General features: G+C 65.9%; 108 protein-coding genes (2 of these 108 cut by a window edge). 52 read left to right on the top strand and 56 right to left on the bottom strand.

Features of this window, described 5'->3' with window-relative positions:
• The 4 genes from ACQP1T_RS16070 to ACQP1T_RS16055 form a co-directional block, all read left to right on the top strand.
• On the top strand, positions 1–165 hold the end of the coding sequence (locus ACQP1T_RS16070) for a heavy-metal-associated domain-containing protein (protein ID WP_433761114.1). The gene continues 1128 nt to the left of window position 1, outside the view; 165 of the gene's 1293 nt are visible here — the last part of the coding sequence; the start codon falls outside the window, past its left edge; the stop codon is at positions 163–165.
• Complete coding sequence (locus ACQP1T_RS16065; protein ID WP_433761113.1) at positions 162–1760, top strand: decarboxylase; 1599 nt, start codon at positions 162–164, stop codon at positions 1758–1760. Before ACQP1T_RS16070 ends, ACQP1T_RS16065 begins: the two co-directional genes overlap by 4 nt.
• Positions 1760–3079 carry a pyridoxal-phosphate dependent enzyme gene (locus ACQP1T_RS16060; protein WP_433761112.1) on the top strand — a complete coding sequence of 440 codons (1320 nt, stop codon included), beginning with the start codon at positions 1760–1762 and terminating at the stop codon, positions 3077–3079. Before ACQP1T_RS16065 ends, ACQP1T_RS16060 begins: the two co-directional genes overlap by 1 nt.
• Before the next feature lie 65 nt (positions 3080–3144).
• Positions 3145–3771 (top strand): TetR/AcrR family transcriptional regulator, encoded by a 627-nt coding sequence (locus tag ACQP1T_RS16055; RefSeq protein WP_433761110.1) that lies wholly within the window; start codon positions 3145–3147, stop codon positions 3769–3771.
• A gap of 83 nt (positions 3772–3854) precedes the next feature.
• On the opposite strand, the gene ACQP1T_RS16050 is transcribed toward ACQP1T_RS16055, so the two are convergent.
• Together ACQP1T_RS16050 and ACQP1T_RS16045 are read right to left on the bottom strand one after the other, a co-directional pair.
• Positions 3855–4970: a BTAD domain-containing putative transcriptional regulator gene (locus tag ACQP1T_RS16050; protein ID WP_433761107.1), complete on the bottom strand. Its 1116-nt coding sequence runs from the start codon at positions 4968–4970 to the stop codon at positions 3855–3857.
• Positions 4971–5034: 64 nt separating this feature from the next.
• Entirely contained in the window at positions 5035–7971 is a 2937-nt protein-coding gene (locus tag ACQP1T_RS16045) for a tetratricopeptide repeat protein (protein ID WP_433761105.1), read from the bottom strand.
• 143 nt (positions 7972–8114) lie between these two features.
• On the opposite strand from ACQP1T_RS16045, the gene ACQP1T_RS16040 reads away from it, so the two are divergent.
• From ACQP1T_RS16040 to ligD, 6 genes are all read left to right on the top strand, one after another.
• Positions 8115–9035 (top strand): hypothetical protein, encoded by a 921-nt coding sequence (locus ACQP1T_RS16040; protein ID WP_433761103.1) that lies wholly within the window; start codon positions 8115–8117, stop codon positions 9033–9035.
• Between the two features lie 67 nt (positions 9036–9102).
• Positions 9103–9336 carry a hypothetical protein gene (locus tag ACQP1T_RS16035; RefSeq protein WP_040690061.1) on the top strand — a complete coding sequence of 78 codons (234 nt, stop codon included), beginning with the start codon at positions 9103–9105 and terminating at the stop codon, positions 9334–9336.
• A 37-nt stretch (positions 9337–9373) separates the two neighbouring features.
• Positions 9374–10474 (top strand): SPFH domain-containing protein, encoded by a 1101-nt coding sequence (locus ACQP1T_RS16030; protein WP_433761102.1) that lies wholly within the window; start codon positions 9374–9376, stop codon positions 10472–10474.
• Positions 10475–10505: 31 nt separating this feature from the next.
• The gene (locus tag ACQP1T_RS16025) at positions 10506–10904 is read left to right on the top strand and encodes a cold-shock protein (protein WP_062989623.1); all 399 of its coding nucleotides are present in this window, start codon (positions 10506–10508) and stop codon (positions 10902–10904) included.
• Positions 10905–11099: 195 nt separating this feature from the next.
• On the top strand, positions 11100–12185 hold the full coding sequence (locus tag ACQP1T_RS16020; protein WP_433761099.1) for an ATP-dependent DNA ligase: 1086 nt from the start codon (positions 11100–11102) through the stop codon (positions 12183–12185).
• Positions 12185–13195, top strand: a complete 1011-nt coding sequence (gene ligD / locus ACQP1T_RS16015) for a non-homologous end-joining DNA ligase (RefSeq protein WP_433762224.1) — start codon at positions 12185–12187, stop codon at positions 13193–13195. The genes ACQP1T_RS16020 and ligD overlap by 1 nt, the downstream gene beginning before the upstream one ends.
• 29 nt (positions 13196–13224) lie before the next feature.
• Here ligD and ACQP1T_RS16010 read toward each other — a convergent pair whose 3' ends face one another.
• Entirely contained in the window at positions 13225–13983 is a 759-nt protein-coding gene (locus tag ACQP1T_RS16010) for a DUF4190 domain-containing protein (RefSeq protein WP_433761098.1), read from the bottom strand.
• A gap of 313 nt (positions 13984–14296) precedes the next feature.
• On the opposite strand from ACQP1T_RS16010, the gene ACQP1T_RS16005 reads away from it, so the two are divergent.
• Positions 14297–14665 carry a hypothetical protein gene (locus tag ACQP1T_RS16005; protein ID WP_433761096.1) on the top strand — a complete coding sequence of 123 codons (369 nt, stop codon included), beginning with the start codon at positions 14297–14299 and terminating at the stop codon, positions 14663–14665.
• A 13-nt stretch (positions 14666–14678) separates the two neighbouring features.
• Here ACQP1T_RS16005 and ACQP1T_RS16000 read toward each other — a convergent pair whose 3' ends face one another.
• Positions 14679–15314 (bottom strand): TetR/AcrR family transcriptional regulator, encoded by a 636-nt coding sequence (locus ACQP1T_RS16000; RefSeq protein ID WP_433762223.1) that lies wholly within the window; start codon positions 15312–15314, stop codon positions 14679–14681.
• Positions 15315–15333: 19 nt separating this feature from the next.
• Positions 15334–16479, bottom strand: coding sequence for an acyl-CoA dehydrogenase family protein (locus ACQP1T_RS15995; RefSeq protein WP_433761095.1), 1146 nt, complete (start codon positions 16477–16479; stop codon positions 15334–15336).
• A 208-nt stretch (positions 16480–16687) separates the two neighbouring features.
• Here ACQP1T_RS15995 and ligA point away from each other — a divergent pair, with 208 nt between their 5' ends.
• From ligA to ACQP1T_RS15980, 3 genes are read left to right on the top strand one after another with little or no spacing between them, the layout of a single operon-like run.
• The gene (ligA, locus tag ACQP1T_RS15990; protein ID WP_433761093.1) at positions 16688–18703 is read left to right on the top strand and encodes an NAD-dependent DNA ligase LigA; all 2016 of its coding nucleotides are present in this window, start codon (positions 16688–16690) and stop codon (positions 18701–18703) included.
• Positions 18704–18752: 49 nt separating this feature from the next.
• Positions 18753–20003: a sensor histidine kinase gene (locus tag ACQP1T_RS15985; protein WP_433761091.1), complete on the top strand. Its 1251-nt coding sequence runs from the start codon at positions 18753–18755 to the stop codon at positions 20001–20003.
• A complete protein-coding gene (locus ACQP1T_RS15980; RefSeq protein ID WP_433761089.1) occupies positions 19991–20635 on the top strand; it encodes a response regulator in 645 nt (214 codons plus the stop codon). The genes ACQP1T_RS15985 and ACQP1T_RS15980 overlap by 13 nt, the downstream gene beginning before the upstream one ends.
• Before the next feature lie 57 nt (positions 20636–20692).
• Here the strand turns inward: ACQP1T_RS15980 and ACQP1T_RS15975 are convergent, their stop codons facing one another.
• Together ACQP1T_RS15975 and ACQP1T_RS15970 are read right to left on the bottom strand one after the other, a co-directional pair.
• On the bottom strand, positions 20693–22201 hold the full coding sequence (locus ACQP1T_RS15975) for an alpha/beta fold hydrolase (protein WP_433761087.1): 1509 nt from the start codon (positions 22199–22201) through the stop codon (positions 20693–20695).
• A gap of 38 nt (positions 22202–22239) precedes the next feature.
• A complete protein-coding gene (locus ACQP1T_RS15970; RefSeq protein WP_433761085.1) occupies positions 22240–23379 on the bottom strand; it encodes a serine hydrolase domain-containing protein in 1140 nt (379 codons plus the stop codon).
• 351 nt (positions 23380–23730) lie between these two features.
• Here ACQP1T_RS15970 and ACQP1T_RS15965 point away from each other — a divergent pair, with 351 nt between their 5' ends.
• The 3 genes from ACQP1T_RS15965 to ACQP1T_RS15955 are packed head-to-tail and all read left to right on the top strand — an operon-like array spanning position 23731 to position 25655.
• Positions 23731–24606: a TIGR03621 family F420-dependent LLM class oxidoreductase gene (locus tag ACQP1T_RS15965; RefSeq protein ID WP_433761083.1), complete on the top strand. Its 876-nt coding sequence runs from the start codon at positions 23731–23733 to the stop codon at positions 24604–24606.
• 6 nt (positions 24607–24612) lie between these two features.
• On the top strand, positions 24613–25257 hold the full coding sequence (locus ACQP1T_RS15960; RefSeq protein WP_433761081.1) for a hypothetical protein: 645 nt from the start codon (positions 24613–24615) through the stop codon (positions 25255–25257).
• Positions 25258–25313: 56 nt separating this feature from the next.
• Positions 25314–25655 (top strand): hypothetical protein, encoded by a 342-nt coding sequence (locus ACQP1T_RS15955; RefSeq protein WP_433761079.1) that lies wholly within the window; start codon positions 25314–25316, stop codon positions 25653–25655.
• Positions 25656–25662: 7 nt separating this feature from the next.
• On the opposite strand, the gene ACQP1T_RS15950 is transcribed toward ACQP1T_RS15955, so the two are convergent.
• Positions 25663–26367 (bottom strand): TetR/AcrR family transcriptional regulator, encoded by a 705-nt coding sequence (locus ACQP1T_RS15950; RefSeq protein ID WP_433761076.1) that lies wholly within the window; start codon positions 26365–26367, stop codon positions 25663–25665.
• Between the two features lie 182 nt (positions 26368–26549).
• Between ACQP1T_RS15950 and ACQP1T_RS15945 the strand changes: the two genes are divergently transcribed.
• From ACQP1T_RS15945 to ACQP1T_RS15930, 4 genes are all read left to right on the top strand, one after another.
• Positions 26550–27485: an alpha/beta fold hydrolase gene (locus tag ACQP1T_RS15945; RefSeq protein WP_433761074.1), complete on the top strand. Its 936-nt coding sequence runs from the start codon at positions 26550–26552 to the stop codon at positions 27483–27485.
• Between the two features lie 61 nt (positions 27486–27546).
• On the top strand, positions 27547–28887 hold the full coding sequence (locus tag ACQP1T_RS15940) for a hypothetical protein (RefSeq protein ID WP_433761073.1): 1341 nt from the start codon (positions 27547–27549) through the stop codon (positions 28885–28887).
• A 105-nt stretch (positions 28888–28992) separates the two neighbouring features.
• Complete coding sequence (locus tag ACQP1T_RS15935; protein WP_433761071.1) at positions 28993–30462, top strand: SDR family NAD(P)-dependent oxidoreductase; 1470 nt, start codon at positions 28993–28995, stop codon at positions 30460–30462.
• A gap of 44 nt (positions 30463–30506) precedes the next feature.
• Positions 30507–30896, top strand: a complete 390-nt coding sequence (locus tag ACQP1T_RS15930; RefSeq protein ID WP_433761070.1) for a DUF2784 domain-containing protein — start codon at positions 30507–30509, stop codon at positions 30894–30896.
• Here ACQP1T_RS15930 and ACQP1T_RS15925 read toward each other — a convergent pair.
• Both ACQP1T_RS15925 and ACQP1T_RS15920 read right to left on the bottom strand, forming a co-directional pair.
• The gene (locus ACQP1T_RS15925; RefSeq protein WP_433761068.1) at positions 30836–31612 is read right to left on the bottom strand and encodes a thioesterase II family protein; all 777 of its coding nucleotides are present in this window, start codon (positions 31610–31612) and stop codon (positions 30836–30838) included. The two genes, ACQP1T_RS15930 and ACQP1T_RS15925, sit on opposite strands and share 61 nt — an antisense overlap.
• A 7-nt stretch (positions 31613–31619) precedes the next feature.
• Positions 31620–32525: a dienelactone hydrolase family protein gene (locus tag ACQP1T_RS15920; protein WP_433761066.1), complete on the bottom strand. Its 906-nt coding sequence runs from the start codon at positions 32523–32525 to the stop codon at positions 31620–31622.
• Positions 32526–32569: 44 nt separating this feature from the next.
• On the opposite strand from ACQP1T_RS15920, the gene ACQP1T_RS15915 reads away from it, so the two are divergent.
• Positions 32570–33916, top strand: a complete 1347-nt coding sequence (locus tag ACQP1T_RS15915) for a CoA transferase (protein WP_433761064.1) — start codon at positions 32570–32572, stop codon at positions 33914–33916.
• Between the two features lie 27 nt (positions 33917–33943).
• Here ACQP1T_RS15915 and ACQP1T_RS15910 read toward each other — a convergent pair whose 3' ends face one another.
• Complete coding sequence (locus ACQP1T_RS15910; protein WP_433761063.1) at positions 33944–34516, bottom strand: TetR family transcriptional regulator; 573 nt, start codon at positions 34514–34516, stop codon at positions 33944–33946.
• Between the two features lie 102 nt (positions 34517–34618).
• On the opposite strand from ACQP1T_RS15910, the gene ACQP1T_RS15905 reads away from it, so the two are divergent.
• From ACQP1T_RS15905 to ACQP1T_RS15895, 3 genes are read left to right on the top strand one after another with little or no spacing between them, the layout of a single operon-like run.
• Positions 34619–35824 carry an FAD-dependent monooxygenase gene (locus tag ACQP1T_RS15905; RefSeq protein ID WP_433761062.1) on the top strand — a complete coding sequence of 402 codons (1206 nt, stop codon included), beginning with the start codon at positions 34619–34621 and terminating at the stop codon, positions 35822–35824.
• 48 nt (positions 35825–35872) lie between these two features.
• Positions 35873–36901 (top strand): nucleoside hydrolase, encoded by a 1029-nt coding sequence (locus ACQP1T_RS15900; protein ID WP_433762222.1) that lies wholly within the window; start codon positions 35873–35875, stop codon positions 36899–36901.
• Positions 36898–37779, top strand: a complete 882-nt coding sequence (locus ACQP1T_RS15895; protein ID WP_433761060.1) for an amidohydrolase family protein — start codon at positions 36898–36900, stop codon at positions 37777–37779. Before ACQP1T_RS15900 ends, ACQP1T_RS15895 begins: the two co-directional genes overlap by 4 nt.
• 26 nt (positions 37780–37805) lie before the next feature.
• Here the strand turns inward: ACQP1T_RS15895 and meaB are convergent, their stop codons facing one another.
• The 3 genes from meaB to ACQP1T_RS15880 are packed head-to-tail and all read right to left on the bottom strand — an operon-like array spanning position 37806 to position 42993.
• Complete coding sequence (gene meaB, locus ACQP1T_RS15890) at positions 37806–38849, bottom strand: methylmalonyl Co-A mutase-associated GTPase MeaB (protein ID WP_433761058.1); 1044 nt, start codon at positions 38847–38849, stop codon at positions 37806–37808.
• Positions 38846–41146 (bottom strand): methylmalonyl-CoA mutase, encoded by a 2301-nt coding sequence (scpA, locus tag ACQP1T_RS15885; protein WP_433761057.1) that lies wholly within the window; start codon positions 41144–41146, stop codon positions 38846–38848. The genes meaB and scpA overlap by 4 nt, the downstream gene beginning before the upstream one ends.
• Positions 41146–42993: a methylmalonyl-CoA mutase family protein gene (locus tag ACQP1T_RS15880; protein WP_433761056.1), complete on the bottom strand. Its 1848-nt coding sequence runs from the start codon at positions 42991–42993 to the stop codon at positions 41146–41148. Before ACQP1T_RS15880 ends, scpA begins: the two co-directional genes overlap by 1 nt.
• 175 nt (positions 42994–43168) lie before the next feature.
• On the opposite strand from ACQP1T_RS15880, the gene ACQP1T_RS15875 reads away from it, so the two are divergent.
• A complete protein-coding gene (locus ACQP1T_RS15875; RefSeq protein ID WP_433761054.1) occupies positions 43169–43852 on the top strand; it encodes a TVP38/TMEM64 family protein in 684 nt (227 codons plus the stop codon).
• Between the two features lie 224 nt (positions 43853–44076).
• Here the strand turns inward: ACQP1T_RS15875 and ACQP1T_RS15870 are convergent, their stop codons facing one another.
• The 3 genes from ACQP1T_RS15870 to ACQP1T_RS15860 form a co-directional block, all read right to left on the bottom strand.
• Positions 44077–44979 carry a S1C family serine protease gene (locus ACQP1T_RS15870; RefSeq protein WP_433762220.1) on the bottom strand — a complete coding sequence of 301 codons (903 nt, stop codon included), beginning with the start codon at positions 44977–44979 and terminating at the stop codon, positions 44077–44079.
• A gap of 252 nt (positions 44980–45231) precedes the next feature.
• Entirely contained in the window at positions 45232–45597 is a 366-nt protein-coding gene (locus ACQP1T_RS15865) for a nuclear transport factor 2 family protein (protein WP_433761053.1), read from the bottom strand.
• A 110-nt stretch (positions 45598–45707) separates the two neighbouring features.
• Positions 45708–46100, bottom strand: a complete 393-nt coding sequence (locus ACQP1T_RS15860) for a hypothetical protein (protein WP_433761052.1) — start codon at positions 46098–46100, stop codon at positions 45708–45710.
• A 164-nt stretch (positions 46101–46264) separates the two neighbouring features.
• On the opposite strand from ACQP1T_RS15860, the gene ACQP1T_RS15855 reads away from it, so the two are divergent.
• Genes ACQP1T_RS15855 through ACQP1T_RS15845 form a run of 3 tightly spaced genes read left to right on the top strand, consistent with a single transcriptional unit; the run spans position 46265 to position 47968 of the window.
• Positions 46265–46582, top strand: a complete 318-nt coding sequence (locus ACQP1T_RS15855; RefSeq protein WP_062989663.1) for a hypothetical protein — start codon at positions 46265–46267, stop codon at positions 46580–46582.
• A gap of 4 nt (positions 46583–46586) precedes the next feature.
• Positions 46587–47132 (top strand): DUF6879 family protein, encoded by a 546-nt coding sequence (locus ACQP1T_RS15850; protein ID WP_433761051.1) that lies wholly within the window; start codon positions 46587–46589, stop codon positions 47130–47132.
• A complete protein-coding gene (locus ACQP1T_RS15845) occupies positions 47129–47968 on the top strand; it encodes a helix-turn-helix domain-containing protein (RefSeq protein ID WP_433761050.1) in 840 nt (279 codons plus the stop codon). Before ACQP1T_RS15850 ends, ACQP1T_RS15845 begins: the two co-directional genes overlap by 4 nt.
• On the opposite strand, the gene ACQP1T_RS15840 is transcribed toward ACQP1T_RS15845, so the two are convergent.
• From ACQP1T_RS15840 to argS, 3 genes are all read right to left on the bottom strand, one after another.
• Complete coding sequence (locus ACQP1T_RS15840; RefSeq protein ID WP_433761048.1) at positions 47969–48772, bottom strand: LLM class flavin-dependent oxidoreductase; 804 nt, start codon at positions 48770–48772, stop codon at positions 47969–47971. It lies immediately after the preceding gene.
• 69 nt (positions 48773–48841) lie between these two features.
• Complete coding sequence (locus tag ACQP1T_RS15835) at positions 48842–50149, bottom strand: YhgE/Pip domain-containing protein (protein ID WP_433761046.1); 1308 nt, start codon at positions 50147–50149, stop codon at positions 48842–48844.
• Between the two features lie 159 nt (positions 50150–50308).
• Positions 50309–52072 carry an arginine--tRNA ligase gene (gene argS, locus ACQP1T_RS15830; RefSeq protein ID WP_433761044.1) on the bottom strand — a complete coding sequence of 588 codons (1764 nt, stop codon included), beginning with the start codon at positions 52070–52072 and terminating at the stop codon, positions 50309–50311.
• A 160-nt stretch (positions 52073–52232) separates the two neighbouring features.
• Here argS and ACQP1T_RS15825 point away from each other — a divergent pair, with 160 nt between their 5' ends.
• The gene (locus ACQP1T_RS15825; RefSeq protein ID WP_433761043.1) at positions 52233–52757 is read left to right on the top strand and encodes a DUF3558 family protein; all 525 of its coding nucleotides are present in this window, start codon (positions 52233–52235) and stop codon (positions 52755–52757) included.
• A gap of 50 nt (positions 52758–52807) precedes the next feature.
• Here the strand turns inward: ACQP1T_RS15825 and ACQP1T_RS15820 are convergent, their stop codons facing one another.
• On the bottom strand, positions 52808–54055 hold the full coding sequence (locus tag ACQP1T_RS15820; RefSeq protein WP_433761041.1) for an SPFH domain-containing protein: 1248 nt from the start codon (positions 54053–54055) through the stop codon (positions 52808–52810).
• Positions 54056–54487 (bottom strand): NfeD family protein, encoded by a 432-nt coding sequence (locus tag ACQP1T_RS15815; RefSeq protein WP_433761040.1) that lies wholly within the window; start codon positions 54485–54487, stop codon positions 54056–54058.
• A gap of 176 nt (positions 54488–54663) precedes the next feature.
• Between ACQP1T_RS15815 and ACQP1T_RS15810 the strand changes: the two genes are divergently transcribed.
• The 4 genes from ACQP1T_RS15810 (at position 54664) to ACQP1T_RS15795 (ending at position 59851) form a co-directional block, all read left to right on the top strand.
• Positions 54664–55476: a DUF3097 domain-containing protein gene (locus tag ACQP1T_RS15810; RefSeq protein WP_433762219.1), complete on the top strand. Its 813-nt coding sequence runs from the start codon at positions 54664–54666 to the stop codon at positions 55474–55476.
• 188 nt (positions 55477–55664) lie between these two features.
• On the top strand, positions 55665–56483 hold the full coding sequence (locus ACQP1T_RS15805; protein ID WP_433761038.1) for a hypothetical protein: 819 nt from the start codon (positions 55665–55667) through the stop codon (positions 56481–56483).
• A gap of 100 nt (positions 56484–56583) precedes the next feature.
• Entirely contained in the window at positions 56584–57354 is a 771-nt protein-coding gene (locus ACQP1T_RS15800) for a S1 family peptidase (RefSeq protein WP_433761037.1), read from the top strand.
• A 34-nt stretch (positions 57355–57388) separates the two neighbouring features.
• On the top strand, positions 57389–59851 hold the full coding sequence (locus ACQP1T_RS15795; RefSeq protein ID WP_433761035.1) for an FHA domain-containing protein: 2463 nt from the start codon (positions 57389–57391) through the stop codon (positions 59849–59851).
• Positions 59852–59873: 22 nt separating this feature from the next.
• Here ACQP1T_RS15795 and ACQP1T_RS15790 read toward each other — a convergent pair whose 3' ends face one another.
• From ACQP1T_RS15790 to ACQP1T_RS15755, 8 genes are all read right to left on the bottom strand, one after another.
• Complete coding sequence (locus tag ACQP1T_RS15790) at positions 59874–60950, bottom strand: ferrochelatase (protein ID WP_433761033.1); 1077 nt, start codon at positions 60948–60950, stop codon at positions 59874–59876.
• Between the two features lie 16 nt (positions 60951–60966).
• Positions 60967–61806 carry an NADH-dependent enoyl-ACP reductase InhA gene (gene inhA / locus ACQP1T_RS15785; RefSeq protein WP_433761032.1) on the bottom strand — a complete coding sequence of 280 codons (840 nt, stop codon included), beginning with the start codon at positions 61804–61806 and terminating at the stop codon, positions 60967–60969.
• A gap of 72 nt (positions 61807–61878) precedes the next feature.
• Positions 61879–62595 (bottom strand): 3-oxoacyl-ACP reductase FabG1, encoded by a 717-nt coding sequence (gene fabG1, locus ACQP1T_RS15780; protein ID WP_433761031.1) that lies wholly within the window; start codon positions 62593–62595, stop codon positions 61879–61881.
• Positions 62596–62692: 97 nt separating this feature from the next.
• A complete protein-coding gene (locus ACQP1T_RS15775) occupies positions 62693–63697 on the bottom strand; it encodes a VWA domain-containing protein (RefSeq protein WP_433761030.1) in 1005 nt (334 codons plus the stop codon).
• The gene (locus ACQP1T_RS15770) at positions 63694–64644 is read right to left on the bottom strand and encodes a DUF58 domain-containing protein (protein ID WP_062989694.1); all 951 of its coding nucleotides are present in this window, start codon (positions 64642–64644) and stop codon (positions 63694–63696) included. Before ACQP1T_RS15770 ends, ACQP1T_RS15775 begins: the two co-directional genes overlap by 4 nt.
• A 53-nt stretch (positions 64645–64697) precedes the next feature.
• Entirely contained in the window at positions 64698–65906 is a 1209-nt protein-coding gene (locus ACQP1T_RS15765) for an AAA family ATPase (protein WP_433761028.1), read from the bottom strand.
• Between the two features lie 157 nt (positions 65907–66063).
• The gene (locus ACQP1T_RS15760; RefSeq protein ID WP_433761026.1) at positions 66064–67491 is read right to left on the bottom strand and encodes an NlpC/P60 family protein; all 1428 of its coding nucleotides are present in this window, start codon (positions 67489–67491) and stop codon (positions 66064–66066) included.
• Between the two features lie 264 nt (positions 67492–67755).
• Positions 67756–68331, bottom strand: coding sequence for an Rv1476 family membrane protein (locus ACQP1T_RS15755; RefSeq protein ID WP_433761024.1), 576 nt, complete (start codon positions 68329–68331; stop codon positions 67756–67758).
• A gap of 333 nt (positions 68332–68664) precedes the next feature.
• On the opposite strand from ACQP1T_RS15755, the gene ACQP1T_RS15750 reads away from it, so the two are divergent.
• The 3 genes from ACQP1T_RS15750 (at position 68665) to ACQP1T_RS15740 (ending at position 73021) form a co-directional block, all read left to right on the top strand.
• On the top strand, positions 68665–71481 hold the full coding sequence (locus tag ACQP1T_RS15750) for an aconitate hydratase (RefSeq protein ID WP_433761022.1): 2817 nt from the start codon (positions 68665–68667) through the stop codon (positions 71479–71481).
• A 96-nt stretch (positions 71482–71577) separates the two neighbouring features.
• On the top strand, positions 71578–72144 hold the full coding sequence (locus tag ACQP1T_RS15745; protein ID WP_040691943.1) for a TetR/AcrR family transcriptional regulator: 567 nt from the start codon (positions 71578–71580) through the stop codon (positions 72142–72144).
• 85 nt (positions 72145–72229) lie between these two features.
• Entirely contained in the window at positions 72230–73021 is a 792-nt protein-coding gene (locus ACQP1T_RS15740) for an SDR family NAD(P)-dependent oxidoreductase (RefSeq protein ID WP_433761021.1), read from the top strand.
• Between the two features lie 33 nt (positions 73022–73054).
• Here ACQP1T_RS15740 and ACQP1T_RS15735 read toward each other — a convergent pair whose 3' ends face one another.
• Both ACQP1T_RS15735 and ACQP1T_RS15730 read right to left on the bottom strand, forming a co-directional pair.
• Complete coding sequence (locus ACQP1T_RS15735; RefSeq protein ID WP_433762217.1) at positions 73055–73783, bottom strand: ABC transporter permease; 729 nt, start codon at positions 73781–73783, stop codon at positions 73055–73057.
• A 26-nt stretch (positions 73784–73809) separates the two neighbouring features.
• Positions 73810–75087, bottom strand: coding sequence for a glycosyltransferase (locus tag ACQP1T_RS15730; RefSeq protein WP_433761019.1), 1278 nt, complete (start codon positions 75085–75087; stop codon positions 73810–73812).
• 92 nt (positions 75088–75179) lie between these two features.
• Here ACQP1T_RS15730 and ACQP1T_RS15725 point away from each other — a divergent pair, with 92 nt between their 5' ends.
• Entirely contained in the window at positions 75180–77744 is a 2565-nt protein-coding gene (locus ACQP1T_RS15725) for a cytochrome P450 (RefSeq protein WP_433761018.1), read from the top strand.
• Positions 77745–77786: 42 nt separating this feature from the next.
• Positions 77787–78605, top strand: a complete 819-nt coding sequence (locus ACQP1T_RS15720; RefSeq protein WP_433761016.1) for an SDR family oxidoreductase — start codon at positions 77787–77789, stop codon at positions 78603–78605.
• A gap of 81 nt (positions 78606–78686) precedes the next feature.
• On the opposite strand, the gene ACQP1T_RS15715 is transcribed toward ACQP1T_RS15720, so the two are convergent.
• Both ACQP1T_RS15715 and ACQP1T_RS15710 read right to left on the bottom strand, forming a co-directional pair.
• Entirely contained in the window at positions 78687–79478 is a 792-nt protein-coding gene (locus ACQP1T_RS15715; protein WP_433761015.1) for a hypothetical protein, read from the bottom strand.
• A gap of 50 nt (positions 79479–79528) precedes the next feature.
• Positions 79529–80038 (bottom strand): MarR family winged helix-turn-helix transcriptional regulator, encoded by a 510-nt coding sequence (locus ACQP1T_RS15710; protein WP_433761013.1) that lies wholly within the window; start codon positions 80036–80038, stop codon positions 79529–79531.
• A 149-nt stretch (positions 80039–80187) separates the two neighbouring features.
• Between ACQP1T_RS15710 and ACQP1T_RS15705 the strand changes: the two genes are divergently transcribed.
• The 3 genes from ACQP1T_RS15705 to ACQP1T_RS15695 all read left to right on the top strand — a co-directional run bounded on the left by ACQP1T_RS15705 (position 80188) and on the right by ACQP1T_RS15695 (position 82385).
• On the top strand, positions 80188–80616 hold the full coding sequence (locus ACQP1T_RS15705) for a cupin domain-containing protein (protein ID WP_433762216.1): 429 nt from the start codon (positions 80188–80190) through the stop codon (positions 80614–80616).
• Between the two features lie 335 nt (positions 80617–80951).
• On the top strand, positions 80952–81410 hold the full coding sequence (locus ACQP1T_RS15700) for a hypothetical protein (protein ID WP_433761011.1): 459 nt from the start codon (positions 80952–80954) through the stop codon (positions 81408–81410).
• 12 nt (positions 81411–81422) lie between these two features.
• On the top strand, positions 81423–82385 hold the full coding sequence (locus tag ACQP1T_RS15695; protein ID WP_433761009.1) for a hypothetical protein: 963 nt from the start codon (positions 81423–81425) through the stop codon (positions 82383–82385).
• 66 nt (positions 82386–82451) lie between these two features.
• Here the strand turns inward: ACQP1T_RS15695 and ACQP1T_RS15690 are convergent, their stop codons facing one another.
• From ACQP1T_RS15690 to ACQP1T_RS15680, 3 genes are all read right to left on the bottom strand, one after another.
• Positions 82452–82685: a helix-turn-helix domain-containing protein gene (locus ACQP1T_RS15690; protein WP_063043281.1), complete on the bottom strand. Its 234-nt coding sequence runs from the start codon at positions 82683–82685 to the stop codon at positions 82452–82454.
• A 152-nt stretch (positions 82686–82837) separates the two neighbouring features.
• Positions 82838–84469, bottom strand: coding sequence for an ABC-F family ATP-binding cassette domain-containing protein (locus ACQP1T_RS15685; protein WP_364340412.1), 1632 nt, complete (start codon positions 84467–84469; stop codon positions 82838–82840).
• A gap of 148 nt (positions 84470–84617) precedes the next feature.
• Positions 84618–85679, bottom strand: coding sequence for a phage tail tip lysozyme (locus ACQP1T_RS15680; protein WP_433761007.1), 1062 nt, complete (start codon positions 85677–85679; stop codon positions 84618–84620).
• Between the two features lie 161 nt (positions 85680–85840).
• Between ACQP1T_RS15680 and ACQP1T_RS15675 the strand changes: the two genes are divergently transcribed.
• Positions 85841–86605 (top strand): SDR family oxidoreductase, encoded by a 765-nt coding sequence (locus ACQP1T_RS15675; protein ID WP_433761005.1) that lies wholly within the window; start codon positions 85841–85843, stop codon positions 86603–86605.
• 95 nt (positions 86606–86700) lie between these two features.
• On the opposite strand, the gene ACQP1T_RS15670 is transcribed toward ACQP1T_RS15675, so the two are convergent.
• From ACQP1T_RS15670 to ACQP1T_RS15645, 6 genes are read right to left on the bottom strand one after another with little or no spacing between them, the layout of a single operon-like run.
• Positions 86701–88938, bottom strand: coding sequence for an MMPL family transporter (locus ACQP1T_RS15670; protein ID WP_433761004.1), 2238 nt, complete (start codon positions 88936–88938; stop codon positions 86701–86703).
• 20 nt (positions 88939–88958) lie between these two features.
• Positions 88959–90377 (bottom strand): cytochrome P450, encoded by a 1419-nt coding sequence (locus ACQP1T_RS15665; protein WP_433761002.1) that lies wholly within the window; start codon positions 90375–90377, stop codon positions 88959–88961.
• Between the two features lie 56 nt (positions 90378–90433).
• Entirely contained in the window at positions 90434–91462 is a 1029-nt protein-coding gene (locus tag ACQP1T_RS15660) for an NAD-dependent epimerase/dehydratase family protein (protein WP_433761000.1), read from the bottom strand.
• Entirely contained in the window at positions 91459–93150 is a 1692-nt protein-coding gene (locus ACQP1T_RS15655; RefSeq protein WP_433760999.1) for a fatty acid CoA ligase family protein, read from the bottom strand. Before ACQP1T_RS15655 ends, ACQP1T_RS15660 begins: the two co-directional genes overlap by 4 nt.
• Entirely contained in the window at positions 93147–94055 is a 909-nt protein-coding gene (locus ACQP1T_RS15650) for a hypothetical protein (RefSeq protein WP_433760997.1), read from the bottom strand. Before ACQP1T_RS15650 ends, ACQP1T_RS15655 begins: the two co-directional genes overlap by 4 nt.
• 1 nt (position 94056) lies before the next feature.
• Positions 94057–95094, bottom strand: coding sequence for a 3-oxoacyl-ACP synthase III family protein (locus tag ACQP1T_RS15645; RefSeq protein ID WP_433760995.1), 1038 nt, complete (start codon positions 95092–95094; stop codon positions 94057–94059).
• Positions 95095–95553: 459 nt separating this feature from the next.
• On the opposite strand from ACQP1T_RS15645, the gene ACQP1T_RS15640 reads away from it, so the two are divergent.
• Both ACQP1T_RS15640 and ACQP1T_RS15635 read left to right on the top strand, forming a co-directional pair.
• Complete coding sequence (locus ACQP1T_RS15640; protein WP_433760994.1) at positions 95554–96657, top strand: lycopene cyclase family protein; 1104 nt, start codon at positions 95554–95556, stop codon at positions 96655–96657.
• Complete coding sequence (locus tag ACQP1T_RS15635; RefSeq protein WP_433760993.1) at positions 96657–97592, top strand: Ku protein; 936 nt, start codon at positions 96657–96659, stop codon at positions 97590–97592. The genes ACQP1T_RS15640 and ACQP1T_RS15635 overlap by 1 nt, the downstream gene beginning before the upstream one ends.
• 112 nt (positions 97593–97704) lie before the next feature.
• Here ACQP1T_RS15635 and ACQP1T_RS15630 read toward each other — a convergent pair whose 3' ends face one another.
• Entirely contained in the window at positions 97705–98082 is a 378-nt protein-coding gene (locus ACQP1T_RS15630) for a nuclear transport factor 2 family protein (protein ID WP_433760991.1), read from the bottom strand.
• An 88-nt stretch (positions 98083–98170) separates the two neighbouring features.
• Here ACQP1T_RS15630 and ACQP1T_RS15625 point away from each other — a divergent pair, with 88 nt between their 5' ends.
• The gene (locus tag ACQP1T_RS15625) at positions 98171–98953 is read left to right on the top strand and encodes a helix-turn-helix domain-containing protein (protein WP_433760990.1); all 783 of its coding nucleotides are present in this window, start codon (positions 98171–98173) and stop codon (positions 98951–98953) included.
• Positions 98954–98957: 4 nt separating this feature from the next.
• Here the strand turns inward: ACQP1T_RS15625 and ACQP1T_RS15620 are convergent, their stop codons facing one another.
• Positions 98958–99578: a hypothetical protein gene (locus ACQP1T_RS15620; protein ID WP_433760987.1), complete on the bottom strand. Its 621-nt coding sequence runs from the start codon at positions 99576–99578 to the stop codon at positions 98958–98960.
• A 205-nt stretch (positions 99579–99783) separates the two neighbouring features.
• On the opposite strand from ACQP1T_RS15620, the gene ACQP1T_RS15615 reads away from it, so the two are divergent.
• A complete protein-coding gene (locus tag ACQP1T_RS15615) occupies positions 99784–100836 on the top strand; it encodes an isopenicillin N synthase family dioxygenase (RefSeq protein WP_433760986.1) in 1053 nt (350 codons plus the stop codon).
• 9 nt (positions 100837–100845) lie between these two features.
• Here the strand turns inward: ACQP1T_RS15615 and ACQP1T_RS15610 are convergent, their stop codons facing one another.
• A complete protein-coding gene (locus tag ACQP1T_RS15610) occupies positions 100846–101712 on the bottom strand; it encodes a MetQ/NlpA family ABC transporter substrate-binding protein (protein WP_433760984.1) in 867 nt (288 codons plus the stop codon).
• A gap of 131 nt (positions 101713–101843) precedes the next feature.
• On the opposite strand from ACQP1T_RS15610, the gene ACQP1T_RS15605 reads away from it, so the two are divergent.
• The 3 genes from ACQP1T_RS15605 to ACQP1T_RS15595 are packed head-to-tail and all read left to right on the top strand — an operon-like array spanning position 101844 to position 104441.
• Entirely contained in the window at positions 101844–102719 is an 876-nt protein-coding gene (locus ACQP1T_RS15605) for a MetQ/NlpA family ABC transporter substrate-binding protein (protein ID WP_433760983.1), read from the top strand.
• Entirely contained in the window at positions 102716–103726 is a 1011-nt protein-coding gene (locus tag ACQP1T_RS15600; protein WP_433760982.1) for a methionine ABC transporter ATP-binding protein, read from the top strand. Before ACQP1T_RS15605 ends, ACQP1T_RS15600 begins: the two co-directional genes overlap by 4 nt.
• Positions 103727–103778: 52 nt before the next feature.
• Positions 103779–104441 (top strand): methionine ABC transporter permease, encoded by a 663-nt coding sequence (locus ACQP1T_RS15595; RefSeq protein WP_433760981.1) that lies wholly within the window; start codon positions 103779–103781, stop codon positions 104439–104441.
• A gap of 69 nt (positions 104442–104510) precedes the next feature.
• On the opposite strand, the gene ACQP1T_RS15590 is transcribed toward ACQP1T_RS15595, so the two are convergent.
• Entirely contained in the window at positions 104511–104948 is a 438-nt protein-coding gene (locus ACQP1T_RS15590; protein ID WP_433760979.1) for a DUF4189 domain-containing protein, read from the bottom strand.
• A 279-nt stretch (positions 104949–105227) separates the two neighbouring features.
• Between ACQP1T_RS15590 and ACQP1T_RS15585 the strand changes: the two genes are divergently transcribed.
• Complete coding sequence (locus tag ACQP1T_RS15585; protein ID WP_433760977.1) at positions 105228–106775, top strand: hypothetical protein; 1548 nt, start codon at positions 105228–105230, stop codon at positions 106773–106775.
• 78 nt (positions 106776–106853) lie between these two features.
• On the opposite strand, the gene ACQP1T_RS15580 is transcribed toward ACQP1T_RS15585, so the two are convergent.
• The 9 genes from ACQP1T_RS15580 to ACQP1T_RS15540 form a co-directional block, all read right to left on the bottom strand.
• Entirely contained in the window at positions 106854–107225 is a 372-nt protein-coding gene (locus ACQP1T_RS15580; protein ID WP_062991855.1) for a metal-sulfur cluster assembly factor, read from the bottom strand.
• Complete coding sequence (sufU, locus tag ACQP1T_RS15575) at positions 107222–107716, bottom strand: Fe-S cluster assembly sulfur transfer protein SufU (RefSeq protein ID WP_433760975.1); 495 nt, start codon at positions 107714–107716, stop codon at positions 107222–107224. The genes ACQP1T_RS15580 and sufU overlap by 4 nt, the downstream gene beginning before the upstream one ends.
• 3 nt (positions 107717–107719) lie before the next feature.
• Positions 107720–108973, bottom strand: coding sequence for a cysteine desulfurase (locus ACQP1T_RS15570; protein WP_433760974.1), 1254 nt, complete (start codon positions 108971–108973; stop codon positions 107720–107722).
• Between the two features lies 1 nt (position 108974).
• Entirely contained in the window at positions 108975–109751 is a 777-nt protein-coding gene (gene sufC / locus ACQP1T_RS15565; protein WP_433760973.1) for a Fe-S cluster assembly ATPase SufC, read from the bottom strand.
• Positions 109752–109790: 39 nt separating this feature from the next.
• Positions 109791–111002 (bottom strand): Fe-S cluster assembly protein SufD, encoded by a 1212-nt coding sequence (sufD, locus tag ACQP1T_RS15560; protein WP_433760971.1) that lies wholly within the window; start codon positions 111000–111002, stop codon positions 109791–109793.
• Complete coding sequence (gene sufB, locus ACQP1T_RS15555) at positions 111002–112438, bottom strand: Fe-S cluster assembly protein SufB (RefSeq protein ID WP_433760969.1); 1437 nt, start codon at positions 112436–112438, stop codon at positions 111002–111004. Before sufB ends, sufD begins: the two co-directional genes overlap by 1 nt.
• Positions 112435–113166, bottom strand: coding sequence for a helix-turn-helix transcriptional regulator (locus ACQP1T_RS15550; protein ID WP_433762215.1), 732 nt, complete (start codon positions 113164–113166; stop codon positions 112435–112437). Before ACQP1T_RS15550 ends, sufB begins: the two co-directional genes overlap by 4 nt.
• A gap of 285 nt (positions 113167–113451) precedes the next feature.
• A complete protein-coding gene (locus ACQP1T_RS15545; protein WP_433760967.1) occupies positions 113452–114471 on the bottom strand; it encodes a zinc-dependent alcohol dehydrogenase in 1020 nt (339 codons plus the stop codon).
• Positions 114472–114502: 31 nt separating this feature from the next.
• Positions 114503–115147, bottom strand: coding sequence for a TetR/AcrR family transcriptional regulator (locus ACQP1T_RS15540; protein WP_433760966.1), 645 nt, complete (start codon positions 115145–115147; stop codon positions 114503–114505).
• A 68-nt stretch (positions 115148–115215) separates the two neighbouring features.
• Here ACQP1T_RS15540 and mptB point away from each other — a divergent pair, with 68 nt between their 5' ends.
• Positions 115216–115343, top strand: partial view of a polyprenol phosphomannose-dependent alpha 1,6 mannosyltransferase MptB gene (gene mptB, locus ACQP1T_RS15535; protein WP_433762213.1) — the beginning only. 1621 nt of this gene lie beyond the right edge of the window; the window shows 128 of its 1749 coding nt (coding positions 1–128); its start codon is at positions 115216–115218; the stop codon falls past the right edge of the window.

The following is a 115343-nucleotide window of genomic DNA, read 5'->3' as shown; positions in this document are numbered from 1 at the left end:
ATCGATCTGCCCAGTAAACGAGTGGTCGCCGAATTCCGCAGTCCGCGCAATCGGGCCCGCGCCTTCGAGTCGATCCGCGACGGCGGCTACAACCCGGTGACCGAGAAACCGGCACGAACCGCATTGGCGCCCAGCCGGTCCCAGCCCACGGAAACCACCGTATGACGGCACCGCTACCGGCGCTACCCGCGAAGATCCATCCGCTGGTACGCGCCTTTCTCGATACCCGCGATGCCGTCGAGGAGACGCTGAGTCGCTTCGGATCACCGATCCACCTGGTGTTTCCGCAGGTCTACGCGGAGAACTTGAAAAGGTTGCGCGTCGTACTGGACGGCAAAGGCGCGCGCTACCGAATCTGCTATGCGCACAAGGTGAATCAGTCGCGCGCCTTCGTACGCACCGCCGAACATGCCGGTATCGCCATCGATGTGGCCTCCGCGCACGAGTTGGCCAGTGCCATCGGGGCCGGATTCGATCCGATGCGGATCGAGGTGACCGGGCCGAAAGGTGAAGCGTTCCTGCGTGATCTGATCGATTGCGGCGTCACCATCAATGTCGACAATCTGTGGGAGCTGCGGCGGATCACCGAATTGGCCGGTGACCGCGCGAGAGTGCCGGTGCTGCTGCGGGTTTCCGGTTTCGACGAGACCGCGGTGAGCCGGTTCGGTGTACCGCTGGCTCATATGGACCAAGCCCTGGATCTGCTGTCGGCCAACCGTCGGCGAATCGCGTTCCTCGGCTTCGCCTTTCATATCGACTCCGGTGATGCCGCGGAACGCGTCCGGGCCATCGATGCCTGCCTCGAGCTGGTCGAACGCGCCTACGACTGCGGCCTCGGCCCTTCGGTACTGAATATCGGCGGCGGCTTCCGACAGGTGTTCACCGACGACGCGGACCGCTTCGACGGGTACGTGCGGGCACTGCGCGAATCACTGCTCGGCCGTGGCGAATCGATGAGCTGGTCGAACAATACCTTCGGCTATCACGTGGATGACGGTGCGGTGCACGGGATTCCGGTCTTCCACAAGTACGCGAACACCGTGCCCGCGACACAGATGCTGGACGATCTGCTCAGCGCGCCGCTGGAGCGGCACGGTGGCCGCACCGTGGCCCAAGTGGCCGGGGACAATATGCTCGATATCTGGTTGGAGCCGGGTAAGGCGCTGGTCGATCATGCGGGGGTGACCGTGTCGCGGGTGGAGTTCGTCAAGGAACTCGCCGATGGCACGGTGCTGGTGAATCTGGATCTGAGCCGGGACCAGGTGACTCCGGCAGATCAGGAGGTCATGGTCGATCCGGTGATCTTGCCGAGTGTCGCGCACATGCCGAGCAGCGCTCCTGTCCGCGATTCCGCCCCGGGCGATGGTGTGACACCGATGAGCAAAGCCGCCGACACCAGGCCGACTTTGCGTCCGGTGCTCGAATCGGGGCCGGTCGGCGTGTATTTCGCCGGACGTTTGTGCCTGGAGCGCGATCTGATCACCAATCACAAGGTGTGGCTGCCCGAATGCCCGCGCCAGGGCGACCTGGTGGTTTTCCCGAATACCGGCGCCTATCACATGGATCTGTCCGCGGCCTCGGCGTCGATGCACGCACCACCCGCGAAATTCGCTGTCGTGCACCGCGCGGGCAGTTTCCAGATATACCGCGATACCGATTACGAGCCGCTCATACCCATCGGTCTACCGCCACCGCGCCGCACTCCCCCGCGCGCCCCGCGTCGCCCGCCGCTGCCGCACCGACCCTCCGGGGCGCCGTAATGCGCTACGACCACATCACCGAGCTGATCGGCAATACGCCGCTGCTGCGGCTGGATCCGGCGGTGCACGGACTGGCCGATGTCGAGCTGTACGCGAAACTGGAGTCGCACAATCCCTTCGGCTCGGTCAAGGACCGGGTTGCCTGGGCCATGATCCGCGACGATCTGGACGAGATCCGAGCGGGCGGGCAGACGCTCATCGAGGCGTCCAGCGGCAATACCGCCAAAGCGCTGCGCATTCTCGGCGCGATACACGGTATCGACCTGCGCGCGGTGACCAATCGGATCAAGGTCGCCGAGGTGCGGGAGCTGCTGCAGCTCTTCGGCACCGAGATCGTGGAGCTGCCCGGCCTGTCCGAATGTCCGGATCCGACCACACCGAACGATGTGTATTCGGTGATCGAGGCGACCATGGTCAAGCATCCGGGCGCCTACTATCACGCCTCGCAGTACACCAACGAGAAGAACATCGAGGCACATCACCACGGCACCGGCCGCGAGATCCACGAGGATCTGGCGGCCGACGGCATCACCCGCATCGACTATCTGATCGGTGGGCTCGGCACTACCGGCTCCACCCGCGGCACGGCCACTTACCTGCGCAAACACAATCCCGAATTGCGCTGCATCGCCGTGGTTTCCGATCGCTCGGATTTCATACCCGGTATTCGGTCGGAGAGCGAGATGTGGGATGTCGGGCTGTTCCAACCCGATTGCTACGACCGCATCGTCACCATCGATTCCACCCGCGCGGTGGACGCGACCCTCGCACTGGCCACCGGGTACGGCATCATGGCCGGACCGACCAGCGGTGCGAGCTATGCCGCCGCGCTGGAAACCCTTGGCGAGCTGGCGGTTTCGTCGAATGAACCGGTAGTCGCGGTCGTCATCGTCTGCGATCGACTCGAGCCGTACCTGTCCTACATCAAAAAGCGCAGGCCGGAACTCTTCGACCGCGCCGATCGCCGCCGCGCACCCACCCCGGCCGAACTCGCCGCGACACCGGCCGTGTCACCACAGGAATTGGCCGAACTGGACCGCACCGCCCGGCCAACCATCGTGGACACCCGCGGTGCGATGGCCTACCGCATCGGTCACGTGCCGGGCGCGATCAATATCCGCGACGACCAACTCGACGATATGTTCACCCACGGCATCCCGTTCTCCCGATCGCGCCCCCTGGTCTTCGTCTGCCCGGTCGGCGAGCTATCGCTGCGCTTCGCCGCGATCGCCCGCCAGGACGGTTTCGACGCCAGCAGCCTCGACGGCGGAATCGTCGCATGGCGGGACGCCGGATTCGCGCTCGAACGCGGCGGCTGAAACCTCGAATCGGATGCGGTACCGGCGCTGAGCCGATCATTGCGGCCAGGCATTAGTGTGGGCGGGTGCAGAAAGGCCAGGAATCAGCTGACGATGCCGGTCCGCGGATCTGGGGCGGTACAACGCTCACCGAACGTCGGGAGGCGCGCCGCGCCGCGCTGCTCGAGGCCGCGCTCGACCTGATCGGGGAATCGGGTGCCGGTGGTGTGACCATGCGCGCGGTATGTCGGCGCGCCAATCTCACCGACCGGTATTTCTATGAGAGCTTCGCCAGCCGCGACGAACTGCTGGATGTACTCTACCGGCAGATCGCCGACGAATTCCTGGAACCGATGACGGCCTTCGCCGCCGCCGATCCCTCCCGCGACCGCGTGCTGTCGGAGATCCTGGTCGACAAGGTGCTCGCCGATCCGCGCAAGTCCCGGCTGTTCCTGGTCGAACCCTACTCGAGTACCGGACTCGGCCAGACCACCATCGCGGTAATGCCGGTCTTCACCAAGGTCCTGCAGGACCACCTGTTCGCCCATATCGATGATCCGGTGCGCCGCAGACTGGCCGCACTCACCATGGCCAGCGGTAATGCGGGCATGTTCTCGGCCTGGTTGAACGGATCGCTGCGCGCTACCCGCGAGCAGGTGATCGACCACTGTGTGGCGACGCTGGCCGCCTATCGCTCGCTGTACCAGTCCTGATTCGACCCGCATTCCACTCGCGCGCAGCGGGATTCACCGTTGCGCGGCTCAGATCCGGTTGCGAGGTCGGCGATGCGGCGAGCTCAGATCAGCGTGAAGACGAATTCGAATTCACCGATGCGGATCACCGCGCCGTCGGTGAGGGTCACGCTGTCGATGATGCGCACGCCATCGAGGTACACGCCGTTGGACGACCACAGATCCTTGATCACGAAGCTCAGCCCGTTGTCTACGATCACCGCATGCTGACGGCTGACTTTGCCGTGTTCGAGCACGATATCGTTATCGGGCAGCCGCCCGATCCGCGTCACCGAGCCGGTGATCGGGTAGACCTCACCCCGCCGATCGCGCAATTCGCCCCGCGCCCCGGCCGAGGCCTGCTCGACGATGGTGGTCGCTCGGGTAATCGTCACATCGGCGACCGCCCGGACGCTGAGCGGATCCTGGCGCAGGATCCGAGCCTCCAACTCCTGGATCGCCGGACCCGCGTCGATACCGAGTTCGTCGGCCAGTGTGGTCCGTAGCTGCCGGACCGCGCCGAGCGCGTCGGACTGCCGCCCACTTAGATACAGCGCGGTGATCAGCTTCTCCCACAACGGTTCTCGCAGCGGATGCGAACCGACGAGCAGGGCGAGTTCGGTCGCGACAGTGTCCGCGCGCCCGCGCGCGATATCAGCGGATGCCCGCGCCTCGATGACGCCGAGCCGTTCATCGTCCAGCGCGGCGGCGTAGGCGTCGGCGAATCCGAGCCCGCGCAGATCCGACAGCACCGGGCCGCGCCACTGCTCCAGCGCGCTCGACAGCGCTTCGGCGGCCGCCGTGAATCGACCCGCCGCCAGCTCCCGCAGGCCCGCCTCCTTGCGTATCCGGAAGCGCTGCACATCACTGGCCCCGTCGGCCACCGTAATGCGGTAACCGGTACCTACCTGGGCGAGGACGCCGCGAGCGTCGAGTCCGGCGGCGCGCAGCGGTTTACGCAGATTCGAGGTGATGGCGTGCAGGCTCACCCGCACGTCCGAAGGCGGACTCTGTTCCCATACCGCCTGCGCCAGTGCGTCCACCGAGACCGGATGATTGGCATTGATCACCAGATACGCCAGCACCGCGCGCTGCTTCGGCCCGCCGACCGGCTGTGCGACGCCATCGATCGACAGCTGCACCGGCCCGAGCACACCGAATTGCGCCCGCATTTCGGCCATCGCCGCACTCCTCACGACTGGGCCAGCCGCTGGCCCGCAAGAACATTAGCCCAACCCGCCTCGGCTACTCACCGGACCACGCGCGCCAATACTCGAGGTTGCTGCGGGTGAGCAGAGTGTGCGGATGGTCGGGCCCGAGCACTCGGATCTGATCGGCGAGCAGTGGCTCGAATTCGGCGATAGCGGCGCCGACGTCACCCGCCTCGCCGTAGCAGCCCGCCAGGCAATTGCGGGTGTGCAGGGTGTCGGGATGGTCCGGCCCGAGAATGCGCAACTGATCGGTCAGCAGGGACGCGTATTCGCTGATAGCGCTGGCTGTTTCGCCGCTCTCCCTGCGCCAGCGCGCCATGCTGATGCGGGTGCGCAGGGTCTGGGCATCATCCGGTCCGAGGATGCGGACCTGGTCGACGAGCAGCAGTTCGAATTCGGCGAAGGCGCGGGTCAACTCGCCCGCCATGGCGCGGGAGCGCGCTAGATGCAGTCGGGTCCGCAGGGTTTGCGGGTCGACCGGGCCGAGGATGCGCTCCTGGTCGGCGATCAGCTGTTCGAATTCGATGACCGCGCGCCGCAGACTGCCGCGTTCACTGCGCCAGTAGGCCAGGCTGTTTCGCGCGCGCAACGTCCACGGATGATCAGGGCCGAGGATGCGGGCGTGATCGATGACGAGTCGTTCGAAGTCCGCGACCGTCCGCTCGAGCTGGCCCATATGGCCGCGCCAATCCGCGATGTCATAGCGCGTGGTGACGGTATCGAGATCATCCGCGCCGAGTACGCGCGTCTGGTCGCGGGCCAGCTCTTCCAATTCGGTGATAGCGGTGGCGACTTCGCCGCTGCGGCCGCGGCAATTCGCGAGATGATTGCGCACCAGCAGTGTGACGCGATGGTCCGGCCCCATGGCGGCGGTGAAACTCGGCAGCCAGGCCGCCCACAGGTCCCGATTGTCCACCACGCGTGTGGTTTCCAGCGATTCGAGGTAACCGAAGGCGGCCGCCGCGTCACCGTAGGCCAAGTAGTGGCGCACCGCCGCACCACGGGCGTAGTCGGCCACACGCTCGGTGGCGCCCGCCTCGATGGCCGCGATCACCGCGCGGTGCGCATCCTCGCTGTGCACGCCGAGCCGGTCGCATTCATCGATCAGTCCGGGGATCAGGGCGGCGTGGGCGATACCGAGCGATTCATCGGCCGTACCGGGGCGGCTGCGCGTGACCAGCACACCCAAAGCCACTGTGAGATCACGGATTCCGGCAATGCTCACCTCTGCCCCGAGTTCCCGCATGGCCGCATCGAGCAGCTCGAGCGGCAGCACCGGACCGACACCCGCCGCGACGAGCACACCGAGCACCGCGCCGATCCCCCAGGCATCGCCGACATTCGGTGCGATATCCGGTCCATCGCCCGCCGCGGCCCGGATGGCCGCGCCTACCCGCAAGGCCACCAGACCGTCGACGCCGATATCCTCGGCCACCACCCGATCAGTGACCTCGGTGGCGACCTCGGCCAGCAGTCCGGCCAGCAGCCAGCCCGCCGCTGCCGCGGGGGAATCGGCATGCGCCGTTGGTGTTTCGGCCAACCGCGCATCGATCCAGCCGACCCATTCCTGCTCGTCGACGGCGGCACGCTCATATCCGGCCGATTCGACGATGGCGGCGATATCCTCGGCCACCGGCTCGGCGACAACAATCCGATGCATATGCCCCAGCTCCGGATCGTTCTCGAAGCCGAGACCCTCCCGGATGCCCACGATCACCCGGACATGCGCGAGTTCCGGTCGCCTGGTCAACTCGGCGACGGCGGCCACCAGCAGTCGCTGGGTGCCCAGTTCCGGTTCGTTCAGTCCGTCCACGACGATGGTGACCCGGCGTCCCCATCCGCCCAGGTCCGCCAGCGGTTGCCGCACCTCGACATCGAAGACATCGGGTGCGGTGACGCTGTGCCGGGCCAGGCTCCGCGCCGCAGCGACCGCGGCACGGAAGCCGGGCAGCCGGGTGCTCAATTGCGCGGACAGTTCCGCGGCGACCGCCTCGATGGAACTGCTGACGGTCAAAAATACTGCGGCCGTGATGTACTCGGGCGCCACCGGCAGGGTATCGACCAGGCTCGGCCGAATGAGCATTGCCAGCAGTGTCGATTTGCCGACGCCGGGCGGTCCGATTACCCCGCGCAACCGGTAGCTGCCGGATCCGACGATATCGTCGAGGGTTTCGCGCACGGCTGGAGTCAGTAACAGTCGACGGGTGAGTTGATCGACGAAACCCGCTGCCGGACGGCCGGTTACGGCATCGCGGCGACGGGCGATATTCGGCACCAGCCAGAGGCCGGGGTCACCTCCCTCGGCCGCGGATACCGTGCCCGAGGTGAACGACAGATGTTCCGGCTGTTGCCGGGTGCACGCGGCGGCGATCGGATCGACCAGATCCGACGGCAGCAGATTCTCCCCGCGCGCGGGCAGTCCGGCGGCGAAGGTGGACAGCAGCGTTCGGGTGAAGCATCCGGCATACGCGGGCCCGTCACCGGCGGCGACCAGCAACTCCATCCGGCCCGCGGCCCGCGACAACAGGTCGGTCCAGCGACGGGCCGCGCCGAGAACGCCCTGCTCGGTCTCACACGCGTCGACCAGTACCACCAGCCCGTCCAGCGCCGATCGGTTCAACCGCTCCCGAATCTCCTGTGTCAGATGGAAGGCGGTATGCGAGTTCGGCACTGGCGGTGAATCGTGGCCGAGCAGAAAGAAGTCCTCCGCGCTGGTCGCGGTGCCGTGCCCGACGAACCCGATCAGCAAAGTCGCCTGCTCCCGCGCGGCCGCCTCGAACGCCTCGTCCACCGCCGTAACCAGCTGTGCCACCGTCGGATTCAGCACCGGACCCGGTATCTCGGTCGCCGCCCGCCAGCCGCCGGATTCGGTCAAAGTTCCGTATAGACCCGCGGCCAATTCATCCGTAAACCCCAGTTCCCCGAGCGCCGCACACTCGGACCCGACCACCAAGGCGAGCCTTCCTCCCATATCAGCACCACCATTTCCCACCATCGACTCCCCGACGACCTCGGCACCACTAGCGACTGCACGCAGTCGCTCGAAAGGGTCAGCCGTGCGTGGTAGGAAGGTACCCGAACACACATCGGGGCAAGCGACAACGGGGGCGGCTGATGGCGGCGATCGTGTTGGTGCACGGGATCGCACAGGAGCAATACGGTGCGGATCCGCTGGAAGCGCAGTGGCTTCCGGCGCTGGCGGCCGGGGTTCGCACGGCCGGATACGGCGAACTCGCCGATCAACTGTGGCGCGGCCAGCGGCCCGGTCTGCTCGAGACGCGAATGGCGTTCTACGGCAACGCCTTTCTCGATCCTGGTGCGCAAGGAGGCGGTGGTCCGGTCGGTCTCGAGGACGACGAACTCACCGAGCGGATCGCGCAGGCGTGGCTGGCCACGGCCGCCCAGCAGGCGGCCGACCAGCGCGATCGGCTGGAAGCGCAACGCTACCTGGACAATTCCGCGCTCGGCACCGAAGGCGCACAGGGTTTCGGCCGCAAGGCCAGACCCGCCGCGAACGCGCTGACCAAGCTGAAGTGGTTCGCGCCCTTCGGTTTCGGGATGGCGGGCAAGTTCGTCAACCGGTCACTGGCCCAGGTCAGCAGATACCTGGCCGAGGAGGAGGTGCGTGCATATGCGCAGCAACAGGTGCTCGACCTGATCGGTCCGGAGACCCGGCTCGTCATCGGGCATTCGCTCGGCTCGGTGGTCGCCTACGAGGCACTGCACCGGACCCAGCAGCCCGCGGCGCTGGTCACGCTGGGTTCGCCGCTGGCGCTGCAGTCCATCATCTATCCGCTGTTGCGCCCGCAACCGCCCACGGTGCCCGCCGCGCTCACCCGTTGGGAGAATTTGGCCGATCGCGACGATATCGTCGCGGCGCATCTGGATCTGGCACCGTATTTCCCGCCAGCACCCGGACGCGAGGTAGTGCCGACAACCCACCCCGAACTCGACAATGGTTCCAGTCCGCACGATGCCGCGCACTATCTCACCAAGAAATCGGTCGGCCGCATCATCGCCGAGTCCCTCTCGTAACCGGAGCCATTGGCGAAATCGCGCGTACGCTGACAACTCTGGCACCGAGTGCGAGGAGTTCATCGCGATGACCGACCCCGTGCAAGGTTTGACGGGTACGCTCACCTCGCCGATCCGGGGCCCCGGAATGCTCGGCGAAGTATTGGTTGCGATTCGTGGGGGCACGGAGATATATATCGCGCGGGCGGCCGAGCCGATCTCGGCCGGTGAGACCGTCCTGATCATCGCGGTACAGCCGGGCCGCATCGTCGATGTGGTGCCGTGGATTCCGCTGGAACCCGTCCCGGTCGACGACATCTGACACCGCGACCGAAGTAATGAACTGCTAGGGAGGCACAGTGCTGGGTTATCACGTTCCGGATCCTGACGAGGCGATGCTGGTCAGCGGCGGTAAGAGCAAGGACAACGCACCCTTCGGCGTCGTCATCGGGCGCGGCAAATGGGTGATGCCGTTCTTCCGCAAGGTCAGCTATCTGTCGCTGGCGATGTTCGAGGCCGAGATCAAGGAGCGCTGCGTCACCAAGCAGGCCATCCAGCTCGAGGTGCGCGCGGTGATCGCGTTCAAGGTCGCCAACGACACCCAGTCGATCGTCAATGCGGCCCAACGCTTTCTGTCCGAACAGGAGCGGGAGATGTCGGTGCTGACCGGGCGCATCTTCTCCGGACACCTGCGCTCGATCGTCGGCTCGATGACGGTCGAGGAGATCATCCGGGAACGCCAGCGGCTGGCCGACGAGGTGCTGGTGGCCTCCAAGGTGGAGATGAGCAATATCGGCCTGTGGGTGGATTCGTTCCAAATCCAATCCATCGATGACGGCAATCTGGGCTACATCACCGCCCTGGCCGCACCGCACAACGCGGCGGTGCAGCGCGATGCGCAGATCGCGCAATCACAGGCCGCCCAGCACGCGGCCGAGGCCGAACAGGAATCGCTGCGCCGCCGAGCCGAATATCAGCGCGAGACCGCCATCCTTCAGGCGCAGTATCAGCAAGATATCGACAAGGCCAATGCCGAAGCGGCGCAGGCCGGTCCGCTGGCCGAGGCCAAGGCGATGCAGGAGGTGCTCACCGCGCAGGCCGAACAGGCACGCAAAGAGGCCGAGTTGCGTGAGCAGCAGCTGCAGGCCGAAGTCGTGAAACCTGCTCTGGCCGAAGCGGAACGGGTGCGCATCCTCGCCGTGGCCGAGGCCGATCGAACCCGGATCCAGGCCGAGGCGGCGGCCTCGAACAACCGGATCGCCTTGGATCAGTTGCTGATCGAGCAGCTGCCGGAGATCGTCAAGCAGGCCTCCAACGGCCTGGCCAACGCCAATCTGACGGTGCTCAACGGCCCCGACGGTGTCGGCGAATTGGTCAACGGAATGGTCGGTCAGGGCCTCACTGTATTCAACTCGTTACAAAAGGCGCTTTCATCCAACGACGGGGAAAATGCGGGCTAAAGTGGCCGAGTAGCGACGGCGCGAGGAGCGGGTGTTGGTGTCCATCGGGAAATTGGTGTCGTTCGACAGTTCGCGGGGATTCGGGTTCATTCGGCCCGACGATGGTGGCCCGGATGTGTTCGTTCATGTGAACGACATCGGACTGGACGAGGACGAACTGCGCCAGGGCCGGGTGTTCGAATTCGATGTGACCGAGGGTGATCGTGGTCCGAAGGCAGTCAACCTCGCCGTGGTCGGCGGACAACCACTACCACCCGCTCCTCGGCACAAGAAAGATAGATCCGGTTCCGGCCAGCTGACCGCCACCGAACACAAACGCCTGATCACCGAGCTACTACTGGACGCAAGCCCCGCCCTCACCGCCGGTGAGATCCTCACCATCCGCGACCGCCTCACCGCCTTCGCCGATCAGCACGGCTGGCTGGAATAGCCGGGCTCCCCCGCCTCCCCGAGCCTCAGGCGCCAGACCAGGTGCCACAAAAAAGCACTTCGGGCGGTCCAAGCGAGGTTCGCAACCTTGTCGGACCGGCGTTCTACGATCAAGCCACAGCCCCCGGCCGCACCGATGAATCTGCGTCGACTGCGACGTCGATATGGGTGAGAGAACGGACCCGAGGAGGATGGTGTGGACTTACCCGTGATGCCGCCCGTCAGGCCGATGCTGGCGAAAACGGCGCCCTCGGTGCCGCACGAGCCGGGCCTGAGTTATGAACCGAAATGGGACGGCTTTCGCTGCGTGGTGTTCCGCGACGGCGACGAAGTGGAACTCGGTTCCCGCAACGACCGCCCCCTCACCCGCTATTTTCCCGAGGTCGCCGAACTGCTGAAAGCGGCGCTGCCGGATAAATGCGTGGTGGACGGTGAAATCGTGGTGGTCACCGATGAGGGACTCGATTTCGACACCCTGCAGAACCGGTTGCATCCGGCGGCCTCGCGGGTCAACAAACTGGCCGAGGAAACGCCCGCCAGCTTCGTCGCCTTCGATCTGCTCGCCCTCGGCGACAAGGATCTGACCGGCGAACCGTTCGCCGAGCGCCGACGATTGCTGGAGACCATCCTCGATACCGAACTCGCCCGGGTGCACCTGACCCCGATCACCCAGGATCCCGCCGTCGCCGAGGACTGGTTCACCCGCTTCGAGGGTGCGGGCTTCGACGGCGTCATGGTCAAGTCCAATGAGCTGGCGTATCTGCAGGACAAGCGGGTGATGCTCAAGGTCAAACATGAGCGCACCGCGGACTGTGTGGTGGCCGGTTTCCGCTGGCACAAGGATGGCGAGGGCGTTGGTTCCCTGTTGCTCGGACTCTTCGACGAGGAGGGCAATATGCACCATGTCGGGGTGGCGAGCAGTTTCACCGCGGCCAAACGCAAGTCGCTGGTGGATGAGCTGAAACCGTTGCGGGACAACGCATTGGCCAACCACCCGTGGCGGGAATGGGCCGATGCGGCGGCCCAGGCGAAGGCCGATGGCAAGATGCCGGGCGGGGTGAGCCGGTGGACCGGCGGTAAGGATCTGTCCTGGGAGGCACTGCGTCCGGAGTTGGTCGCCGAGGTCCGCTACGAACATGTGCAGTCGGGCCGATTGCGGCACGGCGGCAGACTGGTTCGCTTCCGGTCCGATCGCACACCGGAATCGTGCACCTACGCCCAGCTCGACGAGGTCGCGCCGGCCGAATTGAGCGCCATCTTCACCGAAGCCCGGGGGGAATGATGGGCGAGTCGGTCGATATCGATGTCGACGGCAGAACTGTCGCCATCAGCAATCCGAACAAGGTCTACTTCACCAAACGCGGTGAGACGAAACTCGATCTGGTGCGCTACTACCAGGCCGTGGCCGAACCGTTCCTGCAGGTGGTGCGTGATCGGCCGCTGCTGCTGGAGCGGTATCCCGATGGGGCGTCCGGTAAGTCGTGGTTCCAGAAGCGGGTGCCGAAATCCGCGCCGGACTGGCTGCACACCGTCGAGGTCGCCACGCCCAACGGCACCACCAGCGATGCCCTGGTCGCCCACGATCTCGCGCACATTCTGTGGGCGGTGAATCAGGGCTGCCTCGGTTTCCACGTCTGGCCCAATCACGTCGACGATCTGAATATCGCCGATGAGCTGCGCATCGACCTGGATCCCTCCCCCGGCATCACCTTCGACGATCTCAAACACGCGGCCGTACTCACCCGCGAGCTGTTCACCGAGCTCGGCATCGACTCCCGCATCAAGACCTCCGGCTCGCGCGGATTGCACATTTACGTTGCGCTGGAACCGAAATGGGACGGCTATCAGGTTCGCGCGGCGGCGGTCGCGCTGGCTCGGGAGCTGGAGCGGCGGCATCCGGAAGAGATCACCGCGCAGTGGTGGAAGGAGGAGCGCGGCAACCGCGTCTTCGTCGACTTCAACCAGAATGCCCCGCACAAAACGGTTTTCGGCGCGTGGTGCGTGCGACCGAAGGTCGGCGCGCAGGTCTCCACGCCGATCGCGTGGTCGGATCTGGATACCGTCGTCCCCGAGGAATTGACCATTGCGACCGTCCCCGCGCGGCTGGCCGAATCCGGTGACCCGTGGGCGGACCGACCGGCCCAATCCATCGAGCCACTGCTGAAGATGTCCGAGCGCGATATGGCATCCGGACTCATGGACGCACCGTGGCCACCGCAATATCCCAAGATGCCGAACGAGCCGCCCCGGGTACAACCGAGCCGCGCGAAGAAGCCGGAAACAGACGGCTAGCTACCGGAGGGTTACTGCGTTTCCAGCCGCTATTCGGTCCACAGCACCCACACCTTGCTCTCACACGTGACCGCGCGCCCGTCCGCGGTGCGGGCGCTCTTGGTCGAACCGTCGCATTTGGTGCCGGGCTCCGCGACGGTGCCACCGACGGTGTACGGACCGTTCCACTGATAGACACCGCCGCTGGCCAGGCACAGCAGGGTGGTGCCGTCCGCCCCGGTACCGATGCGGCCCGGCTCGGTGCACACCGTGCCCTTCTTCGGGGCCACCTGGCTCGTCGAGGTGGCGGCCGAGGTGGCCGGAGGCGTGACGGTCGGTGCCACCGAGGGCTGCACGACGGCGGACTGGGCGATGGTCGACGGCAGCGCGACACTCGATACCGCTGGGCTCCGGTGCGCCCCGGACAGCGCGTCGGAGAAATTGCTGCCGGACAGCACGACATATCCGGCGATGCCGACCACCTCGATCACGCCGAGCAGCAGCGCGCACACCGCCATGGTCTTACCGCGCGGATGGCTGAAGGCGATGAACCCGAAGACGATCGCGACCGGGAAGAGGCCGAGCAGCGCGGCCACCAGGGCGACGATCGCATACGGATTGACGATGGGCGGAACCTCGACCCGTAGTCGACCGGCCCGGGTCGCCCGCCGGGTCGGCGGCTCCACCTCCGGCCAGCGGTCGTTGGGATCGGTATCCGGCCACCGGCCGATCGCTCCCGTCTCCGCCTCGTACTCCTCCGGTTGCGCCTCCGGCCAGCGCTCGCGCTCACGGTTGTCCGTCCGTGCCATTCAGGTCCCTCTTCCACACCACCAAACCGCGCAGGAACCTCGAACTGCCCGGACCCGCCCCGATACCGACAAAGGATAGGGGCCGACGGCCGCAACATCATCCGAAACGGCCGATCGATCGTCATCAAACCGTAATCGCGAAAGCCGCCATGTCAACTCGCGTCTACTCGACATCGCGGCGATCGGTTTCGGCCCGGTGCGGTTCGAGCGCAGGAGTAACAAACCGGCAAACACCACTCGCGCGGTGCGCCCGGTGGGTACATGCTGGTCCCGGGACCGACCCATGCGGTGACTTCGGCACAAGGAGGGATCCATGCGCGGCGAGTCCGGTCCGACAGGACAGCAATCCCGCCCGTGGCATTCCCACGCGGGCGACCTGCTCGGTGACGACTACAACGTCCCCGGCATCATTCTGTGCCTGCTCGGCGTCGTCGCCATGGCGTGCACGCTCACCGCGGCCGGTTACGGCTTCATCGGCTGGACCCAGATCGGCGCGATAGTGACGGCCGCATTGTGGATCACCGGAATCGGTGCCCTGCTGATCGAGCATCGCCGCGAGGAAGTGATCGAGCTGAAGTACGGCCGCACCGGGCACGCGCCCGGCCATGTGCGACCCGTCCGCTACAGCGCCACCGAACGCAGACGCGGACCGGGTGAAAGCCGTTCGGAATTGCCGAAATAGCCACGCCGCGGCGTCAGTGTCCCGGATCCACCGTCGGCATGGTCTCGGTCACCAACGTCATCAGCATGTCGGCCAGCAGCACGTGCACCTGCTCGCGAGTGAGAGTGCCGCGGGTGATCCACTCCCGGCCCGCGACCTTCACCAGACCACCGAATGCGCGGACCATGGCACGCAGTTGCGCACTATGCGCCGAATCCGCGCGCCCGACCATCAGCAGCATCCGCTCGGCGGCCGCGTCATCGGCCTGATCCAGAATGTGCTGCACCTCCGGATCGTCGCCGACGCCCTCGTGGCTGGTCACCTTGACCCAGGTGCTGCCGTGTTCGGAGATCACGTCGAGCAGCCAGTGCACACTCGCATCGACACGTTCGCGATCGGTGCCCGTCGGCGCGACCATATCGTGCAGGCGCGGCAGGGTGACCATCCGGCGCACGACCGCGAGATACAGGTCGCGCTTATTGCCGAAGTAGTGGTTGATCAGCCCGCGCGCGACCCCGGCGCGCTGCGCGAGTTCCGCGGTGGAGACCGCCGCGTAGGGCCGCTCGCCGAACATGTCGATCGCGCATTCCAGGATCTGTGCGCGTCGCTCGTCCGGTTCCAGCCTGCGCCTGCGCGGCGGCGCCTCGGTGTTGGTTCGAGCGCCCCGCACGCGATCGGTGGCGGTGACCTCAGAGTGACCTGGCAATGAGATCCTTCATTACCTCGTTGGTGCCCGCGAGGATGCGCAGCACGCGGGCACCGGTGTAGAGCTGGGAAATCGGATACTCCGTCATGTAGCCGTAGCCGCCGAACAGTTGCAGGCAGCGATCGACCACAATACCGAGTTGGTCGGTAAGCCAGTACTTCGACATCGCAGCCGTGGGAATATCGAGTTCACCGCGCAGATGTTTGCCGATGCAGTCGTCGAGGAAGACCCGGCTCACCTTGGCGATGGTCGCGCATTCGGCCATTTCGAATTTGGTGTTCTGCATCGCGAACAGCGGCTTGCCGAAGGCCTCGCGCCCCTTGGTGTAGTCCACGGTCAACTGCACCGCCTTCTCCATCATGGCGACCGCGATGATGCCGGTGACCAGGCGCTCCTGGGCCAGCAGCTGCATCATCTGATAGAAGCCCTGGCCCTCGGCCTCGCCGAGCAGATTCGAGGCGGGCACCCGCAGTCCGTCGAAGAACAGCTCCGCGGTGTCCTGGGCCTTGCCGCCGATCTTGTTCAGGATGCGGCCGCGCTTGAAGCCAGGAGTGTCGTCGCCGACCTCGGCGAAGATCAGTGAAACGCCCGCCGCGCCCTTGGTCGGATCGGTCTTGGCGGCGATGAGAATGCCGTCGCATAGCCAGCCGTTGGTAATGAAGATCTTCGAGCCGGTGATGACGTACTCGTCGCCCTCGCGGACCGCGCGAGTCTTGATGTTCTGCAGATCCGAGCCGGTGCCCGGTTCGGTCATGCCGATGGAGAGCACCATCTCGCCGGTCGCGGCCTTGGGCAGCACCCGCCGCTTGAGGTCTTCGGTGCCGAAGTGGTGGATATAGGGCGCGATGATCGAGGTGTGCACGGCCATTCCCATCGAGCCGTCACCGGCGAAGGCCTGTTCCTCGATGATGGCGGCCTCGTGTGCGAAAGTGCCGCCTCCGCCGCCGTATTCGGTCGGGATCGCAGTGCATAGGAGGCCGAGTTCACCGGCCCGGTTGTACAGGGCGCGGTCCGGATGTCCCTGTGCGACGAACCGCTCCTCGTGCGGGACAACCTCCTTTTCGAAGAAATTTCTCGCCAGTTCCCGGACCGCCTCGACCTCGTCGTCGCTCCATGCCGCGCGTGCCATCGCAGAAATCCTTTGCTCATCGCGCGGGCCTGTCGCACCCGCGTCTCGTCATCAGATTGGCGCACTATTGGCATGATGTCAACAAAGCGGGCGCACGGCGGGTCGAGGCAGGTTATGGGGGAGATCTGGAGCCCTTGCTCAGTGGACGGACGAAATCGCCATTGATGATCAGACCGAACCTCGACAGTCATGTTTGCGTTCGACGTCGGTGGGCATCGGTAGCGTCACCACCGTGGAAACAGGGCAACATATCCGAGAGCTCGCGGACCGCATTGTGGCGCTGCGCGACGCCTACTACCAGGGCTCGCCGTTAGTCGCGGACGCCGAGTACGACGCGATCGAGGACGAGCTGCGCGGCCTGATCCAGGCGCATCCCGACCTCGCGCCGGACCCGAATCCGCTGGAGCAGGTCGGCGCGCCTGCGGTGCTGCACGCCCCGATCCGGCACTCGCGTCCGATGCTGTCACTGGAGAAGGCCACCAAGCCTGAGCAGGTCACAGCGTTCTTCGACCGATTCCCCGGCCAGCCGGTGGTGGTCATGCCGAAGCTGGACGGCTTGTCCCTGGCCCTGGTCTTCGAGGACGGGCGGCTGGTGCGTGCCGTGACCCGGGGTGATGGCACCACCGGTGACGACGTGACGATGCTGGTCCGGGCGTTGGTCGATGGTGTCCCTGAGCGGATCGAGGTCCCGGGGCGGGTGGAGGTGCGTGGCGAGGCGGTGATGCTCAGGTCGACCTTCCTCGCCTACAACACGGCGCATCCGGACAAGCCGCTGATCAATCCGCGCAACGCCGCGGCGGGGACGCTGCGCGCGAAGGACCCGGCCACGGTCGCCGAACGCCGTCTGCGGTTCTTCGGCTTCGACCTGGACACCTCTGACGGCGGCGCCGCGGTCGACCTCGAGGAGGGGCTGGCGGCACTGGGGGTCAGTGGTGCGCAGATGCGGCTGTGCGCCGACGCCGAACAGGCGCAGGCGGCGATCAAAGCGATCGAGCAAGGCCGCAACGAGCTCGACTACGACCTGGACGGCGCGGTGCTGCGGCTGGCCGACCGCGATGCCTACGCCGCGGCCGGGACTCGATCGAACTCCCCGCGCGGCGCGCTGGCGTTCAAGTTCGCCGCCGAGGAGAAGACCACCTTGCTGGCCGAGGTGATCTGGGACGTCGGCAAGACCGGCAAGATCGTCCCGGTCGCATGGCTGGAACCGGTGTTCGTGGGCGGCACGACGGTCACGAAGGCGACCCTGGCCAACCAAGAGGTGATTCGCGCCCGCGATATCAAGATCGGTGACACCGTCCTCGTGCGGCGCGCGGGCGACGTGATCCCGTTCGTCGCGGGCGTGCTCGACGCCTCCAAACGCACGGGCGAGGAGCGCGAGATCGTGCCGCCCACCACCTGCCCATCGTGCGAGCAGCCGGTGACCGAGCAAGGCAACAGCCGGGAGCTGTTCTGCACCAACATCTCCTGCCCCGCGCAAACGGTGCGCAGGCTCATCCACTGGGCGTCGCGAGCGGCGGCCGACATCGACGCCATCGGGCAGGTGTGGATCGAACGCTTGGCCGAGGCGGGCATTCTGGAGCGCCCCTCGGACTTCTACACGCTGACCAAGGAGCGCCTGCTCGAGTTCGACCGCATCGGCGAGGTCTCGGCTGCGCGCATGATCGACTCGATCGATGCGAGTCGTCACATCGGCCTGCGCCGCGCGCTGATCGGCCTGGCGATCCCGATGGCCTCCGACGGCACCGCCGCTCGCCTGGCCCGGGCGGGATTCGGCTCCCTCGAGGAGGTCGCCGACGCGGGCGAGGAACGGCTCGTGGCGGTCGAGGACATCGGGCCGAAGGTCGCCTCCTCCCTGGTCGCGCACCTGGCTCGCCTGCGTCCGGAACTCGAGCGGCTACGAGCCGCAGGCGTAAGCCTCGACGTGCGCGAGGAAGACCTCCCCCCGGTCGTCGCGGCAGGCGCACCCCTGGCGGGCAAGACGGTAGTGATCACCGGCGCGATCAGCGACCCACGCTCCGGCGAGAAAATCGCCCGCCCGACATTCCAACGCCTGTGCGAGAAGGCGGGCGCGACCGCCGCGTCCTCGGTCTCGGCGAACACCGATCTGCTCATCACCGGCGCGGGCGTCGGCGAGAGCAAGTTGACCAAGGCCGAGAAGCTCGGCGTCGAGGTCGTCGACCAAGGCGAGATCTGGAGCCTGCTGATCGCCGCCAAAGTCATCTAGACCGCAGCAGGCGCCGCGACGTGGACTACGGTCGCATCGTGACGATGTCGTGGAAGTACTGACCGTGCGATATGTGCGGGTCCGGGTGCGACGGCTGCCGTCCGCGATCGGGTATCTGGCGGTCGGCGGCGCGACATCGGTCCTGGCTATGTTCGCGCTGATAGGTCTGCTCGTCGTGGCGGCGCTGAGTCTGATCGGTGTGGGGATTCCGGCGATTCCCGAGGCGATGCGGGTGATCCGGCCCCTGATCGGTGCCGATCGGCGCAGGGCGGCGCGGCGACTCGGTGCGCCGATCGAGGCGGTTTATCGGCCGATGGACGGCGATCTGCGGCAGCGGCTCGGGACGGCATTTACCGATCCGGCCAATCGGCGCGATATCGGGTGGCTGCTGCTACATGCGGTGACCGGGAGCTATGTCGCGATTCTGGCGGTAGCGTTGCCGGTCAGCGCGGTCAATCAGCTGTTGATTCCGGCGTATTGGCAGTTGCTGCCCGCGGGCACGGTCGCCAACTTCGGTTTCACCGTCGACTCGTGGCCGAAGGCAGTGCTGAGCCTGGTGATCGCGGTACCGGTCGCCGCGGTGGCGCTGCAACTGCCGATGATCGCGGACTGGCAGGCCGTGGCCGCCCGCACGTTGCTGTCGCCCTCGGAGGATATCCTGCTGGCCCATCGGGTTGCCGCGCTCACCGCGACCAGGGCGGCCGCGCTGGATGCGCACGGTGCCGAACTGCGGCGGATCGAGCGCGATCTGCACGATGGCGCGCAGGCCAGGATCGCCGCGGTGATCATGCAGCTGGGGTTGGCCGATCAACTGCGTGAACAGGATCCGGAAGCGGCGCAGAGCATGGTGCGCAAGGCACAGGACACAGCGACTGCCGCGCTCGCGGAGCTGCGTGATGTGGTGCGCAGTGTCTATCCGCCGGTGCTGTCGGATCGTGGACTGTCCAGCGCACTGTCCGCGCTCGCCGCGCGCAGTCCCATTCCCGTGGTGCTGGATTCGAGTCGGGTGGGCAGGCTTGCGGCGGCAGTCGAGGCAGCGGCCTATTTCGTGATAGCCGAAGCCTTGACGAATGCCACCAAACACTCTGGAGCCCAGTCCATTTCGATTGTGCTCGGCGGTGCCGCCGAGGTGTTGACGATCGTGATCACCGATGACGGTGTCGGTGGTGCGCGGGAGACGTACGGCGGTGGACTGGCTGGCATCCGGCGGCGGGCCGAGGCGCTGGACGGGCGGATGGGGCTCACCAGCCCGGTCGGTGGCCCTACTGTATTGCGAGTGGAGCTGCCGTGCGGGTCATGATCGCCGAGGATGACACCCTCCTCCGGGAGGGGTTGGTGTTGTTGCTGACTACCGCGGGTATCGAGGTGGCCGCGGCCTTCGACAATGCGGACGATTTCCTCGCCGCGGTGGCCGCCGACCGGCCGGATGCGGTGGTCGTCGACATACGATTACCGCCGACATTCACCGATGACGGCCTGCGCGCGGCCGTACGCGCCCGCGAGCTGCATCCGGGCCTGGCGGTGCTCGTGTTGTCGGCGTATGTGGAGGACTCCTACGCCGCCGAACTACTCGGCGGCGGCGCGGGTGGCGTCGGCTATCTGCTCAAGGAGCGGGTCGGCAAGGTCGACCGATTCCTCGATTCGCTGCGCCGCGTCGTCGACGGCGGGACCGCGATGGATCCCGAGGTTATCTCGCAATTATTGGTGCGGCGCAAGGCGGATGATCCGTTGGCGGCGTTGACCGTCCGGGAGCGGGAGGTGCTCGCGTTGATGGCGGAGGGGCACAGCAATGCCACCATTGCCGAGCGGTTGGTGGTCACCGAAGGTGCTGTGCACAAACATATTCGGAATATTTTCGCGAAACTCGGATTGGCGGCCGATGATGTCGGTCATCGCCGTGTGCTCGCGGTGCTCGCATATCTGAACGCGTGAATTCCGCTCCTCCGGGATCGCCCGAACTATGTTGTGGTTCAGGCGATCCCTTTCGAGTCATTCGGCGTGACAGGTCACGTCCGTGGCCGGGAGCGTGCCGTCGCGGAGGTAGGTATTCACCAGATCGTATGTGCAATTGTTCGGGTAGTTCCCGAAGATCCAGTGGATCGGGACATCCTGCAGGGTGACCATGCGGGATGCGGTCAGATCCCGGTGCATGGCGACGGCCCCCGGATAGGTTGTGCGGGTGTCGCCGGTGGACTGCACGATCAGCGCCGGCACCGAATTACGTACCCGCGTTGGCGATTCGGCGGGCGGTGCCCAGAACGCACACGATGTCAGATTATTGACGAAGTCGCCGAATATCGGTTGGCTGGCGCGGGCGGCTTCGATATTGCCCCAGTACCAAGCCGGATCCCTTGGTGCTGCCACGTCGCCGCACATGATGGCGAGCTGTGCCGAATTGTCGCGTGGTTGTGCGTTGAGCATGAAGGCCAGCTCCGCATGCAATTCGGGCGCGAGCTCGACCGTTTTGCCGTCAGCCGCGTCGGCGAGCTGACCTACCGTGGCGGCCAGCGTCGGATACTTTCGCGGGGCGTCCAGTTCGATGAACAGCAGTACCGGCAGGGTGTGGTCGTCGATGGTGAAGTCGCCGAACCGGATCGGGTCCGCCGCCGAGCGACGGATCAGCTCCAGCACCTTCTCGCGCACCTGTTGGCGGGTTGCACCCAGGTGATATTCGTCCTCGTGCGCCGCGGTCCAGTCCGCCCACCTATCCAGCGCCGCCTCATTGGCCGGACCCATATCCTGCATCATGCCGACGGGCCCGTACCGATCTGGATCGGCGCTGCTGTCCAATATGATTCGGTCGCTGCGCTCCGGAAACATCTGGGTGAAGACCGCTCCCAGGTAGGTGCCATATGAGGTGCCGAAGTAGCTGACCCGCTCCTCGCCGAGCGCGCCGCGGATCACATCCATATCCCGCGCGGTATTGCGTGTGGTGTAGTTGCGCAGTCGCTCACCCTCGTTGACCGCGCAGCGGTTGGCCAGATCGTGCTGTGCGGCAACGGATTCGGCGAAGCTGGTGGCGTCTGTGCCAGCGGCTTGCAGGCCGAAGCCGCGCGGCCATCGACAGTCGAGGGGTGATGAGCGCCCAACCCCGCGCGGGTCTATGCCGATCAGGTCGTAGCGGGCGCGTACGTCGGGGGCCATCGCCGCACCGACATCGACCATGAAATCGAGCCCCTCCCCGCCGGGGCCGCCGGAGTTGGACAGCATCACCCCGTGCCGCCGCGCGGGATCGGTCGCGGCCATGCGTGAGATCACCACGGTGATCGTCTCGCCTTGCGGAGCACTATAATTCAGCGGCACAGTCACATCGGCGCATTCGGCATGCGCTTGGTCCAGGCGCGGGTTGTCGCACGACTTCCATTGCAGCGATTGGCTATAGAAGTGCTCCACATCCGGACCGTTCGGGGCGGTAGGGGTGGTGCAGGCGAGTCCCGTGCCCGCGAGCAGAGCGGCGAAGCCGGCCTGGACGGCCATCGTCACCTTATTGCGTAGCACTGTCGAACCTCCATTTCTCGATCGCATGTTTTCGCTGGTCATCCGCTACAGATGGCGATATCGAATACCTTCTCGACCGCGTCGAATGCCGCTTGACTGTTGGGCAGTTGGTTCGTGCTCACCACTACCGCGGTCCCGTCGGCGGCGACGCCGGTGCGGACTTCGAAGCCGGGGATACTGCCGCCGTGTCCCCAGACTTCTTTGCCACACGGCGCCAGGCGACGGATCAACCCCAGTCCGTAACCCTCGCCGGCTCCGCGGTCGAATGGGACGGTCCGCTGCATCTGCGCGAATTGCGCTGCGGACAAAAGCCTTCCGCTCAACAATGCGATGAAGAATCGATTCAGGTCCGATCCGTTCGAGATCATCGCGCCTGCCGTTCCCGCCCACGAGGTATTCAGGTCGGTGAAATCTATTCGCTTACCATCGATTTCGTGGTAGCCCGACGGATGTGGGTCGCGGATTCCGGTGTCGCCGTCGGCCGGGAAGTACGTCGCTCGCAAATCGAGTGGTTCGATGATCCTGCGGGTGATCTCCGCGGCGGGCGGCTGGCCGGTGACGCGTTCGATGAGCATGCCGAGCAGGATGTAATTGGTGTTGGTGTAGACCGATTTCGCGCCGGGTTCGAAATCCGGCGGCATCGTTATGGCCATGCGGACCAGGTCAGCGGGCGCGAACTGGTGACGGCGGACGGTATCCGAGGTGGGGTCCAGCTGATTGCCCGTAGTCTCCATACCGCCCTCGGCGCTACCATGCCCCAGGTAGTCGGGCACACCGCTGGTGTGCTGGAGCAACTGCCGCACGGTGATCCGGTTGCCGTCGTTCCCCGTGCCCTGCACCACACCTGGGAGATACCGTTCCATGGGTGCGTCGAGTTCGACCTTGCCTTCGGCCACCAATTGCAGAATCACCGTCGCCACGAATGTTTTGGTATTGCTGCCGATCCGCACCTGCGCGTTGTCGGCGAACGGCGTACCCGTCCGCAGGTCGCCAACGCCCGCGGTCAACGTGCGATGCCCGCCCGGACCGTCGATTACCGCCTGCACGCCGGGGAAGCCGTTCTCGACCACCTGATCCATTGCGGCGGTCAGCTCCTGGGACGGTGCCGAGGCGATGGGTGTCGTGCATGCCGCAGTGGTCAGGATCGCCATCATCGCGATTCCCGATAACGCGCTCATGCTGGAATGGCGCCGAAATACCTTCATGAGCGGTGATTTCCTCCAGTTCTAGCGCGGGAGTCATCGTTGCTCCCTTGCGATTCGAGCCTAGAAATCCGTACTGGTCACGCCCATGCCGTGCGCACCCGAATTCCGGGTAGAGCCCACTGGTGTCGGTTGGTGGTGCCAGCACTACCAACAACAAGTGCGCCGAAACCCCTCGGACACGAGGCACGGTGAAGAAGGTGGCGACCGCGGCAGCGGGCGGGGATCGCTGTAGCCCGTGCCGCCACGGTCGTACACTGCGTGCCGTCGTGAACTGCGAGCACCCGATCGACTACCGTGCGAAGTGTGGAAGAAGATCGAAATGATATGACACCGCGTCCTTTTCGGTTCGCCGTCGGTTTCTCCGCGGCGGGTTCGCGCGCCGAGTGGCGAGACAAGGCGCGGCAAGCCGAAGACTTGGGCTACGACGTGATCCAGGTTCCCGACCACCTGGGTATGACCGCACCGTTCCCCACGCTGGTCACCATGGCGGAGGCGACGGACCGTGTGCACGTCGGCACGATGGTATTGAATGCGGGCTTCTACCGGCCTGCTCTGCTGGCTCGTGACGTGGCGAGCGTGGATCAGCTCACCGATGGGCGATTCGAGTTCGGACTCGGTGCCGGACCGGATTTCGCGAAGCCCGAGTTCGAGGCGGCCGGGCTGCCGTTCCCGAGCGGGCGGCAGCGTATCGACTACCTGCGTGACACCATCGGCGAGATCCGCACACTGTTCGCGAACGGTCACCAACCACCGGTCCGCCGCCGTATCCCGCTGCTGGTGGCCGGGCGCGGGGACCGCCTGGTGCGCCTGGCGGCCGAACACGCCGACACGGTGGCGCTGGCCGGGGTGCCCGTCGGCACCGATATCGATTCCGAGCAAGCCGGAACTGTCGCGCTCGCGCGCCGGGTCGAGTTCGTCCGCGCCGCGGCCGGAGAACGTTTCTCCGAAATCGAGCTGGGGCTGATGGCACAGGCGGTGCACGTGCAAGGCCACGGCGACAGCGATCTGTCGCTGCCGCGCATGTTCAATCCTGGCCTGTCCGATGCACAATTGCGTTATCTGCCCGGCGTACTGCACGGATCCGCACGCAGCATCGCAGATACGTTGCGGCACTACCGCGAGGCGTATTCCGTCACGCATTACGCCGTCCCCGAGACCCATATGACCGCTCTCGCAAAAGTGATCGAAGAGCTTCGGTGAAATGCGATGTACCGAGCCACACAGCATTTCGGCTCCGACGCCGCACAGCTCATCGTGATTGAGCAGGCACGGGCGGCGGTTGCGCGGTTGCGCGCGGTGGCGGCGGAATCGGATGGGCGGGTCAGACTGGAGCCCGGCATCGCGGACGAGGTGATGGACGGCTGGCAAGTACAGGTGCCCCCGGATATTCGGCTGATCGCCGGGGAGATCGGGGCGATCTGGTTCGACGAGTACGACGCCATCGAATTCGACCACCCGCGCAATGACGATCCCGGGCCCCGTCCCACAGATGCTCCGGAGCGTTATTGGATTCTGCATACGAATTCGGCGGCCGAAACCTATTACGCCGAGGTCGATTCCGAAACCGGAGCGTGGGGGCGGATCTTCTACTACTGGGAGGACCACAGCAACACCTTGGTCGCGGAGAACCTCGCCGAATGGCTGATTTTCGTGGCCCATGGGCTGGAGCTCGCCTTGCGCATCGATAGCGGCGAAATGGTTCCGGAACTGGCCTCGGCCGGATACGTGGACGAAACGGAGCTACCGGAGCTCACCTTCGAGAACGTATTCCGCGACTGGTTCGGCAGTTACGGCGAATTCTTCGCCCAACGCGACGATCCCCGAGCGACGACTCCCTATGTCCTGGGCTAACTCGACAATCGGGGAGATGGGAACAGGTCGAATCCAGGCCCCCGCAGGGCTTCTGCGTGCGGGCGACCACGAGTACCCTCGCCGACGTCCGCACCTCCCTGGCGACCGTCGCCGAGATCACCGATGAGGACTGGCACCTGCACGCAGCCACCGAAAACGGAGAAACCCCAATGCACAACACTCGATTTCGCGCTACCGGGATCACCGTAGCAATCGCGGTAGCCGCCGGTCTCGGCCTGACCGCGTGCGGTAAGACGGAACGCTGGTGCGAACGAGACCAAGATGATGCTGTAGTCGAAAACTGGCGCTGCGAGCAGAATCTGGCGGGCTACGAGTGGGAGCCCGACCATGACAAGCCGAAGACAAAGAAGAAGCCGAACAAGTCGAAGAAAAAATGACCGACCTTCAGCCGGTCGGCCGCTGGGCCTGGTTGACAGCTGCGAGCGAGGTGAAGATCGGGGTGTCCGGATCGGCTGAGATGCCCTGGCGCCGCAGGAATCCATCGATCAGACCCCAGACGAATTCGGTTGCCTGGTCGATGAATTCGGCCGTGCCATCCGGATGGCGGGGATCCGCGTCACCCAGCCACAGATCGGTGATCGCGGCGACGACGCCGACGACCGCGCGGGCCAGATAGTCGATGCCGGTGGCATCGATCGGAATGGATTCGGCGATCTCACGCGCCTGCCGGGCGACTCGGCCGGCGGCCGCGCGGCCGAGATCGAATTGCGGTACCGAACCGTCCGCCTGCTGGGTGACGTGTGCCTGCCCGAGGAAGCGAAAAACGTTGGGGTGCCGGAGAATGCTGTCGGCATAACCGGTGAGCACGCGGCGCAGCGCGACCCGTGGCGGTTGCAGCATCAGCGTCAGATCGTTGCCCGCACCGGCCGCGACCGATCCGGCCATCCGGTCGCCGATTTCGGTATAGAGATCGGCCTTATCGGCGAACTGGCGGTACAGGCGCGGTTTGGTGATCCCGGCCTCGCGGGCGATGTCGTCCATGCTCGGGCGCGGACCGTCCCGGTCGATCACCCGAATGGCGGCGTCGACGATCCCCTCGCGGGTGATCGTCCGCGGCGTCGATCTGGGAGATCTGTCCGAACGGGGCATGGTCCGGAGCCTACACGTACCGGCGGTACGCCCTGTCCAACCGAGACGGCCCTCGAATGTGGGTGACCGACCTCATAGCGGGTGGCGGTTTCGACCCATTGATTCGGGTAATACGTACTGTCAGTATCGGAGCACGTACCGGCGGTACACGCAGCACCCAGCGCATCGATCGAGGCAAGCAGATGACCGAACAGCTCGACTCCCCCGACCCGACCGGCATCCAGCAACCACACCGCCGGTCCACGGTGGCTGGTGCGAATGGTGAGCTGGCCGTGTTCGAATGGGGCGAGCGCGGTGCCGAACCGCTCGTCTTGGTGCACGGCCTGTCCGACACCCATCTGGTCTGGTCCGCGGTGGCGACGCTGCTTGCCGACGGCTTTCGGGTCATCGCCTACGATGTGCGCGGACATGGTGAATCGACGAAACCCGGTGTGCCGCAGGACTATCGACTCGATCACCTGGCCGATGATTTCTTCGCGTTGATCGATGCGATCAGCCCGAAGCGGCCGGTGCACGTCTGCGGACACGGCTGGGGTGCGGTGCAAATGTGGGAGGCGGTCTGCGATCCGCGCGCCAATACCCGGATCGCCTCGTTCACCGCCGTCGCGGGTCCGAATCTCGATCACGTCGGGATGACACTGCGCGAGTTGGCAAGCCAACCGCGCCGAGCGCTGGAGCTGATCGCCGACCGGAAATTCTGGCGACACGGGGTTGGAACGGCCCAGACCGCGGCGCGACGGATCGCCTATCCGCCACGGGTGCGTACCTGGTTGATCGAACAGCTCGGCGGTGTCGCCCGCGCGTACGCGCCGATCGCCCCGACCTGGCGCGCGGATCTGGCCGCTGGCGCACGGATCGCCGTGGCCAATCTGCCGCATCATCTGCTGCGGCCGCGCGAGCGCACCACCGCGGTGCCGGTGCAGCTCGTCGTGGATACCACCGACGTGCTGGTGCCGCCGTTCCTCTACTACGGCAGCGCACGATGGGTGGATCGGTTGTGGCGCTGCCCGATTCCGGCCGATCACTGGCTGCCGATAACCGAGCCACTGCTCGTCGCCGAGGCCATCGCGAACTTCGTCGAGGATCTGCGCGCCGCGAACGCCAACATCCCGCAATGACCGCGTAGGTCCCACCAGCGTTGGGTGGCAGGGAAATCCGACGGGGTGGTACTTTGCGCGCATGACCGGACCGGGGGAACAACAGAATCAGCCCAACGACGCATGGTGGGCGCAGGAACAGCCGCAGCAGGGACCGCAGTATTCGCAATCGGATCCGACGATGGTCGGACAGCCGGGTTATCAGCTGCCATCACAGCCCGCGGTTCCAGTGGTGGCACCACAAGGCCCGGCGGAGCAGCAGCCCGCTGATCCCACGATGGTGCGGCAGCCGTTCGATCAGCCGGCGGCCGCGCCCGCCGGATCCGGGACCGGGTATCAGCAACCGGGATATCACCAGTCCGCGCCGGGATATCCGCAACCGGGAACACCACAGGGCGCGCCCGGACTCCAGCAGGGCGGGACTCCACAAGCCACACCCGCCGGATACCAATCGGGGACCGGCTATCAGCAACCCGGATATCACCAGTCCGCGCCGGGATATCCGCAACCGGTGGAACCGCAGGTCGCGCCTGGATTCCAGCAGGGTGGAACACCGCAAGCCGCACCCGGATTCCAGCAGGGTGGAACACCACAGGCCACACCCGGATTCTCGCAGTCCGGGTTCCCGCAACCCGGATTCGAGCAGCCCGCACCTGGATTCCCGCAGGGCGCACCAGGTTTCCAACAGTCCGGATACCAGCAGCCCGGCGGATTCCAGCCCGCGCCCGGATACCAGCAGCCGCCCAAATCCGGTGGCAAAGGCTGGCTTTGGGCGCTCGGCGCGGTCGTCGTCACCTCCGCGGTGTGGGCGGGCGCGATGTTCGCGATCGGCGCCTTCGACGCGGGCAAGGCCGATATCAGCAAGGATGCCGATCTGCGCGGCTACAAGTATGTCGACAACCTCTGCGATCTCACCGACACCTCGCCCTACACCAGCGCGGGCTTCACGCTGTCGAAGACCGATTCTTCGGGCAAAACCTATCCGAAGCACGAGGGTTCCAAGCACGCCGCCGTCGATTCGATGGGGTGCGATGTCCGCTTCACCCCGTCCGGTTCGACGGAGAAGTACGACTACGCCGCCATCTACACCAGCGCGCAGGTGCACAAGCAGACCAATCCGGGACCAGAATTCACCGCGTCGTACGAGACATGGACCCAGAACGAATACGGCACGGGCGCGAAGGTCGACAAGATTTCCGGATTCGGCGACGAGGCGTATCTGATCACCGGTAAGCACAAGTCGGACGATCCGACGGCCGATGTCTCACTGGCCATGCGCGACGGCTGGACCACCTACCACATCAGCTGGTCGCAGTATTCGTCCAGTTCGTCGAAGTCCTCGGGCAAGATCCTCAGCGCGTCCGAGGTCACCGATCTGCTGAAGAAGACGGCCACCTCGACGATGAGCAAGCTGCGCAAATAGGTGGCATTCGGTCGGCGGGGGACCGCCCGCGCCGACCGGTCCGCATTCGAATGCGACAATGACTGGGTCAACCTCCCAGTTCACGAAGGATAAACCCGCATTCCGATGGTCGAGAACACCGCGTCGACGTCTACCGCACCAGCGCCGAGCGGCACCGCCATCGACCCCGATGAGCTGGCGATCTGCCTGCGGGTGCTGGAGCAGGCCGGGCAGTTGGACAAGGACGATCCGGCGTCGGTCACGGTGCAGCGCGCCGTCGGCCATATGTTCAAGAAGTTGAAGCAGCGCAGGCGCACCGAGGCAAGGGATTCGGTCGCCGAGGCGGACCGGGCGGTGGTCGCGGCGACCGCGACCGGTTCGCCGAATCGGATCGATGACGAAACCGCGGGCATTCCGCTGACCTCGAATGCGGCGGGCGCGAGCGCGGGCACACTGATCCGGCCGCGGCCCTGCTACATCTGCAAGCAGCGCTATACCCGGGTCGACGCGTTCTACCACCAGCTGTGCCCGGACTGCGCGGCCAGCAGCCACACGAAACGGGACGCTCGTACCGATCTGACCGGACGGCGCGCCCTGCTGACCGGCGGTCGCGCCAAGATCGGCATGTATATCGCGCTGCGGCTACTGCGCGACGGTGCGCATACCACCATCACCACCCGCTTCCCCAATGATGCGATCCGCCGCTTCGCCGCCATGGACGACAGCGCCGACTGGCTGCACCGGCTGCGCATCGTCGGCATCGATCTGCGGGATCCGGCCCAGGTCGTCGCGCTCGCCGATGACGTCGCGGCACAGGGACCGCTGGATATCCTGATCAACAATGCCGCTCAGACCGTGCGCCGCTCCCCCGGCGCGTACAGCGCGCTGGTCGAGGCCGAATCCGGCCCGCTGCCCGCGGGTGCGCTGCCGGATGTGGTGACCTTCGGCAAGACCATGCAGGCCCATCCCACCGCACTGACCGCATCCCTGACCCCGACGCTGTCCTCGGCCGATGTGGCGGAGCTGGCCCTGGTCGCGGGATCGGCCACGCCGGAACGCATTTCCCGCGGTGTCGCCATCGACGCCGGTGGTCTGGTGCCGGATCTGGCGCACACCAACAGCTGGGTGCAGACCGTCGCCGAGGTGGATCCGACGGAACTGCTCGAGGTTCAGCTGTGCAATTCGGTGGCGCCGTTCATTCTGGTTTCCCGGCTGCGCCCAGCCATGGCCGCCGCCGCGGCCCGCCGCAAATACGTCGTGAACGTCTCCGCCATGGAGGGTCAGTTCTCCCGCGCGTACAAGGGCGCGGGCCACCCCCACACGAATATGGCCAAGGCCGCGCTGAACATGTTGACCCGCACCAGCGCCCGCGAAATGTTCGAACAGGACGCCATCCTCATGACCGCCGTCGACACCGGCTGGATCACCGATGAGCGCCCGCATTACACCAAGCTCCGCCTCGCCGAAGAGGGCTTCCACGCACCCCTGGACCTGGTGGACGGCGCCGCCCGCGTCTACGACCCCATCATCCAGGGCGAAACCGGCACCGACCTCTACGGCTGCTTCCTCAAGGATTTCCAGCCCTCGCCCTGGTGATCCGGCGGGCCGAGGGCGCACACGCCTAGCGCTACGCTGGGCATATGGTGTATCGGCTGCTGGCCGATGCCACCGCCGCGGTGCATTTCGTATTCGTGGCGTATGTGGTGGTCGGTGGGTTCCTGGCGTGGCGGTGGCCGCGCACCATCTGGCTGCATCTGATCGCGTTCGGGTGGGGATTCAGTACGGTGCTGGTCGGATTCGATTGTCCGCTTACGTATTTGGAGAATTGGGCGCGGCATCGGGCGGGAGTGGCCGGGCTGCCCCCGAGCGGGTTCATCGACCACTATCTGACCGGAGTGATCTATCCGGAGAGTGCGTTGGGGTTGGTGCGCGGGCTGGTCGCGGTGTGCGTGGCGGTGTCGTGGGTGGGCTATGCGTGGAGAGTGCGGGCGATGAGGTCGGCGACCTCGGAAACCTTGTCATCCAGGTAGAAGTGACCGCCGGGAAAGATCGCGTGGTCGAAAGAACCGGTGGTGTGCTCGCGCCATTGCTCGGCCTGCTCCGGCGTCATTGTCGGATCCTCGGTACTGACCAGGGCCGAAACAGCGCACGACAGTGGGGCGCCCTGGCGGTAGCGGTAGGTCTCGATGGCCTGGTAGTCGCTGCGTACCGCGGGCAGCACCAGTTCGGCGAGACTCGGTTCGTCACGCAGGATCCGGATGGACGCGGGATCGGTTGCCAGCCGCTCCAGATCACCGATCAGATCGTCATCCGAGCCGAGATGCAGGCGGCCCGTCTCGACGAAGGTCGGTGCGGGACGGCCGGATACGAACAGCACGGTGAGCGGTTGCCCTTTGCGTTCCAGGCGGCGCGCGGTTTCGAAGGCCACGGTCGCGCCCATGCTGTGACCGAACAGTGAAAGTTGTTCCACCGGACCCTGATTCAGCAGCTCGTCCACGATCCGATCGACGAGGGTGTCCATATCGCCGATGGTGGGCTCCCCGAGCCGATCCTGCCGACCCGGATATTGCACGGCGGCGACGGCAATGCCGTTGTCGAACCGTTCGGCCAGTGCCCGATATGCCGTGACCGCTCCCCCACCGGGCGGGAAACACAGCAGTTGATGGCCGGGCGCGGGATGTGCGCGCAACACCCGCAGCCAGTCCGTCGCGGCAATGGCCTTGCCCACCTCTGCCTCCTTCACCATCGAAAGTTCACCCGAGATATGTCCCGTACCAATCCAGAACCCGCTGCCATGCCTCGGCGGCGGCGGTCGGGTTGTAGCGAGGTCCGGTGTCGTTGAAGAAGGCGTGGTCCGCATTGGGTGCGACGTAGATCTCGTGGGTGAGCTCTGCCCGGTCCAGCGCCGCCTCCGCGGTGGGGCGCGAGGCGATCACCCGCTCGTCCTTGGCGGCGTAGATCCCGAGCACCGCCGCCTTCGCGCCGGACAGATCCCCGTTCTCCGGGAAGGGCCCGTAAAACGGTGTCGCCGCAGCGAGTTCCGGCGTACCCGAGGCCAGCAGCAACCAGACCAGACCGCCGCCGAAGCAGAAGCCGGTGGCGCCGATCTTCTTTCCCGGCACCCGGCGTTCCAGCTCGGCGATTCCGGCCCGCAGATCGCCGATGAACTGGTCCGGCGCGATCTTGCCGAGTTCGGCGGTGGCCGCCGCAGGATCGGTGAAGGCGGCCGTACCGCCGAGTTCGGACAGCAGGTCAACGGCGAGTGCGGAGTATCCGGCGCCCGCGAAACGTCCTGTCACCGAACGGATATGGTCGGTGAGCCCCTTGTTCTCATGGATGACGAGCACGCCGCCGCGCGGCTGTGGCGCGGCCGCCCATGCGGCTTGTAGCGGGCGACCGCCCGGTCCGGGAAAGGTGATCGCGGTGGCCGCGACCGCGCCGCTGGTACCCGGCGGGGCGGACGACGCGCCGGGTTTCGAGCCCGTCGACGCGGTATTCGCCTGGTCGCCGCTACTGGAGCAGGCGGCGAGCAATGCGACCGCCGCGCTGGCGCCGACGCCGAGCATTCCTAGTCGGCGCAGTGCTTCCCGGCGGCCGATCAATCCGTCGGCATGGTCGGTGGCAATCTCTTCGGCGATATAACGCTGCAGCGGCGTCATGGCCCCGACCCTACTACTGCGGCACAACAACTACTCTCGATCTCGTGATTGCGCACGAACAGCTGGTCCGCGACTACGAGGCCGGAATCGGTGTACCAGCCTCCGGTACCGTCCCTGCCGACGATCCGGGCAGCTGTTTGGCTGCGGCGCTGCCGGTTTGGGCGCTGGCCGCCGGATCGGTGGCCGCGGTGACGGCGGCGGCCAATCGAATCCGCGACGCACACCACCTCAATCCGGTACTGCACCGGCTTGATCCGATCCGGATCACCGCCGCCTTCTGCAGTGAACGCCTGCTGCGCGTGGGCGGAGCGCCCGCAAAGATATTCGCCGATCTGTCCGGATTCTTTCCCACCTTCGACGGCTGGGTCCGCACCCACGCCAACTATCCGCATCATCGCGCGCGATTGCTCGCATCGCTCGGACTGCCCGACGACGCCCCGGTCGATCTGGCGATCGCGCAGATGGCGATGAGCCGGGCCAGCGATATCGAGGAACATGCGGCCGCGCACGGCGCCATCGCGGTCCAGGTGCGTTCCGAGCAGGAGTGGGCGCAGAGCCCGCAGGGCGAGGCCGCCGCATCGGGTCCGCTGGTGGCGATCGATACCAGGATCGACCGGGGCGAGCTCGGCCTGCCGATCGGCGCATCGCCATTGCAGCCGTTGCGCGGGGTCCGGGTACTCGATCTCACCCGGGTGATCGCCGGACCCGTCGCGACCAGGACCCTGGCGCTGCTCGGTGCCGAGGTGATGCGGATCGATCCGCCGCACCTACCCGAGATTACGTGGCAGTACCACGACACCTGCCAGGGCAAGCGCTCCACGCTGCTCGATCTGCACCGGCAACTGCCGCTGGTAAACGAGCTGCTCGCCGCCGCCGATGTGCTGATCACCGGATATCGACCGGGCGCGCTGGAAAACGCCGGGCTCACCGCCGCCCGTCGTCCCGGCCTCGTGCACGGTCGGATTTCGGCATGGGGCGAATCCGGCCCGTGGGGTCGGCGGCGCGGTTTCGACAGCATCGTGCAGGCGGCCGCGGGCATTTCGATCGTCGAGGGCGCACCTGCGGTGCCCGGGACGCTGCCCGCGCAGGCCCTCGACCACGCCTCCGGCTATCTGCTCGCGGCCGGGGTGATCGACGCGTTGGTCGCCCGCGCACATGACGGCATCGGCCGCGATGTCCGAGTCGCGTTGGCGCGCACCGCATCCTGGCTTCTCAGCGCGCCCGGCCGTTCGCCGCGTCATCCGCAGGCCGCGCCGCCGAGTCCGATGGCGGCGGTCACTCACGGCAATGTCACCACCGCGGCGCCGGTGCTCGCCGAATATCCGGATTACGCGTGGCCCGCACCGAGGTACGGCGCGGATCGGCCGGTGTGGCCGCTGCACACCCGATAGAACTCGGGGCGGCTGGCACCGATCGATTCAGGACTCACCGGCCAGGGCGGCGATGGCCTTGGCCAGTCGCGCGCCGTCTGGCAGGTTCCCGCCGTGGGTGATCGTCCACAGGATGCCGAGGCCCTGGGTCAGTACGAAGTACAGTTCCGCGATCGCCTGCGCGGTGTCCGCATCCAGATCCGGACGGGAGTCCCGTAGCGCTCGAGCGATGTCCTCGTATGCGCCGTTGAGGCTTTCGTCCATGAACGTCCGGGATTCCGGCGTCCGCGCGACGCGGACCAGATTCTCCAGACTGGCCAGCATGCCCTCCCGGTTGTCCTCGAAGACCTGCGGCATCGCGTTCCACATCTCTGTGAACGCCTCCAGCGGCGGCTGCCCGCTGCCCGCGCGGACCAGCGCTTCCATCCGGTCGCCGATATCGGTGCCGAGCGCCTCCGCGAGCGCCTCGGTGATCAGCCGATCCTTCGAACCGAAGTGGTAGCCGATCGCGGCCAGGCTGACGCCCGCGGCCGCCGCGATATCGCGCGCGGTCGTCTTCGCCACGCCACGTTCGATGATGGCCTTACGCGCTCCCGCCAATAGATCTTCTCGGTTTCCCATGACCTCAGCTTACACATCGCTCAGACATTTGTACTAGACATACGTGCCAACGCCGTGTTAGACATTCGTCTGACACATCCGTTCGGAAGATTGGCCCACGTCATGAGCACCAACTCCCTCCACATCCTGATCAGCGGCGGCGGCATCGCGGGCAATGCGCTCGCGCTGCAATTGCTGCGGGCAGGCATCCGAACCACCGTCGTCGAGCGCGCTCCGAAGCCACGCCCCGGCGGACAGGCTGTGGATCTGCGCGGTCCGAGCCGGGAGATCGCCGAGCGGATGGGCCTCATGCCGGGCATCCGCAAGTACCAGCTCGACGAGCGCGGCATGGCATACGTCGACGCGAATGGTCGCGAGTTCGCCCGGATGCCCGCGGAGATGTTCGACGGCAAGGGGCCGGTGGCCGAAATCGAAATCACCCGAGGTGATTTGAATCAGGTCCTGCTCACCGAACTGGCCAGCACGGCGGGTGAGCTCGATTATCGCTACGGCGAATGGATCGCGGCGCTGCGCCAGGACACCACCGGTGTCGAGGTCGACTTCGGGTCAGGGCGCACCGAGCGTTTCGATCTGGTCGTCGGCGCGGATGGTGTGCACTCGGCGACCCGGCAGCTGGCCTTCGGACCGGAGGAGCAGTTCGTCACCTATCTCGGCGGCTACATGTCCTTCTTCACTATCCCGACCCCGGCTGGAACCGAGCCGGGCTGGTTCAAGATGCATATGGTGCCCAGCGCCGCGGTCGCGATTCGACCGGATGCCGATCCGGCCACTTCGAAGGCGATCATCACATTGCGCACCGAGGCCGATCCGGCGCTGCGCCGCGACGTGGCCGCGCAACAGCGGCTCATCCACGACATGCTGGCCGAGGCCGGATGGGAGACCCCGGCCGTACTCGACGCGATGGCCACGACCCCGGACTTCTATTTCGACATGCTGGCCCGCGTCGATATGCCGTCGCTGTCGACCGGCCGGGTCACGCTGCTCGGCGACTCCGGCTTCTGCGGCTCCCCGATGACCGGAATGGGCACGGCCATGGCGATCGTCGGCGCCTACGTCTTGGCCGGTGAAATCGCCTCCGCCCCCGATGATCTCGCGACCGCATTGATCCGTTACGAGGAGCTCGTCACTCCGTTCCTGGACAAGGCCAAGGAGCTGCCCGGTGGCGGTATCAAGATGATGCTGCCCACCTCCCGCCTCGGCGCGCGGATGGCGCGCACGAGCATGAAGGTCATGACCTCGCGGCTGATGCGTCCGGTCATGCTGCGGATGATGTCGAATACCGACGACTACGTGCTGCCCACCTACTGAGCAGCCGGGTCCGCTCGCTACGCTCGACTGGTGCGGCAGAAGATCGTCATGGACGTCGATACCGGGATCGATGACTCACTCGCGCTGCTCTACCTGCTCGCCTCCCCGGAGGCCGAGATCGTGGGAATCGCCGCCACCGCGGGCAATGTGCCCGCACCACAGGTGGCGGCGAACAACCTCGCCTGGCTGGATGTGTGCCGAGCACCCGATATCGAGGTCGCGCTTGGGGCCGCGGAACCGCTCGCGATCCCGCTGCGCACCACCGAGGACACTCATGGGCCGCAGGGAGTCGGTTATGCGGAACTTCCGCAATCCGCTCGGCCGATCTCGGCCCGGTCGGCGGCCGAGATGTGGGTCGACCTGGTGCGTGGGGCGCCCGGCGAGATCATCGGACTCTGCACGGGACCGCTGACGAATCTGGCGCTCGCTCTTCGCCTCGAACCACGGCTGCCACTGCTGCTGCGACGGCTGGTGATCATGGGCGGAGCCTTCCATCACCCCGGCAACACCACCCCGACCAATGAGTGGAATGTGCACGTGGATCCGGAGGCGGCCAAGGAGGTCTTCGACGCCTTCTCCGCCGCACCCGCCGATCGGCGGCCCATCGTGTGCGCGCTCGATATCACCGAGACGATCGAGATGCGGCCCAAGCATGTGGCTCAACTCGCCGAACGCGCGGGCAGTCTGCCCGTTGAGCTGGTTTCGGAGACCGACCCACCGGAGGCCAGATCGGCGACGAGTAATCCGATCGTGCGGTACTTCACCGATGCGGTCCGGTTCTACTTCGATTTCCACAAGCTCTACGACCAGGGCTATCTCGCGCATATGCACGATCCGTTCGCGGCGGCGGTCGCGCTGGATCCCGCGCTCGCCGTTACTCGCCCGGCCACCGTCGATGTCGAACTCCTCGGAGCCATCACCCGTGCCACAACGGTGGCGGACTGGGTGGGTATGTGGGGCCGAGAACCCAACGCCGACATCGTGGTCGGCACCGACCCGGCGGTGTTCTTCGAGCGATTGATCACCAGGGTCGGTGACTTCGCCCGGTCGGTCTATCCGCAGGAGGCTGCTCGATGATCGGCGACGATAATACCTATCTGACCAATTTCCGCACCCGGCTCGAACTGCCCGGAATCATCGATGTCCATACCCATTTCATGCCGGAGCAGGTCATGGCCAAGGTGTGGGCGTACTTCGATTCGGCCGGCCCGCTGGTCGGCCGGGAGTGGCCGATCGCCTACCGCGATGATGAGCAGGTCCGGTTGAAGACGTTGCGCGACTTCGGTGTTCGCGCATTCACCTCGCTGGTGTATCCGCATAAGCCGGATATGGCGGCGTGGCTCAACGAATGGAGCGCCGACTTCGCCGAACGTACCCCGGACTGCCTGCACACGGCGACGTTCTATCCCGAGCATTACGCCGACAGTTATGTGGAGGCGGCCATCGAGCGCGGTGCCCGGGTGTTCAAGGTCCATGTGCAGGTCGGCGACTTCCATCCCGGTGATCCGCTGCTGAATCCGGTGTGGGGCATGCTCGAGGACGCCGGGATACCGGTGCTGATCCACTGCGGCTCCGGGCCTGCGCCCGGCGAGTACACCGGACCGGAGCCCATTGCCGGTCTGCTGCAACGCTATCCGCGCCTGCGGCTGATCATCGCGCATATGGGCACACCCGAGTACTCCGAATTCCTGGATCTGGCAGAGGAATACCCGGGTGTGCACCTGGACACGACGATGGTGTGGACCGATTTCACCGAGGCCACCGCACCCTTTCCGACCGCCGAGCACGGCAGGCTGCGCGCTTTGAGCGACCGAATTCTATTCGGTAGCGATTTTCCGAATATCCCTTACTCCTACGGACATTCGATCTTCGCGCTGGAACGCTTGGAGCTGGGTGATTCCTGGCTGCGGCAGGTCTGCTATCGAAATGCCGCGCGGCTCTTCGCAATTACATAACGCACCGGAGCCGAGTTGCCACGACCTCAGCTGTCGAAGGCGTCGAGAAGCTGTTCGGCGGCAAGTGCGGCGGTCAATGTGCCCTCGCGCACCTGCTTTTCCACTTGTGCGCGAATGGCTTTGACGTTCGGGTTCTCCGCGAGGCGGCGCAGCAGTTGGTCGTGCACCATGGTCCAGGTCCAGTCGACCTGTTGGCGGCGGCGCTTTTCGGCGAATTCACCCGCCTCGGTGAGCACCCGGCGGTGTTCGAGGACGGTATTCCAGAACTTCTCCAGCCCATGGCCTTCGAGGCCGCTCATGGTGAGCACCGGCGGGCGCCAGAGCGCGTCGTGCGGATGGATGAGGCGTAGCGCCCCGGCCAATTCGCGGGCCGCGGCCTTGGCCTCGATCTCGTGCTTGCCGTCGGCCTTGTTCACCGCGACCAGGTCCGCGAGTTCCAGGACGCCCTTCTTGATGCCCTGCAACTGATCTCCGGTGCGGGCCAGGGTCAGGAAACAGAACACGTCGACCATATTCGCCACCGTCACCTCGGACTGGCCGACGCCGACGGTCTCCACCAGGATCACGTCGTAGCCCGCGGCCTCCAACAGCACGATGGTCTCGCGGGTCGCCTTGGCTACTCCACCGAGAGTGCCCGCGGTCGGCGAGGGACGGATATAGGCGTTGCGCTCCAATGACAGTCGCGCCATGCGGGTCTTGTCACCCAGGATGGAGCCGCCGGTGCGGGTGGAGGACGGGTCGACGGCCAGCACCGCGACCCGATGCCCCTTGCCGATCAGATCCATGCCGAGCGCATCGATGAACGTCGACTTGCCGACGCCGGGAACACCGGTGATACCGACACGATTCGAGGTGACCGTATCGGTGGGCGGGGTCAATTTCAACAGCAGTTGCTGCGCCAGCTCCCGATGGTCGGCCCTGGTCGACTCGACCAGGGTGATGGCCCGCGCCAAGGCGGCCCGCTCCTGGGAGCGAACCGCCTGCGCGAGTGCGTCCACATCGATGACGCGCTTGGCACCCGCCGCCCGACCACCACCGCTGCTCGAATCGTCGCGCGATGCTCGATTCATTCGCCGCTGCCGCCGCCGATCTCGTGACCGAGTTCGCCCGCCAACTTCTTCAGCAGATCGATTGCCGCATCGGCGATCACGGTGCCGGGCGGGAAGATCGCCGCCGCACCCGCCGCATACAGCTCCTCGAAGTCACCGGGCGGGATGACGCCGCCGACGATGACCATGATGTCGGGTCGCCCGACATCGGCCAGTGCCTGCCGCAGCGCGGGCACCAGCGTGAGGTGGCCCGCCGCCAGCGAGGACACACCGACGACGTGCACGTCGTTATCGGCCGCCTGCTGCGCCACCTCTTCCGGGGTCTGGAACAGCGGGCCCACATCGACGTCGAAGCCGAGGTCGGCGAAGGCCGTGGCGATCACCTTCTGACCTCGGTCGTGTCCGTCCTGGCCCATCTTGGCGACGAGGATGCGCGGGCGCCGACCCTCCGCCTCGGCGAATTCCTCGACGAGTTCGCTCGCCTTGCTGATATTGGTCACCTTTCCGGCCTCGTCGCGGTACACACCGGAGAGCGTACGGATCTCGGCCTGGTGGCGGCCGTATACCTTTTCCAGCGCATCGGAGATCTCACCGACGGTGGCCTTGGCGCGGGCGGCGTCGATGGCCAGTGCCAGCAGGTTGTTCTCCATGCCGCCCTCCGAAGAGGCCGCCGCCCGGGTCAATTCGGCCAATGCCCGTTCCACCTCAGCCGAATCGCGTTCGGCGCGAAGCCGGTTCAGCTTCTCGATCTGCTCGGCGCGCACCCGGGAATTCTCGACCTTGAGGACCTCGACCTGCTGATCCTCTTCGACCTGGTACTTGTTCACGCCGATCACCGGCTGCTGACCGGTATCGATGCGGGCCTGTGTGCGGGCGGCGGCCTCCTCGATGCGCAGCTTCGGGATGCCCTCGCCGATCGCCTGTGCCATACCGCCGTGCGCCTCGACCTCGGCGATATGCGCGCGAGCGCGGTTGGCCAGCTGATGGGTGAGCCATTCCACGTAGTATGAACCGCCCCATGGGTCGATCGGCCGCGTGGTGTTGGACTCCTGCTGGATCAGCAGCTGGGTATTGCGGGCGATGCGGGCGGAGAAGTCCGTCGGCAGGGCCAGTGCCTCGTCGAGGGCGTTGGTGTGCAGCGACTGGGTGTGCCCCTGGGTCGCGGCCATCGCCTCGATGCAGGTGCGCGCCACATTGTTGTAGGCGTCCTGCGCGGTCAGCGACCAACCCGAGGTCTGCGAATGCGTCCGCAGCGATAGCGATTTCGCGCTCTTGGGCTCGAACTTCGCCACCAGCTCGCTCCAGAGCAGCCGTCCCGCACGGAGTTTGGCGACCTCCATGAAGAAGTTCATGCCGATGGCCCAGAAAAACGACAGGCGCGGCGCGAACTTGTCGACCTCCATGCCCGCGGCGATACCCGCGCGGATGTACTCGACACCGTCGGCGAGGGTGTAGGCCAACTCCAGGTCGGCGGTGGCTCCGGCCTCCTGGATGTGGTAGCCGGAGATGGAGATCGAGTTGAACTTCGGCATCTTCGCGCTGGTGTAGGCGAAGATATCGGAGATGATCCGCATCGAGGGCTTGGGCGGGTAGATGTAGGTATTGCGGACCATGAACTCCTTCAGAATGTCGTTCTGAATGGTTCCGGCCAGCTGTTCCGGTGCGACGCCCTGCTCCTCGGCCGCGACCACGTACAGCGCCAGGATCGGCAGCACCGCGCCGTTCATGGTCATCGACACCGAGACCTGATCCAGCGGAATGTGATCGAAGAGCTGACGCATGTCGAGGATGGAATCGATGGCCACACCGGCCATTCCGACATCCCCCTGGACGCGCGGGTGATCGGAGTCGTAGCCGCGGTGCGTGGCCAGATCGAAGGCGACCGAAAGACCCTTCTGTCCCGCCTGCAGATTGCGCCGGTAGAAGGCATTCGAATCCGCGGCGGTGGAGAAGCCCGCGTACTGGCGGATGGTCCACGGCTGGTTCACATACATCGTCGGGTACGGACCGCGCAGGAACGGAGCGATGCCCGGCACGCTGTCCAGCGGATACCCTTCGGCCGCAATCGCATCGCGATCGGCCTTGGTGAAAACCGGTGGCACGTCGATACCCTCGGGCGTCGACCACACCAACTGTTCGGGCGTGTAGTTGTTCGCCTCGGCGGCGGCCCGCACGTAGGCCTCGACCTGTGCGGAGTCGACGTCGGCGGGTTCAGCCGGACGTTCGGACAGCGGCACCTCGGCGAAACTGCCGATCCGGTGTTCGATACCGCCGGGCTCGTCGATTTCGCCCGGCTTGTCGATATGACTCAATGTCATCAGGCTCCCACCTTCTCCAGCAGGTCGGACAGTGCGGCCACCGCATCGATGCGGGCCGCGAGATAACCGTCGGGGCGCTGTGTGGCGGTCAGGTCGGCGACGGTCTTTTCCGCACCGGCCAGCAGCACCGTCTCGATTCCGGCGGCACGCAACTGCTCGACCGCCGGGCCCGCCTGCTCGGCGTAACGCTTGTCCGAACCACATAATACGGCGATCGCGGCACCGGATTCGGTTGCCGCCGTGCCGATTCCGGCCACTTCCAGTGGACCGGGGTTGATCGATTCGATACCGCCGGAGGCCAACAGGTTCGCGATGAAGGTGACCCGAACATTGTGTTCGGCCACCGTGCCGAGCGGCACCAGCAGCGCACGCGGTCGCGCACCGTTGGCCGCGAAGTAGGCATCCGAGCGGTTGCGCAGCGCCTCGAAGGCGGCGCCGTAGCGAACCACCTGTCCGGGCTGACGGGCGGCCTCGGACAGCGGCTGTTCGGCCAGGTTCGGGAATTCGTTGACACCGGTGACCGCCGTCTTGCGGTGTGCCACATCGGCATCCCGGGCCGACCGGGTCGCGGCGATCCGCTCGGCGAGCAGGCCGGAGTCCAGGGCGGCGAGATAACCGCCCCCGGCCTCGAGCTCCTGCATGAACTCCCACGCCTTGGCGGCGAGTGCGGCGGTGAGATCCTCGACGTACCAGGAACCGGCGCCCGGATCCTGCACATGACCCAGATGCGACTCCTCGAGCAGCAGCAGCTGGGTATTGCGAGCCATACGGTCGGCAAATGACTTCGAGACGCCGAGTTCGCCGGGCGGCAGCGCGGAATCGAAGGGCAGCACCGTAACCGTGTCCGCTCCACCGACTCCCGCACCGAAGGCCGCGAGGGTGGTACGGAGCATATTCACCCACGGGTCGCGCTGGGTCATCATCGCCGCGGAGGTCACCGCGTGCTGCGGCGCGTCACCGAACGCGGGGGCGCCGCACACATGCGCGACGCGGGCCCAGAGCTGGCGGGCCGCACGGAATTTCGCGATGGTGGCGAACTGGTCGTCGGTCGCGGCGAAGCGGAACTCCAACTGCTCGAAGGCATCCGCGATGTCCTGGCCGTCTTCGGCGAGTGCGCGCAGATAGGCCAGGCCTGCGGCCACCGCCGCTCCGAGTTCCTGTGCGTCCGAGGCGCCCGCATCGTGAAAGGCGGTGCCGTCCACCGTGATCGCGCGCACGGTCTCCGGTCGCTGTACCGCCTGACCGGCCAGAGCGATCGCCTCCGCCAATTCGATATCGGCGGTTCCGGCGAAGCGACTGGTGAGCGGGGCCGCGCCCAGCGCGACTCGAATTTCGGTCCGGTCGGCCACCTGATAATCGTCGAGCTGCGCGAAGACCTGTTGCGCCGCCGCGGAAACCGCGTCACCGGCGGCGAGTGTCAGCGGTGCCAGTTCGAACAGCAGACCCGACAGTGCCGCGGGCAGTTCGGCTACCGGCACACCGCGCTCACCCGCGCCGAGCCACAGCGCACTGATCCCGTTCTCCAGCGCGGCCAGGATCTCCCGATTCGCCGCGGCGCCGTCGGCCGCGCCGATGAAAGCGCTGACATACCAACCGCGGTGGACATCTCTGGTGGCGTCCCGGCCACGGACGAAGGGATATTCGCCCGGCAGCGGCAGTTCGGGCCGTTCATCCCCGCGGGTGTACAGCGGGGCGATGGTCAGACCGTCGTAGGTCTGCTCCTCGAGCAGCTTTTCTGGCTCCTCCGGAAGTTCGGCGACGTCGACCCTGCGGGCCTTCGCCAGTACCCCCGCCACGCCCTTGCGCCATGCGGCGTAATCGGGCACCGGCTCTGAAGCAATCGGCATAGCTGCTGTTCCTCTTCTCCTCGACGCACACCCGCGTGTACGCCCGAAACCATTGCATTCGCCCAGCTCAGCGAGCACATTGGTTAACGACCATTCGTGGCGTTTCCTTCGATGCTAGCGGCAGCTCCGCAGCCGGTTGACCGTGGCCGCCACTACCAACCGGTAACCTGGCGCGGTGCTCAGGCTGATCCGTGACCCACGCATCCTCGCCCTGCTCGTCGGCGGCGCGGCGCTGTTCATCGCGGCCATGCTGGTCCCGCTACCGACACCGCAGCAGATGCAGGACTGGGCCACCTCGGTCGGACCCATCTTCCCGCTGCTGTTCTTCGTGGTCCATGCACTGGTCACGGTGGCTCCGGTCCCGCGGACCGTGCTGACGGTCAGCGCGGGCGTGCTGTTCGGCCCCGCGCTCGGCATCGTGCTGGCCGCCTCCGCGACCACGGTCAGCGCCGCACTCGCAATTCTGCTCGTCCGCGCGCTCGATCGCGATCGAGTGGCCGCCCATCTCACCCATCCGGCGGTCCGCGCTATCGATGCTCGCCTCGAACGCCGCGGCTGGCTCGCGGTCGGCTCGCTGCGGCTGATCGCCTTCGCCCCGTTCTCGGTGATCAATTACTGCTGCGCCCTCTCCTCCATCCGGTTCTGGCCCTATCTCATCGCTACCGTCGTCGGCATCCTCCCGGGGACGATCGGGACCGTCATCCTGGGCGACGCCCTCACCGGAGGTACCCACCCCGGCATGCTCGTAGTCTCCGGGGTGCTCATCGCCATCGGCGTCATCGGTTTGATCGTCGACGCGCGTTGGTCGCGAACCCACCAACCGGACGTCGAATCCGTCTCGGTCGCCGTGGCCGACTGACGCTCCAGCGTGCCCGAGCGATGCCTTGCGTCGATTCCGGTTTGCCGATGCGGGTGGGCGGCTAACCCGGAACAGCAACGACCGCTCGAAGGAGGTGACGAACGATGGTGGTACACGCAGTAGAACCAGGGCCGAATGGCAACAACCACGACAACTGGAATCAAGACCCCCGCGAAGATCTAGCCGACGACGTCATCCGACCGTGGGGCCGCTGACAATCTGAGTCAATCCACCGCCAACTCGATCGGGACGGCGAAGACATCGACCATCGCGCCATTGCGCAATACCGTCACGGGCATCGAGACCCCGATGGCGTCGCCGAAGAGTTGCCGTTGGATGCCTTGGGCGTCGGTCACTTCCGAACGGGCGACGCTGAGTACGAGGTCGCCGCGGCGCAGCCCCGCGTGGTCGGCGGGGCCGCCGCGGACGACTTCGACAATGCGGACACCGGCATGTCGGCCGGTGCGGGCGGCGACGGCCGCGGGCAGTGGGGCCGGAACGCCGACCAGGCCGAGGTAGGCGCGGCGTACGCGGCCGTCTTTCAGCAGGGTGTTGATAATGCGGCGAGTGGTGGCATTGATCGGGATGGCGAGGCCGAGACCGACGCCAGCGACCGCGGTATTGACACCGACCACCCGGCCCGATGAATCCGCGAGCGCGCCACCGGAATTTCCCGGATTCAGGGCCGCATCGGTTTGGATCACATCCTCGATCACTCGACCGGCCCGGCGGGAGGCGACCGGGACGGCTCGCCCCAGCGCGCTCACCACGCCCGCGGTCACCGAGCCCGCCAACCCGAGCGGACTCCCGACCGCCACCACCAATTGGCCGACCACCAGCTTGTCGGCATCGCCGAGCAGCACCGCACCCGGCGCACCGGCACGGGCGCGCAGCACCGCGAGATCGGAGAGCGGATCGATGCCGACCACGTCGATGCGTGATTCCACACCGTCCGCGAACACCACATCGCCGCTGCTCGACGAGCCGACCACATGCGCGTTGGTCAGCAGGAATCCGTCATCGGTGAAGACCACCGCGGATCCGCTCCCCCGCCGGGTTCGCACGCTCGCCACATGCGGGGTGACCGACGCCGCGACGGCGATGACCGAACGGGAATACGCGTCCATCGCCGATTCATCGAGATCGTGTTGCCGTGTGGCGTCCTCCGGACCCGACAACGGGATCGACTCGTCGTCCACGCTGACCACCATCCTGCTCATCAGGCGCGCACTATCTAGGCCGCACTCTCCAGCATCCTCCGCCGCACCGCCCGGTGTGGCGTGTTCGCCACAGGCGCAACCGGATTCATCCGACGTTCACCGATGCCCGCCTATGGCGATGCGATATGGCCCAGAAATCCCATCCCGGTCCTGGATCAGCTACGCCCCCGGTACGCGATCCAGGAAACCGTGCACACCGATGATCCGGCCGTCCTCGGCGAGGGTGATCACATCCGTCCCGGCGACCGGCGCACTCCCGTCGGCCGCAACCAGCTCCCAGGAGAACCGGGCGGTGTCGTGGTGTCCGTCGACCGCACCCAGCTGCCGGAATTCGAAGCCGGGGAACTGCTGGTGCACACCCCCGATGGCGGCGGTGAGTTGCTCGTGCCCGGCGACATCGGCCAGCGGATCGGTGTAGAAACCGTCCTCGCGCCAAGCCTCGGCGACCGCCTTCGCACGCACATCGTCATCGATGGCATTCCATGCCGTGAAGTAGCGCCGCACTGCGTCCTCGTACTGAGACATATCGAATCATCCTCTGCTGGAAGGTATTTCGGTATCCGCCGGCATGTTCCGGCGGATACCTCAACCTTGCCCGCTGCCGATCACGGAGTCGATTACGCGCGAGGTAAGGATCAGCGCGCGAACCACCGCGGCCACTGATGCCCGCGCTCCCACACCGTGTCGCCCGTGACCACGACCAGGTCGCAGATCTCGGTGACCGCGCGCCGCGCCGCCCAGATGTGCTCTCTGCTCGGCACGATGACCGCATGCGCACCAGAGCGCGCGATGGCCGAGAGCAGGCGCGCGACCGGATCGCCATGCGGCCCCACCTTCATCGAGACCAGCTCGTATCCCATCCGAGCCGCGCAGGTGCGGATGGCCCGCACATCGTGATCCACCATCGATCCCGAAATATCCCACCGCACGAACCCGATTGCCCACGGTTTGGTCGCCACCCCGTTGCCAAGTGCCCCCGTTTCGCTTGCCAACCGCCCGACAACCTCCCATATCTCCGACCCGCTCATGTCACCAACCCTGTCTGCCAGCACCCACCGAGAACGGTAGAAAGACGGTCCGGCGCGGCACCATGGTTTTGCGGGGATTTGCGGAAGTTGTTGACCCTAATGACGCTGACCGGTGACGATTAGGCACAGCCAGCGCAATACCCACGCGAGACGAGGCCACTCTCATGCGTATACAACTGCTCGGCGGACCCACCAACAACACCGGCTCGCCCCGGCTCTGGATCGATGAGGATCGACATCTGTATCTCGTGCAGGGATATCGGGTGGCCCATGACGCCAACCGGGTCGAAATACCGCATATGCTGCTCGGCTGGCTGCAGCCAGGCACCTACATCGGCGCTCCGCTGCTCGATTCCGGGCACGGGTCCTTCACCCTCGCCGGACAGCCGATCACCGATCCGGATGCCTTGGCGCACATGCGGATTCCCGATCACGAAACCGCGATCGCGGTCCCGGTCGGGCAGAGTCCGTGGGAATGGTAATGCAATGCTCTTCTTCACTATCGAGGAAACCAACGATCTCATTCGCGAAACCCGCAGCGATGCTTTCCATCTCGAGGTGTCCGATGATCACTCCCAGGTCTCCGACGAGACCGAACCGATGCGCCGCGTGCTCGCGGGCCTACCGCCGTTCGAGGAGGAGTCCTATCCACCGTCGTGGCGGGCCTGGGAGGAGCTCACCAGCGAGGTCGCCGGACGCGGCGTGCCGATCCGGCGCGTGCGGGTGGTCTCGGAGCCGCTCACCGACTACGTTCGATTCCTGCACGCGCTCACCGATCGCAATCAGCGCTACGGCGAGGATATCCGCTGGCTGCCAAGGCATCTCGCCGATCCCTCGGAATACACCGATGACGAATGGTGGCTGCTCGACGAGACGGTCGCCTTTACGATCTTCACCAAGACCGGCGATCTGGCGGGGGCCGCGGTGACCACCGACCCCGTGCTCGTCGCACGCTGCACGACAGTACGAGATAGACTGTGGAACAAAGCAATTCCGCACCACGACTATATGCCCGGCGGGCGGAGTGGATGACCGGTGTCGAGCAGTCCCGGCAAGCCTTCGGGGCACGCTTACGTGAACTGCGCAAGGCCGCACATCTGACCGGTGTGCAGCTCGCCGCCGAGGCGGGCTGGCATTCGGCCAAGGTGTCGCGCATCGAACACGGTAAACAAACGCCGAGCGATAGCGATCTGGCCCAGTGGTGCCGACTGTGCGGCGCCGAACTGCTGCTGCCGGATCTGCGTGCGGCACTGGCGAATATCGAGGCGCTCTGGCAGGAGTGGCGACGCATCGCCGCGACCGGACATGCCCAGCAGCAGCGCCGCCGCATCGAGTTGGAGGCACGCGCCAGCACCATCCGCAATTACGAGAACGCGGTCGTTCCCGGTCTGCTGCAGACCGAGCCCTATGCCAGGGCGATACTCGAATCCTGTATCGACTTCGTGGGCGGTATCGACGATATCGATCGCGCGGTGGCGGCACGGATTGCGCGCCAACGGATTCTGCACCACGGCACCCATCGGATCAGCATCCTGCTGGCCGAGCAGGCGCTCTACACCACTGTCGGCGACAACGAGGTGATGGCCGGTCAGCTCGAACGGCTCATCGATCTGATGCCGTTGCCCAGGCTCGGGCTCGGCATCATTCCGCGCACCGCAGATTTCCTTTACACCACAACATGTTTCGTCTTGCTGGACAAACGCATCGCGGAGGTCGAGACCATCTCGGCAGGTCTCACCATCACCCAGCCGCGGGAACTGGCGTACTACGAGAAGACCTGGGCGGCGCTGCACCGGCAGGCCCGGTACGGCGAAGCCGCCCGAGCCATTATCACCGATGCGCTGAAACTGCGATTGACGCAGCTGTAGTTACAGTGCCGCACGGAGTTTCGCGGCATTCTCGTAATCGCGCTGCCATTCGGGGCCGGTCGGCGCGAGGATGACACGCGCGACACCGGCGTCCCGGTGGGCGGCGAGCAATTCGACGGCGGCCGAATGATCAGTGGGCAGTGCGGGCGCGACCACGGTCACCGCAGGTACGGCCCGATCGAATTGCGCGGCCAGTGCCCGCAATTCGTCGAAGTCGGCGGCCAATTGGTCCAGGTTGGGCTGCAGGGTGATCCAGCCGTCGGCGTATTCGGCCGCCCGCCGCCGCGCCCGAGTCCCATTGCCCGCCACCAGGACCGGCGGCATCACAGATCCGGGCGCCAGCGCCACGTCGACACCGTTGACCGTCACAGTGGAACCGGTGACGAGATCGGGCAATACCCGCAGTGCCTCATCGGTGCGCCGACCGCGATTTTCGAATGTGGTGCCGGCCGCGCGCCAACCGATATCGCCGTGCGCCGGATTCCCGGTGCCGATACCGAGCAGCAACCGATTCCCCGATACGTACTGCAGGGTGCTGATCTGCTTGGCCGCCCAGGCCACCGGGCGCAATGCGAGCAGCATCACGTTGTAGCCGATCCCGATCCGATCGGTGACGGCCGCCGCGGTCGCGAGCGTCACGGTGCTGTCCAGCATGGGGGCGCTGGCCACGAGATGGTCGGTGGACCATACCGATTCGAGGTCGAGTTGCTCGGCGAGACGGGCGGCAGCCCGCACATCGCCGAGGATCGGGTGGGCCGGATCGGGGGTGGAGGTCGGCAGGATCACGCCGATATCGAAGGTCATGAGCACAACATTAGGAACGAATCGTGAGCGTTCCAATGGCTCGATCGCTCATTGTCATGCCCGCAACGCTCAAACCGTCGCGGCCGCCTGCTCGGCGGGTTTGCGGTGCAAGCCCTTTCGGTCGTAGTACAGGGTCACCACCGCACCGACGACGAGGCCGATCCCCAGACCGAGCACCGCCATCCAGCTACCGCGCGCGAGCCCGGCGGCACCGCTGGCATTGAAGTAGAGGATGGCGCGCACCCCGAGAAAGACCTGGTGCATGGGTTCGAAGGTGGCCAGCCACTCGAAGTACGTCGGCGTCGCCTCGATGGGCACACTGCCGCCCGAGGAGGGCAGGCCGAGCACGATGAACAGGATCAGATTGACCAGCAGACCCGCGGTGCCGAGCGCGGCCAGCACCGACAATGCGGTCACCCCGACCGCGATGATCGCGAGCATGCAGTACAGGAACAGCGCGAGCGGATGGTCGAGCGGCACATCCAATGCCGCTGCGACGCCGAGGAATACGGCGGAGACGATCGGCGCGGTGACGATGAGGATCGCCCACTTCAACAGCAGGGTGCGGAAGCGAGAGATCGGCGCGAAGGGATAGTGCACGTACCACGGGCCGTACTCCGTCGGCGCGAATCCGAGCGCGGAATCGGTCATCGCGTGGATGATCATCGCACCGGTGAATCCGGCGAGCAGCACCATGATCGTATAAAAGAATGCGGACAATCCCTCTCCGGTGCCTTCGGGCAGCGGACGATACGGGTCCACCACCACCTGGATCGGATGGGCGAGCAGCAATTGGCTGGCACCGGCAAGCTGTGGCGCCTGGCCGCCCCCGACAGGTTGCAGCTGGGTCTGCACGGTATCGGTGAGTTGTTTGCCGACGGTCTCGTCGACGCGAGTCAGCGCCTGATCGGCAATGCGCTGCATGACCCCGGTGGCGAAACTGCCCGCCCGCGGATTCGTATGCACCGTAATGATCGGCTGTTCGACCTTGCCCGGTACCACCCCGGCAGCGCCCAGAATGGCCAGCCGCTTGGTGAAGTCACTGGGGATGACGATCGCACCGTAGGCGTGGCCCTGGCGCAGTTGCCGTTGCGCCTCGGCGAATCCGACCACCCGCACGTCGATCTTATCGGCGGGCAGGTTCGCGACGAGTGCGTCGGTGATCTGATCACCGACATTGGTCGGCTTGCTGCCCAGGGTATCCCCGTCGTCCTGATTGACCAGTGCGACGGGGAAATCGTGCAGATTCTCGGTCGGATTCACCACATACGCCAGATACATCGTGGCCAGCAGCGACATGAGCAGGGTGACCACGGCGATCGGGGCGATCCAGGCCCGTGGCCGCAGATGGCGGGCGGCGGTTGCGGCAGTCGTCATGGGCGCACGGTAATCCGTCGCGGTGGTATTTCGGTACCGATACGGCACGGGTCGGTGGCTGCTCACACCGCGGTACCGGCGGCCATCACCGAGACCGCGATCACAGTTTCAGCGCAACCAGCCTTCCCGTTCGAGGTAGACCACTACGCATGGGCCCGGTTACATGCGTTCAGGGGCGGCGATGCCGAGGAGGCCGAGCCCGTGCGCCAGCGTCTGCGCGGTCGAATCGCACAGTGCGAGACGGTTTTTCCGTATCCGGTCGGGCGCGGTGAGGACCGGGCAGGTCTCATAGAAGGCGGTGAAGTCGCGGGCGAGGTCATAGAGGTAGCCACACAGTCGATGGGGCTCGAGTGTTGCGGCAACCTCGGTGACCACCGTGCTGTAGGCGTCGAGTTCCAGTGCCAGGGCCCGTTCGGCGGGGTCGAGTGCGACGGTCGGATCGATCCGCACGTCGTGATCTTGTGCCTTGCGCAGGATCGACCGGATTCTGGCGTGCGCGTATTGCAGATACACGCTGGTGTTGCCGTTCAATGCGACCATGCGGTCCAGATCGAAGGTGTAATCCTTGACCCGGGATGTGGACAGGTCGGCGTATTTGACCGCGCCGATTCCGGTCGGTTCGGCGATCGCATCGAGCTCGGCGGCTGGCAGTTCCGGGTTCCGTTCGGCGACAACGGTTCGTGCTTTCGTTACGGCGTCGTTCAGCAGGTCCATCAGTCTCACGGTGCCGCCCGCGCGAGTTTTGAAGGGCCGCCCATCCGGGCCGAGCACCGTGCCGTAGGCGATGTGTTCGGCGTCGAGGTCGTCGGACAACCAACCGGCCCGTCGCGCAGCTTCGAAGATCAGCCTGAAGTGCAGAGCCTGACGGGAATCGGTGACATACAGCAAACGTTCGGCATGTAAATGCCGCACCCGGTACCGGATGGTCGCCAAATCTGTTGTGTCGTAGCCGTATCCGCCGTCACGCTTGCGCACCAGCAACGGGACCGGCTGGCCGTCAGGGCCATCGACCTCTTCGGAGAAAACGACCAGGGCGCCGTCGCTCTCGACGGCGATGCCCTTGTCGACCAGTTCGGCAATGGTGTCGGCCAGCATCGGATTGTAGAACGACTCGCCGACATAATCGTCCGCCGTCAGCAGTACACCTAGCCGATCGTAGATTTCACCGAACGCCCGCTCCGATTCGGCGACGATCTCCCGCCACCGCCGCAAGGTGGCCTCGTCGCCGGATTGCAGCGCCACCACCCGAGCCCTGGCCCGCTGCGCGAATGCCGGATCACCGTCGAATTCCGTCCGCGCGGCCTTGTACAGCGCGTCCAATGCCGACACCGCCGACGTGTCACCGCTCAGCTCATCGTTTCGCCAGCGCACCCCGGAATGCTCATCCAGATACTGGATCAGCATTCCGAACTGAGTCCCCCAGTCCCCCAAGTGATTCTGCCGAATCACCGACGCTCCGAGAAAAGCCAGCACCCGTGCGATGCAGTCGCCGATGATGGTCGTGCGCAGATGCCCGACGTGCATCTCCTTGGCGATATTCGGTGCCGAATAGTCGACCACTGTCCGACGACCGCGCTCGGAATCCGGTACGCCCAGCCGATCGCCAGCCAGCCGCGCCGAAACCTGTTCCCACACAGCATGATCCGACAACGCGATATTGAGGAACCCCGGCCCCGAGACCGTCACCGCGTCGAACAGACCACCGCCCGATTCCAATGCCGCGACCAATTCCGCAGCGAACTCGGCGGGCCGCACCCCCACCCGCTTCGCTACCGCAAGGGCCACATTCGACTGGAAATCCGCGCGGTCGGAACGTCGCACCACCGGATCGGTCCCGATCAGCTCCGGACGAGCCCGACCGATCGCCGCGGCCATCGCCCCGGCAACCCGATCGAGCAGCGGCAACACCCCGGAATCAGCCACGCGCAGTCCCTTCTATTCCTGTGGAGCAGTGAGTATCGCAGCGCACCCGGTGCCGGGCCGAACCATTTTCCGCTGCCGCCCCCTGGGCAGGCAGCATTGCCGAAACCCCCTGACCGGTAGCCTCGGGCGAGGGAATCGGTTGCGAAGGTAAGGAACGGATGTGAACGCATTCCGTCTGCGTTACGGACTGGCCGTGCTCGCGGCCGCCGGATTGCTGACCGGTTGTTCCGATAAGGCCGCGCCGGACGCCCATCCCGCCACCACCCCGGCGGCCAACTGCACGCCACTGACCGAAGAGCAGATCAGCCATGCCGCGCAGGCCGACACCCTCACCACCCACCACCGTCCCCCGGTCTGTGTCTGGCAGGCGCAACGCGGCGCCGACGAATCCGATCTCAGCTTCACCTACACCGACCGCGAATCCCTGCAGCAGACCTGGCAGCGAGCCGAGAACGACGGCTTCCAGACCGAACACCTGACGATCACCGAGCAGATCTTCGGCGCGACCGTCACAGCGACCGGCTTCTACATCCACAATCCACACGATCCAGGTGACTGCGCGGTGGCCGCCGCAGACAATGGCACCATCGTCTGGCGCGTCCAAAACCATTCCCACACAACAACACCCGACCCGTGCGCCATCGCGCTCCAATTGGCGACGCTGACCATCGATCTCGCGCCGTAACCGGCGAATAGATCACCCCGGACCTCGACGAGATCCGGGGTGTTCGCAGTTTACTGTGACGGCGGCTGCCAGGGCTGCCCCTGCGGCCCGTCCGGGTGGTACGGCGGCTGATGCGGCGGAATCTGCTGAGGCGGGGTCTCCTGCCGTGGCGGCATGACCGCCTGATGCGGCGAGGGCTGAGTTCGGGTGACCGGGGTCGCCACCCCCTCCACCGATGCGCGGGCATCGGCCTCCGCGGCGCGCACCGCCTGTTCGATGGCCGGATCACGGGCCGTATCGAACCAGCCCTCGACGTCGGAATCGTCCTCCGGCTTGCTCTCCACATCGTCGACGGGGGCGGGCTCGTAGCGGAATACGCCGTCCTCGCCCTTGGTCGCGAAGTTCTGCGCGAAGCCCTCGAGCGCCTTGCCGAAATCGCTCGGCACCAGCCACACCTTGTTCGCGTCACCGCGGGCCACCAGCGGCAGGGTCTGCATGTATTGGTAGGCAAGCAGTTCCGGCGTCGGCTTGCCGGATTTGATTGCGGCGAAAACCTTTTCGATCGCCTTGGCCTGGCCCTGCGCCTGCAGGTAGGCCGCGGCCCGTTCACCCTGGGCGCGCAGAATCCGGCTCTGCCGTTCACCTTCGGCCGCCAGGATCGAGGACTGCTTGGCGCCCTCGGCGGACAGGATCTGCGCCTGCTTGGCACCCTCGGCCGTCTTGATCTGCGATTCGCGGGTGCCCTCCGCGGTCAGGATCATGGCGCGCTTCTCGCGGTCGGCCTTCATCTGCTTCTCCATCGACTCCTGGATCGATGGCGGCGGATCGATGCTCTTGAGCTCGACCCGCGCGACGCGCAGTCCCCAGCGTCCGGTGGCCTCGTCGAGCACCCCGCGTAGCTGACCGTTGATCTGATCGCGGGAGGTCAGCGTCTGCTCCAGGGTCATGCCGCCGACGACATTGCGCAGGGTGGTGACGGTGAGCTGCTCGACGGCGGCGATGTAGTTGCTGATCTCGTAGACCGCCGCCTGCGGGCTCGTCACCTGGAAGTACACCACGGTGTCGATATGCAGGGTCAGGTTGTCCTCGGTGATCACCGGCTGCGGTGGGAAGGACACCACCCGCTCGCGCAGGTCGACCTTCGCCCGGATCCGGTCGGCGAAGGGCACCAGGAAGGTCAATTGACCCGAGACGGTGCGCGAATATCGGCCGAGCCGCTCGATGACGGCCGCCTCCGCCTGTGGCACCAGGGCGATCGATTTGAAGACCACCACCACGACCAACAGCACCAGCACGGCGGCAACGATGAGCACAGCCATTTACGGCTCCTTCCAGACGACGGCGGTCGCGCCGTCGATCTTCATGACGTACACCGTAGTTCCCTTCGGATACTCGACCGTGGAGTCGAACGGCCGCGCGGTCCACTCTTCGCCACCGATTTTGACCAGGCCACTGTGCTCGCCGACCGATTCCAGCACCAACGCCTGCTTACCCGGCAGCGCGTCGACATTCGTCGGGATCGGCGGCGGAGTTCCGAAGCGGCGCCGCATAACTGGCCGCACCCCGAGCAGCAGCACCAGCGCCAGCACCGCGAAGACCACGGCGTCGCCGACCAGCCCGGTATCGGCCACGGCGCTGACGCCCGCGGTCCCGAGCGCGGCGACGCCCAACATCAGCAGCGTGAGGTCCCCGGTGAGCATCTCCGCGGCCGCGAGCAGCAGGCCCGCGACCAGCCAAACGATTGCGGCCACAGACCCACTGTAGTGGTCCGAACCACTTCTGTGGCGCGACAAACCCAAGATCACCGGCAGCGTTTCGATGCGCCCCATGTCGTACTGCTCAGTACAGTTTGTGACCGGCACACCAACTCGCTTGCGCCGCAACCCGAACCGACGGTGCTAGTTTCGGGCGGGTGAGCGGGCGTGACATGTATGGCGGCGACATCTTCTCCGGACATTCGCGATCGAAGAAGCGAACCGTGCCGACGGTCGTGGCCGACCGCGACCTCGTGGTCGAGGATGCGGCGACCGGATTCTGCGGTGCCGTGGTCGGATTCGACCGCAGCTATGACGGCGAATTCGTCAAGTTGGAGGATGCGCGCGGTGCGGTGCGGTTGTTCGCATTACGTGAGGCCGCATTCCTGATCGACGGTGCGCCCGTCACGCTGGTCCGCCCCAAGGCCGCGGCGCCGAAGAAGCCGACCAGGTCGGCTTCCGGCTCGACTCGGGTGGAGGGGCTGCGCGCGCAGGTCGCCAAGACGAGCCGGATCTGGGTGGAGGGGGTGCACGATGCCGCGCTGGTCGAGCGGGTGTGGGGACACGATCTGCGGGTCGAGGGCGTGGTCGTCGAACATCTCGAGGGTTTGGACAATCTGGCCGAGCGGCTGACCGAATTCGCACCCGGACCGGGGCGGCGGGTCGGTGTGCTGGTCGACCATCTTGTCACCGGTTCCAAGGAAACCCGGCTGACCACAGGTCTCGGTAAGTATGTGCTGGTCACCGGGCACCCCTATATCGATGTGTGGCAGGCCGTGCGTCCAGCGGTGGTCGGCATCGCGGCATGGCCGGAGGTGCCGCGCGGTGAGGACTGGAAGACCGGCATCTGCCGTCGGCTCGGCTGGGGCACACCGCAGGAGGGATGGCGGCGGGTCTACAACGCCGTCGAATCCTTCCGCGATCTGGAATCCCCCCTGATCGGCGCGGTGGAGCGACTCATCGACTTCGTCACCGAACCGGAGTGACCATAGCTATCGGGTCCAATCGCTGAAATCATGTCCCACTCCGCGGAATTCGGCCCGCACATGCGGAGCAGCGACGCACCCGCTGTTCCGGTACCCGCGGTATCGGGCGGCGGATCGATGCGCGCAGCTCACCGGGGTATCCGGCATGGACACCCCCGAGTCGCAACCCTCCTTTATGCTCGATAATTATGTGCTCTCCTAGTGCCACGCTGACGGTCTGGGCTGGCTCCTGGCTGGCCGGTTGCAGCGCGCCCGACGACATCCTCGAGGCGCTGTACGCCTGGGCGCCGCGGCACACCATCGCCGCGGGCGATCCACTGACCGGCGGTCGCGACGACCTGCCGTGGTCTTCCCGCGACAATCTGTCGGGCACCGGAGTCATGGCACTGCTCAAGGTAATTCGCGAGGCGATGGCCCAGCCGGGCGCGCAGCTGCGCCTGGTGCTGCCGGTCCCCGGCGATGTGCGCGGACTACCCACCGGAACGGCCTTCGCCGCGGATGCGATCGAGGCGGGCGAGGGACTGCTGTTCGGTGTGCCTGGCCAGGAGGGCACTGGCCTGATCCCGCAGTGGGCCGATGACGACACCCTGCAGTGGACCGTCTACAGCACCGAGATTCCGGCCGCGCCCGGCCCGGATATGTCGCTCGGCGAGGCCGAATACACAATGCGCGAAGCGGTGCGCGACGCCGCCGACGCCCTGATGCGTCTGCACACCACCGCTGCGGGCGCGGCCATCGACTCCGACCCCCGCGAACTCATCGAGGCCGAGCTCGCGGATTACTCCCGCCACAACTATCCGGATTCGATCCCGTTGCGCGCCAGGCGAATACTCGACAGCGCCGACCACGTCGCCGCCATCCTCACTGTCGCCCAGCGCGAACCGGCCTCCTCCCCCACCTCCGCCAGCGCGATCGGCGCGCAGGAGGACCTGCTACGCCCGCTATGGGATGCGATCCGCGCGGCGCGGTTGGTGGCGGTGCACGCCGCCGCTCGCGGCAATGCGTAAAGCACCCACATTCGACGGCCCCCGTCCGCGAAGGCGCGAGAACACCCGCATCCTCTGGTTGAATAGTCCGACCGATCGCCTAAATCATCCGGGAGGCGGCATGTTCCGCATACCTCGCACTGTCGCGGCCGCGGCTGCCGCATTGATATTCGGTCTCGGCGCGCCCGCCGTACCCGCCACGGCGATCGTAGGCGGAAATACCATCGAGGCGAACGCCTACCCGTGGCTCGCCGCCGTCGGCAGCCCGTTGTACTTCCCCCGGCCATCCGGGCAATTCTGCGGCGGTGCGCTCATCGCGCCCGATCGGGTGGTGACAGCGGCGCACTGCGTCGAGTTGGCCCGGCTGCTGCCGCAGGCGATCACCGTCACCTTCGGCCGCACCGATCTGCGCTCGCACGACGGAGTCACCGTGGGAGTCAAGGAGATTCGCATCCACCCGGATTTCCGAGAAACCGATTTCGATGGCGAGACCGTGCACCACAATGATCTCGCGATTCTCGTCCTCGACGAGCCGAGACCGGGGCCGTACCTGGAAATCGCAGCGCCACAGCATGATCCGCGCGCATACGGCGATACCGGCACCATCGTCGGCTGGGGCGCGACCGCTGAGAACGACATCTCGAATACGCTCCTGCGATCCGCCGCCGTCCCGATAGTCTCCAACGCCACGTGCGCCGCCGCCTATGGCTCCGCCTTCGACCCGGCCGATATGCTCTGCGCCGGATCCCCCGACGCCGACACCGCCGAATACGACAGCGGCGATCCACTTCTCGCCGGGGGCCGACTGATCGGCCTCACCTCATGGGGCAAGGGCAGCGCCCGGCCGGGGTTCCCAGGTGTCTACGCCTACCTCACCACCGTGGGTTTCTGACCAAACAGGGCGGACCAGTCGGTATACTCACCGCATGGCGGATGACCAGTCCTCCATCGAATCCCCAGAGGCGCCCGTTCTTGTGGTGCAGACGAGGGAACGCGTCTATCGGCTACGTGCTGGGACGGTATATAACGTCGGTCGCGATCCGGCATCCGACGTTATCGTCACCGATCCGCGCGCATCGTCGATGCACGCCGTGCTGGAGCGTGGCGCGGACGGTTGGGAAATCGAGGACGCGGGCAGTCTCAACGGCACCTTTTTCGACGGTCACCGCGTCGGGCGGATGGTGATCGACCATGACGAGACGTTCCAGCTCGGTCACGCCGTGGACGGCGAGGAGTTGGTCTGTTCCCTAGAGGGGCAAGAAGGACAACCCGACCACGAGTCCGCTGACGATATCGGGGAAGACACGATGGTCGTCTCCGATCCCGGCTACAACCTCGAGGACGAAGAAACGATCACGAAGTTCCACGCGGGTCGCCCCCGGCGGGTTTCGCGATCGGCACCGTCGGCGGGCACCGCCCACGCGGTCGTCCGGATCACATCGCCCACGCTTCGGATAGGACGCGCGGCCGACAACGACATTGTCGCGCACGACCTCATGATCTCCCGCCATCACGCCGAGCTGCGCATGATCGGCGAGGGAAGGTACCGGATAGTCGACCTCGACAGCCACAACGGAACCTACGTCAACGGCCACCGGATCGACGCCGCCGACCTGTCCGAATCCGACTTGATCGGCATGGGACACACGACCTTCCGGCTGGTCGGCGATGAGCTGCGCGAGTTCGTCGACACCGGTGACGTATCGGTCTCGGTGCAGGGCCTCACCGTGCGGACCCCCGAGGGCAAGGTGCTCCTCGACCGAGTGAGCTTCCCCATCCCGCAGCGCTCGCTCGTCGGTGTCATCGGGCCGAGTGGAGCGGGCAAGTCGACATTGCTCGGCGCGGTCACCGGGTTGCGACCGGCCACGGAGGGCACGGTCCGCTACGACGGACGCGATCTGTACACCGATTACGACGAGCTCCGGCACCGCATCGGACTGGTCCCGCAGGAGGACATCCTGCACAACCAGCTGCCGACGCGGCGCGCGCTCCGCTACGCCGCCGAACTGCGCTTCCCCGGTGACACGCGCAGCGAGGAGCGCGAGCAGCGGGTCGACGAGGTCCTCGACGAGCTCGGTTTGGCGCGGCACGCCGATACCCGCATCGACAGGCTCTCGGGCGGGCAGCGCAAACGGGTGAGCGTCGCACTGGAGTTGCTGACCAAACCGTCGCTTTTGTTCCTCGATGAACCCACTTCCGGCCTCGATCCCGGCCTGGACAAGACGGTCATGGAAATGCTGTCCGAATTGGCGCACGACGGGCGGACCGTCATCGTGGTCACGCACAGCGTGGCGAATCTCGATTCCTGCGACCGCCTACTGGTCCTGGTGCCCGGCGGTCGGCTGGCCTATTACGGGCCGCCCGCGGAGGGGCTGCGGCAGTTCGCACAGCGCAGTTGGGCCGATGTGTTCCAGGCATTCGACCGCGAGGAAGACCGCGACTGGGCCGGTGAGTTCCGGAATTCGCCGCGCTTCGAGAATTACGTGGCGGTCGGGCTGACCGATGACGTCGGTCCTGCACAGGTGCACCGACCGGCGCCGCCGCCCGCGCCGCAGTCCAAGCTCAGCCAGCTCAGCACACTGTGTCGGCGATATCTTGCGGTCATCGCCTCGGACCGAAGCTATTTGGCACTGCTCGGTCTGATGCCCCTGATTCTCGGTGGCTTGATCGCCGCGGTGCCGGCGGGCGAGGGATTCGCCGGGACGCCGGGATCCAACGTCGATGCACCGACCAAGCTCATGGTTTTGGCGTTCGCGGCATGCTTCGTCGGCACCGGCAATTCGATTCGCGAGATCGTCAAGGAACAGACGATCTACCGCAGAGAACGCGCGGCAGGCCTGTCAGCAGGGGTCTATCTGATGTCGAAACTGCTGGTCCTCGGCGTGATCACCGCACTGCAGGCGGTGGTGCTCGTCCTGATCGGCACCATCGGGGTGGCGATGCCGCCCAAGGGGCTCTTCACCTCCGTCGAGCTGGAGTTGGTCCTGGCAATGGCGCTGCTCGGCATCGCATCGCTGGCATTGGGCTTGCTGGTGTCGGTGTCGGTGAACACCTCCGAGAAGACACTGCCGCTGTTGATCGTGCTGTCGATGGCACAACTGGTGCTCACCGGCGGGCTGGTGCGGCTGCCCGGCACGCTCGGCCTCGAGCAACTGGCCTACCTCTCGCCATCCCGTTGGGGGTTCGGGGCAGGAGCCGCCACCCTCGACCTCGACACCCTCTCACCGCATACGGGCGCGCCCGACCCGCTGTGGAGACACACCATCGGCACGTGGCTGCTCGACATGGGACTCGTCGCCGGGCTGGGTGTCGTCTTCCTCGCGCTGGCCTGGTACCGCCTATATCAGCTGCGCCCACGGCGCCGCGGCGCCCGCAAGGCGAGAATTTGACGGTGGCCGTCCACTGCGAAAGCTAGGTTGCGACGGCAGGCCGTCGCGGCGGGGTGCAGCAGTCGATAGCACAGGGGGCACCGTTCACGGTGCAGCCGTAGCCTGGAATCTCGCCGAGTCGGCGTGGCGATAGCCCGGTCAGGTGCTCGTTGACCAGTTCGACGACCAACTGGGCGAAGCGGGGATCGGTTCCCGGTGTTGCCGCCCTGGCGAACGCCATGCCGAGTTCCTCGGCCTTCGCCCTGGCTTCGTTGTCCAGATCCCAGATGACCTCGAGGTGGTCGGAGACGAACCCGACCGGGCAGACGACGACCGCGTCCACACCCTTGCCCGACAGCTCCTCGAGATGGTCGACGATATCCGGGTCAAGCCAGGGAATCCGCGGCGGGCCGGAGCGGGACTGCCACACCACGTCATAATCGGCGAATCCGGTTGCGGCGGCACACAATCGCGCCGCCTCGGCGACCTGACGACTGTACAGCCGCCCACCATCCGCGGGCGGTCCCGCACCGATATCGGCCGACACCGGTATCGAGTGCGCGGTGAAAACCAGCCGGACACCCTCCCGGCGCTCAGCCGGAAGCGAATCCGCGGCGGCGCGGATGGCCGCCGCGAATGCCTCGATCAACAGCGGATGATCGAAGTACTGCCGCAATTTCACCAGCTCCGGCGCATCCGCCCCGAAAGCCGTACGCGCCCTTGCGATGTCCTCGTCGTACTGCAGACACCCGGAGTACCCACCCCACGCCGAGGTGGGGAACACCAAGGCCGCCCGCACACCATCGGCCGCCATGCGCGCGACGGTGTCCTCGACCATCGGATCCCAGTTGCGGTTGCCGAAGTACACCGGCAATTCGATTCCGGCACCGGCCAATTCGCGCTGCACCGCGGCGATGATGTCGCGATTGAGCGCATTGATCGGGGAGACACCGCCGAAATGCAGGTAGTGCTGCGCGACCTCGTCGAGACGTTCACGCGGCACGCCACGGCCCCGGGTGACGTTCTCCAGGAACGGCATCACGTCCTCGGGACGTTCCGGACCGCCGAAGGACAGCAGTAGCAGCGCATCCACTTTCCCGGCAGCGGCATCCGCGGCCACGGCTCCTCCTCCAGCTTCAGTTGGCGGCGAACCCGTTTTCCGGGAACCAGGTGTTGTGGCTGGCACCGCCGTCGACGTAGATGATCGAACCGGTGGTGCCGGGCAGCCAGTCCGACAGCAGCGTCACGATGGACTTGGCGACCACGGTCGGGTCGTCGACATCCCAGCCGATCGGAGAGGCGCCATCCCAGTACTCGTTGAGCATGTTCAGTTGCTTGGCGTCATCGGTGGCGGTGCCAGCGATGGCCTTGGCAGCGAGGGTCTTGATCGGACCTGCGGCGATCAGATTCGAACGAATCTTCTTGGCGTTGCCGACTTCCCGCGCCACGTAACGGTTCACCGATTCGAGGGCAGCCTTGGCCACACCCATCCAGTTGTAGTACGGCATGGCGGTGCGCGGGTCGAAGTCCATGCCAACGATGGAGCCGCCCTCCTTCATCACGGGGAGCACGGCGCGGGCCAACGACGCGTAGGACCAAGCCGAGATCTCGAAGGCCTTGGCGGCGTCGGGGCCGGGACCGTCCAGGAAGGCCACCGCGTCCGGACCCATCAGGGTCTTCGGCGCGAAGGCGATGGAGTGCAGGACGCCATCAATGCCCTCGGGAGCCAGCTCGCGCAGCTTCTCCGGCAGGGAGGCCAGATTCTCCTCGCTGGTGACGTCCAAGCCGATGGCCGGGGCGACCTCTTGCGGCAGCCGCTTGGCGATCCGATCGATCAGCCGCAGCCGCTCCGGAATGCCGGTGATGATCACCTTCGCGCCCTGCTCCTGCGCGACCGCCGCCGCGTGGAACGCGATCGAGGAATCGGTGATGATGCCGGTGATCAGGATGGTCTTGCCTTCGAGCAATCCGCCCATGGGTTTTCGGTTCTCCTGTAGTCGAAGTTCAACTGGTTACGCGACCGCCGAACGCGTCGGCTCCCGGTCGGCTCAGTGGCCCATGCCCATGCCGCCGTCGACCGGGATCACCGCGCCGGAAACGTAGGCAGAATCGTCGGAGGCCAGGAAGCTGATCACGGCGGCGACGTCTTCGGGCTGGCCGAGGCGCTGCAACGGAATGAACTTCTTCGCGGTGTCGCGCAGATCGTCGGGCAGTTCGGCGGTCATATCGGTTTCGATGAAGCCGGGCGCGACCACATTGGCGGTAATCGAGCGCGAGCCGAGCTCACGGGTGATCGAACGCGCCAGACCGATGACACCGGCCTTCGACGAGGCGTAGTTGATCTGGCCGGGACCGCCGCCGAGGCCGACGACCGAGCCGAGGAAGATCATGCGGCCCCACCGTGCCCGCAGCATGGCGCGGTTGGCCCGCTTGGCGCAGCGGAACGCACCGGTCAGGTTCGCATCGATGACCCTGGTGAACTGATCCTCGCTCATCCGCATCAGCAGGGTGTCATCGGTGATGCCCGCATTGGCGACCAGCACCTCGACCGGACCCTGCTTCTCCTCGACCTCGCTGAAGGCCGCGTCAACCGAGTCCGCATCCGTCACATCGCATTTCACACCGAACAGACCGTCCGGAACCCCCGACCCACGATGCGTGACGGCCACCTTGTGCCCATCGGCAAGCAGACGCTGCGCGACCGCGAGTCCGATACCGCGGTTGCCACCGGTCACCAGGACCGACCGGGATGTGATGTTCGACATGAGGACCAACCTATCTGTTCGGGTTCGTGCGCCACGCCCGGGCCACACATAGTGCTCTATGGAGAGCCGGGCGCGTCGCGACGGCAGGCATTGACGACTACGGCAGGCGTTGACGATAGAGCAAGCCGGTAACTACACCGGCGGCGACAACGAGCATGCCGAGCAAAAGCCATGGTCTGCTGGCATCGCCCCTGGTCATCTCGTAACCGATCTGCTCTTCGAGCGTGTCGTAGACCGCGGTCAACTCGGTCAGGCTCGAGGCGGTATAGAAATCGCCACCGGAGAGTTTGGCGATCTCGCGTAGCGCATCGTCGTCGACAGGCACCTTGACGCGCTGAGCGCCCTGACCGTCCTGGTCCGGAATTTCCACGGTGCCCCATGAGGTGCCGAACGAAATCGTCGACACCGGAACGCCTTTGTTCTTCGCCAGGCGCGCCGCGGTGAAACCGTGCCGTGGATTGTCGACATCCTTGTCGTCGGGCACCGTCTGCTTACCGTCGGACATAAGCACGATGCGCGCCGGCGGCGGTGTTTCCGCGCCACCGAGCACGGTGGCAATGGTGTCGATCGACTGCAGCGCGGTGAGAATGCCCTCACCGGTGGCGGTGCGCTCGGCGAGTTTGATGTTGTCGATGGCCGCCTTGACCGCCTCGCGGTTCGTCGTCGGCGGCACCATTACCGAGGCGGTGCCGGCGAAGGTGACGAAGCCGAGATTGATACCCGGCGGCAGCCCGTCGACGAATTCCTTACCGGCCTTCTGCGCCACCTTGAGTCGCGACGGCGGCACGTCGGTCGCCTCCATGGACAGCGAAACATCCATCACCAGAACGACTGTCGCGCGATTGCGCGGCACCTTCTTGACCGCCGTCGGCCCCGCGGCCGCGATGGTGAGGAACACCAGACCGACCAGCATCAGCGCGATCGGCACATGCCGCATCGGACTCGGCCGCGACGGGGCGACCTTCTCCAGCAGCTCCATATTCGTGAACTGCAGCATGTGCCGGTGGCGGCTGCGCTGAACAAGGATGTAGCCCAACGCGATCAGTACGACGACGGCAAGGAAACCGAGCCAGACCAGCGCGGTGAAATGCGAAATACTCACTGGCGCGGAGCCCGTCCGCTCGGGGCGCCGAATGCGTGGCGCCGGGTGGACACGAACCGGACCACATCGGAGATCCAGTCCCGATCGGTCTGCAGGGTGAGCACCGGTGCGCCGCAACTGCGCAGGGCCTGTTCGACCTGAACCCGATGACGTTCGGCGGCGGCCGCGAAATCGGCGCGCAGCGTTGGCGTGACGCTGAATTCGCGGGTGCGCCCGGTCTCGGGATCGTGCAGCACCACATCACCCACATCGGGCAGCGACAGATCGCGCGGATCGAGCACCTCCACCGCGAGCAGATCGTGGCGCGCGGAGATCGCGCGCAGCGAGCGCTGCCAGTTGATATCACCGAGGAAATCACTGATGACCACCGCGAGTCCGCGCTTGCGCTGCGGGCGGCGCAGCGACTCGATCGCCTCGCGCAGATCGCCGCGCACACCGTCGCGGGCGTGCGGCGTAGTCGCGATCTCGCGCAGCATCGACTGCGCGTGCACCCGGCCGCTGCGCGCGGGAATTCGGGTCAACTGCTCGCCGGTCGCGACGACCGCGCCGATCCGATTACCGCCGCCGCTGGTGAGGTGGGTGATCGCCGCGGCGGCCGCGACCGCCAGATCGCGTTTCTGGCACAGCGCGGTGCCGAAGTCGAGGCTGGCCGACAGATCGACCACCATCCAGGTCTCGAGTTCCCGGTCCGCGATCATCTGTCGCACATGCGGATGGGTGGTGCGGGCCGTGACCGACCAATCCATCTGCCGCACATCGTCGCCCGGCTGATAGGTCCTGGCCTCGCCCGGCTCGGAGCCGGGGCCCGGAATCAAGCCGAGGTGATCGCCGTGCAGCACACCGTCGAGCCGACGACGGACGGTCAGTTCCAGCGTTCTGAGCGCCGCCGTCAGCTTCGGGTCGGACAGTTCGCCCGATCGGAAAGATGGTGGTGCATGGGGGGACATCGGCACTGGTGGAACCCCGTCTTGTGGAAAATCAGGCACAGCCGATGCCGAGGTCACTTCGGCTGGTTATTGCCGGCGGCCGGAGACATCTGCGCGACCTGCGGCTGCGGCACCGCGTCCTGGGGGGCTGGCGGCTGCGGGATCGGCGGCTGCCCGCCGTGCGGTCCCATGGCGGGCGGTGCGGCCGGAACGGGTGCGGCATGACCACCCGGGGCGACGGCCTGCGGCGCGACCTGGGGGAGGCCGACGGTCTGCAGCACGCGCTTGATCACATCGTCGGGGCTGATCTCATCGGCGAGCGCGTCATAGGACAGCACCAGCCGGTGGCGCAGCACATCCGGAATCACCTCGACGACATCCTGCGGCACCACATAGTCGCGGCCGCGGATCAGTGCGACGGCGCGGGCCGCGGCGATGATGCCGAGGCTGGCGCGCGGCGAGGCGCCGTAGGCGATCCAGCTCGCGACATCCTGCATGCCGAACTCGCCGGGCTTGCGGGTCGCCGCGATCACCCGGACCACATAGTCGACCAGCGCGTGGTGCACGAACGTATTCGCGGCCACCCGCTGCAGGCGGATCAGCTCGGACGGCTCGAGGATCGGCTTGGCCTCCGGCGGAGTGACACCCATCCGGTAGATGATCTCGCGTTCTTCCTCCACCGATGGGTAGTCCACGACAACCTTGAACAGGAACCGGTCGCGCTGCGCCTCGGGCAGCGGGTACACACCCTCGCTCTCGATCGGGTTCTGGGTCGCCATGACCAGGAACGGATCGGGCATCGGGTAGGTCTTACCGCCGATCGACACATGTCGTTCGGCCATCACCTCGAGCAGTGCGGACTGCACCTTGGCCGGGGCGCGGTTGATCTCGTCGGCGAGCACGAAGTTCGCCACGACCGGGCCGAGTTCGGTATCGAATTCCTCGCGGCCCTGACGGTAGATGCGGGTACCGATCAGGTCGGTGGGCACCAGGTCGGGGGTGAACTGGACGCGGGCGAACGAACCACCGACCACCCGGGCGAAGGTCTCCACCGCAAGGGTTTTGGCGATACCCGGCACACCCTCGAGCAGTACGTGGCCGCGTGCGAGGACCCCGACGAGCAGCCGTTCGACGAGCCGATCCTGGCCGACGATAACGCGCTTGACCTCGTATATCGCCTTCTCCAGGGTCTGGACGTCACGCTCCAGGGTGCTGGGTGCGGGAGCAGCGGCCTCTTTCGCCAAACTTGCCCCGCTCACACCGTCCGTCGAAGTCACCAACATCCCCGCTTTCGCTTTGGTCCTGTGCGTGCTGCCACAACTATTCCAGGTAATGGCCGCATATGCCGCAACCGGACCCGAGATCACGGCAAATCAACAGGTTCACGGTCTGGTTCGCGGCGTACGGCCCAGCCTGGGGGTTACCAGACGAGCCTAGGGGTTAAGTGACGATCCGCACCGCGTACGGCATGATGCCGCCCTCGCGCACCGGAGACACCCGTACCACCTCGCCGGATTGCGGCGCCTCCACCATCTTCCCGTTTCCGAGGTAGAGCGCGACATGTTCGCTGCCGTTCGGTCCCCAGAACAGCATGTCGCCGCGGCTGCGCTCGGCGACGGGCACTCTGGTGCCCGCGTTGTATTGATAGCCGCTGTAGTGCGGCAGCGAGACGCCGATACCGGCGAAGGCGTAGATCATCAGACCTGAGCAGTCGAAGCCGACCTTGTTGTAGTCGCCGAAGCGGTCCGCGACACCGCCGTCCCGGATGCCGAGGGTCGGCCCGTCCTCGTCGCCGCCGCCCCAGGCATAGACGACGCCGAGCTGCGACATGGCCCGATCGACCACGGTTTCGATCGCCTCGGAACCCGTGATGGAAGGCATGGTCGGCCCGGTGGCGCGCGGTCTGGTCTGGCGCGGTGGCGGTGAATCCTCCATCTGGACATGCGGCCGCCTACCCTCGCCCGCCTGCGCGGCGCGTTCCTTGGCGGCCTGGTCCTGGGCCGCACGTGCGGCGGCGGCCGCGGCGGCCGCGCGGATGGCGGCCTCCTCGGCCTTGCGCTGTTCGTCCCAGGCCAGATAGGCCTCGCGTTGTCCTTGCAGCCCGGCCACATTCGCGCGCGCCTGGTCGAGGCGGCCCTGCGCCACCGTGCGCTCGCGTAGTAGTCCCTCCCGCCGCACAGCCTGCTGATCCTGTTCGGCTTTCACCGCGGCGACGGCGTTTTCGGCGTCGATCTTCTTCTGTTCGGCCACTGCGGCGGCCGCGTCGGCGGCCGATTTCGCTTGGCGCGCACTGGCATTCTTATTGCCCTGGGCGATCTGGGCGCGCCGCAGCGAGTCCAGCACCGACTGCTGATTCTTCGATACCAGCGTGAACACCTGGGCGCGGTCGAGGGCGACGTTCGGGGTGGCCGAGGACAGGTAGGTGACCATCGAGGTCGCGGCGGGCCGGGTGTATGCCTGCACCGCGAACTGGTCGAAGTTGCGTCTGGCCTGGTCGACCTGGGTTCCGGCCTCGCTCAGTTCGCGCTGGGTCTGCACCACTGCGGCCGCGGCGGCATCGGCGGCGTCGCGCGCGTCCTGCAGATCGACGAGGGCCTTGTTGACCTCTTCGCGCTTCTGGGCGATCGCGGCGTCGAGCTCCTGCAGCTTCTGTTCCGTCGCCGCGACCTGGTTGATGAGCGCGCCGACCTCGGTGACCCTGGTGTCGACCTGCGCTCCGGCATCGGCGATCTGGCTGTCGCTGGGGTTCGGTGGGGCAGGCGGCACCGCGGCTCCCGGTCCGGCCGTGACGAGCACAGCAGCAGTGACCAGCAACCCCAGAGCGACCGACAGCGGACGCCGAGCAGCCGCAACGCCGTTGTTGCGCATCGCACCTCCCAAGGACCCGATCCGGCTTGACCTCACGAGCCCCCTGCGAACCATCACGCTCAGTGGTGCACAGATAGCTCTCTGAACACTCTTTTCCCATCAGCGATCATTCGAACCGTACGTCACATCATTCACCAAAGAAACTCCAGCAACAGAACTACAGCGGCGTAATTTGCTAGTTGCCGAGAAATAGCCGTACGGATACAAGGATTCGGCCGGACAAAACAAACCGACCGCTAGGAAAAGTGACTGAGCGGATACTCGCTACGCGCTGAGATCTCGGTCGTCGCCGCGACTCGAAACCCCTACCGGCACGGCCCGCTCGGCAGAACGGCGAGACTTCACCCAGTAGAGTCCGCCGACCACCAGCGCCGTGCCGACGAGCAACACACTGGTGATCGCGGTCCAGGAGAAGGTCTCCGGCCGCTCCAACTGATCGACGAAAAGCTGCGCCGCCTGCGCCGAATGTCCCTGCGTGCTCTTGGAAAGGTCCTCGGCCCGTTCCAGCTTCACCCGGCTGATCGAATCGCTGTAGGTGCCGACCCAGTCGTCGCTGAACACCACCACGGTTCCGTGCTCGGTCTTGCCGACCTCGGTGGCCAGGTCACGTAGATTGGAGTCGTGACCTGGATTACCGGGAATCACCACGATGCTGAGCTCGATGCCGTGGGCTCGGGCATCGGCGACGACCGCCTCGAGTGCGTCCTGATCCTTACCCTTCGGCGTGGCCACATGATTGTCGACCACATCCTCCTTGATCTGGGTCAACGTCTTGTCGTCGATACCAGGGGGGAGTTCGGCGCGCATGGGCGCGAACACCGAGGTGTGCGAGACGGTCATCTTCCATCCGGTCTGTCGAGCCGCATCGGCACGCGAGGCGACGGGCATCCAACACTGCAGGGTGATCCGGTGCAGGCCCACCGGTCACCCCGAACAACTCGAAAGCACAGTACGCGACGGAGTGTCGGATCACCTTCGGACGGCGCACCCAACGGCACCCGCGCGTTTCACAGGACAAGCGTACTGTTAGGCTCGAAGCCGCGAGGAGCCAGTACGTTCCAGGGCTGGAACCCTCCGAACACGTAACCGTAGCGACTGCTTGCAGGTCGTTCGAAAAACCAGCCGCGGGCACAGCCCCGCCCGCGGCAACCCTCACAGACGAGTGGAGCTGACGTGACGACAAGTATCGATACTTTCGGCGCCAAGGGCACCCTCGAGGTCGGAAGCAACTCCTACGAGATCTTCCGTCTCTCGGCCGTGCCCGGTACCGAAAAACTCCCCTACGCACTGAAGGTCCTCGCGGAGAATCTGCTCCGCACCGAGGACGGCGCCAACATCACCGCCGATCACGTCCGCGCGATCGCGAACTGGGATCCGTCGGCTCAGCCGAACACCGAGATCCAGTTCACCCCGGCCCGCGTGATCATGCAGGACTTCACCGGTGTGCCCTGCATCGTCGACCTGGCCACCATGCGTGAGGCCGTCGCCACCCTCGGGGGCGACCCGGACAAGGTCAACCCGCTCGCCCCCGCCGAGATGGTCATCGACCACTCCGTCATCATCGACGTATTCGGCCGGGCGGACGCCTTCGAGCGCAACGTCGACATCGAATACCAGCGCAACGGTGAGCGCTATCAGTTCCTGCGTTGGGGCCAAACGGCTTTCGACGATTTCAAGGTCGTGCCGCCGAGCACCGGCATCGTGCACCAGGTCAATATCGAGCATCTGGCGCGCGTCGTCATGGTCCGCAACGGCCAGGCCTACCCGGACACCTGCGTCGGCACCGACTCGCACACCACCATGGTCAACGGCCTGGGCGTACTGGGCTGGGGCGTCGGCGGTATCGAGGCCGAGGCGGCCATGCTGGGCCAGCCGGTCTCGATGCTCATCCCGCGCGTCGTCGGCTTCAAGCTGACCGGTGAGATCAACCCGGGCGTGACCGCCACCGACGTGGTGCTCACCGTGACCGATATGCTGCGCAAGCACGGCGTGGTCGGCAAGTTCGTCGAGTTCTACGGCAGGGGCGTCGCCGAGGTGCCGCTGGCCAACCGCGCCACCCTGGGCAATATGAGCCCCGAATTCGGTTCCACCGCAGCCATTTTCCCGATCGATGACGTCACCATCGATTACCTGAAGCTGACCGGTCGCACCGACGAGCAGGTCGCGCTGGTGGAGGCCTACGCCAAGGAACAGGGCCTCTGGCACGACGCCGACAAGGAGCCCGCGTACTCGGAGTACCTGGAGCTCGACCTGAGCACCGTGGTGCCCTCCATCGCGGGTCCGAAGCGTCCGCAGGACCGAATCCTGTTGTCGGAGAGCAAGACCGCCTTCCGCAAGGACATCCACAACTACACCAGCGACGCGGAGACCGGTCCGGCCGCCACCACGCCGCACACCCACCTGGACGAGGCCATCGAGGAGTCCTTCCCGGCCAGCGATCCGGCGGTGCTGTCCTTCGCCGACGACGACGCCGTACTGCCGTCCGCCGCCAACGGTGCGGTGGGCCGCCCGTCCAAGCCGGTCAAGGTCTCCACCGAGGAGTACGGCGACTTCGTGCTGGATCACGGCGCGGTCGTGGTCGCCTCGATCACCTCCTGCACCAACACCTCCAACCCGTCGGTCATGCTGGGCGCGGCCCTGCTGGCCCGCAACGCGGTGGACAAGGGCCTGACCCGCAAGCCATGGGTGAAGACCTCGATGGCCCCGGGTTCGCAGGTCGTCAACGGCTACTACGAGAAGGCCGGTCTGTGGCCGTACCTGGACAAGCTGGGCTTCAACCTGGTCGCGTTCGGCTGTGCCACCTGCATCGGCAACACCGGCCCGCTGCCGGAGGAGATCTCCAAGGCGGTCAACGACAACGACCTGACCGTCACCGCGGTGCTTTCCGGTAACCGCAACTTCGAAGGCCGCATCTCCCCCGACGTGAAGATGAACTACCTGGCCTCGCCGCCGCTGGTCATCGCCTACGCGCTCGCGGGCACCATGGACTTCGACTTCGAGAACGACGCGCTCGGCAAGGACACCGACGGCAACGACGTGTTCCTGAAGGACATCTGGCCCTCGCCGCAGGAAATCCAGGACACCATCGACCGGGTCATCTCCCGCGATATGTTCCTCGATGACTACAAGGACGTCTTCAAGGGTGACGAGCGCTGGCGTTCGCTGCCGACCCCGGAGGGCAAGACCTTCGAGTGGGCCGAGGAGTCGACCTACGTCCGCAAGCCTCCGTACTTCGAGGGCATGCCGCAGACGCCGGAGCCGGTCAGCGATATCAAGGGCGCGCGGGTGCTCGCACTGCTCGGCGATTCGGTCACCACCGACCACATCTCTCCCGCGGGCAACATCAAGCCGGGCACCCCGGCCGCGCAGTACCTGGAGGCCAACGGCGTCGAGCGCAAGGATTACAACTCCTACGGCTCGCGTCGCGGTAACCACGAGGTGATGATCCGCGGCACCTTCGCCAATATCCGGCTGCGCAACCAGCTGCTCGACGATGTCTCGGGCGGTTACACCCGCGACTTCACCCAGGACGGTGGCCCGCAGGCGTTCATCTACGACGCCTCGCAGAACTACCAGGCCGCGGGCATCCCGCTGGTCGTGCTCGGCGGTAAGGAGTACGGTTCGGGTTCTTCGCGGGACTGGGCAGCCAAGGGCACCTCGCTGCTGGGTGTGAAGGCCGTCATCACCGAGTCCTTCGAGCGCATCCACCGCTCGAACCTCATTGGTATGGGCGTCATTCCGCTGCAGTTCCCGGCCGGTGAGTCGGCCGCGTCGCTGAAGCTGGACGGCACCGAGACCTTCGATATCGAGGGAATCACCAAGCTGAACGAGGGTGTGACTCCGAAGACCTTGAAGGTCACCGCCACCAAGGAGAACGGCGATGTGGTCACCTTCGACGCGGTGGTCCGGATCGACACCCCCGGTGAGGCCGACTACTACCGCAACGGTGGCATCCTGCAGTACGTGCTGCGCAACATGATTCGCGGCTGAACGACTGTGCTGTAGTAGGTCCGCGCACCGCGTCACCCGCGGTGCGCGGACCTCTTCACATCGCATTGCCCGCTTCGCTCGGAGGAGCCCGCCGAAATGCCCAAAGTCAGTGACGATCACCTCGCCGCCCGGCGTAGTCAGATTCTGGACGGGGCGCGGGCCTGTTTCGCCGAATACGGGTACGACGGGGCGACCGTGCGCCGCTTGGAAGAGGCCATCGGCCTGTCACGCGGCGCGATCTTCCACCACTTCCGGGACAAGGACGCCCTTTTCCTCGCGCTGGCCCAAGAAGACGCCGACCGTATGGCCGATGTCGCGGCCAATCAGGGTCTGGTGCAGGTCATGCGCGATATGCTCGCCCACCCGGAGCAATTCAATTGGCTCGGAACGCGTTTGGAGATCGCGCGCCGCCTGCGCACCGATCCGGAATTCCGCGCGAGCTGGACCCAGCGCTCCGCCGAACTGACCGCCGCCACCCTGGCCCGCCTGGAACGCCGCAAGGCCGCAGGCGCCCTCCGCGACGACGTCCCCACCGACGTCCTCCTCGGCTATCTGGATCTGGTGCTGGACGGCCTCATCGCCCGCATCGCCTCCGGGCATACCAACGAAAACCTTTCCGCGGTATTGGATCTCGTGGAAGCCTCGGTCCGCCGCAAGGAGTGAGGGCCGAAGACAGGCTCGGCTCAGCACGACACCCGGCGGTATGAGATGCCTCGTGAAATGGGGAGTCTCGATAATAATCGTCGGTATGGAACTGAACGGAGCACGCGTACTGATCACCGGCGCGACCGGCGGAATCGGCGGTGCGATCGCCGCCGCGGTTACCGCGCGGGGCGCGAATGCAGTGCTCTCCGGGCGCCGTGCCGAGGAACTCGACCAGGTCGCGACTCGGATCGGCGCGCAGGCGATAGTCGCGGACCTCGCCGTGCCGGGCAGCGCTGAGAAGCTGCTCGAGGAGGCCGGGGACATCGATATCGTCATCGCCAACGCCGCACTGCCCGGTTCGGGCGACCTGCTCGACTATTCGCTGACCGAGATCGATCGGGCGCTGGAGGTCAATCTGCGCGCACCCATCGTGCTGGCCCGCCTCGCCGGTGCGCGCATGGCCGAGCGCGGCCGGGGCCACTTGGTCTTCATCAACTCCTTGTCCGGCAAGGCCGCATCGGGCAAGGCCGCGATGTACAACGCGACCAAATTCGGGCTCCGCGGCTTCGCCTTGGCCTTGCGCGCCGACCTCGAAGGCCGCGGCGTCGGTGTCTCGTCGATCTATCCCGGATTCGTCAGGGACGCGGGCATGTTCGTCAAATCCGGCGCGGCCCTACCACCGGGAGTCGGCACCCGGAGCCCGGAAGACGTCGCGAACGCCGTGGTCCGAGCGATCGAACGGAACATCGCCGAGACAGACGTAGCACCCCTCCCGGTCCGCTTGGGCGCAACCCTCGCCCTGATCGCCCCCAATCTCTCGACCCGCGTCCAGCGCCTGTTCGGCGCCGACAAGGTGATGACCGAACTCGCCGCCGGTCACCGCGACATGCGCTGAACCGCGCCGTCGACCAACGCTGGCCTGGAGGCTTCAGCGGTGCGACAAGCGGCTGAATACGACGCTGGCACCGGCGAATCCGATGGCACCGAGAATCGCGCACCAGAGCAGGGCGAGGGGGGTGTTGTGGCCGGTGTCGAGGGAGTTCAGGAGTCCGCGCACGGTTTCGATGATGGGGGTGGCGGGTTGGTAGTCGGCGAAGCCGCGCAGCCAGTGCGGCATCGTGCTGGTTTGGACGAAGGCGCTGCTGATGTAGGGGATGAACATGATCGCGTAGGTGAGGCCTCCGGCGGCTTCCGGGTTCTTGGCGACCAGGCCGAGGGCTACGGCGATCCAGGAGATGGCGGTGACGAACAGGGTGATGATCGCGAGAGCCGCCAGCCAGCCGAGTGGACCGGCCTGGGGGCGGTAGCCGAGTGCGAGTGCCACGGTGACCGCGATCGCGATGGCCGCGAGATTGCGCATAACACCCTCGGCGACGTGCCCGGCGAGTACGGCCTGCCGGAACATCGGCAGGGTGCGGAAGCGGTCGATGCTCCCCCGTGTCATATCGGTGGAGACGGCGGTGGCGGTAATAGATGAGCCGAAACCCGTGCACAGCAACATGATTCCGGGCACCACATAGTCGAGATACGGCCCGCCGACATCGATGGCGCCGCCGAAGACATAGGTGAACAGCAGCATCACCAGAATCGGCATGAGCAGCGAAATGATCAGGGTGTCGCGGCTGCGGAGGGTGTGTCGGGCGCAGCGGCGGAACATGACGAGGGTGTCGGCGAAGACGTCGGTCACCGGGCCGCGGCCTCGATGATGTCGGCGGTGCGGGCCGCGGCGTCCTCGGTGCTCAGCGTCTCGGCGAATTCCGCTGCGCGGGACCGGCGTTCGGGCGTCAGCAGAGACGCGACGCCTTGTTCCAGTCGAGCCTCGGTCAGTCGCGTGAACGGCAGATGCGCACCGACGCCGAGTCGCTCGACCTGCCCGCCCCACATCGGCTGTTCGAACGACACCGAGCACACCAGCGTCGGCAATCCGGCGCGCAGACTCTCGAACAGCGTCCCGATACCGCCGTGATGCACCGCCGCGGCGCAATACGGGAAAACCAGATCGTGTGCGAACGGACCGACAACCTTCACATTCGGCCCCGCTTGGGCATCGGCAATATCCAGATCACTCCACCCAGCGCTGACCAACGCACGCACACCCAAACGAGCAGACACCTCGGTAACCATCGCCAGCACCGCGGCCGTATCCCGAATGGGCATACTGCCGAATCCGAAGAACACCGGCGGCTCCCCCGCCTCGATCCAGGAAAGAATTCCCGCATGATCGCCCGCCAAGTCACCGACGGCCGCGCGGGCGGCCTGATCGAGCGTCAGAAATCCGGTGAACGGCCTGCGCTCATCCCATTGTTCGGGCAGTCCGGGTACCAATGCCGGATCGTAGATCTGCACTTCGGGAACATGCGCCCGCGCCAATACCGCTGCGGTGCTCGCCCGCGATTTCGGCAGTCCGAGCGTCGCGCGTAGCTCGTTGAGATAGCGCATGAACACCACGCGGCGCAGATTCTCCGCGACCGCCCACGTCGCCCTATTGACGACGGCGGGCGGATTCCACCGCGGCGACAGCGCACCCGGAAACGGATATGCGCCATTACTCCGACAGGGGAAATAGTGCAGGCTCACGAGGGGAACCCCCATTGCCTCCGCAACCGAACTGGCCCGATCCTCGGTGACGGTGCTCGCCACGATCAGATCCGCGCCCGTACAAACGTCGATGACCTCCCGATTCATCTGCTGGGCATAATCGGCCATCTGCCGGGCGACCAATTGCATGAGCCGCAGGGTGTTGCCCGCCGCGAGCGCCCGCTGTCCGGCGTCCGAACTGTAGAGCTGCTGCACATCCGGTCCGCAGGCGACGGCGGCAAGCCCGGTTGCCGTGGCGAATTCGACCAGATTCGGTGGCGCACCGAGCAGCACATCATGGCCGCGACGGCGCAGCTCGAGTCCCAAAGCCACGACGGGCTGGACATCACCGCGGGTTCCGGTGAGCGGAATCGCTATTTTCACGGCACTCTTTCGTATCTGGGCCCTGACGCCGACCGGATAGTCCACAGAATTAAGGGCTCCGCACGGCGGCGACGTGTCAGTAAAGTGCCATTGTGCACATAGCGATGTTCATGGACTACCACCCGGCCACTCTCGGTGGAGTCCAGACCGCGGTGGATTCGCTGTGCCGTGGTCTCGAACGCGCAGGTCACCGTGTCACCCTGTTCGTCGCGCCGCAGCCCGGCGCCGACGAGCTCCCGAATGTGGTGCCGCTGCGCGCCGCGGGTGGTCTCGCGGTGAACGGATTCCCGGTCGTGCTGCCGACCAAGCACAATGCCGAACTCATCGACGCCACCTTCGCCGCACGCGGGCCGATCGACCTCGTGCACACCCACACCACCTACGGTGTCGCCATCGCCGGTATGAAAGCCGCACGGCGACACCGGATTCCGCTCGTCCACACCGCTCAGAGTCGCGATGACGCGTTCATCGAGAACACCTCGCCCGCACCGTATCCGGCGGCGCTGGCCCTGCGTGCCATGCACGGCCGGTTCGTACCGCACGATCAGCACATGCCGCACCGCGCCGAAAGCCGTGCGGCACGCCATGCCTGGTGGACGATCGTCGGTCAGGCCCAAGCCGCGGATCGGGTCATCGCGCCGACCCAGCACTTCGCCGACCAATTGCTCGCACACGGGCTGACCCGGCCGCTTCGGGTGGTATCCAACGGCGTCGACGACGAGCTCATCGAAAACAGCACCGGCACACCGGGTGTCGAGCGCACGGCCGACGCACCACTGCGGCTGATCTGGTGCGGGCGACTGTCGGCCGAGAAGCGGCTGCTCGCCGCAATCGAGGCCGTGCGGTATCTCGACGACTGCACTCTCGATATCTACGGCGACGGCGACCAGTCGGCCGAGGCGGCCGCCGCCATCACCGAGTATCGACTCGCGGACCGAATCCGCCTGCACGGCAGGGCCACTCGAGCGGAATGCCTCGCGGCAATGTCCGACGGCGACGCACTGCTGTTCCCCTCCAACGGTTTCGACACACAGGGCATGGTCCTGCTCGAGGCGGTGGCGGTCGGCCTGCCGATCATCTACTGCGATCCCGATCTCGATGAATCGGTCCCACCCGGGGGCGGCATTCGCACCGCCGATCCGTCGTCCGTCGCGATCGCCGACACCGTCGCCAAGCTCGACGCCGACCGCACCGCGCTCACCGAAATGCGTCAGATCCTCGGCAAATACCGCGATTCGGTGCGCCAGTCGCAGCACATCGGAACCGTGCTGCAAATTTATCGACAGGTCAGGGCCGACTGCGCACGCAGCCCGGAACTGGTCATGCCGCAATCGCTTTCAGAAGTACCGACCGCGCCGGGCCGACTCCCGCTGGTCGGCCACAGCCTGCGCGCGCTGCGCGACGCGCCGGGCTTCGTCACCTCGCTGGCCGATCTCGGCCCGATCGTGCGCCTGCGGTTCGGCCAGAAGACCGGATATCTGCTCACTACACCGGATCTCGTCCGCGAGGTCGGCCTCGGCGACGCCGAACTCAATCGGGATGATCTGCGCGAGGCCATCGATGATGTCGCGGGCGGATCCGTCAATGTCCTGCGCGGCGAGGAACACAAGCTGCGGCGGCGGATGATCTCGCCCGCGCTGCGGCAGAGCCGCCTTGCCGAGTACACGCGGGCGGCGGCCGATATCGCCGAAACCTGGTCGGCGGGATTGCCTTCGGGCGGTCAGGTGAATCTGATGGACGAGGCACACGGCCTGATCCTCGACACGGTCTCCTCGACGCTGTTCACCGCCGATTTCAGCGATGACGCACGCCGCGAGATCCGAGACAGCGTGCCATGGCTGCTCAGTCAGGTCATTCTGCGCACCGCGCTGCCCCCACAGGTGCGCCGACTCCGGCTCATTTCGAACTGGCGCTGGCGCACCAAGGCCAGGCACCTGCGCACCGCCATCGGTGCCGTCATCACCGAATATCGCCGCCGCGACGAGGATTTCAACGATGTGGTCTCGGCGCTCATCCGGCACACCGACAGCGAGACCGGTGCGACCCTGTCCGACGAGCACATCATCGATGAAGCGATCCTCATGCTGGCCGGTGGCGTCGGCTCGATGGCGTCACTCACCGGCTGGCTCTGGCACGAGGTCATGCGCCGCCCCCAGATCGCCGACCGGTTGTACGCCGAACTCGATTCCGTCGTCGGAGCGAGCCCGGTCCGAGCCGATCATCTCGGTGCACTCCCGTACCTGAAACAGGTTGTGGCGGAGACACTTCGGTTCTGGGGCCCATGGATCAGCGCGGGCACCGCCGACGGCGATGTCACCATCGGCGGACTCACCGTTCCCGACGGCACGGCGATCATGTTCTCCCCCTATCTGGTTCAGCACAACAAGCGCTACTACGCCGATCCGGAATCCTTCGACCCGGACCGCTGGTCACCCGAGCGCGCAGCCGATATCGACAAGAAGGCCAACCTCTCATTCGGCGTCGGCCGCCGCCGCTGCCTCGGCGACCATTTCGCCATGATCGAAATCGGCCTCGCCGCCGCGGCACTGCTGGCCCGCTGGCGCCCGACACCGGATCCGAACTACACGGTGCGCGCCTCCAATCGAGACTTCGTGCTGTCTCCTTCGGCGCTGCCGGTTACGCTGCACCCGCGTTGAATACTTGCTTGGAGTGCACTCCAGGTCGCTAGCGTGGGTCGCATGAGCAAAGTTTGGTTCATCACCGGAGTCTCACGAGGATTCGGCCGCGAATGGGCACTCGCCGCGCTGGAACGCGGCGATCAAGTGGCCGGTACGGCGCGCGATACGAGCACACTCGACGATCTCGTCGCCAAATACCCGGACACCTTCCTGCCGCTGCGCCTCGATGTGACCGACCGGGACGGCGATTTCGCCGCGGTACAGCAGGCGGCCGAGCGATTCGGGCGGCTCGATATCGTGATCAACAACGCCGGCTACGGCCAGTTCGGCATGATCGAGGAACTCAGCGAGGACGAGTTCCGCGCGCAATTGGAAACCAATGTCTTCGGCGCACTGTGGGTCACCCAGGCGGCGTTGCCGATCCTGCGGGCCCAGGGCAGCGGCCACATCATCCAGGTGTCGAGCATCGGCGGCATCTCCGCCTTCCAGAATCTCGGCGCGTACCACGCGTCGAAGTGGGCGCTGGAGGGTTTCTCGCAGGCGCTCGCCCAGGAGGTCGCACCTTTCGGCATCCATATCACCCTGATCGAACCGGGCGGATTCGGCACCGACTGGGCGGGCCCCTCGTCGCGGCATGCCAGCCCGCTCCCGGCCTACGACGAGGCCAGGGCCGCCCGAGCCGCGCAACGTTCGGCGATGCGCCAGGGCGATCCGGCCGCCACTAGCGCGGCCATACTCGCGGTCGTCGACGCGCCCGAGCCGCCGCTGCGCATTTTCCTCGGCGAGGTCCCGCTGACCATCGCTACCGCGGATTACGAATCCCGGCTGGCGCTCTGGCGCGAGTGGCAGCCCATCTCCGCTGCCGCACAGGGGGATTGAGCCGGACAGCTCGGGTACGACGCGGCCGGAGAGCGCAGCATCCTCCATGCAAATCAGGGACTGTGCCGCGCTACTCGCGGGTCAGTAGTTGGCGTTCAGATAGTCGGCGGCGTGGGTCGTCCACAGGACATTCGTGCCGGGCATATTGTGTCCGGAGTAGAGAACGTGTTGGCCATCCGGCCACGGCGTCAGATAACCGATGACACCGTTGACCGCGGTCGCATAGCGATCGAGATTGCCGATCGGATCGTTCATCAGGAAACGCAGCAATTCGGCGAAGATCAGCGGGGCCACATTTCCGATACGTGCGCCCTCCACGAACGAGAACGGCGAAATACCGATATCGATGACCCGCAGCGGCGAGTCGCCCGGTGACGCGGTGATGATATCGCCCGGATTCGCGTACTCCTTGACATCAACGGCGGGCCAGGCGCCATGTTCACCGTGCAGGCCGTAAGTCGTTGCCGGACAAAGGTTGCCGACCGACTGACCGCGTTTACGCAGCGGGTTGGCGATATTGACGGCGAAGGCGATTTCCAGGGGCGAGCCGTCGGTGTTCTTGTACTTGCCCGACCGCACCCCCTCCAGGATCTTGCTCGCGCAGATACTTCCGAGCGAATAGCTCAGAAGTCCACAGACGTTCGGCGAGTCCTGAATCGCCTTGACGCCCGCCGCGACACCGAGGCGGATCGAGGTGTCCAGCGAAGGGCCCCACAGATCCGGACTCGGACCCACCGAGGCGGGCCAATCCGGCTCGAAGGCGGTGAAACGGTCGGGATCGAGCAGTTTCGTGACATCGCGCAGCATGCCGGCGGGCGTCCCATTGGTATTCCGCGGTTCACCCGTGCCGCGGAGGGTGATGATGTCGATCATCACTCCATGGTGAACCGATGACCGGCCGAGCACCCGAGTAGCGAACTACCTCATTTCGCCGGGCCTTCGAGGCTGCCGAGCAGTACCCGGGCGATGCGGTCGAGGTCGCGGCGATCCTTCGCCGAGAGCACAGACAGCATCCTCGTTTCGTTCTCGGCATGCGCGGTGACGACTTTGTCGATCAGCGCGCGGCCCGCGTCGGTGAGGGCGACGCGGATGGCGCGGCGATCCTGCGCATCCGCGATGCGCCGGACCAGCCCCGCCGACTCCAGCCGGTCGAGCCGTCCGGTCATTCCGGCACGGGACAGCATCAGCGTGTCGGCGAGCACCGATGGGTTCAATTCGAACGGCTCCCCCGAACGACGCAGTGCGGCAAGCACATCGAACTCACCACGCTGCAGCCCGTGCGCGATGAAGACCGCCTCGATATCCCGCTGCGCGACCACAAGCAGCCGCCCCAGCCGTCCGATCACCCCCATCGCCTCCAACTCGAGGTCCGGCCGCTCCCGGCGCCACTGCTCGACGATCGCATCCACCGGATCTTGTTCGATCTCACCCATGGACAAGATTCTATTCGCTGCTATATAGTTCGGTAGCGAATTATCAATCACCGAATTACTTGGAGAGCACCGTGAACGCCACCACCGACCGCACCTTCGCCATCCGCCAGCCGCAGGATGCCGAGACCCTGGTCACCCCCTCTGTCACCATGCGCCTGCTCATCGATTCGAACGAGGCGGGCGGCGCGGTCAGCCACCTGGAGGTCACCATGGACAAGGGCGCGGACGGCGCGGCACCGCATTACCACACCAAGTCGGACGAGCTGTTCTACGTCGCGGACGGCGAACTGCAGGTACTGGCCGGGGACAAGATCGTCACCGTGGGCGCGGGCGGATCGATCGTCGTGCCCAAGCTCATGCCGCACGCCTTCGGCGCGGCCCCGGACAGCTCCGCGCGAATTCTCATCGCACTCATGCCCGCGGTGGAACGCTTCGGCTACTTCCGTCTGCTCGACCGGCTGGTCAAGGGCGAGGCCACCTTCGAAGAGCTGGCGGCATCGCAGGAGGAATACGACAACTGGTTCGTCGAGTCGCCCGAATGGTGGGCCGAGCGCAACGCGAACCGGCGCGATTCCTGAAGCGACGCAGATCTTTCGAATCCGCCGGGACATCGACGACTTCGACGGTAGGGTCGCAGCGGAGACCGAGGGACACATCCGCGCCGACGGATGCACGGCCGCCAATCCCGGGCAATGCCGCCCGAGCAGAACCGTTCGGAAGTAGCTCAGCGATTGCCGACGCACGTTGTAGCTCGAACCGAAAATCTTTCGGCGCTAGCGCATCCCGAGCCTGAATTCAGTTTGCCAGCGGCGGAGAAATCTCGCGATCCGAACCGTGCGAGACCCCTTGCGCGATATGATCCAGTTCCCGCTCGGGGGTCCTGGCAAATCGCGAGCAGATCGGAGAGCTCACTATGACCGACGCAATCCACCTTCCCGGTACCGGGCCGGCGGGTGACCGCGTCCCCGCGTTGCAGGGACTGCTGGTGGCCGAGTCGGAACGAGATTTCACGGTCAGAGTTACCGAAGGAACCTGGACCTTCCGCCGCGACGATGTGCTGCGGGTGCTCGACTGGGCCGACGGCGCTGCCGCCGAGCGCGACGGCCGCCCGGTGCTGATGGATATCCGCCCCGGCGCCACCGCCGATTTCACCCGCCGCCTTCGCATCGACTTGGTCGACCGGCCGATGACACTGGCCGAGGAACCCTCTGCGGCACTGGGAGACGAAGCGCTGCAACAACTCACCGCATCTTGGGCCGATAGTCTGCAGCTTGCCGAATGCCCCGGCACCAGCGGAGCGACCTTCACCTACTGCCAAACCAAATCGCTCGCGACAAGCGACGACGGCATAAACTGCGACAGTCTCGACTGAACGGGACTGCGCATGGCGGCGCGCCGGACAGGTTCGGTCCTCATCGTCTCCGAATCCGATGATCTGCACGGCACCGCGATGGCGGCGACGTTGCGAGAACACCACGGGCTCAGCCCGATTCAGCTCGACCTGCGCGACTTTCCGCGCGAATCCGGAAGTTTCCGGCTCGATCGGCACGGCACCGCCCGTTCGCTGTCGCATGTGATCGGACTCGACGATGTCCGCTCGGTCTGGTGGCGCAGACCGCATCCCGCGCAGGTTCCGGCCGGTGTGCGCGCCTCCGATGACGCCTACCGCCAAGCCGAATGCGATGGCTTCATCCAGGGCCTGCTGTGGTCGATCCCCGCGTACTGGGTCAACGATCCCGGCGCCGATCGCACCGCGAGCCGCAAGATCGTGCAGTTGGAGACCGCGCGCCGAGCCGGTTTCGTGATACCGGAAACCCTGATCACCAACGATCCGGACGAGGCGCGCAGCTTCATCGAATCACGTTCGGGCTCGGTGGTTTACAAGCGAACCGGCACCGGACGCGCCGAATTCGCCGAGACCCGAATAATCACCAAGTCCGACTTCGGCCGCCTGGCGGGCATCCGCTCCGCGCCGACAACCTTCCAGGACTACGTCGAGGCGCAGTGCGATCTGCGGGTGGTGTGGATGGACGGCGTCGAATGGGCGGTGCGCATCGACTCGCAGTCCGGGGTCGGCCGGGTCGATTCCCGACTCGACACCACCGTCGACTTCGCACCGGAGCATCTGCCCGCCTCGGTCAGCAAGTCGCTGGCCACGCTCATGGGCGCACTCGGCCTGAGCTTCGGCGTGTTGGATCTACGGTTGGGCCTGGACGGCGAGTACTACTTCCTCGAGGTCAACCCACAGGGCCAGTTCGCGTATCTGGAGATCAAGACGGGCCTGCCGATGTTCCGCAGCCTCGCCAACCTGCTGGTCAACGGCGACGGCGCGGTGCCGGGCTATTAGCGCGCTCGATCCCGCTCGGTGTCGGCGAAATCCATTCGCCGACACCGGGATCAAGATCCGCGAACGCTACTGGCTCTTGCGGCGGTTCGCACCGCCGCGGCTGCGGAGCTGCACGTGCGACTCCACCAGCACGTTGTGGATGAATCCGTAGGAGCGGCCGGTCGACCGTGCCAGCGATCGAATGCTGGCACCCGCCTCGTACTGCTTCTTCAGCTGGGTTTGCAAACGGTCTCGTGATTTCCCCGTGACGCGTGTGCCCTTACCCAGTGTGGCCTTGACTTGTGTGGGCCTGTCGCTCATGGCTTCCTCCGAGTCGCCGAGCCGCGTCATTCCAGGCTAGACACTCGAGAAGCTGTGATCAACGGGTCTTTGTGATGAATATCACCGAAGACCCGTCCCGGGGACCTGAAAACCCACCGCTCGCAACGAAACTCCGGCCGGAAGACCCCGGATCAGGCCAGCTGAATCAGTTCCAAATACTCCGCCGACCAGTGGTCTTCCTGACCGTCCGGCAGCAAGATCACCCGTTCCGGGGACAGCGCCTCGGCCGCGCCCGGGTCGTGGGTGACCAGGACGACCGCGCCCGCATAGGTGCGCAGCGCGTCGAGGACCTGTTCGCGCGAGATCGGGTCCAGGTTGTTGGTCGGCTCGTCGAGCAGCAGCACATTGGCCGCCGAGGACACCAACCCGGCCAGCGCCAGACGGGTCTTCTCACCGCCCGAGAGGGTGCCTGCGGGCTGTTCCAGCTGCGGTCCGGAGAACATGAACGCACCGAGCAGACCGCGCAGCTCCTGCTCCCCCGCGTCCGGTGCGGCATGGCGGATGTTCTCCCACACCGTGGCCTGATCGTCGAGGGTGTCGTGCTCCTGGGCGAAATAGCCGACCTTGAGCCCGTGACCGGGCACGAGACCGCCCGCCGTCGGTGTCTCCACCCCGGCGAGCAGGCGCAGCAGGGTGGTCTTACCCGCGCCGTTGAGGCCGAGTACGACCACGCGGCTGCCGCGGTCGATGGCCAGGTCGACGCCGGTGAAGATCTCCAGCGAGCCGTAGACCTTGGTCAGGTTCTCCGCCATCAGCGGCGTCTTACCGCAGGCGGCGGGTTCGGGGAATTTGATCCGCGCGACCTTGTCGGCCACCCGCACCTCATCGAGTTCGGCCATCAAGCGGTCCGCGCGCTTGGCCATGTTCTGTGCCGCAGTGGCTTTCGTGGCCTTGGCGCCGAGTTTGGCGGCTTGGGCGCGCAGCGCGCCGGCCTTCTTCTCGGCATTGGCGCGTTCACGACGACGACGCTGTTCATCGGTCGCACGCGCGTCCAGGTACTTCTGCCAGCCCATGTTGTAGACGTCGGCCTCACCGCGCACCGCGTCCAGGAACCAGACCTTGTTCACCACATCGCCGAGCAGTTCGACATCGTGGCTGATCACGATCAGGCCGCCGTCGTGGTTCTGCAGGAAGCCGCGCAGCCAGGTGATGGAATCGGCGTCGAGGTGGTTGGTCGGCTCGTCGAGCAGCAGGATGGTGTCCGAACGGCCGCCACTGCCGTCGGATGCGGCGAACAGGATGCGCGCCAGCTCGATTCGGCGGCGCTGACCACCGGAGAGCGTGCGCAGCGCCTGGCCGAGTACCCGATCGGGCAGGCCGAGGCTATTGCAGATGCGCGCCGCCTCGCTCTCGGCCACATAGCCGCCGAGCGCCGAGAAGCGCTCCTCCAGCCGACCGTATTTGCGCACCGCCTTTTCGCGTTCGGCATCATCGACCACCTCGGCCATCAGCGCCTGCTGCTTCTCCATATCGCGCAGCAGGGTGTCCAGACCGCGAGCCGAGAGCACGCGATCGCGGGCGAGCACATCCAGATTGCCCTCGCGCGGATCCTGCGGGAGATAGCCGATATCGCTGGAGCGCAAAATCTTTCCGGCGTAGGGCTCACCCTCGCCCGCCAGAATGCGCAGCGTGGTGGTCTTGCCCGCGCCATTGCGTCCGACCAGTCCGATCCGGTCGCCGGCCTGCACCCGCAGCGCAGGCCCCGGGGCCGACAGCAGGGTGCGGACTCCGGCCCGGACCTCCAGGTCCGTCGCGGTGATCACAGGCTTCTCCTACGGGTACGTGGTGCTCGTCGGTTGCTGCTCGATTGTGCGACGAGAAGGCACACAAGAACCACCGATTTTACCCGGCTCCGGAGGTGCTTCTTACACCCACGATCCAGGTGTGACCGCGCTAACTCCGCGATCGACGCTAGACCGCCATGCTCGACGCGATGCTATTGGCATTCGCGACGCGCTGGCCGCGCGCCTCACCGGAGCTTCGTTCGTAGTACTGGTCGAAGGCGGCCGCCGCGGCACCTGCCGAACTCGCCGACTTGATCTGTCCGTACGCACCCGATTCGCTGCCCTGCAGCTCGTGCATCATGAAATCGACCTGGACGTGCCAGTCGGTGACCGACTTGCCCTGAGCGGCGGCGAACGCCTCGAGATTCGTCCGGCGGCCGCCTTCCCATTGGCAGAGACCGATGGCTCCCTCACCAGGGTTGTAGGCACCGGTATCGAAACCCGATTCGACCTGCATATTGCCCAAGATGCCCGCCGCTTGCGCCGGTGTGAAGCCCTTGCTGAGGAGATACTTATAGATCTCGCTCGCCGTCACTCGCTGACCCCCGCTAATGGGTTGGGCACTCGCGCTGTTGCCGAGACCCGCGGGTCCGGTGGAGTTGCGGCGGTTTCCGCCACTCCCGGTGTAGGCGGGGAACTGGTTGCCGCTTCCGATCGAATTCGGGGCACTTCCGCTGTGGTCCGACTCCGGGTCGGTGATCTTTCCGGCGTGATCGTCCAGTTCGTCGTACGCGGTCGAGACCGCCTTCGCCGTTTTGTCGACCTCCTTATCGATCTTGTCGATGGCGGCAATCTGCAATTCGATGCTGCGCGGCAGCGCCACATCGGTCAGATTCGGCACACCGGCAATGATCTCCTTGACGGCGCCGACCAGTTTCTCGACCTCGGTGGTCACGGTGTTGGACACATCGGCCGATTTCGCCGCGATCTGGGCAATATTGCTGTCCAGCGAGTTCAAATCGTCCCGGTACTTCGTGGCCTCGGTCTCCTTGGCGTGGTACTTCGTGACGAGATCGCCATCCTTCAGCTGCGACTCCCCCAGGCCATGCAGTCCCTCGACCGTGATCGACTTCGCCGAGCCATCGCCCACCGCCTTCACCAACTTCGTCAGCACTACCTCGAAATGGCCGATGAAGGCGTTGAGGATAGGTGCATCCGGGCGCGGTGGCAGCGATGTGGAGATACCCATTTCCCACCTTCCGCCGATACCTGTTCGGCAGCTTAATCGCAGCTAGGCGCCATGCTCTCAGCATCGGGTCCCCGCCGGTGGGAACAGTCGTTCCGGGTGGAAATTGCGCAAACCCGACCGGGTCCGCTGGGCGGATTTCAACAGCGGTAGCGTGCCATCACATGACGACCGATCTGTTGGGCAAGAGCGCACTCGTTTCCGGAGCCAGCCGGGGCATCGGAAAGGCCGTCGCGGCGGAACTGCTGCGGCGCGGCGCCAATGTGCTGATCACCGCCCGCAAGCCGGAGCCGCTCGAGCAGGCGGCCGCCGAACTGCGGGCGCTCGGTCATCGGGGCGAGGTCGCCGCGCTGGCGGGCAATTCGGGTGATCCGGACAGCCGGGCCGCCGCGGTGGGTCGGGTGGTCTCGGAATTCGGCTCGCTGGACATCCTGATCAACAACACCGGCATCAATCCGGTCTACGGCTCGCTCATGGATGCCGATCTGGAGGCGGTGCGCAAGATCTTCGACGTCAATGTCGTCGCCGCGCTCGGCTACCTGCAGGAGGCGTACAAGGCGTGGATGCGCGAGCATGGCGGGGCGGTGGTGAATGTGGCCAGTGTCGCCGGGCTCCGCTCGACCGGAGTGATCGCGGCGTACGGCGCGTCCAAGGCGGCGTTGATCCGGCTCACCGACGAACTGGCCTGGCAGCTTGGCCCGAATATCCGGGTGAACGCGGTGGCGCCGGGCGTGATCAAGACCAAGTTCGCCGACGCGCTGTACTCGGCGGATGAGGAGCGGGCCGCGAGCGTGTACCCGATGAAGCGACTCGGCGCGCCGGAGGATGTGGCGCAGCTGATCGGATTCCTGGTGTCGGATGAGGCCAAGTGGATCACCGGTGAGACGATCCGCGTCGACGGCGGGTTGCTGTCGACCGGCGGAATCTGAACCGTCTCACGACAATTCGCAGACCAACACAGGAACCCTAAACTCTCCCAAGAGAATCGATGGCCGTGCGCTGACCCGCACGGCCATCGAACTTTCTAGACCCGCGCGGGCTGGCGCACATCGTCCGGATCGGGCAGCGCCGGCGCGGACGGTCCTTCGTCGAATCCGAAACGCTCGTGCAACTTTTCCAGCGGACCGGGTGCCCACCAGTTCCAGTCGCCGAGCAGTTTCATGACCGCGGGCAGCAGGAAGCCGCGGACCAGGGTCGCATCGACCAGCACCGCAAGCGGCAGACCGATACCGAAGGACTTCATGAAGGTGATATCCGAGGCCAGGAATCCCAAGAACACCAAGGAGATCAGCACCGCCGCTGCGGTGACGATCCGGCCGATCTTCTCCAGGCCATGGGCAACGGCGGATTCGTTCTTGCCGGTGCGCTCGTACTCTTCGAGGATCCGCGACAGCAGAAACACCTGATAGTCCATGGCGAGCCCGAAGGCCACCCCGAAGAGCATGACCGGCACGGTCGGCGGCAGATCACCGGTCACGGTGAAATCGAGCAGACCGGACAAATGCCCGTCCTGGAAGATCCAGACCAGCGCGCCGAAGGTGGCGGTGAGGCTGACTGCGCTGAGCACGATCGCGACGAGCGGCAGCACCACGCTGCCGGTCAGCAGGAACAGCACGACCAGCATGATGATCACGACATAGGCCAGTGCCACGGGAAGCGCCGATGTCACCGCATCGAGGGAATCCGCACTCGCGGCCGCGATACCGCCGACCAACCGCTGCGAGGGTGCAGGCACCGCGCGCAACTCTTTCGCCACCCGATCCAGCAGCGCCGGATCGCTGGTATCCGGTGTCACCGAAAGATATGCGGCATTCTTGGTTTCGAAGCGCGCGTGCTGTGCCATGGCCGGGGCGAGTTGCCCGCCGTGCGCGTAACTACCGGTGGCGGTGTCGACACGACGGACATTGTCGACTTCGGAGAGCTTCCTGGCGTAGGCGTCCAGGTCGGACTTGCCGTCGGGCAGTACGACGAAGAGTCCGTTGGTGTCGGTGGCGGCGAAGTCGCGCTGGATGCTCTCGGTGATCTGCCGGTTGTTCATCGACTCCGGCAATGCCCGCTCGTCCGGGAAGCCGAGTTTCACACCGAGGAACGGCGTCCCGAGTAGCAGCAGGAAGGCCGCGACCGCCAGACCGATGGGGACCGGCTTGCGCATCACGAATACCGCGAGCCGATGCCAGAAACCCTCACCGGGGGCGGGCCGCTGCGGACGGAAGAACCAGCCGAGTTGGCCGCGATCGATTCGGCTGCCGAGCAGCAGCAGAATCGCGGGCAGCACCGTCAGCGATACCGTCGCCGCGATCGCCGCGACCGCCAGACCCGCATACCCCATGGAACGCACCGCGAGCAGCGGGAAGAAAAGCAGGCCCGACAGTGCGACCGCGACGGTGACCGCCGAGAACGCCACGGTGCGACCGGCCGAACGCATGGTCGCCGCGACGGCCGGACCGGTCGCGGCGCCCGCGGCCAATTCGTCGCGGTAGCGGCTGATGATCAGCAGGCTGTAGTCGATCGCGAGACCGAGGCCGAGCAGTGTTGCCACATTGGTCGCGGTGGCGGCGAGATCGGTGCACAGAGTGATCAGCCATAGTGCACCCATGGTGATCATCACCGTCACCGCGGCGACGACCAGCGGCAGGCTGGCCGCCACCAAACCGCCGAATACGAACAGCAGCGCGATCAGGGTGACCGGGAAGGCGATGGATTCACCGAGTACGGCGTCCTTCTCGCTCTGCTGCACCGTCTCGTGCAACAACATCGCGTAACCGCCGACGCGCACCTGCACCGGGCCGTGCGTGCCGCCATAGCGATCTGCCAGGCCGCCGACCTTCTGGTCTACCGCACCCTCCTCGCCGAGAATGCTCGCGACGATCAACCCGGACTTGCCGTCGGCGCTGCGCAGCGCCGGTGACTTGTCCATCCAGTACGACACGACACCCGCGACACCCGGCTCATCCTTCAGCTTCAGTGCCAATTTCACTGCGGCCGTTGCCGATTCGGGATCGTCGACCGAGGTGTCGCTGTGTACCAGCAGCACGAAGTTCGGCGGCGCCTGACCGAAGGTATCCCGCAGAATCTCGATGGCCCGACTGGATTCGCCGCCGGGATCGCTGTAGCCACCGCCCTGCACCTTGTCGAACAACGTCGAGCTGAGCATCCCCATAACCAGCGCGAGCCCGACAAAGATGCCGAGAATCCATTTGCTGCGCCGCGTAGCGACTGCTTGCAGGTCGCTCGAAATGGTCAGCTTGGTCAGTCCGAACACCGCCACACCCTCATCACTCGTTAAGCCGCGCCGCGCTCGCTCCCTGACGAATCCGCGACGTGCCCGGCTTGCACCCGCCTGGCCACCACCCGCATCGGCAGATACTTCGGATGTACCAGGGCGCCGATCACCGTCTCTTGCACCGTGATACCGGGCATCGGGCGCAGGCGCCAGCGCCCGCCGATCGTAGCAACCTGCAGGGCAACCTCGGTGAGCGAGAACACATTTCCCGGGCACTGCCGGGTGCCCATGCCGAACGGCAGGTACGCGCCCTTGGGCCGGGACTCCATTGCCGCAGGCAGCCACCGGTCCGGGTCGAACCTATCGGGGTTCGGGAAGATCGCCGGATCGCGGTGCACCGCAACGGGACACACCAGCAACATGGCCCCCTGCGGCAACGCTTTGCCACCGAGTTCATAGTTCGCGGGCACATCGCGGACGGTCAGCCACGGGGAGTACATGCGCAGGGTTTCGGTGACGATCCGCTTGGTCAGATCGAGCCGACCGAGATCGGCGAATTCGGCCGGGCGGCCGCCGAGTACCGCATCGATCTCGGCGTGGAAAGCGGCCTCCAGCTCGGGATTTCGGCCCAGCTCGTGGAATACCCAGGACAGCGTCATGCCGGTCGCCTCGGTACCGCCGACCAGGAAGTTGATCAGTTCGTCGTGCACCTGGGCATCGGTGAGCGCGAGGCCGTCCTCGTCGCGCGCCTTGATCAGGGTGTCGAGCAGGTCGCCGTGATCCAGGTTCGGATCGGCGGCCAGATCCGCGCGGTAGGCGGCGATGATCTTGCTCGTCGCCGATTTCATACCTGCCACAAGACCTTCGAAGCGGCGGTTGCTGGGCAGTGGCAGCTTGTCGATCCAGGCCGGACGTGTGACACGGCGGGCGAGCAGCGTCATGACCGGTGTCAGCATTTCGTGGATTTCCGCGCCGGTCTCCGCGCCTAGGTCGCCACTGAACAGCGCCCCCGCGACCGTGCGCAGCGCGAGGTCGTGCATCTCGGTATCGACGACAACCATTTGACCGTCGCGCCAGGCGTCGGCCTGTTCGGCGCCCAGACGCGTCATCACGGTGGCGTACTGGGCGATGCGGCCGCGAGCGAAGGCCGGGGCGATCATTCGGCGTTCCCGCTTGTGCTGCGGACCCGACAGCACGGTGACGCCCGCGCCGAGCAGTGCCTGCGCACGATCGATCATCGAACCCTGATCGGACAGACCGACGAACGCCTCGCGGATCAGGTCCGTGTCGGTGACGACGTAAGTGTCGTAGCCCGGAATCTTCACCCGCACCACGGGTCCGAGGTCCGACAGCGTCTGTAGGAAGCGGTACGGCCTGCGGGCCAGGCGGTGTGAATGTCCGATGAGGGGTAACGCGCCCGGTGCGGTCGGCACGCCGGTGGCGCCGGCGGGGCGGCTGGTGAGCCGAGTGGTCATCATGCGAATCTCCTAGGCGTGGAGCGACTTTCGCTCGAATGCGTGGCGTCGGCCGTCGGTCATCCGCGGGCGATGACGGCGTCGACGCCGCCGATCTGTCCGACCCAGTCGACGTAGGCGGACAGCCCGTCGGCCAGCGATACCGTCGGCGCGTAGCCGAAATCCCGGGCAGCGGCGCTGGTGTCGTAGGTGCTGGAGACGGTCAGTGCCGCCGTGGTCCAGCTGGACAGCGGCGGCGCGTAGCGCTCCTTGATCGCGGGCACCCGCCAAATGGTGTCGAAAACCGCGATGGCGGCGTCGAATACCGGTTTGGGAATGGTGCGGGTGGGTGGCGTCAGGTCCAGCGCGACGGCGAGGTCCTCGACGAACTTCCACAGGTCGACATCCTCGGGGTCGGCGAGGAAATAGGCATTGCCCACGACCTGATCCGAGCGCGCCGCCTGCAGGCATGCCTGCGCGGCGTGCTCGCAGTAGGTGATCGACACCATGACCTTCTTGCCGCCGGAGAGGTCGGGCAGCTTGCCGGACTTCAACTTCCGCAGCAGCAGCGTCATCCAGCCCGAGGACCGCGGTCCCCAGATCATTCGCGGTCGCAGCGCGCAGGTGACGAAATCCGGGGTATTGCCGGCCAGGACGAGCTGTTCGGCGACGGCCTTGGTTTCCACGTACAGACTCTTCGGGTCGGTGACGTACGGCTCGGATTCGTCGATGCCGAAGCGGTCGGTGTCATAGGAGGTCGCCACCGATGGACTGCTGACGAAGACGAACCGACCGACACCGGCCTCCCGCGCGGCCTGCAGCAGCCGCCGGGTGCCCTCGACATTGGCCTCCCAGAACTGCGCGCGGCTGCCGACCTCGGCGACCAGACCGGCGCTGTGATAGACCACATCGATGCCCTTACACGCGGTGACCAGCGATTCGTAGTCGCCGAGATCGCCTGCCACCGTTTCGAGTTCGGGCACCGTCGACAGGTAGCCGAGATCGCTCGACGGCCGGACGATGGCACGCACCTCGTCCCCCGCCGCCACCGCGGCGTCGACGATATGGCTGCCGAGGAATCCGGTTGCCCCGGTGACCAGTGCCTTCATGGCGTCATACCCTTTCCGGCCCAAACGGCCAATTCCTCGCGCCCGATCTTGGCGTTGTGCCGGATGTCGACCGGGAATCCCGGATGGGCGCGGAATACCTTGATCGGCCTGGTGAATTCGCGTTCGCGCGCGATGGACCACAGCTCCCGCTGCACCCGGGGGATCTCGGATTCCGCCACCCCGGACCGTAATTCGAAGCACAGCACCGGGATCTGCGCGCCCGGCTCGCCGACACCGACGAGCGCGGTGCGGTGCACATCCGGATGGGTGTTGAAGATCTGCTCGCACTGCACGGTGAACAGGTCACCGGCCGCGGTGCGAACCCGCTGGGCCGAGCGGCCACAGAACCACAGCCGACCGGACTCGTCCTGCCAGGCCAGATCACCGACGCGATGCCAGCGACGCACGGTGCCGTCCGGGCGGGTCTCGTCGATCTTGTTGCGGGCATCGGCGACCGGGTTGCGGTGATAGGTGTTGCTGACTTGCGCACCGGCGGCGACGATTTCGCCGATCTGCCCCGGCGGCAGCACGAGATCGTCGTGCCAGGCGGGGATTTCGTCATCGGAGATGGCGATGATCCGCACCCTTGTATCACTCTCGGATTCCGCGATCGGGCGACCGACGCAGGTGCCCGCGCCCTCGGCGGTCTGCTTGCGGGTTTCGTCGAGTTCGGACCATTCGAGCGTGGTCAGCGGCAATGCCTCGGTGGCACCGTAGGTGGTGAAGACGCGCGCGGACGCACCGAGCGCGGCCCGAACACCCGCCAGCGCATCCAGATTCGCGGGCGCGCCCATCGAGACGACCCGAACCAGACTCGGCAGCGCGGTGCCGGTGCGCGTCAGATATTCGCCCAGCGGACCGAGCAGTGCGGGCGATGCGGTGATATCGGTGGCCTGGAAAGTCTGGATCACCTCGGTGAGCAATGCCGGATCGGCCTTCGAGACCCGCACCGGATCGACCGGACCGAGCACCACGTGCGCGCCCTGGAGCAGATCGAAGATGCCGAATAGCGGCACCGAAGTCAGCGAGACGAATCCGGTCGGGCGACCGTGCAATTGCTCGATCACCCGCAACGAGGCGGCGAACCCGGACCTGGTGAACTCCACGCCCTTGGCCGGTCCGGTGCTGCCGGTGGTGAAGGCGATCATCAGCAGATCGTCGGGCGCATGGGCGATTTCGGGTGCGACCGCGCCGGGTGTCTGCCGCATGGCGAGCAAGGTGTGCCCACCCCAGAACGAGCGTCCGGCCGTCACATGCACCCGCACCGAACCGAAGGTGCGCCGCGCCGCCAGCCGCACCAGATGCGCCAGCGGTATACCGATGAACGCTTCCGCACCGACGCTGCGGAAGCAATGCAACATGCGCCGCACGCCCATGCCAGGATCCACCACCACCGGTACCGCACCGACCCGGAACAGCGCGAAGATCACCGCGAACAGATCGGGATCGGGTTTGACCATGACAATGGTCTTGACACCCTTGGCGATTCCGATCCGTTGGAATGCCGCGGCATAGGCCTCGACTCGCGCGCCGAGTTCGGCGAAGGTCAGCACCGCGAAGCCGAGATCCGTTGCACGCCGGGCGCGTTCCGGATGCGCCACCGTCGGATAGCTGATGGCGGGCCGGTCCGCGCGCCGCTGGATCTGGCGCTCCAGCAGCGCGCTCAGATCTGCGGGCTCCTGGCTCACCCCGCACCGCCCGCGGGCACGGTGTAGCTCACACAGCCTGCGATCGGACCGGATCCGGCGGCGACCAGGAGCAATTCGTCCCCGGTCGACAGCTCACCGGCCTCGAGCAACTGGTGGTAGCCGATGATCAAGCCAGAGCTACCCGCGTCCAGATCGCCGGTCGCGGCCTGATGCGTTCGGGCGAAACCGAATTCGCTCGCCAGGGTGGCCGCGAAGTCAGGCACCGGGTTGTTGGTGACCAGCACGCATTGCCCGTCGGGACGTTCGGCGAGGTATGAGCGAACCGCGGCAAACGCTGCGCCGCTGACCAATTCGGCGTAGTCGTCGGCGACATCGACGGTGATCGAGCGCTGGCCGTCGTTACCCATCGCCTGCAGATCGAGGTACCCGGCGACACCGGGATGAGTACCGACCGCGCGCGGCAGCGGCGCCGGAATGTGCACGCGATCGAATCCGGTGCCCGCATCGATCCCCTTGGTCACCAGCAATGCGGCACCGACCGCGGCGTAGCGGAAGTCGGCCGGTGCGTGTCCGATACCGCCCGGGTGGGCGTCGCTGCCGACGATCAGTACCCGCTCGACCGTGCCGTTCTCGAGCAGCGCACCCGCAGCCTGCAGTGCGTTGAGCACACCGCACGCCCCGTTGCGCAGATCGAGCGAGAAACCCGCTCGCGAGGAGCCGACCTGATAGTCCAGGTGCATCCCCAATTCCTTCTGGATCAGGGCGGCATTGGACGGTTCGACGATATTGCTGTCGCGGTAGACCCCGACATTGATCAGCACATCGATATCGTTCGGCTCGACGCCCGCCCCCGAGAGGCACTCCCCGGCCGCCCGCACGGCGTGGTCGATGGACCCCAGGGTGGGATCGGCGCTGACGGCGGACCGCCGAATAATGAACGTCATTTCATCCCACCAATGCGCTGATAGTTGCCGAAAGGACACCGAAGACCATTCCGGAGGCGGTCGGCACGAAACAGATCTTGGCCCCCTTCGGGATCTCGCCTCGGGAAATGTAGTCGTGCAGCACCAGGAAATGCGTACTCGCCCCGGTGTTGCCATACTTTTCTACGGTCGCCAGCCGCGGCGGCATCGCGGTGCCGTGAATCTTGCTGCCGGATTCGGCGAGCTTCTCGGTGAATCCGACGCCGAGCTGATGGAACACGATGAAGTCGAACTTCTCGTCGGCGAATGTGGTGCCGCGCTTTGCGAGGATATCGCTGTGGAATTTCGCCCATGTTTCCCGGCGCGGCGCGGCCTGCATGGTGAGATTGTCGGTCAACATGATCATGTTTTCGCTGGCATCGCTCGGTTTGGCGATACACAATGGCGAGTACTCGGCGCAGGTCGTCAGATCGACGTAGTGCAGCACGTCCTGCTCGTCCACCGCGGGGTCCAGAATGACCGCGACCGCGGCATCCGCGAGCGTGAGGGCGGCGAACTGTGGATCGCGCGCATCGATGGCCTCGGCGAGTGCGCCCTCGGTTACCGGCGAGATCACTTCGGGCGTGACGACCATGCCATTGCGCACCGCACCCGCGCGAATCAGATTGTCCAGCAGATAGATTCCGGTCATGGTGCCGCCACAGGCATTCGCCACGTCATAGCCGGAGGCATTGACCGCGCCGATGCGCCGGGCGATCTCCTGGGATGCCGACGGCTCGAAGACCATATGGAATCCATCGTGCACGGTGGTGCCGCCGCAAATGATGATGTCCAGGTCGGCGGCGTCCAAACCGGACTTCGCCAGCGCGTCCTGCGCGGCCCGCGCACCGAGGGTGAGGGTGTCCTCGCTGGTGCGGTCCACCATATAGCGATGACCGATGCCGGTAATTCGCTCGACGTCGAATTCGCCGCCGCTCGTCATCCGACTCAGTACTTCCGAAGTGGTGTATTCGCCGGCCGGGAGGGCGGCTCCAAGGGCGCGTAATCGGGAAGAATTCACCGTAGCGGTCCTTTCGACAGAGACGGGCAGCACGAACTCCCCGGCTGGCACGACAATGGCTGCGGGCAGACGATGCGGGAATTCCGTTCCACAGGATCGAGGGAACAGAAGGTTCCGAAATCAACATTGATTTCGGGAATCGGATCCAGATTCCCCGACCCTGGGCAATCCGTCCGACAACGCCGAGCATACGGCGCACCGGACATGGTGACCAGCCAGATGACGACGCGATGCTACTGGCGAGTCACATCGTTGCTGGAAAAGCGAGATCTGACATGATCGCCTTATGAAGAATGTCACCGTCGATATCGGTGAACTATCACAGCGCAACGGTGACCCGACCGCTCGACAGTAGGCTCCGCACGACCGACGAACCACGCCGACGACGAAGGGGACCGCCCTGCACACGACCGAACTCGCTGTGCCACACCGACATCCGCGTTCCGCATCGGCTGTGCGATGACCGCGGACGTCATCGTCTGCGGACTCGGACCCGCCGGTCGCGCACTGGCGCATCGCTGCCTCGCGCACGGAATGTCGCTCACCGCAATCGATCCCGCACCGGATCGACGCTGGTCGGCGACGTATGCGGGATGGTACGACGAGCTGCCCGGATGGCTGGATCCGTCGGTCATCGCCAGCACCGTGGCGCATCCGATGGCCTGGGGTACCAGGCCGCACCGAGTCGACCGAACCTATGCCGTCTTCGAATCCACCCGGTTGCGGGATGCACTGAATCTCGACGGCGCACAAATAGTTACCGATCGCGTTGTCGAAATTCGGCACAACACAGTGACTTTGGCTTCGGAAACAAAATTCAGCGCTGAGCGTGTTATCGACGCACGAGGAATTCACCGCTCCCGCGCACTCGCCGAGCAAACCGCATACGGGGTAATCGTGCGACGCGACGCGGACATCGCACCCCTGTTCATGGACTGGCGCGCTGACAATGGCGCGGAACCCGGTGCGCCACGGTCATTTCTGTACGCGGTGCCGCTCAGCGCCGAGACGATGCTGCTGGAGGAGACCTGCCTCGCCGGTCGCCCCGCCCTCGACACCGCGGTGCTGCGCGACCGGCTGCACCACCGGTTGCGTTCGCGCGGAATCGAACTCACCGGATCCGAACCTGTCGAGCGCGTGCGGTTCCCGGTGCAGGGCGGCCGCCCGGGACGGCGGCGGTTCGGCGCGGCGGGCGCATTCACCCATCCCGCAACGGGTTACAGCGTCACCGCATCGCTGGCCGCCGCCGACTCTGTCGCCCTCGATTCGTCGGTCTGGCCCGCACAGGCGCGAGCGGTACACGCGTTGCGTTCGGCGGGCCTGCGGGCGCTGCTCGCTCTGCCACCCGACGACCTTCCCGTCTTCTTCGATGCCTTCTTCACGCTGCCGCCGCAACTGCAACGGGCCTATCTATCGGGCCGCACCGATTTCGGCGGCACCGTCGCCGCCATGCGCACCCTCTTCACCACCCTGCCCGCACCATTGCGTCGGCGCGTCGCGACCGCGACACTCGGGATTCCGATTCGCTCGCCTATTCGAATGGGTTCGTCCATGATGGAGTAATGGCACGAGCTATCTGGAAGGGCTCGATTGCGTTCGGGCTGGTAAACGTCCCTGTCAAGGTGTACACGGCCACCGAGGACCACGACATTCGGTTCCACCAGGTGCATGCCAAGGACGGTGGACGGATCAAATACGACCGCGTCTGCACGGTCTGCGGCAAGTCCGTGCAGTACGCCGATATCGATAAGGCCTATGAATCCCCCGAGGGGGACAAGGTCATCCTGACCGACGAAGACTTCTCCAAGCTGCCCGCCGCCGAGAAGCACGAGATTCCGGTGCTGCAGTTCGTACCCAACGACCAGATCGACCCGATCCTGTTCGAGAAGAGCTACTACCTCGAACCCGACTCGAATACCCCCAAGGCCTACGTACTGCTGGCGACCACGCTGGAACGCATCGATCGAACCGCGCTCGTACATTTCACGCTCAGACAGAAGACCCGCCTCTCGGCGCTGCGGGTACGCGACGGCGTACTGGTGCTGCAGACCCTCCTGTGGCCCGATGAGGTCCGTTCCGTCGATTTCGAATCCCTGGACGGTGTGGCCGAGCCGAAGGCGCAGGAGATCAAGATGGCCGAGACACTGGTCGAGACCATGTCCGACGATTTCGATCCCGAGCAATACACCGACGAGTACCAGATCGAGCTGCAGAAGGTGCTCGACGAGGCCATCGCCAGCGGCACCGGGAAGGTGGTCAGTCAGCCAGAGGAAGCGCCAGCGGCGATGGACGCCGAGGTCGTCGATCTGGTTGCCGCACTGCAACGCAGTCTGGAGGCCAGTGGGCGGCGGACCGCGGAGAGTTCCGGCAAGGCGGCCGCCGAGCCCAAGGCAAAGGCGGCACCGGCAAAGAAGGCCACCAAAACCGCGGCCAAGAAGACCGCCGCCAAGCCCGCCAAGAAGACCGCGAAGAAAGCAGCCGCCCGCAAGGGCGCATAACCGACGGACACTGCTGGATTCCGCCGACCACGACCTGCCCGCCGTGCCGCCGGGCGCTGATCCGCCGCGGCGGACCGGCCGGTGCGGGGGGCGACCCGCCCGCTGGCGCGGATCAGAACATGCCGTGCGGGAGCTGGTCGGCGTCGGGCACCGGTTGTACGACATCCCAGTGCTCGGTGATCACGCCATCGACCAGCCGCCAGATATCCACCACCGCCACGCCGCGGGCATCATCGGGCGCGGTCATGTGGTAATGCACGACCGCGTATTCGTCATCGGTGACGACCCGTTTGATGTCGAGTCGGGCGGAGGCGACCGGTGCGTTCACGATGAATTCGATGAAGGCGTCGCGGCCGGACGGATTGCCCGGACTGTGCTCGATGAAGTTCTCGTGCAACAGGTTACGGAGTACTTCGATATTGCCCCTGCTGAACTCGGCGAGGCCGTGCAGCACGAGATCCTTATTGCGGTTTGCCAGGTTGTTCATCATGTCGGTAACCATCGCAAGCGCGCGGTAAGCCTGTCGATTACCAGGCATGTAATGGCGGCCCCGCGCACGGTGTGGTGATACTTGCCGGGTGGATAGCGAACGTCCCATCGGCGCGCTGCTGCGCGAGTGGCGGCTGCGGCGCGGACTGAGTCAGCTCGACTTGTCCGTGCAGTCGGGCATTTCGACGCGGCATGTGAGTTTCGTGGAGACCGGGCGCACCGTTCCGAGTCCGGCGATGGTCGAGCGGTTCGCCCAACATCTGGACATCCCCCTGCGCGAGCGAAACCGGTTGCTGGTCGCGGCCGGGTACGCGCCGACATACCAGCATCGAGCGCTCGACGATCCGGATCTCGTGCAGGCGCGCGCGGCGGTCCGGCGGGTCCTCGATGCCCACGAACCGTTTCCGGCATTGGCCATCGATCGACACTGGGATCTGTTGTTCGCCAATGCCGCGGCGGAGGTGTTCTTCGATGGTGTGGCGGCGGAGCTGTTGGAGCCGCCGATCAATATGATGCGAATCGGTCTGCATCCCAAGGGATTCGCATCGCGCGTGCGGAATATCGAACAGGTGCGCGGGTTCATGCTGCCACGGCTCGCGCGGCAGGCGGAGCGGTCCGGCGACCCCGAATTGGCCGCGCTGCATGCCGAATTGAGTGCGTTCGCATCGGAAGGCACTGTCCTACAAGTCGATCCGTCCGAGGTCGCGCTGCCGATCCAGTTCGAGCATCGCGGCACGCAGCTGTCACTGTTCAATGCGATCATGCGGTTCGGCACGGCCTTCGATGTGACCCTCGACGAGATCGCCATCGAGTCCTACTTTCCCGCCGACCAAACCACCAGCGCCTACCTGCACGCACTCGCCGGACGGTGATCTTTCAGGACTCGGCGGCCCGCGCTTTGCCTTCTTCGAAGAAATCGAGGAGGGCCGCGGCGTTGTTCACCTCCTCGCGCGAGCGCAGCGCGCCGAAAGGGGCATTCCAGAATTCGCCGGTGCGCGCCGTCCATGGGCCGACATAGGCGTACGGTCCCGGATGCGCCGAATCTCCCGGTGAAACACCGTAATTGACCTCGTTGACCGTGCTCGACAGATCAAAATGCTCCGGCCACAGTACTGGGATGACATCGGGCGCTGTGCAGCGCAGCGTCGAATCCCCGAGTGCGAACCAGTCCGCGATGAGGCCCGCGGCCTCCGGATCGACCGCGAGTCGGTCGTCGGGATCGACTCCGGTGGTATCGGCGTAGACATTGACCGGTGCCTCGGGTTGGAAGCCCGCGGCGGCCGCGACCTTGTCGAAGGTGCCCGCGAGCGCGACCCGACCCTCCGGCCACACCAGATCGGTGCCGACCACCGACACCGGCCACTGCGCACCGCCGAAACCACCGTGCACTACCCGTAGTCGGATGGTGCCGAACCGCCGATATTGTGGGCCCGCGATCAACAACTCCCCCACCGCGTGCAGCGCGAGCCGGGTGTCCCGATACGTGATGTCGTCCACCCGGAAATCATCGCCGCTGCGGGCCGGCCGCGCTGGCGAATCGCTCAGCGGAATCAGGACGGATGCGCGACGACCAGCGACGCCCGGGCGGGCTCGCCGTCGACCAGACGCCAGCGCTCGCGCATGCTCGCCGAGCCTGGCCTGAGCAGCAGATTCTGCGTGCTGTCGCTTATTATCACTATGTTGTCGAGGGAAGGACACCGCCGTGGAATTCCAAGTGCCGGTCATCGATATCTCCTGCTATGTCGGCGATGGTTCCGCGGAAGAACGCCGGGCCGTCGCCCGCCGAATCGACACCGCCGCGAGCTCGGTCGGCTTCATGCAGATCACCGGCCACGCCATTCCACAGCGGGTGCTCGACGACTTCGCGGCCGCGCTCGACAGCTTCTTCGACCTGGATCCGGCCACCAAACAGGGCTATCGCACCCCACCCGAAATCAATCGCGGCTACTCACCACCCAAGAGCGAGAGCCTCAGTCTGAGCCTCGGCGTCGCATCCGCCACCCGCATGAACGATTACTTCGAGGCATTCAATGTGGGCATCCCCGCGGCCGCCTATCCGGAGGTCGAGTTGCCCACCAGCGACTATGCCGAAAACCTCTGGCCGACAGAGGTTCCCGGCTTTCGAGCACCCGTGGAGCGCTACTTCGCGCACGCCGCCCGCATCGCGCGAACCCTCACCACCATCTTCGCCGACGCCCTCGAACTGCCACCGGGCTACTTCACCCGGTTCACCGACCACTCCCTCGACGTCCTGCGGATGAACAACTACGCGCTGCCGCCCGGCACCGTGGATCTCGACGGCGAACTCACCGGTATGGGTGAACACACCGACTACGGCATCGTCACCGTGTTGTGGGCGGACCAGGTCCCCGGCCTCCAAGTCGTCGGCGCAGACAACCGTTGGCACGATGTACACCCCGCCGACAATGCCCTGCTGGTCAACCTCGGCGATGTGATGGCGCGCTGGACCAACGAACGCTGGCTGTCCACCTTGCATCGCGTCATGCCGCCCATCATCGACGGCAGGATCCAGAGACGCCGCAGTGCGGCCTTTTTCCACGACGGCAATCCGGACGCCGTCATCGAAACGCTCCCCTCCTGCCTGGGCGAGGGTAGTAAGTACGCCCCGATCACCGTCGCCGAGCACCTGCGCACGAAGCTCGCCGGTTCTCGTGCCCTGCAACCCAATACCAATGCCACTCGCGAGGCGGCCCGCGCCCTCGCCGCGGCTGGCCGCGAATATCCCGAGGAGTGAGCGCACCACTCACTTGCGGAATTCGGTCTCCAACTCCGCCAGCGTGGCTTGCAGATCCGCCGCATTATTCGTCTTGAAGATGCCCTGGAATCCGGCCTCCGCCCGGATGGCCGCCTCCACCTCGGGATCGTGGTAGAGCTTGACCAGCGCAAGTAGTTTCGGGTTGTCCTTGTCTTCGGCGCGGGCGGCGAAGATATTGATGTATTGCCTCAGCTCCGGGCGCTCGGGATCGTCGGTGAAGATGGTCTCGTTCTTGGTGAGACCCGCCGGACGGGCGAAGGTGTCATCGACGAATGCGGCGTCGACGCTCTCCAGTGATTGCGCGGTCAGCGTCGGATCGATGGTCTTCAGCGTCACCCGCGATGCGTCGGTGTCGACATCCTCGATCTTCGAATCCCAACTCGCACCACCCTTCAGCACGATCAGTCCGGCGGCGGCCAAGCCGAGCAGCGGGCGAACCTGGTTGGCCGGGTTATTGCTCAGGGTGATCTGGCCGCCCTTGGGGATCTCCGCAACCGACTTGTGCTTGCGCGAGTACAGCGTGAGCGGGTAGATCTCGGTCGCGCCGATCGGCACCAGGGTGTCGTTATTGCGGACGTTGTAGTTGGCCAGATACCGCACGTGCTGGAACTTGTTGAGATCTATCCGGCGTTGTGCCAGTGCGGGATTCGGCTGGTTGTAGTCGGTGAAGTTGATGAATTCGACGGCGATGCCCTGTTCGGCGGCCTTCTTCCGATAGAGGTCCCAATGCGGTAGGGAGATGTCGTTCACACCGATGCGCACGACATCGTCATGGTGCTCCCCACCGCACGCGACCCCACCCGCGGCCAAGGCAAGAAGCAGGGGAATCACCAGAGCACGGCGCAGCAATCGCATTGCAGGCAACCTAGACGCCCGTCCAACTAGTTGCCAGGGTTTCGCTCAGCACAATCCAAACCGTTGCCCGCACCCCGGATGCATCGCTTGGATTACCGGGTTCATATTGTGACAAGCATTCGGGAGCACGAGTGAAATTCCATCGGGTACTGGCGATCCCGGTCCTGGTAGCCACCGCCGCCCTCACCCTGACGGCGTGCGGCCACGACGACAAGGCTTCCTCCGACAACGTAGTGCGCATCGGCACCACCGACAAGGACCACGCCTGGGACGTCTTCGAGGAGAAGGCCAAGGCACAGGGCATCACCCTGCGGATCACCAACTTCTCCGATTACAAGCAGCCGAATCTGGCACTGTCGCAGCGACAGATCGATCTCAATCTGTTCCAGCACCTGCAGTTCCTCGGCGCCTACAACGTCGCCGATAACGACACCCTGACGCCGATCGCCTCCACCTACATCGTGCCGCTCGGGCTCTATTCCAAGAAGCACAAGTCGCTCGCGGATCTGCCGCAGGGCGCCGAGATCGCGATCCCGAACGATCCGACCAATCAGGCGCGGGCGCTGTTCGTACTGCAAGCTGCCGGTTTGCTGAAACTTTCCGGCGACAGCAAGGCGCCGACGCCCGCCGACATCGATAAGGGTGCGTCCAAGGTCAAGGTAACCCCGGTGGACGCGGCGCAGACCGCGCTCTCGCTGGCCTCGGTCGACGGATCGATCATCAACAACACCTTCCTCGACCGCTCCGGCATCGACCCCAATTCCGCGCTCTACAAGGATGATCCGAAGAACCCGGCCGCCGAGCCGTACATCAATGTCGTGGTGTCCAGGGCCGAGGACAAGAACAACGAGCTCTATCAGAAGGTGGCCCAGCTCTGGCACGATCCGGACGTGCAGCAGGCGCACGCCGAGGTCACCAAGAACACCGCGGTCGAAGTGAAGCGCAGCGGACCCGAGCTGGAGCAGATCCTGGCCAGGGTGCAGCAGACCGTCAAAGACGGCAAGTGAGCGACCGGACCGTCCCCGCGGTCGAATTCCGTTCGGTCACCAAGGTTTTCGGCACGGGCGCGGATAAGCAGGTCGCACTCGATCGTATCGACCTACGTATCGAACAGGGCGAAATCTTCGGTGTGATCGGCTATTCCGGCGCGGGGAAGAGCACATTGGTCCGGCTGATCAACGCATTGGAGAAGCCGACCACCGGCGTCATCGAGGTCTCCGGCAGGCCCATCACGGGTGTGCGGGAGGCCGAGGTGCGCCGCATCCGCCGGGATATCGGCATGGTGTTCCAGCAGTTCAACCTCTTCCGATCGCGCACGGCCGCAGGCAATATCGAGTATCCGCTGAAGGTCGCGGGCTGGAGGCGCGCCGAACGCAAGGCGCGCGTCGCGGAACTGCTCGAGTTCGTCGGACTCGCCGATAAGGCCCGCAGCTATCCGGATCAGCTCTCGGGCGGTCAGAAGCAGCGGGTCGGCATCGCCCGGGCGCTGGCGACCTCGCCGTCGCTGCTGCTCGCCGACGAATCGACCTCCGCGCTGGATCCGGAGACCACCGGTGAGGTGCTGCGGCTGCTGAAGAAGGTCAATCGCGAACTCGGCGTGACCATCGTGGTGATCACACACGAGATGGATGTGATCCGCGCGGTCGCCGACCGCGTCGCGGTGCTCGCCGAGGGCAAGATCGTCGAACTCGCCAGCACCTTCGAGGTTTTCGCGAGCCCGAAGGCGGCGCCGACGCAATCCTTCGTCGAAACCGTCCTGCACAATCGGCCCGATGCCGAACAGCTGCGGCGACTCGGTGAACTACACGACGGGCGGCTGGTCACCGTGGATATCGATGACAAGCGCGGGATCGGTGCGGCACTGGCCGCGGCCGCGCATGCGGGTGTCGAGTTCGAGGTGGTGTACGGCGGGGTGAGTACGTTGCAGGACAAGACATTCGGCAGCGTGACGCTGGCATTGCACGGTTCGGATGACGATGTGGACAAGGTGGTCGAACAGCTCGATCGCCGCTAGCGACTGCTCGCAGGTCGCTCGAAACGATCTGCGTCGGCTGAAAGGGGAACTCGTGCACACGGATTGGGACAAACTCCGGCCGGTACTGACCGAGGCCATCGGCACCACCATCTACCTGGTGCTGCTCACCTTCGTGGTCGGGGGATTGATCGGGCTGTTCCTCGGCACCGCTCTGTACACCACGCGCAAGGGTGGACTGCTGGCGAATGCGCCGATCAATGTGCTGCTCAATGTGTTGGTGAATGTGGTCCGGCCGATTCCGTTCATCATCCTGCTGGCGGCGCTCGGTCCGGTCACCCTCGAAGTGGTCGGGACGACGATCGGCACGGAGGCCGCGGCCTTCGTCATGATCGTGGCGGCATCCTTCGGCATCGCCCGCATTGTGGAGCAGAATCTGATCACGGTGGATCCGGGCGTGATCGAGGCGGCCAGGGCGGTCGGCGCCGGTCCGTTGCGGATCATTCTGACGCTACTGATCCCGGAAGCGTTGGGCCCCTTGGTGCTCGGCTACACCTTCGTGGTGATCGCCATCGTCGATATGTCCGCCATGGCGGGCACGGTCGGCGGCGGTGGGCTCGGTGATTTCGCGCTGGTCTATGGATATCAGCGCTTCGATTGGCAGGTCACCCTGGTCGCCACGTTGATCATTATCGTCGGCGTGCAGGGGATTCAGTTCCTGGGCAATATCATTGCCCGCAAGGTGCTGCGCCGCTGATCCCTCGGCGCGGCCACAACCGAGTGCGCTCTCGACGCGGATCGTGTCGAGAGCGCATTCGGTTGTTCGTCAGCTCGCGTTCGCGGTGCACTGCGAATCGACGATGCGCGGTTCGTGCGGCACCGAGCTGCCGAAGTTCAGCAGCGGCGGCGGTGCGGTCGGCCCGGCGTTGGCGATCGCCTGCTGCTCGGCCTCGGCCCGGGTCGGCGCCCACGCCCAGCCCAAGTGATCATCGCCATTGCGGGCGACGGCCGCGCACGCATTGGCGAACTGCACGATGACATGGCAACTGGACAGCCCGCACTGCTGCACGGCGGCGCGATCCGAATCCGCCCAGTTCGAGTAGTTGTACGCCCATCCGAGGGTCGCATCGCCGCGCGATGAGACCGAAATCGCCAGCGAGCCGTAAAGACCCTCGTCCGCCTGTGCGGCACCGGCCCCGCCCGCGACGAACGCACCCGCGGACGCGGCCACCAGACCCATGGCAGCCTTGGACGATAGTGACATGTGTTGCGCTCCCCAGTTCCGAAAATAGCTTCGGCTCGAAATCCTGGCCGTTTCGATCCGAATTGTCCAAATCTTTGTATCACCAGAGCTGAACACCCGTAGGCCAGCGCCCCCCGGCCGAGACCGCCCCGCCTCCGACACTCCTGCCGACGCGCCGCAACAGTGACACCTTTTGTCGCCAAAACCCTGCTCTTTGAGTGCCTTTCGCATTCTCGCGCACGGTCTGCGACGAATACCGTTGTGGGGTCGACTGTGCAGGCGAGATGGAGGGTGACCTCGATGCTGGTTGTCAACGAACGGGATACGCAAGGGGCCGAACAGTACGTCCTCGAATGGATACGCACTTGGAACGGCCAATACGTCATTGTGGGGCTTGCCGTTTCGGGGTATCCCATACCCGACCGACACTACGACGACCCAGGTGACGCGCACACGGACGTGGTGGTCATCACACCACGCGCTGTGGTCGTGATCGAAGCGCAGGACATCGATGCGGACCCGGTTCCGCTGCCCGACAATGATCCATTCGACCTGAGCCAGCTGGTGCGCAGACAGCACCCGGACGCCTTCGTCGACCGGCTGGTCGTGGTCGTGCCGCCCGGTGAAGGGACCGGGACACCGGACATCGAATCGCGAAAGCCCAGCGGTACCGCGGTCCTCGGCTCGGCGACGGAGTTGCGGGCCTGGTTCCTTCGAACGGCGAACCGGAAGCTGATCTGGACCGCTGAGCAGACATACGAACTGCTCGGCGAGCTCGGCCTTTCGCATGTGGTAACCATCGAAGAGCTTGTGGCCGAGGGATTTCCGTCACAAACCAGACGAGCTGAGCGCCCCGCATCAAAGGTGCTGGTTGCGGCGTCCGCGCTCGGTGCCGTCGAACTTCCCGAGGACGCTCGCATGTCGTCGGACAAGTCACCGTCCAGAATCCCATACCCGCCATGGCTCCCGCCCGACATCGACGAAGAGCCGTCCGAAAGCGTATCGCTGCCCCAAGTCGGGACCGATGTGGAGCCGCGGGTTCAGGTATACGTCCCGCTGGAGCCGCAGCCAGTTGACCATCCGGCCGCGATACCGGCTCCGTCGACTCCGCAGCTGACGTCGGCATTCACCGACCGATGGTCGTCGTGGATCGAGTCCGACGGGTTGTCGGAAGTGCCTGCGTCTCGCCGTGACCTCGACCGCCGCGGTCGACCGCAGCGAGAGCAGCGCCTGCGCAACTGGTTGCCGAAACCGACCCCACCGATTCTGGTCGCGACCGCGGCCTCCGAGAATGAGCCTCGGGCGTCGGCCGAGCAGGCACCTCGATCGGTGGCAGAGCCGCAGCGTTGGACCGAGACCGGGTCGGGGTCTCGGTCGGACATCGAGCCGCAGCCGATGTCGACAGCACCGGCACCCGCGCCGATGGTCGGGGCGCAGCCGGTGTCGGAGCCAGAGCCACCGCATTCGTCGGCGGTCGGGTGGGAACCGCCGCCGAGGACCGAGCCGCGACCTCTGCGATCGTTGCGCCCGAACAGTGCTCCCGCCGCCCCGGCTACACCTCGACGGTCGACTCCTCGGCTGGCGTCCGTGCTGCGCACCTGTGTCGCTACCGTGCTCGCCACGGGGTCGAAGCTCATCGCGGGCCTGCCGCAACTGCTCGCGACGGCAGTGGTGATCGGGGTAATAGTCGCCACGATCTGGTTACTTGTCTCCGAAGGTATGCACCCGAAATCCGCTGTGGTCGAGCCAAGCCCGGAATCGAGTACCGAGCCTGCTGTGCTGCCGCAACTACCAGCCCCGACCCAATCACCTGCGGTGCGGTGCTTCCCATTCCAACAGCAGTGCTGATCGACGCGAGCCACGCACTGTTCTCAGGGCGTGGCTCGTGTGCGCGACGGGCTCACCGCCGCATCGGCATTCGCGGTGCTAGACCGTGAAGCCCAAGGCGCGCAGCTGTTCGCGACCGTCCTCGGTGATCTTGTCCGGCCCCCACGGTGGCATCCAGACCCAGTTGATCTTGAGGTCTTCGACCAGGCCGGAGCGGACCAGGGCGTTGCGAGATTGGTCCTCGATGACATCGGTCAGCGGGCAGGCCGCCGAGGTGAGGGTCATATCGAGGGTGGCGATATTGTCCTGGTCGACGCTCATGCCGTAGACCAGACCGAGGTCGACGACATTGATGCCGAGTTCGGGATCGACGACGTCGCGCATCGCCTCCTCGATATCCTCGAGCTGCTTGATGTCCTCGGCCGAAAGTTCGACCTGCTCGGTCGTTTCGGTGGCCGGTGTCTCACTCATGACGTTTTTCCATTCGTGGAGATATCGCTGCTCATGGTCCGCTTGGCCTCTTGCACGGAGGTTATCCGGATCACCGCGTCCTTGAATGCCAGCCAGCCGAGCAGTGCGCATTTGACCCGCGCCGGGTATTTGGACACTCCGCTCAGCGCGATACCGTCGCCGATCATGTCCTCGTCGCCCTCGACGGTGCCGCGGCTGGAGATCATCTCGTTGTACGAGTCGACCACCTTCAGCGCCTGCTGCACCGGCAACCCGATCACCTGATCGGTGAGGATCGAGGTAGCGGCCTGACTGATCGAACAGCCCTGACCGTCATAGGACACATCGGCGACATCACCGTTGTCGTCGAGTTGGACGCGCAAGGTCACCTCGTCACCGCAGGTCGGGTTGACGTGGTGCACCTCGGCACCGAACGGCTCCCGCAGCCCGCGGTGATGCGGGTGCTTGTAGTGATCCAGGATCACTTCCTGGTACATCTGCTCCATGCGCATGTCTTATGCAACTCCGAAGAAGCTCTGGGCCTTCCGCACCGCGGCTACCAGCTGGTCTACCTCGTCGAGAGTGTTGTAAACCGCGAAAGACGCACGGGCGGTGGCAGGCACGCCGAGACGACGCATCAGCGGCCAGGCGCAGTGGTGACCGACTCGCACGGCCACACCCTCGTCGTCGAGAATCTGCCCGACGTCATGGGCATGGATGCCCTCGACCACGAACGACACCGCGCCGCCCCGATCGATATTCTCGGTCGGTCCGACGATCCGCACGCCCGCGATCGCCGCGAGTCCATCCAGCGCCGCACCGGTGAGCGTGTGCTCGTGTGCCGCAACGGCTTCCATGCCGATCTGTTCGAGATACCGCACGGCCGCGCCCAATCCGACCACCTGCGAGGTCATCGGCACACCGGCCTCGAAACGCTGCGGCGGCGGCGCGTAGGTGCTGGCCTCCATGGTGACGGTCTCGATCATCGAACCGCCGGTAATGAACGGCGGGGTCTCCTCGAGCAGCGCGCGCCGCCCGTAGAGCACGCCGACACCGGACGGGCCGAGCATCTTGTGTCCGGAGAACGCCGCGAAATCGACGCCGAGCTCACGGAAGTTCACCGGCATATGCGGCACCGACTGGCAGGCATCCAGCACGGTGAGCGCGCCGACTTCCTTTGCCCGGCGCACCAATTCGGCGACGTCGCTGACCGCACCGGTCACATTCGACTGATGCGTGAACGCGACGACCTTGGTGGCAGGCGACAATTCGAGCGAATCGAGATCGATCCGGCCGTCGTCGGTGATGCCGTACCACTTCAGGGTCGCACCAGTCCGGCGCGCGAGCTCCTGCCAGGGCACGAGATTCGCGTGGTGCTCGAGCTCGGTGATGACGATCTCGTCGCCCGGACCGACGCGGTACGGGAAGCGATCATCGAAGAACGCGTAGGTCACCAGGTTCAGCGATTCGGTCGCATTCTTGGTGAAGACGATCTCGTCCGCGTCCACGCCGACGAACCGGCCGATATCGGCGCGTGCGCCCTCATACGCGTCGGTGGCCTCCTCGGCCAGCTGGTGCGCACCGCGGTGCACGGCCGAATTGCGCTCGGTGAGGAATGCACGTTCCGCGTCGAGCACCGCGAGCGGACGCTGCGAGGTCGCGCCGGAGTCCAGGTACACCAACGGCTTCCCGTCCCGAACCGTACGGTTCAGGATCGGGAAGTCGGCCCGGATGCGGGCGACGTCGAGGGTGCGGACCGTGGCGGTCATATCAGGCTCCAGCGGTAGCGGTCTGAGTGAAGCGAACGTAGCCATTGGCGTCGAGTTCTTCAGCCAGCTCGGCGCCGCCCTCGGCGACAATGCGGCCGCCGACGAAGACGTGCACGAATTCGGGCTGGATGTAGCGCAGGATGCGGGTGTAGTGCGTAATCAGCAGCACGCCACCGTTCTCGCGCTCCTTGTAGCGGTTGACGCCCTCGGAGACGATGCGCAGTGCGTCGACGTCCAGGCCGGAGTCGGTCTCGTCCAGGATGGCGATCTTCGGCTTGAGCAGACCCAGCTGCAGGATCTCGTGGCGCTTCTTCTCACCACCGGAGAAACCCTCGTTCACACTGCGGTCGGCGAAGGCGGCGTCGATTTCCAGCTCGCTCATCGACTCCTTCACCTCCTTGACCCAGGTGCGCAGCTTGGGGGCCTCGCCGCGGACCGCGGTGGCCGCGGTGCGCAGGAAGTTCGACATCGAGACACCGGGAACCTCGACGGGGTACTGCATGGCCAGGAACAGACCGGCACGCGCCCGCTCGTCGACCGACATCGCGAGCACATCCTCGCCGTCGAGGGTGATCGAACCGGACGTCACCGTGTACTTCGGGTGCCCGGCGATGGCGTACGACAGCGTCGACTTGCCGGAACCGTTCGGGCCCATGATCGCGTGCGTCTCACCGGATTTGATGGTGAGGTTCACGCCCTTGAGGATCTTGATGGGCTCGCCGGACTCGTCCGGGTTGGCGACCTCGACGTGCAGGTCCTTGATTTCCAGGGTGGTCATCGAATTCGAGTTCCTTTGTGGGGAGTAGGTTTCGGTCGGTCAGACGCCGATCGCGGCGAGTTCGGCCTCGATGGCCGCCTCCAGCCGCTCCCGGATCTCGGGGACCGCGATCTTCTGGATGATTTCGTGGAAGAAGCCGCGCACCACCAGACGGCGGGCCGCATCCTCCGGGATACCGCGAGCGCGCAAGTAGAAAAGCTGCTCATCGTCGAAACGACCCGTCGCGGAGGCGTGCCCGGCGCCGACGATCTCGCCGGTCTCGATCTCCAGGTTCGGCACCGAATCGGCGCGCGCGCCGTCGGTGAGCACCAGATTGCGGTTCACCTCGAAGGTGTCGGTGCCCTCGGCGGCGGCGCGGATCAGCACGTCACCGACCCACACCGTGCGGGCATCGCCCTTGGGCGAATGCGGATCGCCCTGCAACGCACCCTTGTACAGCACATTCGACTTGCAGTGTGGCACCGCGTGGTCGACGAGCAGGCGCTGCTCGAAGTGCTGACCGGCGTCGGCGAAGTAGAGGCCGAGCAGCTCGGCGTCGCCACCGGGACCGTCGTAGCGAACGTTCGCGGTGAGGCGCACCAGATCGCCGCCCAGTGTCACCGCGATATGCCGCAGGGTCGCGTCGCGACCGAGCTTGGCGTGGTGCGCGGTGGTGTTCACGGCGTCGTCGGCCCAGTCCTGGACCGCGACAACGGTCAGTTTCGCACTGTCACCGAGCACGAATTCGACATTCTCGGCGTAGGTTCCGCTGCCACGCTGGTCGATGACCACCGTTGCGACGGCGAAATTGCCGAGGCGAATCTGCAGGTGCCCGTAGGCGGTCTTCCCCTCGCCGGGACCGGTGACCGTCACGACCACCGGCTCGGCGACCTCGATCTCCGAACCGACCGATACGACCGTCGCCGACTCGAAGCCCGAGTATGCCTGGGCGGCAACACGATCCGACGGCACACCGGCCACGCCGAGACGAGAGTCGGTGCGCGCCACCGTCTCCACGTCCACACCGGCGACCGAGGAGACCTCGACAGTGGCCTTGGCGTCGCGGACCGCGGTGCCGTCGTGCAGACCGCGCAGTCGACGCAGCGGGGTGAACCGCCACGCCTCGTCCTTGCCCGAAGGCACCTCGAAGGCGTTCACGTCGTAGGAGGTGAAGACCTCCCCCTTGTTGGTCGCGGCCCCTGCGCCCGGGTTCTGAATCGGCTTGGCCGTGGGATTCTCGCCCTCGACCGCTCCAATTACACCAGTCGCCATCAGCCAACGGCCCCTTCCATCTGCAGCTCGATGAGCCGGTTCAGTTCCAATGCGTATTCCATCGGGAGTTCCTTGGCGATCGGCTCGACGAAGCCGCGCACCACCATCGCCATCGCCTCGTCCTCGGTCAGGCCGCGGCTCATCAGGTAGAACAGCTGGTCCTCGGACACCTTCGAGACCGTGGCCTCGTGGCCCATGGTCACGTCGTCCTCCCGGATGTCGACGTAGGGGTAGGTGTCGGAGCGGCTGATCGTATCGACGAGCAGCGCATCACATTTCACGGTCGACTTGGAACCGTGCGCCCCCTTGTTGACCTGGACCAGACCGCGGTAGGAGGCCCGGCCGCCACCGCGCGCCACCGACTTCGACACGATGGTGGATGAGGTGTGCGGCGCCAGGTGCAGCATCTTCGCGCCAGTGTCCTGGTGCTGGCCCTCACCCGCGAAAGCGACCGAGAGCACCTCGCCCTTGGCGTACTCACCGGTCATCCAGACCGCCGGGTACTTCATGGTGACCTTGGAGCCGATATTGCCGTCGATCCACTCCATGGTCGCGCCCGCCTCGGCCTTGGCCCGCTTGGTGACCAGGTTGTAGACGTTGTTCGACCAGTTCTGGATGGTGGTGTAGCGGCAGCGGCCGCCCTTCTTCACGATGATCTCGACCACTGCGGAGTGCAGCGAATCGGACTTGTAGATCGGTGCGGTGCAGCCCTCGACGTAGTGCACGTAGGCGCCCTCGTCGACGATGATCAGGGTCCGCTCGAACTGGCCCATATTCTCGGTGTTGATCCGGAAGTAGGCCTGCAGCGGAATGTCGACGTGCACGCCCGGCGGCACGTAGATGAACGAACCACCCGACCACACGGCGGTATTCAGCGCGGAGAACTTGTTGTCACCGGCCGGGATGACCGTGCCGAAGTACTGCTCGAAGATCTCCGGGTGCTCGCGCAGACCGGTATCGGTGTCGAGGAAGATGACGCCCTGCTTCTCGAGGTCCTCGCGGATCGAGTGGTAGACGACCTCCGACTCGTACTGCGCGGCGACACCGGCGACCAGGCGCTGCTTCTCCGCTTCCGGGATGCCGAGCTTGTCGTAGGTGTTCTTGATGTCCTCGGGCAGGTCTTCCCAGCTCTCGGCCTGCTTCTCGCTGGAGCGCACGAAGTACTTGATGTTGTCGAAGTCGATGCCGTCGAGATTGGAGCCCCAATTCGGCATCGGCTTGCGATCGAAGATGCGCAGCGCCTTGAGCCGGTGCTCGAGCATCCACTCGGACTCGTTCTTCTTGGCCGAGATGTCGCGGACGACAGCCTCGGACAGGCCTCGTTGCGCACTGGCACCGGCCACATCCGAATCGGCCCAGCCGTAACCGTATTTGCCCAGGGAAGCAATGGTCTCTTCCTGAGTGAGCGGTTGCACCTGGTCGGTGGTCGTCGTCATTCGGCACTCCTTCCGGAGTCGTTCGTACGATCCGCTGCGGGCTGTGCAGCGGCTTTATGGGAAGCGTTATCGGTGATAGGAAGAACGAACAGCGGCACATGGGTCGTGCACGCGCAATCGCCGTTCGCGATCGTCGCAAGTCGCTGGACGTGGGTTCCGAGCAGGTCCCGGAAAGCATCGAGTTCGGCCTGGCACAACTGCGGGAATTCCTCAGCGACGTGCGCCACCGGGCAGTGGTGCTGGCAGATCTGCACGCCAGCGCCGACCTTGCGGGTGGACGCGGCGAATCCTGCGTCGGTGAAGGCCTCGGCGATCTCGTCCGCCTTGGCGGTGGTGGACTCGGCGGTGTGCTCGGCGACCGGTTCGATGCCTTCGACAATGGTCCGCGCCCGCTTGCGCGCGAAATCGGCAATCGCCTGCTCGCCGCCGACCTCACCGAGCTGGCGAATGGCAGCACCGGCCAGATCGTCATAGGCGTGGCCGAGCCGTCCCCGACCCACGGCCGTCAGTTGATATTGCTTGGCGGGGCGGCCGCGACCCTTCTGCTGCCACGGCGCCGAGCGACTGGCCCGCGCCTGACCGGATTCGATCAGCGCGTCCAGGTGCCGACGGACACCGGCCGGCGTCAAGCCGAGCTTGGTGCCGATCGCGGTCGCGGTGATCGGGCCCTCTTCGAGCAGCAACTGGACCACGGCGGCGCGAGTATGTCCTTCACCGCCCGTGACCAGGGGTGCGGGCGCGGCAACAGACCCGGCACCGGTACGGTGACCGGCCCCTCGATCCTCGTCGTGCGGCAAACCCACGGTTTTCACAACACCAGTGTGACGGAATTAGTTCCCGGAATCTAATAAGGGTGCCCTGACTCGACCGGCCCGATGACCTGCACCGGAGCCTTTTCGGGCGGCGTTCGGATACAACACGTTCGCCACCTGCGGGTCTCGCGCGATCCCTGGGCCGCGCACCCGGCAGAATTGCGAATGCGATTTAGGCCACACATCGGTACCGAAATTCGATCAGCGCACCGCGACCAGCTTCATCGGGGTCGTGAGCAGCGCTTCGACCGCGTCATCCCAATCGGTGGTGACCGTGGTGACAAGCGACGGATCGAAACGACCGGCGGCCACCAGATCCAGTACGGCCGGGATAGCCGGACGCGCGTGCGCGCGGCCGGTATGGAAGGTGCAGCACCGCGAATACATCTGGAAGACAGGCAGCGCGACATCGGTCAACTGGACGCTCACGCTGGTGCACCAGCCGTCGAAGGCGGTCGCGCCGATGGCGGCGCGCAGCGCCTCGGCGCCACCGGCCGCCTCGACCGTGATCGGGAATCGACCGACGCGAGCGTCATGTTCGGCCTCGATCGCTTCCGCGCCGAGCTTGCGCGCGATTTCCAGCCGGGCCGGATCGGTGTCGAGGTAAACCGCACGCGCGGAGCCGAGCGCGACCGCGAGACCAGCCGCATAGAGACCGATGGACGGAGCCGCAGGGCCACCGATCACCAGGACTTCCGCCGCCGGATTGTCGGCCAATTGCGGTGCGACGGAACGGTATGCGTCCGGGATATTGTCGCTGGCGCTGGCCACGGCGACCGGGTCGACACCAGCCGGCAACCGCACGAGCATCGCGTCGGCATGCGGGATCAGCGCCAGCTCCGCCCACAACCCGCCCCAGTTCAGTCCGCCGAGCGCGCCGAGCCCGAAGGTGGACAGCGGCGGGTGACTCGCGCAGTTGCCGGTTCGCCCGCGCAGGCAGGGCCCGCAGCTGCCACAGGAGATCTGGAACGGCACGATCACGTGATCGCCGACCGCGACCGTGCGCACCTCCTCCCCGACCGCAACCACCTCGGCGACCCCTTCGTGCCCGAACGGATACGGGCCGGGCAGCGGGAAGGCCCCGCGCAGTACGGCCGGGTCGATATCGCAGGTGGCAAGAGCCACCGGACGGACAAGGGCCTGGTCCGCGCCGGTGAGCTCGGGTTCGCGGACTTCTTCCCAATGCAGTTCACCGGGTCCGGACAGCATCAATCGCTTCATTGTCCGAGTGTCGCTAGAACGTTCTTTCTAGTCAAGATGTTCCGGCCTGATCATCCTGTGCGCCAGCCACTTCCGGAACATTTTCGGCACCCGGCACATTCGAGATGCCTGCCTCGGCGAGTGTGAGTTCGATGAGACGCTCCATTGCCACCGCCACGGTGCGCAGCGGCGCGTCCGAACGACGGACCCGGGACAGGATCGTCGCGCCTTCGTATGCGGCGACCACCGCGGTCGACAGATCCCGCGCCTGCTCCGCGGCCAGCCCCACTTCGATGAGCAATTCGGTGAACGCGCGCTCCATCAAGTCGAAGGCGGCCACGCAGGCATTACGTACCGCCTCCACATCGCTACCGCCGTCCAGCGCGGGCGTGCCGACTGGACAGCCGTCGGTCCAATCCGAACCGGCCAGTTTTGCCGCCATGAACTCGAACATGGTCGTGGTCGTCGCGAAGACATCGGTCGGCGCCTGAGCGATCAACCGCCCCGACACCACACCGGTCCCGGTGATCGCCGCGACCGCGATCTCCTCCTTCCCGCCCGGAAAGTGGTGATAGATCGACCCGTACGGCAGACCGGCCGCCTCGCTCAACGACTTCAACCCGAATCCGTGATACCCGTGCCGCGCGAGCAACCCGGCCGCCGCCACCTCGATTCGCCGCCTCGACTCCGAAACCATGCCTCCGATTCTGCTCGGTTTCGCGGGCCACCGGATACGCCGGTGGTATCGGCTACGCTGGCCGCGTGATGTCAGGCGAACACGGCGAACCAGGTGTCGAACCCAGCCGGTCGACCACCTCGGGCACCCTGATTCGCCTGCGCCGGACCGCGCCGATCCGCACCGCCGTTTCGCTGGGGCGTCGGATCATCGGCCT

Origin of the sequence: Nocardia sp. CA-135398 (assembly GCF_050955845.1) — a bacterium.
Classification (GTDB): domain Bacteria; phylum Actinomycetota; class Actinomycetes; order Mycobacteriales; family Mycobacteriaceae; genus Nocardia.
This window is presented reverse-complemented; position numbering and strand designations above follow the sequence as displayed.

Bases quoted from the DNA above. Each gene is read 5' to 3' on its own strand.
- ACQP1T_RS16065 (WP_433761113.1), top strand. From the start codon at position 162: ATGACGGCACCGCTACCGGCGCTACCCGCGAAGATCCATCCGCTGGTA.
- ACQP1T_RS16060 (WP_433761112.1), top strand. From the start codon at position 1,760: ATGCGCTACGACCACATCACCGAGCTGATCGGCAATACGCCGCTGCTG.
- ACQP1T_RS16050 (WP_433761107.1), bottom strand. From the start codon at position 4,970: ATGGCCGAAATGCGGGCGCAATTCGGTGTGCTCGGGCCGGTGCAGCTG.
- ACQP1T_RS16045 (WP_433761105.1), bottom strand. From the start codon at position 7,971: ATGGGAGGAAGGCTCGCCTTGGTGGTCGGGTCCGAGTGTGCGGCGCTC.
- ACQP1T_RS16040 (WP_433761103.1), top strand. From the start codon at position 8,115: ATGGCGGCGATCGTGTTGGTGCACGGGATCGCACAGGAGCAATACGGT.
- ACQP1T_RS16035 (WP_040690061.1), top strand. From the start codon at position 9,103: ATGACCGACCCCGTGCAAGGTTTGACGGGTACGCTCACCTCGCCGATC.
- ligD (WP_433762224.1), top strand. From the start codon at position 12,185: ATGGGCGAGTCGGTCGATATCGATGTCGACGGCAGAACTGTCGCCATC.
- ACQP1T_RS16010 (WP_433761098.1), bottom strand. From the start codon at position 13,983: ATGGCACGGACGGACAACCGTGAGCGCGAGCGCTGGCCGGAGGCGCAA.
- ACQP1T_RS16005 (WP_433761096.1), top strand. From the start codon at position 14,297: ATGCGCGGCGAGTCCGGTCCGACAGGACAGCAATCCCGCCCGTGGCAT.
- ACQP1T_RS15995 (WP_433761095.1), bottom strand. From the start codon at position 16,479: ATGGCACGCGCGGCATGGAGCGACGACGAGGTCGAGGCGGTCCGGGAA.
- ACQP1T_RS15970 (WP_433761085.1), bottom strand. From the start codon at position 23,379: ATGAGCGCGTTATCGGGAATCGCGATGATGGCGATCCTGACCACTGCG.
- ACQP1T_RS15965 (WP_433761083.1), top strand. From the start codon at position 23,731: ATGACACCGCGTCCTTTTCGGTTCGCCGTCGGTTTCTCCGCGGCGGGT.
- ACQP1T_RS15960 (WP_433761081.1), top strand. From the start codon at position 24,613: ATGTACCGAGCCACACAGCATTTCGGCTCCGACGCCGCACAGCTCATC.
- ACQP1T_RS15950 (WP_433761076.1), bottom strand. From the start codon at position 26,367: ATGCCCCGTTCGGACAGATCTCCCAGATCGACGCCGCGGACGATCACC.
- ACQP1T_RS15945 (WP_433761074.1), top strand. From the start codon at position 26,550: ATGACCGAACAGCTCGACTCCCCCGACCCGACCGGCATCCAGCAACCA.
- ACQP1T_RS15940 (WP_433761073.1), top strand. From the start codon at position 27,547: ATGACCGGACCGGGGGAACAACAGAATCAGCCCAACGACGCATGGTGG.
- ACQP1T_RS15935 (WP_433761071.1), top strand. From the start codon at position 28,993: ATGGTCGAGAACACCGCGTCGACGTCTACCGCACCAGCGCCGAGCGGC.
- ACQP1T_RS15930 (WP_433761070.1), top strand. From the start codon at position 30,507: ATGGTGTATCGGCTGCTGGCCGATGCCACCGCCGCGGTGCATTTCGTA.
- ACQP1T_RS15925 (WP_433761068.1), bottom strand. From the start codon at position 31,612: ATGGTGAAGGAGGCAGAGGTGGGCAAGGCCATTGCCGCGACGGACTGG.
- ACQP1T_RS15920 (WP_433761066.1), bottom strand. From the start codon at position 32,525: ATGACGCCGCTGCAGCGTTATATCGCCGAAGAGATTGCCACCGACCAT.
- ACQP1T_RS15910 (WP_433761063.1), bottom strand. From the start codon at position 34,516: ATGGGAAACCGAGAAGATCTATTGGCGGGAGCGCGTAAGGCCATCATC.
- ACQP1T_RS15905 (WP_433761062.1), top strand. From the start codon at position 34,619: ATGAGCACCAACTCCCTCCACATCCTGATCAGCGGCGGCGGCATCGCG.
- ACQP1T_RS15900 (WP_433762222.1), top strand. From the start codon at position 35,873: ATGGACGTCGATACCGGGATCGATGACTCACTCGCGCTGCTCTACCTG.
- ACQP1T_RS15895 (WP_433761060.1), top strand. From the start codon at position 36,898: ATGATCGGCGACGATAATACCTATCTGACCAATTTCCGCACCCGGCTC.
- meaB (WP_433761058.1), bottom strand. From the start codon at position 38,849: ATGAATCGAGCATCGCGCGACGATTCGAGCAGCGGTGGTGGTCGGGCG.
- scpA (WP_433761057.1), bottom strand. From the start codon at position 41,146: ATGACATTGAGTCATATCGACAAGCCGGGCGAAATCGACGAGCCCGGC.
- ACQP1T_RS15880 (WP_433761056.1), bottom strand. From the start codon at position 42,993: ATGCCGATTGCTTCAGAGCCGGTGCCCGATTACGCCGCATGGCGCAAG.
- ACQP1T_RS15870 (WP_433762220.1), bottom strand. From the start codon at position 44,979: ATGGACGCGTATTCCCGTTCGGTCATCGCCGTCGCGGCGTCGGTCACC.
- ACQP1T_RS15865 (WP_433761053.1), bottom strand. From the start codon at position 45,597: ATGTCTCAGTACGAGGACGCAGTGCGGCGCTACTTCACGGCATGGAAT.
- ACQP1T_RS15860 (WP_433761052.1), bottom strand. From the start codon at position 46,100: ATGAGCGGGTCGGAGATATGGGAGGTTGTCGGGCGGTTGGCAAGCGAA.
- ACQP1T_RS15855 (WP_062989663.1), top strand. From the start codon at position 46,265: ATGCGTATACAACTGCTCGGCGGACCCACCAACAACACCGGCTCGCCC.
- ACQP1T_RS15850 (WP_433761051.1), top strand. From the start codon at position 46,587: ATGCTCTTCTTCACTATCGAGGAAACCAACGATCTCATTCGCGAAACC.
- ACQP1T_RS15845 (WP_433761050.1), top strand. From the start codon at position 47,129: ATGACCGGTGTCGAGCAGTCCCGGCAAGCCTTCGGGGCACGCTTACGT.
- ACQP1T_RS15840 (WP_433761048.1), bottom strand. From the start codon at position 48,772: ATGACCTTCGATATCGGCGTGATCCTGCCGACCTCCACCCCCGATCCG.
- ACQP1T_RS15835 (WP_433761046.1), bottom strand. From the start codon at position 50,149: ATGACGACTGCCGCAACCGCCGCCCGCCATCTGCGGCCACGGGCCTGG.
- ACQP1T_RS15820 (WP_433761041.1), bottom strand. From the start codon at position 54,055: ATGGCTGTGCTCATCGTTGCCGCCGTGCTGGTGCTGTTGGTCGTGGTG.
- ACQP1T_RS15810 (WP_433762219.1), top strand. From the start codon at position 54,664: ATGTATGGCGGCGACATCTTCTCCGGACATTCGCGATCGAAGAAGCGA.
- ACQP1T_RS15805 (WP_433761038.1), top strand. From the start codon at position 55,665: ATGTGCTCTCCTAGTGCCACGCTGACGGTCTGGGCTGGCTCCTGGCTG.
- ACQP1T_RS15800 (WP_433761037.1), top strand. From the start codon at position 56,584: ATGTTCCGCATACCTCGCACTGTCGCGGCCGCGGCTGCCGCATTGATA.
- ACQP1T_RS15795 (WP_433761035.1), top strand. From the start codon at position 57,389: ATGGCGGATGACCAGTCCTCCATCGAATCCCCAGAGGCGCCCGTTCTT.
- inhA (WP_433761032.1), bottom strand. From the start codon at position 61,806: ATGGGCGGATTGCTCGAAGGCAAGACCATCCTGATCACCGGCATCATC.
- fabG1 (WP_433761031.1), bottom strand. From the start codon at position 62,595: ATGTCGAACATCACATCCCGGTCGGTCCTGGTGACCGGTGGCAACCGC.
- ACQP1T_RS15770 (WP_062989694.1), bottom strand. From the start codon at position 64,644: ATGTCCCCCCATGCACCACCATCTTTCCGATCGGGCGAACTGTCCGAC.
- ACQP1T_RS15765 (WP_433761028.1), bottom strand. From the start codon at position 65,906: ATGTTGGTGACTTCGACGGACGGTGTGAGCGGGGCAAGTTTGGCGAAA.
- ACQP1T_RS15760 (WP_433761026.1), bottom strand. From the start codon at position 67,491: ATGCGCAACAACGGCGTTGCGGCTGCTCGGCGTCCGCTGTCGGTCGCT.
- ACQP1T_RS15755 (WP_433761024.1), bottom strand. From the start codon at position 68,331: ATGACCGTCTCGCACACCTCGGTGTTCGCGCCCATGCGCGCCGAACTC.
- ACQP1T_RS15745 (WP_040691943.1), top strand. From the start codon at position 71,578: ATGCCCAAAGTCAGTGACGATCACCTCGCCGCCCGGCGTAGTCAGATT.
- ACQP1T_RS15740 (WP_433761021.1), top strand. From the start codon at position 72,230: ATGGAACTGAACGGAGCACGCGTACTGATCACCGGCGCGACCGGCGGA.
- ACQP1T_RS15735 (WP_433762217.1), bottom strand. From the start codon at position 73,783: ATGTTCCGCCGCTGCGCCCGACACACCCTCCGCAGCCGCGACACCCTG.
- ACQP1T_RS15720 (WP_433761016.1), top strand. From the start codon at position 77,787: ATGAGCAAAGTTTGGTTCATCACCGGAGTCTCACGAGGATTCGGCCGC.
- ACQP1T_RS15715 (WP_433761015.1), bottom strand. From the start codon at position 79,478: ATGATCGACATCATCACCCTCCGCGGCACGGGTGAACCGCGGAATACC.
- ACQP1T_RS15710 (WP_433761013.1), bottom strand. From the start codon at position 80,038: ATGGGTGAGATCGAACAAGATCCGGTGGATGCGATCGTCGAGCAGTGG.
- ACQP1T_RS15705 (WP_433762216.1), top strand. From the start codon at position 80,188: ATGCGCCTGCTCATCGATTCGAACGAGGCGGGCGGCGCGGTCAGCCAC.
- ACQP1T_RS15700 (WP_433761011.1), top strand. From the start codon at position 80,952: ATGACCGACGCAATCCACCTTCCCGGTACCGGGCCGGCGGGTGACCGC.
- ACQP1T_RS15695 (WP_433761009.1), top strand. From the start codon at position 81,423: ATGGCGGCGCGCCGGACAGGTTCGGTCCTCATCGTCTCCGAATCCGAT.
- ACQP1T_RS15690 (WP_063043281.1), bottom strand. From the start codon at position 82,685: ATGAGCGACAGGCCCACACAAGTCAAGGCCACACTGGGTAAGGGCACA.
- ACQP1T_RS15680 (WP_433761007.1), bottom strand. From the start codon at position 85,679: ATGGGTATCTCCACATCGCTGCCACCGCGCCCGGATGCACCTATCCTC.
- ACQP1T_RS15675 (WP_433761005.1), top strand. From the start codon at position 85,841: ATGACGACCGATCTGTTGGGCAAGAGCGCACTCGTTTCCGGAGCCAGC.
- ACQP1T_RS15665 (WP_433761002.1), bottom strand. From the start codon at position 90,377: ATGATGACCACTCGGCTCACCAGCCGCCCCGCCGGCGCCACCGGCGTG.
- ACQP1T_RS15660 (WP_433761000.1), bottom strand. From the start codon at position 91,462: ATGAAGGCACTGGTCACCGGGGCAACCGGATTCCTCGGCAGCCATATC.
- ACQP1T_RS15650 (WP_433760997.1), bottom strand. From the start codon at position 94,055: ATGACGTTCATTATTCGGCGGTCCGCCGTCAGCGCCGATCCCACCCTG.
- ACQP1T_RS15640 (WP_433760994.1), top strand. From the start codon at position 95,554: ATGACCGCGGACGTCATCGTCTGCGGACTCGGACCCGCCGGTCGCGCA.
- ACQP1T_RS15635 (WP_433760993.1), top strand. From the start codon at position 96,657: ATGGCACGAGCTATCTGGAAGGGCTCGATTGCGTTCGGGCTGGTAAAC.
- ACQP1T_RS15630 (WP_433760991.1), bottom strand. From the start codon at position 98,082: ATGATGAACAACCTGGCAAACCGCAATAAGGATCTCGTGCTGCACGGC.
- ACQP1T_RS15610 (WP_433760984.1), bottom strand. From the start codon at position 101,712: ATGCGATTGCTGCGCCGTGCTCTGGTGATTCCCCTGCTTCTTGCCTTG.
- ACQP1T_RS15590 (WP_433760979.1), bottom strand. From the start codon at position 104,948: ATGTCACTATCGTCCAAGGCTGCCATGGGTCTGGTGGCCGCGTCCGCG.
- ACQP1T_RS15585 (WP_433760977.1), top strand. From the start codon at position 105,228: ATGCTGGTTGTCAACGAACGGGATACGCAAGGGGCCGAACAGTACGTC.
- ACQP1T_RS15580 (WP_062991855.1), bottom strand. From the start codon at position 107,225: ATGAGTGAGACACCGGCCACCGAAACGACCGAGCAGGTCGAACTTTCG.
- sufU (WP_433760975.1), bottom strand. From the start codon at position 107,716: ATGCGCATGGAGCAGATGTACCAGGAAGTGATCCTGGATCACTACAAG.
- ACQP1T_RS15570 (WP_433760974.1), bottom strand. From the start codon at position 108,973: ATGACCGCCACGGTCCGCACCCTCGACGTCGCCCGCATCCGGGCCGAC.
- sufC (WP_433760973.1), bottom strand. From the start codon at position 109,751: ATGACCACCCTGGAAATCAAGGACCTGCACGTCGAGGTCGCCAACCCG.
- sufD (WP_433760971.1), bottom strand. From the start codon at position 111,002: ATGGCGACTGGTGTAATTGGAGCGGTCGAGGGCGAGAATCCCACGGCC.
- sufB (WP_433760969.1), bottom strand. From the start codon at position 112,438: ATGACGACGACCACCGACCAGGTGCAACCGCTCACTCAGGAAGAGACC.
- ACQP1T_RS15545 (WP_433760967.1), bottom strand. From the start codon at position 114,471: ATGAAGCGATTGATGCTGTCCGGACCCGGTGAACTGCATTGGGAAGAA.
- ACQP1T_RS15540 (WP_433760966.1), bottom strand. From the start codon at position 115,147: ATGGTTTCGGAGTCGAGGCGGCGAATCGAGGTGGCGGCGGCCGGGTTG.